This is a genomic window from Planomicrobium soli, assembly GCF_003014655.1.
GTDB lineage: Bacteria > Bacillota > Bacilli > Bacillales_A > Planococcaceae > Planococcus > Planococcus soli_B.
In genome coordinates, this window is sequence record NZ_PYAT01000003.1 from 170,764 (window position 1) to 286,106 (window position 115,343).

The 115,343-nt window shown below is 43.9% G+C and carries 114 protein-coding genes and 1 riboswitch (2 of these 115 only partly in view); of the genes, 17 read left to right on the top strand and 97 right to left on the bottom strand.

Going from position 1 to position 115,343, the window contains the following annotated elements; translation table 11 throughout:
• On the top strand, positions 1–986 hold the 3' portion of the coding sequence (locus tag B0H99_RS18015) for a GGDEF domain-containing protein (protein WP_245894404.1). It extends 478 nt beyond the left edge of the window; only the last 986 of its 1,464 coding nucleotides appear in the window; its start codon lies beyond the left edge, outside the window; its stop codon occupies positions 984–986.
• A gap of 20 nt (positions 987–1,006) precedes the next feature.
• Positions 1,007–1,795 (top strand): putative bifunctional diguanylate cyclase/phosphodiesterase, encoded by a 789-nt coding sequence (locus B0H99_RS18020; RefSeq protein ID WP_245894406.1) that lies wholly within the window; start codon positions 1,007–1,009, stop codon positions 1,793–1,795.
• 385 nt (positions 1,796–2,180) lie between these two features.
• On the opposite strand, the gene B0H99_RS17775 is transcribed toward B0H99_RS18020, so the two are convergent.
• The 9 genes from B0H99_RS17775 to B0H99_RS05145 form a co-directional block, all read right to left on the bottom strand.
• Positions 2,181–2,333: a hypothetical protein gene (locus B0H99_RS17775; RefSeq protein WP_181313578.1), complete on the bottom strand. Its 153-nt coding sequence runs from the start codon at positions 2,331–2,333 to the stop codon at positions 2,181–2,183.
• Positions 2,334–2,522 (bottom strand): hypothetical protein, encoded by a 189-nt coding sequence (locus B0H99_RS05115; protein ID WP_106532566.1) that lies wholly within the window; start codon positions 2,520–2,522, stop codon positions 2,334–2,336.
• Positions 2,523–3,136: 614 nt separating this feature from the next.
• The gene (locus B0H99_RS05120) at positions 3,137–5,263 is read right to left on the bottom strand and encodes a copper-translocating P-type ATPase (protein WP_181313579.1); all 2,127 of its coding nucleotides are present in this window, start codon (positions 5,261–5,263) and stop codon (positions 3,137–3,139) included.
• Positions 5,264–5,334: 71 nt separating this feature from the next.
• Positions 5,335–5,475, bottom strand: coding sequence for a hypothetical protein (locus B0H99_RS18025; RefSeq protein ID WP_245894408.1), 141 nt, complete (start codon positions 5,473–5,475; stop codon positions 5,335–5,337).
• 368 nt (positions 5,476–5,843) lie between these two features.
• Positions 5,844–5,924 (bottom strand): DUF7668 domain-containing protein, encoded by an 81-nt coding sequence (locus tag B0H99_RS18215; RefSeq protein WP_425440380.1) that lies wholly within the window; start codon positions 5,922–5,924, stop codon positions 5,844–5,846.
• A gap of 125 nt (positions 5,925–6,049) precedes the next feature.
• Positions 6,050–6,433 (bottom strand): DUF2255 family protein, encoded by a 384-nt coding sequence (locus tag B0H99_RS05130; protein WP_106532567.1) that lies wholly within the window; start codon positions 6,431–6,433, stop codon positions 6,050–6,052.
• 162 nt (positions 6,434–6,595) lie between these two features.
• Positions 6,596–7,312 carry a DUF4405 domain-containing protein gene (locus B0H99_RS05135; protein ID WP_106532568.1) on the bottom strand — a complete coding sequence of 239 codons (717 nt, stop codon included), beginning with the start codon at positions 7,310–7,312 and terminating at the stop codon, positions 6,596–6,598.
• 77 nt (positions 7,313–7,389) lie between these two features.
• Positions 7,390–8,124, bottom strand: coding sequence for a cytochrome P460 family protein (locus tag B0H99_RS05140; RefSeq protein WP_181313580.1), 735 nt, complete (start codon positions 8,122–8,124; stop codon positions 7,390–7,392).
• Positions 8,125–8,232: 108 nt separating this feature from the next.
• Positions 8,233–9,432, bottom strand: coding sequence for an MFS transporter (locus B0H99_RS05145; protein ID WP_106532570.1), 1,200 nt, complete (start codon positions 9,430–9,432; stop codon positions 8,233–8,235).
• Positions 9,433–9,623: 191 nt separating this feature from the next.
• Between B0H99_RS05145 and B0H99_RS05150 the strand changes: the two genes are divergently transcribed.
• A complete protein-coding gene (locus B0H99_RS05150; RefSeq protein WP_106532571.1) occupies positions 9,624–10,538 on the top strand; it encodes a LysR family transcriptional regulator in 915 nt (304 codons plus the stop codon).
• 98 nt (positions 10,539–10,636) lie between these two features.
• Here B0H99_RS05150 and B0H99_RS17925 read toward each other — a convergent pair whose 3' ends face one another.
• The 3 genes from B0H99_RS17925 to B0H99_RS05165 all read right to left on the bottom strand — a co-directional run bounded on the left by B0H99_RS17925 (position 10,637) and on the right by B0H99_RS05165 (position 15,662).
• Entirely contained in the window at positions 10,637–11,206 is a 570-nt protein-coding gene (locus B0H99_RS17925) for a cyclophilin-like fold protein (protein ID WP_219905816.1), read from the bottom strand.
• Between the two features lie 195 nt (positions 11,207–11,401).
• Positions 11,402–12,523, bottom strand: coding sequence for an alpha/beta hydrolase (locus B0H99_RS05160; protein WP_106532572.1), 1,122 nt, complete (start codon positions 12,521–12,523; stop codon positions 11,402–11,404).
• 748 nt (positions 12,524–13,271) lie between these two features.
• Positions 13,272–15,662: a S8 family serine peptidase gene (locus tag B0H99_RS05165; protein WP_106532573.1), complete on the bottom strand. Its 2,391-nt coding sequence runs from the start codon at positions 15,660–15,662 to the stop codon at positions 13,272–13,274.
• A 517-nt stretch (positions 15,663–16,179) separates the two neighbouring features.
• Between B0H99_RS05165 and B0H99_RS05170 the strand changes: the two genes are divergently transcribed.
• Positions 16,180–17,346: an FAD-dependent monooxygenase gene (locus B0H99_RS05170; RefSeq protein WP_106532574.1), complete on the top strand. Its 1,167-nt coding sequence runs from the start codon at positions 16,180–16,182 to the stop codon at positions 17,344–17,346.
• Between the two features lie 25 nt (positions 17,347–17,371).
• Positions 17,372–18,232: a pentapeptide repeat-containing protein gene (locus tag B0H99_RS05175; protein WP_106532575.1), complete on the top strand. Its 861-nt coding sequence runs from the start codon at positions 17,372–17,374 to the stop codon at positions 18,230–18,232.
• A gap of 299 nt (positions 18,233–18,531) precedes the next feature.
• Here B0H99_RS05175 and parC read toward each other — a convergent pair whose 3' ends face one another.
• The 3 genes from parC to B0H99_RS05190 form a co-directional block, all read right to left on the bottom strand.
• Entirely contained in the window at positions 18,532–20,967 is a 2,436-nt protein-coding gene (gene parC / locus B0H99_RS05180; protein WP_106532576.1) for a DNA topoisomerase IV subunit A, read from the bottom strand.
• On the bottom strand, positions 20,964–22,934 hold the full coding sequence (gene parE, locus B0H99_RS05185) for a DNA topoisomerase IV subunit B (RefSeq protein WP_106532577.1): 1,971 nt from the start codon (positions 22,932–22,934) through the stop codon (positions 20,964–20,966). Before parE ends, parC begins: the two co-directional genes overlap by 4 nt.
• Before the next feature lie 120 nt (positions 22,935–23,054).
• Entirely contained in the window at positions 23,055–23,468 is a 414-nt protein-coding gene (locus B0H99_RS05190; protein WP_181313585.1) for a CoA-binding protein, read from the bottom strand.
• 129 nt (positions 23,469–23,597) lie between these two features.
• Between B0H99_RS05190 and plsY the strand changes: the two genes are divergently transcribed.
• Both plsY and B0H99_RS05200 read left to right on the top strand, forming a co-directional pair.
• On the top strand, positions 23,598–24,188 hold the full coding sequence (plsY, locus tag B0H99_RS05195; RefSeq protein WP_106532579.1) for a glycerol-3-phosphate 1-O-acyltransferase PlsY: 591 nt from the start codon (positions 23,598–23,600) through the stop codon (positions 24,186–24,188).
• 26 nt (positions 24,189–24,214) lie between these two features.
• Complete coding sequence (locus B0H99_RS05200; RefSeq protein ID WP_106532580.1) at positions 24,215–24,508, top strand: HesB/YadR/YfhF family protein; 294 nt, start codon at positions 24,215–24,217, stop codon at positions 24,506–24,508.
• A 6-nt stretch (positions 24,509–24,514) separates the two neighbouring features.
• On the opposite strand, the gene B0H99_RS05205 is transcribed toward B0H99_RS05200, so the two are convergent.
• The 4 genes from B0H99_RS05205 to B0H99_RS05220 form a co-directional block, all read right to left on the bottom strand.
• Complete coding sequence (locus B0H99_RS05205) at positions 24,515–24,823, bottom strand: hypothetical protein (RefSeq protein ID WP_106532581.1); 309 nt, start codon at positions 24,821–24,823, stop codon at positions 24,515–24,517.
• Positions 24,807–25,244 carry an acyl-CoA thioesterase gene (locus B0H99_RS05210; RefSeq protein WP_106532582.1) on the bottom strand — a complete coding sequence of 146 codons (438 nt, stop codon included), beginning with the start codon at positions 25,242–25,244 and terminating at the stop codon, positions 24,807–24,809. The genes B0H99_RS05205 and B0H99_RS05210 overlap by 17 nt, the downstream gene beginning before the upstream one ends.
• A 396-nt stretch (positions 25,245–25,640) precedes the next feature.
• Positions 25,641–28,352, bottom strand: a complete 2,712-nt coding sequence (gene acnA, locus B0H99_RS05215; RefSeq protein ID WP_106532583.1) for an aconitate hydratase AcnA — start codon at positions 28,350–28,352, stop codon at positions 25,641–25,643.
• 143 nt (positions 28,353–28,495) lie between these two features.
• Complete coding sequence (locus tag B0H99_RS05220) at positions 28,496–28,987, bottom strand: DinB family protein (protein ID WP_106532584.1); 492 nt, start codon at positions 28,985–28,987, stop codon at positions 28,496–28,498.
• A 293-nt stretch (positions 28,988–29,280) separates the two neighbouring features.
• On the opposite strand from B0H99_RS05220, the gene B0H99_RS05225 reads away from it, so the two are divergent.
• A complete protein-coding gene (locus B0H99_RS05225) occupies positions 29,281–30,141 on the top strand; it encodes a site-specific integrase (protein ID WP_106532585.1) in 861 nt (286 codons plus the stop codon).
• Between the two features lie 470 nt (positions 30,142–30,611).
• Complete coding sequence (locus B0H99_RS05230) at positions 30,612–30,875, top strand: GlsB/YeaQ/YmgE family stress response membrane protein (protein ID WP_106532586.1); 264 nt, start codon at positions 30,612–30,614, stop codon at positions 30,873–30,875.
• A gap of 29 nt (positions 30,876–30,904) precedes the next feature.
• Here B0H99_RS05230 and B0H99_RS05235 read toward each other — a convergent pair whose 3' ends face one another.
• A complete protein-coding gene (locus B0H99_RS05235) occupies positions 30,905–31,552 on the bottom strand; it encodes a lytic transglycosylase domain-containing protein (RefSeq protein WP_106532587.1) in 648 nt (215 codons plus the stop codon).
• Positions 31,553–31,727: 175 nt separating this feature from the next.
• Between B0H99_RS05235 and mscL the strand changes: the two genes are divergently transcribed.
• Positions 31,728–32,117, top strand: coding sequence for a large conductance mechanosensitive channel protein MscL (gene mscL, locus B0H99_RS05240; RefSeq protein ID WP_106532588.1), 390 nt, complete (start codon positions 31,728–31,730; stop codon positions 32,115–32,117).
• A gap of 114 nt (positions 32,118–32,231) precedes the next feature.
• Here the strand turns inward: mscL and B0H99_RS18130 are convergent, their stop codons facing one another.
• From B0H99_RS18130 to B0H99_RS05260, 5 genes are all read right to left on the bottom strand, one after another.
• Positions 32,232–32,360 (bottom strand): hypothetical protein, encoded by a 129-nt coding sequence (locus B0H99_RS18130; protein WP_281258861.1) that lies wholly within the window; start codon positions 32,358–32,360, stop codon positions 32,232–32,234.
• Positions 32,361–32,639: 279 nt separating this feature from the next.
• Positions 32,640–33,203: an SCO family protein gene (locus tag B0H99_RS05245; RefSeq protein WP_106532589.1), complete on the bottom strand. Its 564-nt coding sequence runs from the start codon at positions 33,201–33,203 to the stop codon at positions 32,640–32,642.
• A gap of 101 nt (positions 33,204–33,304) precedes the next feature.
• Positions 33,305–33,430, bottom strand: a complete 126-nt coding sequence (locus B0H99_RS05250; RefSeq protein WP_106532590.1) for a YvrJ family protein — start codon at positions 33,428–33,430, stop codon at positions 33,305–33,307.
• Positions 33,431–33,486: 56 nt separating this feature from the next.
• The gene (locus B0H99_RS05255) at positions 33,487–33,702 is read right to left on the bottom strand and encodes a DUF2922 domain-containing protein (RefSeq protein ID WP_106532591.1); all 216 of its coding nucleotides are present in this window, start codon (positions 33,700–33,702) and stop codon (positions 33,487–33,489) included.
• Positions 33,703–33,726: 24 nt separating this feature from the next.
• Entirely contained in the window at positions 33,727–33,945 is a 219-nt protein-coding gene (locus tag B0H99_RS05260) for a DUF1659 domain-containing protein (protein WP_106532592.1), read from the bottom strand.
• Positions 33,946–34,064: 119 nt separating this feature from the next.
• Between B0H99_RS05260 and B0H99_RS05265 the strand changes: the two genes are divergently transcribed.
• A complete protein-coding gene (locus B0H99_RS05265) occupies positions 34,065–34,499 on the top strand; it encodes a DUF2621 domain-containing protein (RefSeq protein WP_106532593.1) in 435 nt (144 codons plus the stop codon).
• A gap of 12 nt (positions 34,500–34,511) precedes the next feature.
• Here B0H99_RS05265 and B0H99_RS05270 read toward each other — a convergent pair whose 3' ends face one another.
• The 10 genes from B0H99_RS05270 to B0H99_RS05320 form a co-directional block, all read right to left on the bottom strand.
• Positions 34,512–35,012: a CcdC family protein gene (locus B0H99_RS05270; RefSeq protein ID WP_106532594.1), complete on the bottom strand. Its 501-nt coding sequence runs from the start codon at positions 35,010–35,012 to the stop codon at positions 34,512–34,514.
• Entirely contained in the window at positions 35,005–35,328 is a 324-nt protein-coding gene (locus tag B0H99_RS05275) for a thioredoxin family protein (RefSeq protein WP_106532595.1), read from the bottom strand. Before B0H99_RS05275 ends, B0H99_RS05270 begins: the two co-directional genes overlap by 8 nt.
• A 22-nt stretch (positions 35,329–35,350) precedes the next feature.
• The gene (locus B0H99_RS05280) at positions 35,351–36,061 is read right to left on the bottom strand and encodes a cytochrome c biogenesis CcdA family protein (protein ID WP_106532596.1); all 711 of its coding nucleotides are present in this window, start codon (positions 36,059–36,061) and stop codon (positions 35,351–35,353) included.
• A 329-nt stretch (positions 36,062–36,390) separates the two neighbouring features.
• The gene (locus B0H99_RS05285; RefSeq protein WP_106532597.1) at positions 36,391–38,160 is read right to left on the bottom strand and encodes an ABC transporter ATP-binding protein; all 1,770 of its coding nucleotides are present in this window, start codon (positions 38,158–38,160) and stop codon (positions 36,391–36,393) included.
• Complete coding sequence (locus tag B0H99_RS05290; protein WP_106532598.1) at positions 38,160–39,914, bottom strand: ABC transporter transmembrane domain-containing protein; 1,755 nt, start codon at positions 39,912–39,914, stop codon at positions 38,160–38,162. The genes B0H99_RS05285 and B0H99_RS05290 overlap by 1 nt, the downstream gene beginning before the upstream one ends.
• Positions 39,915–40,013: 99 nt before the next feature.
• Positions 40,014–41,294 carry a Y-family DNA polymerase gene (locus B0H99_RS05295; RefSeq protein ID WP_106532599.1) on the bottom strand — a complete coding sequence of 427 codons (1,281 nt, stop codon included), beginning with the start codon at positions 41,292–41,294 and terminating at the stop codon, positions 40,014–40,016.
• A 364-nt stretch (positions 41,295–41,658) separates the two neighbouring features.
• Positions 41,659–43,035, bottom strand: a complete 1,377-nt coding sequence (argH, locus tag B0H99_RS05305; protein ID WP_106532601.1) for an argininosuccinate lyase — start codon at positions 43,033–43,035, stop codon at positions 41,659–41,661.
• Positions 43,032–44,255 (bottom strand): argininosuccinate synthase, encoded by a 1,224-nt coding sequence (locus tag B0H99_RS05310; RefSeq protein ID WP_106532602.1) that lies wholly within the window; start codon positions 44,253–44,255, stop codon positions 43,032–43,034. Before B0H99_RS05310 ends, argH begins: the two co-directional genes overlap by 4 nt.
• Before the next feature lie 128 nt (positions 44,256–44,383).
• Positions 44,384–44,935 carry a DUF3221 domain-containing protein gene (locus B0H99_RS05315; protein WP_106532603.1) on the bottom strand — a complete coding sequence of 184 codons (552 nt, stop codon included), beginning with the start codon at positions 44,933–44,935 and terminating at the stop codon, positions 44,384–44,386.
• A 118-nt stretch (positions 44,936–45,053) separates the two neighbouring features.
• A complete protein-coding gene (locus tag B0H99_RS05320) occupies positions 45,054–46,001 on the bottom strand; it encodes an MBL fold metallo-hydrolase (RefSeq protein WP_106532604.1) in 948 nt (315 codons plus the stop codon).
• Positions 46,002–46,499: 498 nt separating this feature from the next.
• On the opposite strand from B0H99_RS05320, the gene proC reads away from it, so the two are divergent.
• Positions 46,500–47,303 carry a pyrroline-5-carboxylate reductase gene (gene proC, locus B0H99_RS05325; protein ID WP_106532605.1) on the top strand — a complete coding sequence of 268 codons (804 nt, stop codon included), beginning with the start codon at positions 46,500–46,502 and terminating at the stop codon, positions 47,301–47,303.
• Positions 47,304–47,348: 45 nt separating this feature from the next.
• Positions 47,349–48,365, top strand: coding sequence for an NADPH dehydrogenase NamA (gene namA, locus B0H99_RS05330; protein WP_106532606.1), 1,017 nt, complete (start codon positions 47,349–47,351; stop codon positions 48,363–48,365).
• Positions 48,366–48,766: 401 nt separating this feature from the next.
• Here the strand turns inward: namA and rnz are convergent, their stop codons facing one another.
• The 6 genes from rnz to mce all read right to left on the bottom strand — a co-directional run bounded on the left by rnz (position 48,767) and on the right by mce (position 54,949).
• Positions 48,767–49,711 (bottom strand): ribonuclease Z, encoded by a 945-nt coding sequence (gene rnz, locus B0H99_RS05335; RefSeq protein WP_106532607.1) that lies wholly within the window; start codon positions 49,709–49,711, stop codon positions 48,767–48,769.
• A gap of 7 nt (positions 49,712–49,718) precedes the next feature.
• Positions 49,719–50,963 carry a DNA polymerase IV gene (locus tag B0H99_RS05340; protein ID WP_106532759.1) on the bottom strand — a complete coding sequence of 415 codons (1,245 nt, stop codon included), beginning with the start codon at positions 50,961–50,963 and terminating at the stop codon, positions 49,719–49,721.
• A gap of 121 nt (positions 50,964–51,084) precedes the next feature.
• On the bottom strand, positions 51,085–51,621 hold the full coding sequence (locus tag B0H99_RS05345) for a CAP domain-containing protein (RefSeq protein WP_425440377.1): 537 nt from the start codon (positions 51,619–51,621) through the stop codon (positions 51,085–51,087).
• Positions 51,622–51,858: 237 nt separating this feature from the next.
• Positions 51,859–52,977 (bottom strand): M20/M25/M40 family metallo-hydrolase, encoded by a 1,119-nt coding sequence (locus tag B0H99_RS05350; RefSeq protein ID WP_106532608.1) that lies wholly within the window; start codon positions 52,975–52,977, stop codon positions 51,859–51,861.
• A gap of 15 nt (positions 52,978–52,992) precedes the next feature.
• The gene (locus B0H99_RS05355) at positions 52,993–54,534 is read right to left on the bottom strand and encodes an acyl-CoA carboxylase subunit beta (protein ID WP_106532609.1); all 1,542 of its coding nucleotides are present in this window, start codon (positions 54,532–54,534) and stop codon (positions 52,993–52,995) included.
• A 16-nt stretch (positions 54,535–54,550) separates the two neighbouring features.
• The gene (gene mce / locus B0H99_RS05360) at positions 54,551–54,949 is read right to left on the bottom strand and encodes a methylmalonyl-CoA epimerase (protein WP_106532610.1); all 399 of its coding nucleotides are present in this window, start codon (positions 54,947–54,949) and stop codon (positions 54,551–54,553) included.
• A 168-nt stretch (positions 54,950–55,117) separates the two neighbouring features.
• Between mce and prli42 the strand changes: the two genes are divergently transcribed.
• A complete protein-coding gene (prli42, locus tag B0H99_RS17780; RefSeq protein ID WP_181313581.1) occupies positions 55,118–55,213 on the top strand; it encodes a stressosome-associated protein Prli42 in 96 nt (31 codons plus the stop codon).
• 27 nt (positions 55,214–55,240) lie between these two features.
• On the opposite strand, the gene B0H99_RS05370 is transcribed toward prli42, so the two are convergent.
• The 13 genes from B0H99_RS05370 to B0H99_RS05430 form a co-directional block, all read right to left on the bottom strand.
• Positions 55,241–56,224, bottom strand: a complete 984-nt coding sequence (locus tag B0H99_RS05370; protein WP_106532612.1) for an aromatic acid exporter family protein — start codon at positions 56,222–56,224, stop codon at positions 55,241–55,243.
• 54 nt (positions 56,225–56,278) lie between these two features.
• The gene (locus B0H99_RS05375; RefSeq protein ID WP_106532613.1) at positions 56,279–56,719 is read right to left on the bottom strand and encodes a BrxA/BrxB family bacilliredoxin; all 441 of its coding nucleotides are present in this window, start codon (positions 56,717–56,719) and stop codon (positions 56,279–56,281) included.
• Positions 56,720–56,785: 66 nt separating this feature from the next.
• On the bottom strand, positions 56,786–57,853 hold the full coding sequence (gene meaB / locus B0H99_RS05380; protein ID WP_106532614.1) for a methylmalonyl Co-A mutase-associated GTPase MeaB: 1,068 nt from the start codon (positions 57,851–57,853) through the stop codon (positions 56,786–56,788).
• Positions 57,853–60,000: a methylmalonyl-CoA mutase gene (gene scpA, locus B0H99_RS05385; RefSeq protein ID WP_106532615.1), complete on the bottom strand. Its 2,148-nt coding sequence runs from the start codon at positions 59,998–60,000 to the stop codon at positions 57,853–57,855. Before scpA ends, meaB begins: the two co-directional genes overlap by 1 nt.
• A gap of 1 nt (position 60,001) precedes the next feature.
• A complete protein-coding gene (locus B0H99_RS05390) occupies positions 60,002–61,693 on the bottom strand; it encodes a methylmalonyl-CoA mutase family protein (protein WP_106532616.1) in 1,692 nt (563 codons plus the stop codon).
• Between the two features lie 107 nt (positions 61,694–61,800).
• Complete coding sequence (locus B0H99_RS05395) at positions 61,801–63,144, bottom strand: dihydrolipoamide acetyltransferase family protein (RefSeq protein ID WP_106532761.1); 1,344 nt, start codon at positions 63,142–63,144, stop codon at positions 61,801–61,803.
• A gap of 448 nt (positions 63,145–63,592) precedes the next feature.
• Positions 63,593–64,576, bottom strand: coding sequence for an alpha-ketoacid dehydrogenase subunit beta (locus B0H99_RS05400; protein ID WP_106532617.1), 984 nt, complete (start codon positions 64,574–64,576; stop codon positions 63,593–63,595).
• Positions 64,576–65,580 carry a thiamine pyrophosphate-dependent dehydrogenase E1 component subunit alpha gene (locus B0H99_RS05405; protein WP_106532618.1) on the bottom strand — a complete coding sequence of 335 codons (1,005 nt, stop codon included), beginning with the start codon at positions 65,578–65,580 and terminating at the stop codon, positions 64,576–64,578. Before B0H99_RS05405 ends, B0H99_RS05400 begins: the two co-directional genes overlap by 1 nt.
• Positions 65,581–65,593: 13 nt before the next feature.
• Positions 65,594–67,021, bottom strand: a complete 1,428-nt coding sequence (lpdA, locus tag B0H99_RS05410; RefSeq protein ID WP_106532619.1) for a dihydrolipoyl dehydrogenase — start codon at positions 67,019–67,021, stop codon at positions 65,594–65,596.
• Positions 67,022–67,044: 23 nt separating this feature from the next.
• Entirely contained in the window at positions 67,045–68,130 is a 1,086-nt protein-coding gene (buk, locus tag B0H99_RS05415; protein ID WP_106532620.1) for a butyrate kinase, read from the bottom strand.
• Positions 68,131–68,151: 21 nt separating this feature from the next.
• Complete coding sequence (locus tag B0H99_RS05420; RefSeq protein ID WP_106532621.1) at positions 68,152–69,246, bottom strand: Leu/Phe/Val dehydrogenase; 1,095 nt, start codon at positions 69,244–69,246, stop codon at positions 68,152–68,154.
• 21 nt (positions 69,247–69,267) lie between these two features.
• On the bottom strand, positions 69,268–70,179 hold the full coding sequence (gene yqiS / locus B0H99_RS05425) for a phosphate butyryltransferase (protein ID WP_106532622.1): 912 nt from the start codon (positions 70,177–70,179) through the stop codon (positions 69,268–69,270).
• A gap of 133 nt (positions 70,180–70,312) precedes the next feature.
• Positions 70,313–72,358 (bottom strand): sigma 54-interacting transcriptional regulator, encoded by a 2,046-nt coding sequence (locus B0H99_RS05430; RefSeq protein WP_106532623.1) that lies wholly within the window; start codon positions 72,356–72,358, stop codon positions 70,313–70,315.
• A 125-nt stretch (positions 72,359–72,483) separates the two neighbouring features.
• Here B0H99_RS05430 and B0H99_RS05435 point away from each other — a divergent pair, with 125 nt between their 5' ends.
• On the top strand, positions 72,484–72,717 hold the full coding sequence (locus B0H99_RS05435) for a DUF2627 domain-containing protein (protein ID WP_106532624.1): 234 nt from the start codon (positions 72,484–72,486) through the stop codon (positions 72,715–72,717).
• Positions 72,718–72,783: 66 nt separating this feature from the next.
• Here B0H99_RS05435 and B0H99_RS05440 read toward each other — a convergent pair whose 3' ends face one another.
• The 18 genes from B0H99_RS05440 to B0H99_RS05525 all read right to left on the bottom strand — a co-directional run bounded on the left by B0H99_RS05440 (position 72,784) and on the right by B0H99_RS05525 (position 91,072).
• The gene (locus B0H99_RS05440) at positions 72,784–73,227 is read right to left on the bottom strand and encodes a plastocyanin/azurin family copper-binding protein (protein ID WP_245894409.1); all 444 of its coding nucleotides are present in this window, start codon (positions 73,225–73,227) and stop codon (positions 72,784–72,786) included.
• Between the two features lie 327 nt (positions 73,228–73,554).
• Positions 73,555–74,304, bottom strand: coding sequence for a sporulation transcription factor Spo0A (spo0A, locus tag B0H99_RS05445; RefSeq protein WP_106532625.1), 750 nt, complete (start codon positions 74,302–74,304; stop codon positions 73,555–73,557).
• Positions 74,305–74,338: 34 nt separating this feature from the next.
• On the bottom strand, positions 74,339–76,036 hold the full coding sequence (recN, locus tag B0H99_RS05450; RefSeq protein WP_106532626.1) for a DNA repair protein RecN: 1,698 nt from the start codon (positions 76,034–76,036) through the stop codon (positions 74,339–74,341).
• Between the two features lie 18 nt (positions 76,037–76,054).
• The gene (gene ahrC, locus B0H99_RS05455; protein ID WP_106532627.1) at positions 76,055–76,504 is read right to left on the bottom strand and encodes a transcriptional regulator AhrC/ArgR; all 450 of its coding nucleotides are present in this window, start codon (positions 76,502–76,504) and stop codon (positions 76,055–76,057) included.
• A gap of 97 nt (positions 76,505–76,601) precedes the next feature.
• The gene (locus B0H99_RS05460; protein WP_106532628.1) at positions 76,602–77,423 is read right to left on the bottom strand and encodes a TlyA family RNA methyltransferase; all 822 of its coding nucleotides are present in this window, start codon (positions 77,421–77,423) and stop codon (positions 76,602–76,604) included.
• A complete protein-coding gene (gene dxs, locus B0H99_RS05465; protein ID WP_106532629.1) occupies positions 77,420–79,324 on the bottom strand; it encodes a 1-deoxy-D-xylulose-5-phosphate synthase in 1,905 nt (634 codons plus the stop codon). Before dxs ends, B0H99_RS05460 begins: the two co-directional genes overlap by 4 nt.
• An 89-nt stretch (positions 79,325–79,413) precedes the next feature.
• Positions 79,414–80,292: a polyprenyl synthetase family protein gene (locus B0H99_RS05470; protein ID WP_106532630.1), complete on the bottom strand. Its 879-nt coding sequence runs from the start codon at positions 80,290–80,292 to the stop codon at positions 79,414–79,416.
• Positions 80,289–80,525 (bottom strand): exodeoxyribonuclease VII small subunit, encoded by a 237-nt coding sequence (gene xseB, locus B0H99_RS05475; RefSeq protein WP_106532631.1) that lies wholly within the window; start codon positions 80,523–80,525, stop codon positions 80,289–80,291. The genes B0H99_RS05470 and xseB overlap by 4 nt, the downstream gene beginning before the upstream one ends.
• Before the next feature lies 1 nt (position 80,526).
• Positions 80,527–81,879, bottom strand: a complete 1,353-nt coding sequence (xseA, locus tag B0H99_RS05480; protein WP_106532632.1) for an exodeoxyribonuclease VII large subunit — start codon at positions 81,877–81,879, stop codon at positions 80,527–80,529.
• Positions 81,880–81,949: 70 nt separating this feature from the next.
• Positions 81,950–82,825, bottom strand: a complete 876-nt coding sequence (folD, locus tag B0H99_RS05485; protein ID WP_106532633.1) for a bifunctional methylenetetrahydrofolate dehydrogenase/methenyltetrahydrofolate cyclohydrolase FolD — start codon at positions 82,823–82,825, stop codon at positions 81,950–81,952.
• A 15-nt stretch (positions 82,826–82,840) separates the two neighbouring features.
• Positions 82,841–83,230: a transcription antitermination factor NusB gene (gene nusB, locus B0H99_RS05490; protein ID WP_106532634.1), complete on the bottom strand. Its 390-nt coding sequence runs from the start codon at positions 83,228–83,230 to the stop codon at positions 82,841–82,843.
• Positions 83,231–83,860: 630 nt separating this feature from the next.
• Positions 83,861–84,256: an Asp23/Gls24 family envelope stress response protein gene (locus tag B0H99_RS05495; RefSeq protein ID WP_106532635.1), complete on the bottom strand. Its 396-nt coding sequence runs from the start codon at positions 84,254–84,256 to the stop codon at positions 83,861–83,863.
• A gap of 19 nt (positions 84,257–84,275) precedes the next feature.
• Positions 84,276–85,625, bottom strand: a complete 1,350-nt coding sequence (gene accC / locus B0H99_RS05500; RefSeq protein ID WP_106532636.1) for an acetyl-CoA carboxylase biotin carboxylase subunit — start codon at positions 85,623–85,625, stop codon at positions 84,276–84,278.
• A 13-nt stretch (positions 85,626–85,638) separates the two neighbouring features.
• Positions 85,639–86,130 (bottom strand): acetyl-CoA carboxylase biotin carboxyl carrier protein, encoded by a 492-nt coding sequence (accB, locus tag B0H99_RS05505; RefSeq protein ID WP_106532637.1) that lies wholly within the window; start codon positions 86,128–86,130, stop codon positions 85,639–85,641.
• 124 nt (positions 86,131–86,254) lie between these two features.
• Entirely contained in the window at positions 86,255–86,812 is a 558-nt protein-coding gene (gene efp, locus B0H99_RS05510; RefSeq protein WP_106532638.1) for an elongation factor P, read from the bottom strand.
• Between the two features lie 17 nt (positions 86,813–86,829).
• On the bottom strand, positions 86,830–87,897 hold the full coding sequence (locus B0H99_RS05515; RefSeq protein ID WP_281258862.1) for a M24 family metallopeptidase: 1,068 nt from the start codon (positions 87,895–87,897) through the stop codon (positions 86,830–86,832).
• Complete coding sequence (aroQ, locus tag B0H99_RS05520; protein WP_106532639.1) at positions 87,894–88,334, bottom strand: type II 3-dehydroquinate dehydratase; 441 nt, start codon at positions 88,332–88,334, stop codon at positions 87,894–87,896. The genes B0H99_RS05515 and aroQ overlap by 4 nt, the downstream gene beginning before the upstream one ends.
• 179 nt (positions 88,335–88,513) lie before the next feature.
• Positions 88,514–91,072 carry a vitamin B12-dependent ribonucleotide reductase gene (locus tag B0H99_RS05525; RefSeq protein ID WP_106532640.1) on the bottom strand — a complete coding sequence of 853 codons (2,559 nt, stop codon included), beginning with the start codon at positions 91,070–91,072 and terminating at the stop codon, positions 88,514–88,516.
• 408 nt (positions 91,073–91,480) lie between these two features.
• Here B0H99_RS05525 and B0H99_RS05530 point away from each other — a divergent pair, with 408 nt between their 5' ends.
• Positions 91,481–91,864 carry a rhodanese-like domain-containing protein gene (locus B0H99_RS05530; RefSeq protein WP_106532641.1) on the top strand — a complete coding sequence of 128 codons (384 nt, stop codon included), beginning with the start codon at positions 91,481–91,483 and terminating at the stop codon, positions 91,862–91,864.
• 151 nt (positions 91,865–92,015) lie between these two features.
• On the opposite strand, the gene B0H99_RS05535 is transcribed toward B0H99_RS05530, so the two are convergent.
• From B0H99_RS05535 to B0H99_RS05600, 13 genes are all read right to left on the bottom strand, one after another.
• Positions 92,016–92,363, bottom strand: coding sequence for a hypothetical protein (locus B0H99_RS05535; RefSeq protein ID WP_146137244.1), 348 nt, complete (start codon positions 92,361–92,363; stop codon positions 92,016–92,018).
• Between the two features lie 185 nt (positions 92,364–92,548).
• Entirely contained in the window at positions 92,549–94,012 is a 1,464-nt protein-coding gene (gene gcvPB / locus B0H99_RS05540; RefSeq protein WP_106532643.1) for an aminomethyl-transferring glycine dehydrogenase subunit GcvPB, read from the bottom strand.
• Positions 94,005–95,372, bottom strand: coding sequence for an aminomethyl-transferring glycine dehydrogenase subunit GcvPA (gcvPA, locus tag B0H99_RS05545; protein ID WP_106532644.1), 1,368 nt, complete (start codon positions 95,370–95,372; stop codon positions 94,005–94,007). The genes gcvPB and gcvPA overlap by 8 nt, the downstream gene beginning before the upstream one ends.
• 27 nt (positions 95,373–95,399) lie before the next feature.
• On the bottom strand, positions 95,400–96,509 hold the full coding sequence (gene gcvT, locus B0H99_RS05550; protein WP_106532645.1) for a glycine cleavage system aminomethyltransferase GcvT: 1,110 nt from the start codon (positions 96,507–96,509) through the stop codon (positions 95,400–95,402).
• A gap of 175 nt (positions 96,510–96,684) precedes the next feature.
• Positions 96,685–96,776, bottom strand: a riboswitch (glycine riboswitch).
• Positions 96,777–96,916: 140 nt separating this feature from the next.
• The gene (locus B0H99_RS05555) at positions 96,917–97,429 is read right to left on the bottom strand and encodes a shikimate kinase (protein ID WP_106532646.1); all 513 of its coding nucleotides are present in this window, start codon (positions 97,427–97,429) and stop codon (positions 96,917–96,919) included.
• Positions 97,430–97,634: 205 nt separating this feature from the next.
• Entirely contained in the window at positions 97,635–98,069 is a 435-nt protein-coding gene (gene comGF / locus B0H99_RS05565) for a competence type IV pilus minor pilin ComGF (RefSeq protein ID WP_106532648.1), read from the bottom strand.
• Entirely contained in the window at positions 98,054–98,320 is a 267-nt protein-coding gene (locus tag B0H99_RS05570) for a hypothetical protein (protein WP_106532649.1), read from the bottom strand. Before B0H99_RS05570 ends, comGF begins: the two co-directional genes overlap by 16 nt.
• A gap of 25 nt (positions 98,321–98,345) precedes the next feature.
• Positions 98,346–98,792 carry a competence type IV pilus minor pilin ComGD gene (comGD, locus tag B0H99_RS05575; protein ID WP_342750490.1) on the bottom strand — a complete coding sequence of 149 codons (447 nt, stop codon included), beginning with the start codon at positions 98,790–98,792 and terminating at the stop codon, positions 98,346–98,348.
• The gene (locus tag B0H99_RS17785) at positions 98,771–98,938 is read right to left on the bottom strand and encodes a hypothetical protein (protein WP_181313582.1); all 168 of its coding nucleotides are present in this window, start codon (positions 98,936–98,938) and stop codon (positions 98,771–98,773) included. Before B0H99_RS17785 ends, comGD begins: the two co-directional genes overlap by 22 nt.
• Before the next feature lie 54 nt (positions 98,939–98,992).
• The gene (locus tag B0H99_RS05585) at positions 98,993–100,702 is read right to left on the bottom strand and encodes a recombinase family protein (protein ID WP_106532652.1); all 1,710 of its coding nucleotides are present in this window, start codon (positions 100,700–100,702) and stop codon (positions 98,993–98,995) included.
• A gap of 135 nt (positions 100,703–100,837) precedes the next feature.
• Entirely contained in the window at positions 100,838–101,401 is a 564-nt protein-coding gene (locus B0H99_RS05590; RefSeq protein ID WP_106532653.1) for a hypothetical protein, read from the bottom strand.
• Positions 101,402–102,181: 780 nt separating this feature from the next.
• Entirely contained in the window at positions 102,182–102,784 is a 603-nt protein-coding gene (locus tag B0H99_RS05595; protein ID WP_106532654.1) for a recombinase family protein, read from the bottom strand.
• Positions 102,785–103,011: 227 nt separating this feature from the next.
• Positions 103,012–103,758 carry a GIY-YIG nuclease family protein gene (locus tag B0H99_RS05600; RefSeq protein ID WP_106532655.1) on the bottom strand — a complete coding sequence of 249 codons (747 nt, stop codon included), beginning with the start codon at positions 103,756–103,758 and terminating at the stop codon, positions 103,012–103,014.
• A gap of 528 nt (positions 103,759–104,286) precedes the next feature.
• Between B0H99_RS05600 and B0H99_RS05605 the strand changes: the two genes are divergently transcribed.
• On the top strand, positions 104,287–105,042 hold the full coding sequence (locus B0H99_RS05605; protein ID WP_106532656.1) for a DUF4393 domain-containing protein: 756 nt from the start codon (positions 104,287–104,289) through the stop codon (positions 105,040–105,042).
• A 620-nt stretch (positions 105,043–105,662) separates the two neighbouring features.
• On the opposite strand, the gene B0H99_RS05610 is transcribed toward B0H99_RS05605, so the two are convergent.
• The 12 genes from B0H99_RS05610 to comGA form a co-directional block, all read right to left on the bottom strand.
• Complete coding sequence (locus B0H99_RS05610) at positions 105,663–106,346, bottom strand: Ltp family lipoprotein (protein WP_106532657.1); 684 nt, start codon at positions 106,344–106,346, stop codon at positions 105,663–105,665.
• Between the two features lie 174 nt (positions 106,347–106,520).
• Complete coding sequence (locus B0H99_RS05615) at positions 106,521–107,438, bottom strand: hypothetical protein (protein ID WP_106532658.1); 918 nt, start codon at positions 107,436–107,438, stop codon at positions 106,521–106,523.
• A gap of 246 nt (positions 107,439–107,684) precedes the next feature.
• A complete protein-coding gene (locus B0H99_RS05620; RefSeq protein ID WP_106532659.1) occupies positions 107,685–107,915 on the bottom strand; it encodes a hypothetical protein in 231 nt (76 codons plus the stop codon).
• An 84-nt stretch (positions 107,916–107,999) separates the two neighbouring features.
• Complete coding sequence (locus B0H99_RS05625) at positions 108,000–108,830, bottom strand: hypothetical protein (protein WP_106532660.1); 831 nt, start codon at positions 108,828–108,830, stop codon at positions 108,000–108,002.
• 589 nt (positions 108,831–109,419) lie between these two features.
• Positions 109,420–109,848: a hypothetical protein gene (locus B0H99_RS05630; protein ID WP_106532661.1), complete on the bottom strand. Its 429-nt coding sequence runs from the start codon at positions 109,846–109,848 to the stop codon at positions 109,420–109,422.
• A 48-nt stretch (positions 109,849–109,896) separates the two neighbouring features.
• Positions 109,897–110,415 carry a hypothetical protein gene (locus B0H99_RS05635; protein ID WP_106532662.1) on the bottom strand — a complete coding sequence of 173 codons (519 nt, stop codon included), beginning with the start codon at positions 110,413–110,415 and terminating at the stop codon, positions 109,897–109,899.
• 67 nt (positions 110,416–110,482) lie between these two features.
• On the bottom strand, positions 110,483–111,124 hold the full coding sequence (locus B0H99_RS05640) for a hypothetical protein (RefSeq protein WP_106532663.1): 642 nt from the start codon (positions 111,122–111,124) through the stop codon (positions 110,483–110,485).
• Between the two features lie 556 nt (positions 111,125–111,680).
• On the bottom strand, positions 111,681–112,001 hold the full coding sequence (locus B0H99_RS05650; RefSeq protein WP_106532664.1) for a hypothetical protein: 321 nt from the start codon (positions 111,999–112,001) through the stop codon (positions 111,681–111,683).
• A 15-nt stretch (positions 112,002–112,016) separates the two neighbouring features.
• Positions 112,017–112,907, bottom strand: a complete 891-nt coding sequence (locus B0H99_RS05655) for a hypothetical protein (protein ID WP_106532665.1) — start codon at positions 112,905–112,907, stop codon at positions 112,017–112,019.
• Between the two features lie 333 nt (positions 112,908–113,240).
• A complete protein-coding gene (locus tag B0H99_RS05660) occupies positions 113,241–113,417 on the bottom strand; it encodes a competence type IV pilus major pilin ComGC (protein ID WP_106532666.1) in 177 nt (58 codons plus the stop codon).
• 12 nt (positions 113,418–113,429) lie between these two features.
• Entirely contained in the window at positions 113,430–114,473 is a 1,044-nt protein-coding gene (gene comGB / locus B0H99_RS05665; protein ID WP_106532667.1) for a competence type IV pilus assembly protein ComGB, read from the bottom strand.
• A protein-coding gene (comGA, locus tag B0H99_RS05670; RefSeq protein ID WP_106532668.1) for a competence type IV pilus ATPase ComGA crosses the window boundary here: on the bottom strand, positions 114,427–115,343 show its 3' portion. It continues 127 nt past the right edge of the window; only the last 917 of its 1,044 coding nucleotides appear in the window; its start codon lies off the right edge, out of view — the gene reads right to left on this strand; it ends in the stop codon at positions 114,427–114,429. The genes comGB and comGA overlap by 47 nt, the downstream gene beginning before the upstream one ends.

Sequence of the window (115,343 nt, forward strand, 5' to 3'; positions counted from 1 at the left end):
CGTCACTATTAGTTAGACTGTTTGCGATAGGATACCAAGTAACAGACTTAGGAATTTTGTTTTTTAGTATTATGCTTTACTACCATATACAATTTCAAAATGAAAAAAGAGTCCTTTTCTTTTTGATAGCTGGACTATTGCTTCAACTAATTTCAGATTCCCTTTTAGCTTATTTATCAATTACCGGAAATTATCAGACCGGTAGTGCAGTCGAATTGATGTGGATCACCGCTCTGCTTCTGATTGGCTTTACAGGCTTTTATGATGACGGTGTCAGTAAAGCAGAATATAAAAAGCCGGACAACCTTTTTAAAAAGAAGGAGTACATTTTTCCATATGCCAGCATAATCCTGCTTACCGCTTTAGTAATTTATAGTTATCAATGGAATTTTAATGCCTTGAGTGGATCACTCCTCATCACTTTTCTTATGGTTCTCGGCCGTCAGCTCTTTATCATCATTAAAAATAACGAATTGATGGATGACCTTAAACATTTGGCTTATCATGATCCCCTGACTGGTTTATCTAATCGATTCAGTTTTATAGAAAATATCCAAATGACCTTGAAGCAAAATGCAAATACCAGAGTTGCTTTATTATTAATCGATTTAGACCGCTTTAAAGTAGTGAATGATACACTTGGCCACCATATCGGTGACCTGATATTAGTGGAAACAGCAGTGAAATTAAGACAAGTACTAGATACAAATTCTCAGATCTACAGACTGGGAGGGGATGAGTTTGTTGTTATCCTTTCTGATGCTTCAGAAAAAACTGCTGCTGTATCAGCTAAGAGGATCTTAGACAGTTTCCAAAATACTTTTTCGGTGATGGCATACGAAATCGATCTCACCCCAAGCATTGGAATCAGCCTGTTTCCTGAACACGGGACGACTCAGGAAGATTTACTAAAAAATGCGGATGCCGCAATGTATCTTTCAAAGGAAAAGGGGAAAAATGAATTTACTTTTACAATGCCGAGCTGAATAGCTATATGAAGCGGAAAATGGATATTGAGAATCAGTTAAAAAGAGCGATTGATAAAAATCAGTTTTCATTGGTTTATCAGCCTAAAGTAAATTTTCAAACCAATAAAATGATCGGTATGGAAGCCCTATTGAGATGGGAACATCCTGAATATGGCTGGGTTTCTCCAGCGGAATTTATTCCGATTGCTGAGGAAACAGGACAAATCGAAGCTATTGGAAAATGGGTTCTGGAGACAGCTTGTAAACAAAACAAAGTTTGGCAACAACAAGGACTTGGCCCTTTAAGTGTTTCCGTTAATGTATCCGTTCTGCAATTTCAAAATGGTAAATTTCTTAAAACGGTAAAAACCGTTTTAGAAGAATCAAAATTAGATGCACAGTTTCTGGAACTGGAAATTACAGAAAGTATTATGCAAAATATCAAAGAGAGTAGAGATATTCTAACGCAATTTAAAAAATTGGGTGTGAAGATCTCCATTGACGATTTTGGCACCGGTTATTCTTCCCTGCATATTCTTTCAAAATTGCCGATCGACACGATCAAGATAGACAAATCATTTATTGATGAATTGGATCAGCTGGATCGATCGCCAATCATAAAAGCAATTATAGATCTAAGTTTGAACTTAAACTTAAGTATTGTAGCCGAGGGCATAGAAACGGTAAATCAACTTGAATTCTTGCAAGCAAACGGATGTATGATTGGCCAAGGATATCTTTTTTCAAAACCGGTAAAAGCAAACGAATTTGAGCAGTTAATCAGAACAAATGATGTAAGAAATTTCGAGAAACAGCCATCGCTATAACTTAAAACTCCCTACCAGAAGAAACCTAAATGATTACCAAATCGCTATAAATGATTAACGTAAAATTCGAATGTTTATAGCTTGCCTTTTATTAGTTGGGCTTTGTCTTGTGAATTAAAAAACAGATATTATATTTCAAAAGAAAAGGAGAGAAGAAACTCGGTGCCCACCGCTTCTTCTCTCCTTTTGCAATCATTTAACTTCTTATAAATGGAGATAGACAACCTATATTTTCGATAAAATATTTAAATGATCACTTCTTGTTTCTTTACATTTTCTAAAAATAAATCCTAAACTTATCCTTCCATATCCATGGAGTTTAAGAATAATTTAGGTTAGACAGAATCATCTTATCAGCTAAAGGCGTGCTTCCTGCGATGATGGATTACATGGAAGAAACAGTATTAACCAAGGTTTGTTTTGTTATTTCCATTAAAACAGCTTTATCAGCGCATCCTAAAATAGAAAATTCACACAAAAATGAGCTGGAAAATGCATCTCCAAGCTCATCACTAGTTAAATACTTAATTTTATTCATTCAAAACATTCCATTTTGATTGTTATGCCGTCCAACATCCCGTAGTGCAGCTGCTTCAGCTAAATTTTGATTTAAAGTTTTTTCCTGTTTATTTAAGTTATATTTTCTTCGGGTTAAAACATCAACAAGATAACTTCCTAAGAATATAACAGCTACGGAGCCCCAAAAAATCCACATTATCCAATGCATAAATTTCCCTCCTTCTATTTCAGTCATCGTCCCATGATCTATTTCCTCTATATATACTAATACGGTTTACAGCTGCAATAAGTTTCAATAATTTATATTTTCAGAATTATTATTTGTATATTATGACGCTAGCAAACCACATCTGCTCTCTATTTTTATTAATATGTTCCTGATAAGTGCTGCTCTATAAACTAAGAATTCGTCAAGATTATACGTGATTCATAATTAGTTTAACAGTGATGGTTAATTTGAATTGTATTCTGCTTAAATTTTTGCCTCTTTCAATTTAAATCGAATACCTTACTGCCAATATCTCTTTCAATTAATTGACGGCTGGCGCTTGTCTGGTCTGTAATTCGATTGAAATTGGCAAATGGATGGATTCCATATGCATTTCTATCACCATTTGATTTCATCAAATAGGCATGGAACTCCTGAATTTTTGTTGCGATTTTTCTCCTTGATTGATCCATCTTTAGTGATGAGTATAAGGAAAGTCAGTTATATGGATCTTGAAAGCCTTTTATAAAACTGTTCCTCAAGGTTCAAGCAAATCCAACTTTTGAGAGTCATAACTTCTCATCTACATCAATAAATTACTCCATTAAACAGCTCTAATTCTTTAGTTTTAAAGCCATCGCATTGATAGCCACGATAAGAGTGGATACGGACATAAGAACCGCTCCTGCTGCAGGAGCCAACGTAATCCCAATGGAAGCTAAAATTCCTGCAGCTATAGGAATGGCAATAAAGTTATAACCGGCTCCCCATACGAGATTTTGCTTCATTTTACTGGTTGTTTTGTTGGCCAATTCGATAAAGGATTCAATATCCCCTGGATCCGACTGCGTCAAAATCACATCAGCAGAATCAATAGCGACTTGAGTTCCGGCTCCGACTGCTATTCCAACGTCTGCCATCGCCAGGGATGGTGCATCATTTACGCCATCACCCACCATAATGACGGTCTGCCCTTTATTATTCAGTGATTCAACCAACTCGTATTTATCTTGAGGAGATTGATTGGCTCTGTATTCAATGCCCAGTTGCTCAGCTACCCCTTGGGCGGCTGTTTCATTGTCACCTGTAGCCATAATTGGTTGTATATCGCTATGTTTCAATGCTTGTATCAGGTTTTTACTTGTTTCTTTTAATTCATCACCTAATGCGACCGTACCGATCGGTTTCCCGTCTTCAACCAATATACTTAACGTCGCCCCTTTTGGAACATCCACCTCCAACTCTTTTTCAAGTGCCTTTTGACTGATCAATTCGTATTTGCGGCCATTGGCGTTTCCTTCCACACCAGCACCCGGCACAACATCTATCGAATCAAAGCGGACAGATTGAATCCCCTGTTTCTCTGCGTAATGGACGATCGATTGGGCGATTGGGTGGCTAGAGCCGCCTTCAATCCCTGCCATAAGGGCCGCGATTTCAGCTTCGGTATGTTGGCCATTCAGTGTTTCCATTTTCAATACTTTAAATTCCCCAGTAGTCAATGTGCCTGTTTTATCCAATATCATCACATCGGCCTTACTTGCCAGTTCCAATGCTTCCCGGTCTTTCACCAACAAACCTCGGCTTGCACCCAAACTGGTGCTTCGTGCAATCACTAAAGGAATGGCAAGGCCGAGAGCGTGCGGACAAGCGATGACCAACGTCGTGACCGTAAAGAGAATGGCCGTTTGAAGATCCGCTATATACAGCCAAACTCCAAACGCGATGATGGCTGCCGCAATGGCGATATAAAATAGCCAGCCCGCTACTTTTTGGGCCAAGTTTTCAGCTCTAGAAGGCTGATTTTGCGCCTGGCCAATCAAGGTTTGAACTTGAGAAATGAACGATTGGTCGCCCGTTTCCTGCACTTCAAGATACAAAATGCCTTCGCCGTTCGTGGAACCGCCGATCACTTTGTCTCCGACTCCTTTTTCAACGGGTTTGGATTCTCCCGTCAGCAAGGCTTCATTGATCCGGGAGGCTCCTCGTTTGATGATGCCATCTGCTGGAACGTTTTCGCCAGCCTGAACCCGTACCAGGTCTCCGACTTTTAATTCGGTTACCGGACGCGTCTCAATCAAATCGTCTTCCAATACCACATGCGCATCTTTCGGCACTAATTCAGCGAGCGATTTTTGCGCATCTCCTGCTTCTCCGACAGCTTTCATTTCAATCCAATGGCCAAGGAGCATAATCAAAAGCAACGAAGCGAATTCAAAGAAAAAATTCATGATGTGTTCACCGCTTAAATAGAACGCCGCCACTGCGTAAATACTATAAAAATACGAAACGGAGATCCCTAAAGAAACAAGGGCCATCATACCCGGAGCTTTTTGCTTGAATTCGGCTACCGCACCTTGAAAGAAAGGTTTTCCGCCGTAAGCCAATAAGATAGTTGCCAATACAGCGACTAAAATGTCCGAGTACAAGAAAGTGAATTGAAAAGGAAGCTTAACTTCCATCATTGGCGACAATAACAGAATGATGATGCCAATTGGCAGCGACTTCAGGAAAATTTCTTTAAAATTCCCATGATGATGATTGTCCTGTTCATGCCCGCTGTGAACGGAATGAGCATGATGATCGTGGTTCTGGGATGGGTTGCTGTGGGCATGACTGCCCTCTTCTACTTGTGCTTCATGATAGGCATGCCAGACATGTTCTGAATGGTCCATTTTGAGAGGATCTGTGTGTTCATAGTGAGAACCGTGATCTGGATGATTTTTTTCATTCTTTTTCATTTTGTACGCCTCCCTCATATACCCCTATAGGGTATATTTGTTTTAAAAATAAATAGTGCTGTGCAGCACCCTTATACAACGTCATATCCTTGGTCTTCAATTTTTTCTTGAATTTCACTTAAAGAAGTTTTGTTAGTGTCACATTTAACTGCCACTTCACCTTTATTTTCTTTGATAGCTTTGCCTAAACGATGGTATGTGTGATCTTCCATTAAAGCCAGTGACACTTTATTCATCGCCGATTAAATGACACTAACTTGATGCAGGATATCGACACAGTAACAATCGTTTCCGACCATTTATGAACTCAGAGAACTTGCCTCTCAATCCGTTTCAACCGATTCAAAAGCTGCTGCTTATTAGGTTGCTCTATTGATTTTATCAGATCTTCCATTCTTTGAACCTCCCGAACAAATATACCCCTCACCCGTATAGTACTGCTAATTTATTTGTTTGTCAAAGCAACTGATTCGTTTAGCGCTCCATTTTTAGTTTTGATATTACTTTTATAATGCCTATTCCTCTACAGGAATTTGTGCGAACTCAGGCGTACATATAGAATACTGTCGATGGCAATTGATTATTCCTGTTCCGTTAAACGTACTGTACAGGTTAAGGTCAAATCCGACTTTTCCCCGTCGACCCATAGTTCATACTCCATCACCTAATCAGTGTTAAATACAATATTTAAAAGATTATCAACAACCAAAAACCGGTTTCCATTTAAGGAATCCGGTTTTTCTAGTTTAAAATCGTAATAAACATGTCTCTACAGACACGTATAAGCTAATTATTAATCGACAGCGGAATAATTTTGACTGTCGCCGCCCTCGACCGCGCACTGATCATCGATTTAAGATAAGGGCTGTGTTGGTACTTTTTATGATACGCCATGTCAATAAAATCGTTTATTGGACCCTCGACCGATTCGAATTTTACTTCTTTTGCCATGCCGGCGCCAATAATTTTACCCTCTTTCTGTTTCATAGCGGCCTGGTACCATCGGGAGTTATGCCCATTATAGGCGCGCACATAAAGATGATGGTCAACCACGACAGACCAAACCCAGGTTGGTGTGCCATAAATTACTCCACCTTCACGAAACGGTGCAATATGCAGGTCATCAGCTGTAGCAATTTTGAGCAGCTCCTCATTTAGCCATTTAATCATGGTACTCCTCCTAATATAGGTAGTTTTATTCTAATAATGTGGAATGGATAAAGTGCTACAACGGCCATGCCGTAAAGTTGAAGAATCCCTAGGCTCTCGCGTTATTGAAATATGGATGGCTTCAATTTAATGAAAAGGACTATAAGGCCTGAATTTGAAAGCTCATTTATCCTCTTTCAACTTCGCAGCTAGTGCCGTTTTTCGGGCTGGACTCTCCTCCTGCTTTTGAATGAACTTCAAAGCATAATGCGTCCCGGCAATATAGATTCCCATGATCGAAAGGTGATCAATCAAAAATTTTGCCGTGGACTGGGTACTGAACCAGCCAAATGGACTGTATATGAATAGTTTGGAACCTATCTCCTCTTCAAAGGAAGCATGCACCCCGTAGGCAACAATCAACACTGCCAGCGTCCGCAACCCAATGGTACGAATCGGATTTGCACCCTTAATATTCGTCATTCTCCGTACTGAATTGATAAGCATTCCCCAAGATAGACCGATATGAACTGCCATGATGATGAACCCCCAATAGGCCGCCTGAATATGCAATTGCCGCAGCGCCATGTCGTTGTCTATTGGAATAAAGGGAAACAAATCACTCGAAATCAGCACAGCACTAATCATCATCGCGGCCATTGTTATAAGAAAAAGCATGTTGATTCCTATCTGCAAAATACGACGAACGTTATACTTCCCTTTGAAAAGCGTCTTATACCAACGTCGATTCAAAAAGTTATGGATCGTGAATTGGACGAGCACTACAATTCCAATGATTTCATGGACCATGTTTCCAGTAATATAGTAAGCTATTGCGAATAACATAAGAATGGTCATCATTAGATCATTGCCTAGCCTGAACATCAGCTTTCCACTCATACCCTGCACCTCTTTCTTTTCTTCCATTCATCTCTGAATTCGTTATGTAGGCAATATCTTTCCATGGCTCTACTTACTCAGCTCTTAAACTGCTGAATATACAATCTCAGGAGCACCTCTTGAATTTTTTTCGATTTTTCTTCTGCTTCTAATAGACGGGTTTCTCCCCTATTGATTCCATTGGTATGGGCAAATCCCTCGCTGACCTTCCATTGCTCTGTCGGAACAACTGAGCCAAAAATTTCTCCACTCTTTTCCTTTGATTGCGCGACATCTTCTAAATCAAACTCTTCTAATTGATCCATCGAGTTGATATAGTCATCCCGCTCCTGATTTGCATGACAGGTAAAGCAACGGCCAATATTATCTTTAGCCACTTCTCTGTCAGGCGTAAACCGTTGGTATTCCCATTCCCCATTGCGTTCTTCGGGCGAATATTGGGAACCCCACCCTTCCTGCTTTTCCATCACTAAATATTGATCAAGCTCTCCGTCCTTATATCCCACCAAGGTGATGACTGTACCTCTCGGAAATTCCTCTCCGTTCTGCGCTGCTTCGATCGCTTCTTCGCTGTTTATATAAATGTCTTCATGAATATCGCCCCGGTCATATGTCGCAAACACAATTCCCTCTTCAAGATCTTCAGGAAATTCAACAAGATGGGCTCCAGAACCGATCTCATCAAATTCCTGACCTTGCCCTGAAGTTTCCTCCCCATTTTGCAGAGCAGAATCCGCAGATTCATTATCTTCGCTGCAAGCTGTTAGGGTGAGCGCAAAAAGTATTCCAAGCAACCTCAAAATTCGTTTCATTCTGTATCCCCCTAATTTCATCCTATGATTCTGTATTCTTCACCTTTTGGTTTTTATCCAGTTATCTATCCCCCTGCACTTGTTGTCGACTTTCTTTATTATTCAAATTTAAGTTAATGCACTTGCCTTTTCCTGCAACTTTCTTTCCGTCGTTTCTACTACAGCGGTGTATTTAGTATTTCTGAGCCAGATAAACAGCAAACTCAATAATGCGGCAAATATGCCGGCCAGGATTACATGGGAAGTCCCTAATGATGCAATGAATAAGCCACCCGCTGCTGCCCCGACTGTTGTCCCGATATTTACAGACGACAAGAACAAGCCGTTTGCAAAATCAGGAGCTTCCGTTGCAGCAGAGGAAACTACATATTGGGTAAGATTTGCCCCTATTCCAGCCAGGATTCCCCAGAAGAATATCAGGACAGCTGCCGGGAAAGTAAATTGGCCAGTGAAAAATAAAATGATATATAGAAGACCTACCAAAACGGGAACATATACCATTGTTTTCATAGGATTAGAGGTGAGCAGTTTACCAGCCCATATATTCCCGATCACATTAGCTGCACCGTAAATCAATAATATGAAACTCGTTACATTCGCGGATACATTCGTTACTGTTTGCAGATATTCTGCCAAGTAGCTGAAAACCGCGAAAATGGCTGCGTTAAACAAAAGAGCCGTTAGAATCGAAAACCAGGTTAGTGATTTTTTCAGTATTTTTAATTGTGAGCCATAGGAAATTCTTTCATTGACCGGTATGGATGGTATGAATAGAAGGGTCGAGATAAGCACCAGGAAATTGACAATGGCAAAAAAGGAAAGTGCCACTTGCAAATTAAACATGTTGGCCATAAAACTTGCGATTGGAACTCCGATTACCATTCCTGCGGATACTCCGATAAATATTTTTGAAATGGCTTTTGGTACATCCTTGATCTTTACCGAATTGGCCGCTACCGAAAATGCCAACGATACATACACGGGATGGAAAAGCGCCGGGATAAGGCGGGCAATCAATAAAACGGTAAAGCTTGATGTAAAGATAGAAATGACATTCCCTGCCACAAAGATACTTAAGACAAGGACCATCACTTTCTTTCGATTAAGCCTTGAAAACAGTAAGGGCATTGTTGGCCCGGATATAGCCACTCCTATAGCAAAAATACTCACAAGCCAGCCCGCTGTGGCAACACTGACACCAAACTGATCCGCAATGTTCGGCAATATTCCGATAAACCCCATCTCGGTGTTCAAGATGCCAAAAACACCGACGGTCAAAATGAATACAATTAAATTGTTTTCTTTCATAAAAATAACTCCTATCTTAATGTAAAGAATTAATATCAGTTTTTAGAAAATTTCCTATGGACGTAAAAGATGTTTTTTCCATTCTACTGCCTATAGCTATTCATTACTAATACCTATATCTGATATCTTGAAATGCTTTTAACGCATTTCATATTTGTGTATAATAATTAAAAAAGAAGGTGAGCAAAGTTATGGAACTAAGGGTATTACGTTATTTTTTGACTGTCGCGAGAGAAGGCAGCATTACGGCAGCAGCTAATTTTTTGCATGTGACACAACCGACTTTATCAAGGCAGTTAAAAGATTTAGAGGAGACGTTAGGTAAAAAATTATTTATCCGAAAAAGCCACAATATCGCCTTGACAGATGAAGGAATGATTCTCAGAAAGAGAGCAGAAGAAATCCTGAATATGGTCGAGAAGGTGGAAGAAGAGTTTCAGTCAATGGAAGAAACAATCGGCGGTGATATCTATATCGGCGGCGGGGAAACAGATGCGATGAAATTGATTGCTCAAGTTGCAAAAGCGGTTCAGCAAAACTACCCCAACATCAAATATCACCTGTACAGTGGAAACTCTGATGATGTGACAGAGCAGCTGGATAAGGGTTTGCTGGATTTTGGCATACTGATCCAGCCGGCCGATCTGTCAAAATACAATTACATCAACCTTCCGGCCAAGGACCAATGGGGAGTTGTCATGCGAAAAGATAGCCCGTTAGCTCTCAAAAAAAGTATACAAAGAACCGATTTAGCAGATCTTCCCCTCATATTATCTAGGCAAGCGATTAAACAGGGATTATCCAGCAATGAATTTTCCCAGTGGTTTGGTGAGGATTACGACAAATTGAATGTGGTCACTACCTATAACCTCGCCTATAATGCAGCCATTATGGTCGAAGAAGGAATGGGCTATGCCGTCTCCCTTGATAAAATCGTAAATACATCGAGTGAAAGCAAGCTTTGTTATCGACCGCTAGAACCGAAGCTTGAATCTGGCCTGAATATCATCTGGAAAAAACATCAGGTTTTTTCAAAAGCTGCTCAAGTGTTTTTTGATGAGATGCAGCATCAATTTTCAACCGGCTGGTCTGGCAAACAAGAATGACCTTTTTTTCAAAAGAAGAATCTGTTGTTCTTGCAAACACTTTGACTCACTTAAAGACCCCCTTCATATTATTGAAGGGGGTCTATTCGCTTTCTTTTTTACTTGTTATTTTCAGCTAAATCAAGAACAACATTTATATCACCAGCTCCAACAGCTTGAGCAAATCTTTCCACGTCTTCAATATAGCCAAGACGGGTGTAGTTAAAGGAAGTAGAAAATTTTTCATAGAATAATACCAGACAATTGTCACCATAAAGCATGATTTCTCCCTCCTTTATAACACCGGGGCTTTCAGAATCTGTCGGGAGGCTATCCGGAAGATAATAGAACTTTTCATTCCTATGAAGATCCTCCATCCTTATTCTTAAAGGAAGTAATTCAACCAATGCTTGTGTTGTCCGGTTATCGTAAAGTTTTGCTAGGAATATTTCATCGCCTATTTTTATATTTATAGTTAGCAGAGCTGACATATCAGCTTCCTCCCTTTCCTGGTTAATTTCACTGCTTTGCCCTTCTTCTACAACCGTCTTTTCACTTTTTGCGTTAGATTTACTTTTTTGCATTTCCTCTGTATCCGTCTCTTCTGTTTCATTTTTTTGACTAGCAGAACAAGCAGTCAGGCTGAAACAAAACATAAAGATACACAGTATTAAAAAGATTATTTTCATTTCCGATGCCCCTTTCTTTCAAAATTCCGCCTTAATTTAAGCTTTCCTACCGTTTCTTGAACTCTATATCGGGCAAGGATTTTCAAAATAAAAAGTGTGAATCCGACAAGGCTATGAGGGATTCACACAGAAGCTTTATTTAGACTGCGATCAACTCCAAAAACTTCCTATCTACAAAATAAATCTAGTGTATTTTTAAAGATTTTCTTGGAAGAAAGACTCCAATTTGTCAAAAGGGATCAACTCCCAATTGTCGTATAAATCCACATGTCCTGCATCCGGTACAATGTGAATTTCTTTCTCTTCGCCAGCTAGCGCGTAAGCGTCTTCACTATAGTATCTGGAATGGGCATTCTCACCTGCAATGAACAGCAGCGGGCGCGGACTGATCGTCTTTATTTGCTCAAGCGGGAAGAAGTTCATCAACGCCCCTCTGCTGGTCAAGCTCATAGGCATGGAGCGAGGATGTTGCCCCCTAGGAGTACCATAGTATTCGGCAAACTCTGCTGCAGCTGCTACTTGTGAAGGTTTTAGTTCGACAGCAGAGCCTACTAAGTCTTGTACCGGTTCACCGCCTTCAGCCTCAATCCAGCGCTGTTCAGCGGCTTCTTCAAGAGCCGTTCTCCATTCTTCTTCAGTCATCACCTCTTCCGCTACCGGTGCTAATCCCAATCCTTCTCGATGGGCGCGGCCCATATCGTACATGCTGACTGTCGCTACAGCCTGCAAGCGAGGATCAGTCTGTGCAGCATTGATTGTAAAACCGGCACTTCCACAAATACCGATGACACCAATACGGTCACGATCCACTCCATTGTGCGTTCCTAAAAAGTCTACTGCTGCACTGAAATCTTCAACAAAAGCTTCAGGTGAAGCGATATTACGTGGTTCCCCGCCGCTTTCGCCATTATAGGAAGCGTCAAAAGCAACGGTTACAAAACCGCGTTCTGCCATCTCTTGAGCATACAAGCCGGAAGTCTGTTCTTTCACACCACCAAACGGATGCCCTACAATGATTGCAGGCATTTTAACTGAGGGATCTATATCTTTAGGGGTATACATATCGGCAACCAACTCAATGCCAAGCCTATTTTCGAAAGCCACTTTTTCATGAGTCACCTCGTCACTCTGAGGAAAAGTCTTGTCCCATTCCGAAGCGTTTACTGCACTCTCTTGAACCGAGCTTTTTTCATTTTCATTTTGACTGTCTCCATTATTGGCTGGATTGCCTTCTCCGCCTGTGGCGAAAACAATAGCGCTAACTAAAATCAAGACCAGGGCAGCTGTTCCAACTGTTGCTAATAATTTTTTACTCATCTTAACCCTCCTATTTTTTATTTTCACTACCATCATAAATCGGCAAAATTCAAATAACCAATACCTATATCAAATAAGCAGATATACTTATTAGGCATATGAAGTCTATTAAGGAAATTTTATTATTAAGGTGCTTTATCGCTGACTCAAATTAACAAAGTATTTCTAGAAGCAAAATAATTTTATCTATCACAAGTCACATTCGCTAATTTATACTAACTTTTACTATTTGCTTTCAGATTTAGAACGGCAGCGTAAAGGCATTGATTTTGCTTTATAAAATCGTATTCCATTTGGCAGAGTTCCAGATTTGGCCGAAACTGGTGTTGATGTGAGTACAGTATGTAGTGCAGATGCCTCAGATGTTCGTTCACTCCGGGATTTTGTCCATCTCTGTTGAAGGGCTCTCTATCAACTAGAGTCTCCTCGCTTGAAACTGAAAATCTATAAACTATTGGGAATGATTGGGGTTCCCAGGAACGTTTTTGTGACGAACCAGTATTGGCTGATCTTTCCGCCACGCGTATTTTTATGGTGTTGATTTTAGGGCTTCACGGCCATCGTAGAAAGGCTTACATACAAGCAAGACCGCCCGCTAAATTGCCTAATATATAAGCACCCTAAACAATCACTGTATGGCACTTTCTTTTTCAGGGATGGAAGATAAAAGAACGTAGACAAAACGAGCAAATTGTTTTTATGACGAAAAAAAGACAAGAGCTTAAGCTCTTGTCTTTTTTAGTAGAATTTACTCGATTGTTATGACAGAACCAGTCAGTTCTGTTTCTTTGTCGCCATCTTTAGCGTAAGCATTTATCAGGTAGCGGCCTGCTTTTAATGGCTGGCCATCAATGGTCATATCCCATCTGAATGCATGGAAACCACGAGGCACATTTGTTGCTTGCGCTGTTGTAGTCAGCAACGCGCCTGTGCTAGCATTTCTGATCCGCAGCTCAAATTGGTCTGCACCAACTGGAACATAAACATCTCCTGTTAAGTAACCGCCTGCCACTGATAATCCGATGCTGCTAAGCAATGGATAGTCCGGCTGCTGTACGAATAAAATTGTCGGCACTTCGATTGTTTGTTTTCCGTCGTTCAAAAGGAATGTGCCTTCATAGTAGCCTGGCTTCAATTTGCTTGTGTCCACATGCACACTGAAGTTCAAATCTTGTGTCTGACCAGGCTGAACTTGCAAGTTGTTGCTTGTTTGGACTTTAACGCCTTCTTGTCCTGTAAACGAAATCGAATAGCGCTTGCGTTCTTCTGATAAGTTATGGACCGTGAATTTTTGTTTTTTCACTTCTTTTCCATTGTCTTTTTCAAAAATCCCGAAAGAGTGGCTGCCAGGAGTGGCAAGAGTTTTCGTGTTGATCGCATCTAGCACACGAATACTTCCCGCACCTTGCGAGTTATGCGGATAAAGTTTGCCGTTCATGTCGAAAAGGTTTTCAGCGGTATTCATCAATGCTGCTTTGACGAATTCAACGCTCCATTCTGGATGCGCTTCAAGAATCAGCGCTGCCGCTCCTGCAACGTGTGGTGAAGCCATGCTTGTTCCTTGCATAGAAGCATATCCGTGTGGATTTGCCGCATTATGCGTTGGTACAGTACTAACGATTGCAACTCCTGGAGCTGAAACATCCGGCTTGATCATCCATGTGTCCATAACCGGACCGCGGGAAGAGAAGCTAGCCATTGTTTCGCCGACTTTTTGAGAAAATGCAATGTCAAATGAGATTGTATTGTTGCCAGCCGCCAATTCAGCAAGCAATGTCTGGCCGTCTGCAAGTGTTGTGCGGATTGTCGGAAGCGCTAGGCCTGGTACGTCCGGCACGTTGCCTGCAACGTTGTTGTACATCACGGCACCAACTGCGCCGGCTGCTTTAGCGTTTGCCACTTTATCAACAAAAGCAATGTCACCGCGAGAAATCAAGGCAATTTTTCCTCTTACATCGATTGAGGAAAAATCTGCAGGTCTTCCAAGGCCAGCGTTAACAAATTCATACTCGCCTTCATTTAAAGCTAAAAGCTCGTCTTCAGAAGGAAAGCCCATTGTTGCTGCTGAAGGGTATGTCTTGCCTTCAGAAGTGAAAAGTTTTGCGCTGAATACATTGTATGGAAGCTGAGTTGCGCCGACAGAAATCGCTTCACGCGAAGTTCCTGGAGAACCGACCGTCCAATTGTTCGGGCCGCTGTTGCCGTTGGAAGTAACGGCTACAACTCCGTCTGCCATTGCTGTATCCAAAGCGATGCTTGTTGCATAGTCAGGATCGTTGATCGAAGCACCAAGTGAAAGGTTCATAACATCCACACCATCTTGAACTGCGCGTTCGATCCCCGCAATTACGTTCGCAGTGGTGCCTCTGCCGCCTGGCCCAAGTACACGGTAGCCAAGAAGTGTCGCATTTGGAGCTACACCTTTAATGTTTCCGTTCGCCGCAACTGTACCCGCTACGTGGGAACCGTGGTTAGTCGAAGCGCCCCGTGGGTCACCAGCAGGTGTTTCTTGCGGATCATTGTCGTTATCAACAAAATCCCAGCCCTTGTAATCACCAAAAGCATGTGCCAAATCCGGATGTGTGTAGTCAACTCCTGTGTCGAGAATTGCTACAGTGACGCCTTCACCAGTATAACCGGCTTCCCAGGCATCTTTTGCACCGATGAATGGAGCGCTGTCAAGCATTTCTGCGCTGAACAATTCGTCGGTAATTGTTGCTGCATCTTCCGGAGTCACTTCGTATTCCGCGTTCGGGTATACCGCCTTGACACCTGAAATTTGAGTTAAGGTATAAAGTTCGCTTTGTGGAATTTCTGCTGAGAAGCCAGAAAATACTGTGTCGTATTCCTGGATCACTTCGATATCAGCTGACGATTGTTGCAATTCCGCAAGAATCCGCTTCCGTTCCTTGTTCAAAATTTGTTCAGATTGCTTTTTTCCTTTGTGCTTTGCTTGCAGAACGGAGTCTTCGTCCAACTCAACAATTATTGAAATATGATCCGATGATGAATGATCTGCTTCAACGTAAAGTGAAGCCTGTGAGGAGTCGCTGTTCGCAAAGCCTTGAGCTCCAAATGACGAAAACGCTAACAAAAACATTAAAGCAGAAATAGAAAGTTTCTTAAACTTCTTTTGCATTAAGCATTCCCCTTTTTTTCTAGAATTTTAGAGTAGTCATCGAGACGGTGTTCCTTCGTACAGGCACCTCCTTCATACTATTCCATTTACAATCTTTTTAATATTACAATTAATTACATTACTTATCTACGCAACTAGAAAAAATAAGGAATTATCCTCAAATAGCCATTTGAGTCAAAAATTTATTATATCATTAGTAACAGTTTTGCAAAAATCGCCCTAAAACGAAAAAATATTTTTTTAAATCCCTTGGAAGCTTTAGAAGAACACTAACGAATCAACCTATTAAGATTTTGTCCTCAATTGAAAACTAGAAGGGCAATTAAACTTTCAGAGAAATTTATCAGAAAAAATAGTAAATATGTGTTGTAATATAGATAACTCTTAAAGAAGAATTTTCTTGAAATCAATCGCACACTTCTTATTACCTATATGTATTTTTCATTAATTCCAGAGTAAATCGACTTATGCCAGCGAGACGAAAGTAAGTCCAAGACTGATTCATGGAGGTGCAGTTATGAATATATTGATTATCGGTGGAGGTATTGCCGGCTTGACTTTAGCGGCGCAGCTTGTACAGAGCGACCATTCAGTCCAAGTAGCCGAAAAGGCATTTGGCCTTCGAACAGAAGGCTATATGATTGATTTTTTTGGTGCAGGCTACGATGCGGCTGAAAAAATGGGGCTTCTTGGGGAGCTGGAAAAAATACATTATCCCATTTCCGGCCTAAATATTAAACGAAGCAATGGCACGATCCGCTATTCCCTATCCTATTCAAAGCTTCGGAAGTTAGCGGACGGCCGCCATTTCAACTTTATGCGAGGCGACTTGGAGTATGTGTTATCCCAAAGAATCAAAAATCGGGTTTCTATCATGTACAATACAACTATTCAGTCAGTCTGGCAGGACGAGCAGAACGTTTATGCCCTGTTATCAGACGGTACCGAATGGCGAGGGGATTTGCTTGTAGGAGCGGACGGCATCCGTTCTAAAGTACGTGAGCTGGCCTTTGGTGATGCGCATCGATTTATCCGCTTACTCGGTCTTTATACAGCAGCATTCACATTCCAGCGGACCGACTTGTACAGAGGCATCGAGAATAGCTTTGATCTTCTGGCGGAGCCTGGCCGCCAAATAAGCGTCTATCCTTTAACTGATAACCGGATGGCGGTATTTTTTCTTTTTCGCAGCAACGAGACCAATAGCCGGGTGATGCGCAGACAAGCGCTTTCTGAACTCACGGACCGTTTTGGAGATATGGGTTGGCTGGTGCCGGATATTCTACGAAACAGCGAGACGGCGTCCGATTTTTATTTCGATGCTGTAGCTCAAGTGGAAGTGCCGCATTGGACGAATGGGCGCATTGCCCTTGTAGGAGATGCGTGCTACGCAGTTTCCCTTTTGGCTGGCCAAGGCGCTTCACTGGCAATGGCTGGTTCGTATACGCTTGCTCAGTGCCTCAGAGAGCGTGATGTTCCTTCTGCTTTGACTGTCTATGAAACCAGCTTGAAACCGCAAATTACCGAAGTCCAGCGGTCAGCGCGGAATTTCGCCAATTTCTTTTTTCCGGATACAACGTTTCAGCTCTTTCTTCGGGACGTTGGCCTTCGGGCATCCATGGTCCCTGTTTTACAGACTTACTTTAAATTTAAAAGCATTCGCCTGCCCGAGCTTTCAAAATGAACTTCTTATAGAGGAGATGTCCGAGATGTCTTTTTCCACTCCAAACAATAAACGTGAAACTCATCCCTATAAAGCCGATTGCACAAAGTGTTTCGGCTTATGCTGTGTGGCTCTGCCTTTTGCCGAATCCGCCGATTTCGCATTTACGAAGCTTGCCGGCACGCCTTGTCACAACTTGCAGGAGAACTTTCTTTGTGCCATCCATGAAGAGTTAAGGGAAAAAGGCTTTCGAGGTTGCACGGTATACGAATGTTTCGGAGCCGGGCAAAAAGTGTCACAGATTACGTATAACGGAATTGACTGGCGAAACAACCCGCTTTCAGCTGCCGAAATGTTCCAAGTTCTGCCCATTATGCAACAGCTGCATGAAATGCTTTATTACCTGGCAGAAGCGCTGGCGCTGAAAGACACCACACCGATTCACAGCCAATTGCAAGAAGCGTTTAATGAAACCGAACGCCATACATTGTTAGAGCCGCAAGTATTATTAGCTTTCGATATTCCAGCCCATCGTGATATCGTTAACAGCTTATTGCTAGAAGCGAGCAGACTAGTTCGCTCTACCGCATCCCTCTCTTTGCCCAAACAGCAGAAAAGGGCAAAGACGCCAGCAATCAAAAGCGACATGATAAGTGCGAAGCTTAAAGGCGCCAATCTTTGCGGCGCGAACTTGCGGGGTGTTTTCTTGATAGCGGCTGATCTTCGCGGAGCAGACATGCGAAAAACCGATATGATTGGAGCTGATCTTCGGGACGCCAATTTGCACGGTGCCGATTTCTCGGACTCGCTCTTCTTGACGCAAGCCCAGGTCAATTCAGCAAATGGCGACGGGCAAACGAAATTGCCTCCCGCTTTAACCATTCCACATCACTGGCTGAAACGATAAACAACTTAGCCACGCTAAAATTATAGGTGTGTTTTTTGGTGAAGGAACTTTTTTATTGGAACTTCATTAGACTACATAATAAAAATATTTTATTTTACAGGTTTTATTTAGTTCTGAAATTTGCTGTTTAAATAACTTGCATTTTGAAACTCTTCTTCAGTTTACATAATTATTTTATAAGTATTTAAAAAAGTTTTATAGGTGTATTTCTTATATTCTATCGAAATACTAAAATACCTATTCCTCTTTCCAAATAAAAAAAGCGGATCCTAAAATGCGGATCCGCTTTTAATCATGTATTAGATTTCTTTTCCAGGTTCATCTTTCTTGTAAACCGCCTCGACTTTTCCGTCGGTTCCTTCATCAAGCACAAATGAACCATTAGAGTATCGGTCAACCGGCTTCAAGTTATTGACGGCAATCGTCAAACGCACACCTTTCGCTGTCACGAGAAGCACTTCATCTTTCCCGGTCGTGCTGACTACAGCAACAACGCGGTGCGGATTCGATTTTATTTCCCGTAGCATAATGACGCCGCGTTTTGCCCGGCCACCTGTTTCAAATTCCTGAAGCTTCATTTTCTTCGCGGCTCCGCGATGCGTCACTAAAATCAAGTCCTGCTTTTCTTCTGGGTCCAGCATAACAGCCGACACGACAGAATCGCCTTCTTTCAGATTCACGCCTTTTACGCCGCCGGTCCGGAGTCCGGTAATCGGAATTTCTTCCAATGGGAACCGGACACCGTATGCATGGCTGGTTGCCACAAACAATTCTGTCTCATTTGTCATAACACCGGCAAATACCATCTCATCACCATTTTTTAGGTTCATAGTCTTGATGGCACGTGAATAGCGCTGGACGTGATAATCTTTCAGTGCAGAACGCTTCGCTTGTCCGTATTTAGAGACCGTGACAATGCTCGCGTCCGCATCAAAGTTTTCAAACGGATAAACTGCAAGGATGGTTTCGTTCGGCTCAAGCGGCACGATGCTCGACAAATGCTGGCCGAGGTCTTTCCATTTGATGTCAGGCAATTCATTGATTGGCTGATAGACGAAATTCCCTGCTGTCGTGAAGATGAGAACTGTGTGCTGAGTGTTCAAGTTCGCTTCAAAGAGCAGGTGATCCGTTTCTTTCATCGCAAAGTCCTGGCCGTTTGATGCGGCGTGTGAACGGACGCTTGTGCGTTTCACGTACCCTTCTTTTGTTACCGATACGACCACTTCTTCACTCGGAATCATCACTTCACGCGTAATGGTGATTTCCTCGATTTTATCTTCAATGATTGACCGGCGTGGTTCCGCAAACTGTTTGCGGATTCCGGCAAGCTCTTTCTTGATGACGTTTTTCAGTTTAGTGGAGCTGGTCAAAATTCCTGTTAATTCATTGATTAGTTTCCGCAAGCTTTCTTCCTCTTTGCGGAGTTCGGTGATGTCCGTATTCGTCAAGCGATAAAGCTGCAAGGAAACAATCGCTTCCGCCTGCGCTTCCGAAAAACTGAATGAAGAAATCAAGTTGTTCTTGGCATCCCGCTTGTCTTTTGAAGCGCGGATGGTCCGGATCACTTCATCTAGAATCGATAACGCCTTGATCAGACCTTCCACAATATGCATGCGGTCATTGGCTCTTTGTAAATCATATTCGGAACGCTTTGTTATGATCTCTTTTTGGTGCGCAATATAGGCATCAAGCATGGTCGGCAGTGTCATCATGGTCGGCCGGCGTTTGTAGATGGCGACCATATTGAAGTTGTAACTCACTTGAAGATCGGTGTTTTTGTACAGGTAATTCAAAATGCCTTGTGCCTGCACATCCTTTTTCAGCTCAATAACAATGCGCAGTCCTGTCCGGTCGGATTCATCACGTACTTCTGAAATGCCTTCTAGTTTGCGGTCAAAGCGAAGATCGTCCATTTTTTTGATCATGTTCGCTTTGTTTACTTCATAAGGGATTTCCGTGATGACGATTTGCTCTTTGCCGCCCTTAACTGGCTCGATTGCCGCTTTTGAACGGACAATGATCTTGCCTTTTCCTGTTTCATACGCTTTTTTAATGCCGTCGACGCCTTGGATAATCCCGCCAGTCGGGAAATCCGGCCCTTGGATGACGGTCATCAGTTCATCAACGGTAGCTTGCGGATTGTCCATACGCATCAACACTGCATCCAACACTTCATGCAACGCGTGCGGCGGGATGTCCGTCGCATAACCTGCCGATATTCCGGTCGACCCATTGACCAAAAGGTTCGGGAAGCGGGACGGCAATACAGTCGGCTCCATATCGGAATCATCGAAGTTCGGGATGAATTCCACGGTGCGTTTATCGATGTCACGCAGCAATTCAGAAGAAATTGCCGACAACCGTGCTTCCGTATAACGCATTGCAGCCGGCGAATCGCCGTCCATTGAACCGTTGTTGCCGTGCATCTCAATGAGCATATGGCGGACTTTCCAATCCTGGCTCAAACGGACCATCGCCTCGTATACCGAACTATCCCCGTGAGGATGATAGTTGCCGATAACGTTACCGACTGTCTTGGCCGATTTCCGGAAAGCTTTATCGTTCGTATTGCCTTCACGGTACATAGCGTATAAAATTCGGCGCTGAACCGGCTTCAGCCCGTCACGGGCATCAGGCAGCGCCCGATCTTGAATGATGTATTTACTGTAGCGCCCGAACCGATCGCCGATGACTTCCTCTAATGCTAAATCTTGATATCGTTCGGTTGGTGTCATACAAGTTCCTCCTCAGCATGCAACAATTCGTTCTCTAGAATATTGTCGTCATCCTCCAAGCCGAAATCGACGTTGTTTTCGATCCATTTCCGTCTTGGTTCTACTTTATCGCCCATTAGCGTCGTAATTCTGCGCTCTGCGCGAGCCCCGTCTTCGATTGTCACTCGGATTAAAGTCCGTGTTTCGGGGTTCATCGTTGTTTCCCATAATTGATCGGCATTCATCTCGCCAAGTCCCTTATAGCGTTGAAGCATATAGCCTTTGCCGACTTTTTTCGTTGAAGCTTCCAGATCCGCTTCGGTCCAAGCGTACTCGATCACTTCTTTTTTGCCCGCGCCTTTGGAAACTTTATAAAGCGGTGGAAGGGCGATGAACACTTTGCCCGCTTCAATCAATGGTTTCATATACCGGTAGAAGAACGTCAACAGGAGCACTTGGATATGCGCGCCGTCCGTATCGGCATCAGTCATGATGATGATCTTATTGTAGGCGATGTCATCAATCGAAAACTCCGGCGATACCCCGCCGCCAATCGCATGGATGATGGTCGAGATTTCTTCGTTTTTCATGATTTCTTCCAATTTCGCTTTTTCGGTATTCACAACTTTTCCGCGCAGCGGCAAAATCGCCTGGAACGTGCGGTCGCGCCCTTGTTTGGCCGAACCGCCCGCCGAGTCTCCTTCGACTAAATACAATTCGTTCTTCGAGGCGTTGCGGGACTGCGCAGGCGTTAATTTACCTGACAACAGGACATCCGACTTTTTGCGCTTTTTGCCGTTGCGTGCATCTTCCCGCGCTTTCCGCGCAGCGAGCCGCGCCTGAGATGCCCGAATTGCCTTCCGGACAAGCGAGGCACTTAGTTCTGCGTTTTCTTCCATAAAATACATCAGTTTTTGCGAAACCACTGCATCTACAACGCTTCGCGCTTCACTTGTGCCGAGTTTGCTTTTTGTCTGCCCTTCAAACTGCAGCAGCGCTTCCGGGATCCGGACTGAAACAATAGCTGCCAATCCCTCGCGGATATCAGAACCTTCAAGGTTTTTGTCTTTGTCTTTTAATAGATTGATCTTGCGCGCATAGTCATTGAACACGCGTGTCATGGCCGCTTTCGCACCTGTTTCATGCGTGCCGCCGTCCCGTGTGCGTACGTTGTTGACGAACGACAAGATTGTTTCGGAATAGCCGTCATTGAATTGGAACGAAAACTCCACTTCAAGTTCTTCTTGCTTTCCTTCGATATATGCTACCGGATGCAAGACATCTTTTTCTTCATTTAAATAAGCGACAAACGCCTCGATGCCGGTTTCGTAGAAAAATACTTCCTGCTGATCCGTGCGTTTGTCCACCAGTTCAATTTTTAAGCCTTTTAACAGGAACGCCGATTCACGAAGCCGTTCGCTCAATGTGTCATAATTGTATTTGGTTGCCGAAAAAATCGTATTATCCGGCAAGAAATGAATCAACGTGCCAGATTCTTTGGTTGCCCCAATTTCTTCAAGCGTCGTGACTGCCTTGCCGCCTTTTTCAAAACGCTGGCGGTATTTCCGGCCGTCGCGGTGGATCGTCACTTCCAAAAAGCTGGATAACGCATTTACAACGGAGGCCCCTACACCATGTAATCCGCCGCTTGTCTTGTAGCCGCCTTGGCCAAACTTTCCGCCCGCATGAAGCACAGTCAAAATGACTTCCGGCGTCGGTTTGCCGCTGCGGTGCATGCCAGTCGGCATCCCGCGCCCATAGTCGCGTACGCTGATGCTGTTATCTTCATGGATGGTCACACTGATTTTTTCGCCATAACCAGCCAGTGCTTCATCGACAGAATTGTCGACAATTTCGTAGACCAAGTGGTGAAGCCCGCGGGTATCCGTCGAACCGATATACATCCCCGGCCGCTTTCTAACGGCATCTAAGCCCTCAAGTACCTGGATCGCTTCTTCGTTGTATGCCGTATTTTGAATTTTAGCCATCAATTTCCCTCCAACAAACATTTGTTCGTATTTGTTCTATAATCGTATTCCAAAATGCACCTATCTGTCAATAATCATAGAAAAAGAGCGCTAGGCGCCCTTGTTCTAAGAAATGCCTCATTATTTTAAGATGGCGTGTTCCACTTTGATGCACCGGTCCATAATGACAATATAGCCGGCATCTGTCAGCTCATTAAAGACTTCTTCGTCTACCACGTTCAATTGTGTCCAAAACACCGGACATTCTATTTGCACAAACTCTTCGGCGATGCCTTTTAAGAACTCGCTGCGTCTGAAGACGTTGACGATATCCACAGGATGCGGAATGTCGGTCAGCGTAGCGTAACTTTTTTCACCCAGTATAGAGTCCGCCTGCGGATTGACTGGAATGATCCGGTAGCCGGCTTTTTGCATCGCTTCCGAAACCATATGAGACGTCCGGTTCGGATTCGGGCTAAGGCCAATTACGGCTATCGTCTTCGCTTCATCTAAAACTTCCTTGATTTTTTCGCGGCTTGGGTTGTTCATTGCAATCACCTGTCCTTTTCATTCTATCATATTTGAGCCTTCCATGTTTGCCGAAAGGAATTGCTTCTGTTGTTTAACGATTGCCCTTCATGGTAAACTTGAAACATAAATATTAAGGTTTTAAAGGAGTTCAATATGGATATACTGCTTCCCGTAATTATAGCTTACTTGCTCGGCTCGATTCCATCTGCTTTGTGGATTGGAAAGATTTTTTACAAAACGGACATCCGGACGAAAGGAAGCGGAAATTTAGGCGCCACCAATACATTCCGGACACTCGGCGCAAAAGCCGGCATTGTTGTTACGGTGTTGGATATTTTAAAAGGTACGGCAGCTACTCTTTTGCCTATGGCAATGGATACGCCGGTCCACCCGCTTATTCTTGGCCTGATCGCAGTGATCGGCCACATATTTCCCATATTTGCAAAATTCAAAGGCGGAAAAGCCGTGGCGACTTCCGGCGGCATTCTGCTCGGCTATCAGTGGCCCTTGTTTTTAGTGGCGGTTGTGGTCTTGCTGATTGCATTGAAGATCACTAAAATGGTCTCACTGTCTTCTATTATTTTAGCAATTGTCTTCATCATTTACACCACCATTTACGCAATCAACACCGGGGATTATCCGTTTATGATTGTCATCATCATTTTGGCGTCATTCATCATTTACCGTCACCGGGCAAACATTTCCCGGATACGGAACGGCACCGAACCAAAAGTGAAATGGTAACCAAAAGATCGGAAGGGCGTGCGAGTGTGGAAATCATTATCAGCGAAGATGCAATGCAGTGGTTTAAAGAGGAAATGGAAACAACGGCTGGCGAACAAGTTCGGTTTTTCGTCCGCTACGGCGGCTCCAGCAAATTGCAGCCGGGTTTTTCACTCGGAGTGACAAAAGATCAGCCGTTCGAGTCAGGGGTTGAGACAACACATGAAGACATCACCTTCTTTATCGAAAAAAGCGATATCTGGTATTTTGATGACCACAATCTGCATGTGACCGTAAACGATGAATTAAATGAATTAGCGTATGCATATGAAAAAGCGTGAGAAATCTCACGCTTTTTTTATATTGAATTTATTCAGTTGGTCGTTTATGCCTTCAGCGGTCAATATTTGGCTTTGCCGATCCCCAAACAAGTCGAAATGCGGGTAATCCCCCCGCAAATCCATCCATTCCGGCTGCAATCCGTATTGCCGCCCCCACTCACCCAGTTTTTCAAGATTGGAACAGCCGACTTTCGTTACGGTATTGCATCCCGGAAAGCGCTCATCTACCCAGTAATGCGTCAAAAAAGCGATTTCCCCAGCTGCCACCGCCTGTTTCCAGCGCTGCACTTCTTCCCGTTTAACCCCGAACGCCATGGGCATCCTTCTTGATTTCTTCGTATTTCGCGTGCCATTCCGGATGGATTTTGCTGAGCGACACCGGACGGAAGGAATCTTTTTTGACCACAACGTGTTCGGAAGTTGCCTTTGCGGAAACTGTGCCGTCTTCATGCAGGATTTCATAGCCGTACGTCGTTCGCATCCGTCCATGTTCTTCGACCCACGTACGGACAATCGCTTTTTGGCCATAGCGCAATGATGCTTTATATTGAATGGAAATGTCGGTCACAGGCGACAGAAAGCCCTGGTTTTCCATTTCTGCATACGTAAAGCCTACGTCTTCGATCAATTTAGTTCGTCCAAGCTCCAGCCAAATGATGTAATTGGCGTGATAGACAACCCCCATTTGGTCGGTTTCCGCATAGCGGATTTCAATTTCTTTTTCACTTATATACATTTTCCTAATTCACCTCTATGTAAGTATACAAAACATTGGACGATTAATAAAAAATAAAAGGCTGTGCACTGGCAGCCTTTTTATTCTGCTTCAAGCGGACGCTTTCCGAGGGCACAGCCTCAGCCTCTTCCTTTGCTCCTGCGATTATCGCAAACAAGTACTATAAAAATTATTATTTCCCTTTGTCTTGTAGCAAAACAGCGGAGACTCCTGCGGGACAGCGAAGTGCCGAGACCCCACAGTCGCAAAGCGACGAGGAGGCTCGGCGCAAGCCCACAGGAAAGCGTAGCTGTTTTGCAAAATGACATATCAAATAACTTTTTATCTACAGGGTAATAAACAGAAGGTGATGTTTAACAAAAAAAGACTGCCCGCAGGCAGCCTTTTTCCTTTATCTTATGCTTCCACTAATTTTCTGCGAAGTACCATTTGAAGGATACCACCATGGCGGTAGTAGTCAACTTCCACTTCAGAGTCAAAACGTGCTAGTGCTTGGAATTCTGTTACTTTTCCGTCTTCAGCAGTTGCTGTTACTGTCAGGATATCGCGTGGTTTCACGTCGTCCGTTAAGTTGACAGAAATAGTTTCGCGTCCAGTCAAGCCAAGAGAATCAGCGTTTTGTCCGTTAATAAATTGCAACGGAAGAACACCCATCATCACAAGGTTTGAACGGTGGATACGCTCATAGCTTTCTGCGATAACTGTTTTGATGCCAAGAAGGAATGTTCCTTTAGCAGCCCAGTCACGAGAAGAACCCATGCCGTAATCTTTGCCAGCCAGGACAACAAGGCCTGTGCCGCGCTCTTGGTAACGCATAGCTGCATCATAAATCGCCATAGTTTCACCCGTTGGCCAGTAAGTTGTGTAACCGCCAGTTGTTCCTGGTGCTACTTGGTTACGGATACGGATGTTTGCGAACGTTCCGCGCATCATAACTTCATGGTTACCACGGCGAGATCCGTAAGAGTTGAAGTTACGTGGTTCTACGCCTTTTTCACGCAAGTATTTACCGGCTGGTGTATCTTTGCCGATTGCGCCTGCAGGTGAAATGTGGTCCGTCGTGATAGAATCAGCGAATTTCGCAACTACACGCAAGTCTTTAAGTGTTTGAATTGCTTGTGGTTCTGCTGATAGTCCTTGGAAGAACGGCGGGTTTTGGATGTAAGTTGATTCGTCATCAAACGCATAAAGTGAATCATCGTTTGTTTCGATTGCATTCCAAGTTTCGTTTTCGTCAAACACGCGCGCGTATTCTTTACGGAACAATTCAGGTGTAACCGTGCTCTTCACCACTTCGTTCACTTCTTCAGTTGTCGGCCAAATATCGCTCAAGTAAACGTTATTGCCTTCTTTGTCTTGTCCGATCGGATCGTTTTGAAGATCGATATCCACTGTTCCAGCAAGTGCATAAGCAACAACAAGCGGCGGTGAAGCCAAGTAGTTAGCTTTTACAAGTGGATGGATACGCCCTTCAAAGTTACGGTTACCAGAAAGAACTGAAGTTACCAACAAATCGCTGTCTAAAATTGCATCTTCAATTTCAGGAAGCATTGGGCCTGAGTTTCCGATACATGTTGTACAGCCGTAACCTACCAAGTTGAAACGGATTTGCTCAAGGTAATCAAGCAATCCAGCTTGTTGTAGGTAACCCGTAACAACTTTCGAACCTGGAGCTAATGATGTTTTTACGTAAGCCGGTGGCATTAAGCCTTTTTCAACCGCTTTTTTCGCAACAAGTCCAGCACCTAACATTACATATGGGTTAGATGTATTTGTACATGAAGTGATTGCAGCGATACCGATTGCGCCTGTTTTCATTTCGGCAGTAGAGCCGTCTTTGAAATTGACAGTTGCAGTTTTGGTGATTTCCTCTTCGTTCAAAGCGAAACCGTGAGGGCCTTCAGGAGCAGTGACCGCTTTATTGAATTCCGTCTTCATTTGAGACAAAGGAATCAAATCTTGCGGACGCTTAGGACCGGAAAGGTTTGGTTCGATAGTTGAAAGATCAAGTTCAACTGTATCCGTATAAACTGGGTCTTTGTCTGCATCGAAGAACATATCGTTAGCGATCAAATAAGCTTTCACGATTTCGATGTGGTCTTCTTCACGGCCTGTTAAGCGAAGGTAATCCAACGCTTCTTCGTCAACCGGGAAGAAACCGCAAGTAGCGCCATATTCTGGAGCCATGTTCGCAATTGTCGAACGGTCTGCAAGCGGCAATGTCGTAACACCAGCGCCGTAAAATTCAACAAATTTGCCAACTACTCCTTTTTGGCGGAGCACTTGAGTGATTTTAAGCGCCAAATCCGTTGCAGTCGCGCCGTTAGGCAATGCGTTTGTCAATTTAACGCCGACTACTTCTGGAATTGGGAAGAATGAAGGCTGTCCAAGCATACCAGCTTCCGCTTCGATACCGCCGACGCCCCAGCCAAGTACTCCAAGGCCGTTGATCATCGTTGTATGCGAATCGGTTCCAACTAGTGTATCCGGATACGCTTCATAAGAACCGTCTTCATTTTGGATTGCATGGACAACGCTAGCCAAGTACTCAAGGTTAACTTGGTGGACGATTCCTGTTTCAGGCGGAACCGCACGGTAGTTGTCGTATGCTTTTTGAGCCCAGTTCAAGAACTGGTAACGCTCTGCATTGCGTTCAAATTCAAGTTTCGTATTAATTTTAAGTGCTTCATTCGTTCCGTAGCTGTCTACTTGGACCGAGTGGTCAACAACTAAGTCTACTGGAACATCTGGATTGATTTTGTTTGGATCTCCACCCATTTCAGCCATTGCTGAACGAAGGGCAGCCAAATCAACGACTACTGGAACTCCAGTGAAATCTTGAAGGATTACGCGTGAAGGTTTGAACGGAACTTCCGCTTCCTCGTTTGCGTGTTCTCCCCATTTCGCAAGGTCTTCAACGTGCTCGTCTTTAATGACATAACCGTCATGCTGGCGAAGTACAGATTCCAAAAGAACTTTAATGGAATAAGGAAGGCGTGATACTTTCGCGATTCCTGCTTCTTCTAGAGCAGCTAAACGATAATAATTGAATGTTTTGCCATTTAGCTGAAAAGAAGTACGGCTGTTGTGCAAACTGCTTTTTGCCATGATCATGTTCCTCCTTTAAATCTTCTGAAAAGGCTCGTTTAAAGTGTCTTTTCTCCTTTTCTATCATAACGAAAAATAAAGCATAAGTAAATTACATTAAAATTATAGATTGTGATAAGTTTTTTGAATTACTAAGGTGATTCTTACGAAAGTCTCTTTAATGTTTTTTCGAGCTGTTTCAAATGTCTCTTTTCATGGAGGCCGACAAAAGGAAACCATTGCGACAATGGAACTTTGCCAAAAACCGGATGCGGCATTGATTTTTGTTCCAATGTTTCTTTAGATGCACCATCGTAAACGCTGTAAAGAAAAGTCCGAGAGGCCGTTAAACGCTTTTTCATTTCTTCCAGGGCAACAAATTCTTCAGTTGGTATAACGTGTCGCGGCGCATCCACTTTGATCAGGCGGCTAACTGTCAGAGCTATCGGTTTCTTCAAAACTTTTTCATTTTTTTCACTTGCAAGCTGTTTGGAAATATTTTTTGCAATCATAGTTTCCATCAACTGCAAATGGTCGAGAATCTGAATTGGAGACCAAGCATCTTCCGATGGTTTCCGGTTCAGCAGTTCGTCCGGCTTTCCTTCCACCGCATCAAGCACAGCCTGTCTGATTCTGTCATTTTCATTTTTGAACACCTTTAACCACTCTCCCTGGACCTAAAACGCCTTCTTTAATGGCATACCCCATTTTTCTTTTTTAAAAGCTTTCTTTCTGTGAGAACTTTCCATACTATTCTTTTTTATCTTGCTGGTTTTTGTTGGCTTTTCTCTTTTCCTTATGTAAATTATTACTTTTATGATCGTAGACATGATCATAACGATTCTATTAAAAAACCTAAACCTAGCAGGATTCCAGAGGGAAAGTACGTTCTATTCCCCCGAAAAAAATGGTATAATTGATGCAAATCTTTCAGAAAAGGTGATGCTTTATGCCATATGGTTATGAAAAATATCGATTAGATAAAGGCATCAGCCCGAATACGGTAGTCCACGAAGTGCAGCTGATCCGAGCGCTTTTCGCTTATCTTCGTAAAACATACAAAAAATCGGTCGAACCTCATGAAATACGTCCAGCTGATATACAGAAATTTTTGCAGCAGCAGCAGGAAACCGGCATCAAGGACAGTACATTAAACCGGAAACTGAGCTATATCCGCCAGTGGTTTGATTATATGTGGAGAATCGGCCGCGTCCCTGTTGATTTTATGCCGAAATTCGAATACGGGGAGAAACTGGATTTGACACCCGCTGATATCCATTTGGATTACGAGGCGTTACTGGCCAAAAAAACAGCTGTACTTGAAGCCGATGAGCTTTCCTTGACGGCAAAGATTTTTTTCCTTCTTTATATGCGCGGACTTCGCCTTCGGGATATGACGGCCATCGAAGTGGAGAATTTTGAAAATAAGGGGGATGTCCTCTCTCTTCTTGTTGAAAAAAAAGACGGCTTTACTTGCCATCTGGAGTTTACAGGCAATGAAATTCCGGTGCTGCAGGACGGCATCAACCGGGCAATCTTCCGCTGCACGCCATACCTGTTATCGTCCAAAGTCAAAAATGAGTATACGGTTTTCCAGCTTGGCTCTTTGTCGGATTATACCGAAGCTTTGTCTGCTTTTGTCGGCGTTCCTATGCGCTCTGGCGATATCCGTTTCGCTTACGTCCACTATTTGTATTCGGTCGAACACAAAAACCTTGAAGACATCCAGCGCATTCTTGGCGTCAGCCTTGACTCTGCTTCCCGTATCTTGAAAGAGTCACTCACCCGACTAAAAGCGCCAAAAGAATAACAAGAAAAAAACAGCCTGTCCCCTTTCCAGGAGGCAGGCTGTTTTTCACATGAATACGTTGAAATTGATCGCAAAGTTAAAGATGATAAGTGTGTGAAGAATAACAAAAAGCATCCCTTGGCGGTTCAGTTGCTCGACGTTTTCGTATTTCATCATTATCATCTCCTTTCTTTTGATTATACTAAAAAGTTAATAAATTTACAATATTGCAAATACGAATTTGACCTTTTTTCACACCTGATTCTGTCTCTATTTTTCTATAAACAAACTCAAAAAAACTTTTTTAAATATAATTTTTCGTCTCTTTTTTATCCCTTGCAGCCTTGCCATACTTAGGTTTTCGTCCATTTCTGTACAACAGGCTTTAAACAAAAGTCCTACTAAATTTCAGTTTCGATGTTTCAAAAAATACAAATGGGGATATATCTAGAGTGTAGCACTTATAACTTTACTAAAAGGAGATGGATTACATGGGCTTTATTCTTTACTTAATCGTAGGCGGTATCATCGGATGGTTGGCCGGCTTAATCCTTGGAAAAGACATTCCAGGCGGCATCATCGGTAACATCATTGCAGGTATCATTGGTGCTTGGCTTGGTGGCGAGTTACTAGGAAACTGGGGACCTTCATTAGCAGGTATTCCTATTATTCCAGCTTTGATCGGTGCTTTAGTTCTTGTTTTCGTCTTGAGCTTAATTCTTGGTTCAATGCGCAAAGGCAGAAGAAGAGCATAATAAAAAAGAGGGCCATATGGCCCTCTTTTTTATTTGGTCTCAAACTGTTCTTCGTATAAATGATAATAATGCAAAACATCTTTAACATAACTGTCGCTATGGTTGTATTGGAATATAGCTCTTTCCAAGTCACCGTCCGCCGCTCCATTATGCGAAAGATAGTTGGCGGCGCTATAAAGCGCATCTGTCAGGTTATACGGATCGGCCTTGCCGTCTCCATTGCCATCAACCCCATATCCGCCGTAAGCGGCAATCGTAGCCGGATCGGTTTTCTCTTCTTTCGGAATTTCGCCTTTTCCTAGACCTGAACAGCTTGGATAGGTCCACCCGACAAAAGTGCAAGGCATAAATTGCATATGCCCTTCTGCCCCGACAGGAGACAACAGCGGATCCATGGTAGAGAACTTCGTTTCAATGCGATGATGGGCAGCCAGCAAAGTCCATGGAATCCCGTATTCTTCCGCCGCTTCTTTATAGAGCGGAATATATTCTGCCGGCACTTCCATTTCAAACAGGCCTTTTGGCGCCTCTTTTATCTTGTTAAGAAATTCAGGCGGCTGTATTACATAGAACGCCGCAATCAACACTGTCGCCAATACAAGTAAAGCAGGAAGCAAGAAAAGCGCGAAAAACACACGCCCCCATCTGATTCGTTTGGTGTACTTCTTTTTCTTCATCTCTTCCACACCTATTAACTCATTTTTCACTATTCTACCATATCAACTCCAACTTTTCTGCTTCTATCTCAAGAAAGCAGTTTTTAAAAATCTTAAACTGAATACTGCCGGTATATGGAGGGGTTTTATTAGCAGGCCATAAACTGTAAACTGAAGGATAAGGAGGTGGACAACTTTGTGGCAGGACTTTAAATCTTTTGCGATTAAAGGCAACGTAATAGACTTGGCGGTAGCGGTAGTGATTGGAACCGCTTTTGGAAAAATTGTTTCTTCCCTGGTCGAAGATTTGATCATGCCTTCAGTCGGCATTTTACTCGGCGGTTTCAGTGTCGCAGAACTGGCTTATTCTTTCGGGGATGCAGAACTCCGGTACGGGGCATTTTTGCAATCGGTCATCGATTTTTTCATCATTTCATTTTCTATTTTTCTGGCAATCCGGTTGTTCTCGAAATTCCAGTTCAAGTCGGAGGCCATGGAAGAAACCCCTTTGCCGGTTCTTGATACAAAAGAACAGCTGCTCACTGAAATACGCGATCTGCTGGCAAAAGAAAAAACCGGTCAATGACCGATTTTTTCTTTTTTGTTGAGAAACTCTTTTACTCCATTGAAATGGATAGCACTCTCGCTATTCCGCCAAACAGCTCCGCTTGCCTCGGGCTCGCGCCGAACTAACTCGGGATTATCGCCCGAGTGGATTTCGGCACTTCGCTGTCCCGATGGCGTCTCCGCTGTTTTGCTCCATAGCTATAGGTGCATAGATAAAAAAGAAAAAAGCAGCAAGCCCCTGCTCTTTTAAGTCTTCTTCCATTTCTTTACTTGCTAAGTGACTCTCCAGTTTGAATGAAGCGGAGGCCGGCGAAAAACCTTGTGCTCCTGCATCGCTTCGCTAGCTTCGTCGCAAAGACTTGGCCTCACTGCCGTCGGCCAATGTCTTTCCAGCGGGAAAGCGAGCGGGTTGAAACCCTGGAGGCGCGAAAGCGCTGAAGCGGCTCAACGCTCGCCCGCGGAACGCGTCCGGCTGGAGCGTAATGAACGGCTAGCCAACTTTCTCGACAGGCTGAGAAAAAAACCGGTCAATGACCGGTTTTTACTGTTCCGCTATCAATTTTTCCAGTTCGGCGATAATGTCGTCTGTCGGTACGTTCTGGTAACCATCGTAATTCGCCCGGACCACGCCTTTTTTATCGACCAAATAAAATGTTGTTCCATGGACCACCTGGTTGCTGCTTGGGTCGTCTTTGATAAAAGTATTAAAATTATCTTTTGCAAATTGTGTGATTTCCCCTTGCCCGTAACCCGTCAATAAATTCCATTTGGATTCGTCCGGCACTGAAAAATTCGCTAAGTACTCCTGCATTTTTTCCGGCGTATCCGCTTTTGGGTCAACGCTGAAAGCAACAATCTTGTAGTCTTCTATCCCCTGCTTCACCAATTGTTCCTGAATGCCCGCCATATTGAACGTCATCGGCGGACAGACCGTCTCGCAATTCGTGAAAACAAATGTTGCAAGCCAAGGTGTCCCTTCTAAACTGTCCGAAGAAATAGTTTCTCCTCTATGGTTTGTATATGAAAAGTCCTCGATACTTGAACTGCCGCACGCTGAAAGGATCAAAACCAGCCCCAGCACCATTGCCGCTAACTTTCGTTCCATGCTGTCGCCTCCACTCTTTCGTAGCCTTAATATTATCGAAACTGGCGGTTGAACACAACATGGAAAAGGCTGTCTTTGTCACAAAACTGTGAAGCTAAATCTTAAATTTTCATCGCTACTAACGCTTCGTGAATGGCCACAAGCTTCGTTTCGACCCGGTGCATCAAATAAAACGACACGAACATCGGGAATCCCACTTCCTGGACCAAACGCATCCATTCATCCATCCTTTCACCTCCCTCCTATCAAAAAAAGCTCTCCTTATTCAGGAGAGCCCGCATTTTTACAGTTTGTACTCAACAACATTGCGTTCAATGATGCGTGCGCCTTTTGCGTGAGCAAAAGCGGATCCTTCCACTTCAAAAATGTTGTGGGTGACGATCGATTGCATGCCAGCCAACAGATCAGGTGCCGTAATGCCTTCCCGCGGTTCTTCGACAGATAAAGTGACCGCTTTTCCAGCAGTTGTTTCAAAAATCAGTTCCAGTGTTTTTGCCATTCGTTATGCCCCCTCAGATTGTCATTAGCCATAAATCGTTTCGTCTTTTTGTTTCTCCAAAAACATTAACGGTTTTGTTCCGAAACCGCCAAGAACTCGGGCCACTTCAAAAATCGCATCTGCTCCAGCTGCTTCTGTTACGTTTTGATACACTTTCACTTTCTTTTTCGGTTTGCCGTTCTCATCCAAGCCATTGTCGAATGTCAGGCGAATGTTTGCGCTTTTAAAATCGCTGTTTGCCATGCTGATCACCTCCTTTCATTCGCTATATAGACACAAATGAAAAAAAGGGATACCTTTTTAATGAATTTATTTTAAAATGCTTTTATAATAGAAGTAAGGCAAAAACGAGGTGAAACAACGTGCAATTAGATGGTTGGTTTTTATGGTTTATCCTGTTTTGGGTAGTAGCGCTTGTCGGGTCGTTTGCAATTGGCGGATATTTTATGTTCAGGAAGTTCTTGAAATCAATGCCGAAAAAAGACGGGCTTTCCGATTTGAATTGGGAAGAATACTACGTAGACAAAACCATTCACTTATGGGGCGACGAACAAAAAGCATTATTGAACGAATTGGTCCAGCCGGTTCCGGACTTGTTCCGCCCGGTGGCTAAACAAAAAATCGCTGGTAAAATCGGACAGATTGTTTTAAAAGAAAAAGCGAAAAATCTGCAGCACGAACACATTATTCGCGGCTATATCCAGGCAACGCCTAAACGTGACCACAAGTTCCTTCGCAAGAAATTAAACGAACTTCAAATTGATGTTGCGCCATACGAACATTATTTTGAAAAGTAAAAGCGCCGTCCCTCAACTCGGGACAGCGCTTTTTGTTTTATCAGCCAGTTTTTTATATTGGATGTACATGGCAATTCGCCATGGAACGATCATACCGAATGCCAGTATCCAAAACATGCCGCCAAGTTCTCCGATATCAACTGAAGTACTCAGGACGGCTTTTCCGACCAGCCGGACAACCAGCAAGCCGATCAGAATAAAAACAAACGCTTTGGATTGCTTTAAATAAATGTCCCCATCCCGAATCTCGAATTTTGATGTCCAGATCAGGACGGTCGAAAAAATCATCCCAACGACGAGCGCTTCAAAAATCTGCATCGGATGAACGCGGAAAAAAGGAAAAATAAACATCAGTGCGCCGGTCGACATAAATAGTGGCGGCAACACGATTTTTTTTACAGAAGCCGGTTTTTTAGCGGACTTTGTACGCATGACCATCACAAATATCCCCATGAACACTGCTCCGATTGACGTCACAACCAGCAATAATTCTGGCGGGATCATCTCAAACATTTGATTCTTCCTCCAATCTATCCAACTTCCGCCGCAATTCCTCAATCGGAACAAAGCGCGCAAATCGGTGGATTTCTTTTCCTTGCCGGAACAAGAGAACGACCGGTGCAGTAAATAAAAGCAGGCTACCGGCAAGTTCCGGCAAGCGAGCCGCATTCATCGAGTAGAACGGCAGACTATAGTCTTTTTCAAAACGCTCTACTTGCGGGCGAAGCCCTTCACATACCGAGCAATGGTCGGTTTTGACAAACAGCAGAAAAGATTCCTGCTGCCCTATTTTTTCATTGTAAACCTGTACAGAATCAATGCCCTTCATAATTCCACCTGCTTTTTAACTATTAGAACCCTTGGAAATCACCAAATAACGGGCTGAGGATCCGGATCAAATAAGTCATGCCGTTAAAAAACAGCAACACGCCGACAGCAATCATAACATAGCCGCCCGCATTCATGATTGTTTTATTGTGCTTGCGCAGCCAGCCCATTCGGGTGACAAAAAACGACAAGACAAAAAACGGAATTGCAAATCCGAGCACGTATGCGAGCATGTACCAAACACCGGAACCTGGATTGGTCGCAGCCAGCGCATAAATCGCTGCAGTGATTGGACCGGTGCAAGGTGTCCAGCCTGCTGCGAATGCCAAGCCGATAACAAATGTCCCTAAAAAACCTGTCGGCCGGTTTTTAAACGAAAACTTCCGGTCCTGCATCAAAAATTTCGGTGAGAAAACGCCGACAATCATCAGTCCAAAGAAAACGATGAAAATGGCCCCAATTTGCCGGATCAAGTCATCGTAACGCAGGAACCATTCGTAAAAGAAAGAAGTACTGAAGCCGAGTGCGATGAAAATGGTTGAGAATCCAAGCAAGAAAAAGAGCGTATGGAACATGCCCCTTTTTTGCATGACCCCTTTATCGTTTTTAAGTTCGTCTATTGTCATGCCGGTAATGTAAGATAAAAATGCGGGGTACAGCGGCAACGTACAAGGTGAGATAAAGCTCAAAAACCCTGCGCCAAACGCCAAAAATAAATTGATATCAGTTGCCACGATTGTCACTCCTTCTATATGCTCCTCCTATCTTACCAAAAACACCGTCCAAACACTGCCCTTTAGTTTGTGAAATCTTTATGACAGCTTGATTTAGCGTATTGCTTCTTTTTGGTGTCGGTTTTTATTGATAGTTCCCTTATGTAAATAAATACATTTATAGACTGAAAAACATATATTTTGCTTGTTTATGCCTTATGCACGTTTAAGCAAATTTCTGCACGCTTAAAAATTTTTATGCACACTCAGAGAATTTTACGCACGTTCACAGCATTTTATGCACGCTCAGGCGATTGCCATAGAAAAAGGACGGCCGCAGCCGTCCCTTTTTACTCTACTATGCCGTTTTGCAGCAAATACATCTTATGGTAAAGCCCGCGCTTCGACAGCAATTGCTGATGCGTGCCCCGTTCGACGATTTCACCATGGTGCAGCACTATAATCAGTTCCGCGTCCTGGATCGTGCTCAGCCGGTGAGCGATTGCGATGGTCGTGCGCCCACGCCGCATTTTTTCCAAACTCGTCTGGATCGCCACCTCTGTTTCGGTGTCGATGTTTGCGGTCGCTTCGTCAAGCACCAGGATTTTCGGGTCCGTCGCCATTGTCCGCGCGAACGCAACAAGCTGACGCTGGCCACTCGAAAATGTCGAACCGCGCTCAGTGACCGCCTGGCTGTATGCATCCGGCAACTGTTCGATAAATCGGTCGGCTTGTACGAATTCAGCCGCTAAACGGACGTCCTGGTCGGTCATGCTCCGATTATGCAGGCGGATGTTGCTGTCAATCGTCCCATAAAACAAGAATGGATCCTGTAGAACAAGCCCCATTTTGGAGCGCAGCTCATTCGAACTGTAACTCTTCACTGATTTTCCGTCGATCAAAATGTCGCCCTCTGTGAATTCATAAAACCGCATGAGCAGATTGATGATGGAACTTTTTCCGCTTCCGGTATGGCCGACCAGCGCTACTGTCTGGCCCGGTTCTGCTGTGAACGAAATGTTCTTCAGCACGTCGGTTTTTCCATCATAAGAGAACGTTACATCCCGAAATTCTATTTTACCGGAAGAAATCGTACCAAGTTTGTTTTCTTGCCGCGGCGCCAGATCTTCTTCGTCAAGCAGCGCGAATACACGCGATGCAGCAACAATTGCCTGCTGGAATATTGACAGCCGCTGCATCACTTGGCCAATCGGTTCAAAAAACCGGTCGACATATGTGACAAACGCATAGATGACGCCGACTTCCACCGTATTGGAAAAGGACATGACACCGAAATAACTGAGCAGCATGATCAATGCGATTGCATAAACGATATCGATTGCCGGCCGCAGCAACAAGCCGTCAAGTTTGATATTGCGCCGTCCAGCCGCCCAATGCTTGTCATTGATTTCATTGAACTCGTCCTGCAGCCGCTTTTCCTGGCCAAAAGCCTGAATCATCCCCATCCCTTGAATGGATTCCGATAGTTTGGCGTTCAATTGGCCAAGCCGCTCGCGCAGATCCTGGTAGAAAACCGAACTGTATTTTCGGTAGAAATACATGATGCCGAACAAGAGCGGCAACAATACCAGTGTCATGAGCGCCAATTGGACGTTCAAAAAGAACATCGCGATATAGACGCCGACAATCAAGAACGCACTTTGGATAAATCCGATCAATACACTGACGAACATTTCCTTGATGGCTTCAGTATCGTTTGTTACGCGTGATACCATACTGCCGGCAGGAGTTTTGTCGAAATAGCGCATTCCGAGATTCTGCACTTTCGTGAATACATCAATACGCAGCTGCTGGATGATTTTCAGTGCAGCTTCCTGGAATTTCAGCAGCTGGAAATAGCTGATGATCACATTGCTCACTTGAATAAACAAATAACCTAGCGCTAGGCCGATTACAGGCCCTTGCGGAAATGTGCCGGGCGTCAAATAATCGTCGATGAACGTTTTGATGATCAGCGGACCAAGAACATCCCCAAGGACCGTCAAGGCAAGAAGCCCAAGAGCCAAAAACACCATTTTCTTATGCGGCACCAAATAGTGCAGCAACCGTTTGAACACAAGCCACTGGGCTTTTCCTGTCAGTATTTTCTGTTCTTCCATCACGCTTCGCCTCCTTGCTCGACGAGCGCTTCGAGCTGCTGCAGTTGATACATCTCGTAATAACGCCCTTTTCTCTCCAATAATGCTTCATGTGTTCCGATTTCTGCTACTGTCCCTTCGTGCATGACCAAGATTTGGTGGGCGTGCTGGATGGCGCTCAAACGGTGCGACGTGATGATCGTCGTTTCACCGGTCCTGGTTTTTTTCATGGACTCCAAGATAGCTTCTTCTGTTTTGGCGTCGACTGCCGATAAAGAGTCATCCAATATGAGCAGTTCAGGCTCCATCATGAGCGCACGCGCAATGGAAATCCGCTGTTTCTGGCCGCCTGACAGCGACACGCCGCGTTCACCGACCACCGTATTGTAGCCGTCAGTAAAATTCAGGATGTCGTCATGGATATGGGCAAGTTTAGCCGCTTGAACCACTTCTTCCATTGTCGCATTCGGCTTGGCAAACGCGATATTGCCTGCCACGGTAGTCGAAAACAGGAAATGGTCCTGCGGCACATAGCCGATCGCTTCCCGCAGCCGCTGTTTCTTGTAGTCTTGTATCGGCACATTCCCGAAGGCAATTTCACCTTCATAGTGGTCGAATTCCCGCAGCATAAGCCGCAAGATGGCTGATTTGCCGGATCCGGTCTTGCCAGCAATGCCGAGCGTTTCACCGCGTTTCAGCATAAAGTAGACATCACGCAGCGCAGCCCTCTCGTCTTCAGGAAATTGGAATTTCTCGATGGATACGACGATGTCGCCTTCCGGACGCTTGTCGATGGCGTCTTCCCGGTCATCAATATCCACCGGCTGAGCCAGCAGCGAACGAATCCGGTCATAAGACGCGCGTCCGCGTTCAACGATGTTGAAAAGCCAGCCAAAAGCGAGCATCGGCCAGACCAACAAACCAAGGTACGCAGTAAATGCGACCAAATCACCGATGGTCATCTCGCCTCTTGTAACAAAATACGAGCCAAAGCCGATCGTCAAAAAGTAGCAGACCCCGATAATGGCGGAAATTGTCGGGTCAAACAAGGAATCGACACGGGCAACCCTGATATTCTCTTCAACCACTTTGCCGGACAAACGTTCAAAATCGTCGATATCTTCCTGTTCCTGGCCAAATGTCTTGATGACTTTCATGCCGGAAATGCTTTCCTGCGTTTTGTCGTTCAGGCTTGAGAATGACTCCTGGGCCTTATGGAAGCGCTCGTGCAGGAGCTTCCCGTAATAATTGGTCAGATAAGCCATCAGCGGCATTGGCAGCAAGACGATCAGCGTCAGTTTCCAGTTGATGGTAAAGGCCATTGCAGCAATAACAAAGCCGCCGGTCGCAAACGAGTCGACCAATGTCAGTACACCCGGACCCGCTGTTTGCTGCACCGCCTGCAAGTCGTTTGTGGCGTGCGCCATCAAATCGCCGACCCGGCGTTTCTGATAGAAAGCCGGGGACATCCGCGTCAAATGGTCGAATAACTGCTTGCGCAGATTGCGCGCCAGCAGGACGGACGAGCCGAAAATCATCTGCCGCCAAGCATAGCGGAGCACGTACATCAAGACAGCGGCAGCGGCCAGGATGCCGAGCCATTTCATCAAAAAAGCAGGGGTCAATGATCCGCGGCTGATTTCATCAACAACAAAACCGATGATCCGTGGAGGCAATACACCTAGAAAAGCTACTACTAACAGCATCAATACGCCGATGGAGTACTGCTTCTTCCGCTCCTTAAAAAACCAATCCAATTCCAAAAATACGCGCATAGATCTGTTCCCCTTGCTGTAATGTATGTATTCAATTCTGTTTTATTCTACCAAATATTGTGCTATGAAAAAAGAAAATAATTCGAGTTTTGAAATAAATCAGTCTTCTGACCGAGTCTTGGCTTTCCCGGACTTGTGCCCGCCAATCAAATTGGCGCGTTCACGTGCAGTTCCCGCTTCGGTGTAGGAAACGGCGCGGAGCACTGCGGTCGGTCCGTATTTTTCGCGCATGGCGTCCATTGCCGCGCCGAGTTTGCGGGTCTGCCATTTGCGCTGTTCGAACAAACTGAGCTGCATGCTCGTCTCGTCTTCCAATTTCGATAAGACAATGGCAAGCTTTCTCGCTGGGCGGCCGTCGTAAAATTCCGCAAGCAGTTCTTTACAGACCGCATAGATTTTCATCGTATCGTTCGTCGCTTCATCTACCGTCCGGGACCGGTGGAAACCGCCGCCGAAAGCATGCATGCTGTAGCTGACTGACAGCGACACGGTACGTCCTGCTTTTTCGGCTAAGCGGGCACGACGTGCTACATCTTCGGCCATCTCGAGGAGAACTGTTAAAATTTCCGCAGCTGTCGTATAGTCGCGGTAAAGGACCTGCCCTTTGCCAATGCTTTCCTGCCCTTCAACAAGCTCCGAGCCGAGATCGGACAGATCGATGCCCCAGGCATGATGATACAATTGGTTTCCAAGAATTCCGAACGTCTCCTCTAAGCGGGCCAAGTCACTTCTTGCCAAATCGCCGACTGAAAAAATGCCCATATTGTTCAATGTTTTTTCAAGACGCGAACCGATGCCCCACATTTTGCTTAGCGGCGCCACCGGCCACAGCTTTTCTGGCACTTCGCTGTATTTCCACTCCGCAAATCCCGTTTTTTTGGCATCGAGATCAAGCGCCAGTTTTGCCATCAGCATATTCGGCCCTAAACCGATCGCCGAAGGCAGCGAGAATTGCCGAACGATATCGTCCTGCAGATGCGAGATGATCGCTCTTGGCGTCCCCCACAATTTCTCTGTTCCGCTCAGATCAACAAAACTTTCATCGATGCTGTATACGTGGATCGCCTCGGCTGGCACATACTCTCTTAAGAGCCGAGTGATTTCCATAGACACCCGCATAAAGAAATCCATCTTCGGCTCAATTTTCAGAATGCGGGGATCGTCCGGAATTTCAAAAAGCCGGGTGCCCGTACGGACGCCAAATTCCTTTTTCAACATGGGAGATGCAGCCAGCACTACGCTCCCTTTTTGTTCTTGATTGCCGATAATTGCGATACAGGCTTCTAACGGATCAAGCCTCAAATCAACAGCTGCGCAGCTCGCGTAAAAACTGCGCATATCCAAACAGATAATGGGCCGTTCTTCCAATCCTTCATGCATGATACTTCCTCCTCACCCATTAACTACTTTCTTACATAAGGATATACGAACACTTGTTCTTAATCAATAACCGTTTCTGGTTCCGGCTAAACCGGAGAACACGAGTTGTTCGGCCAATCCGGAAAATAAGATTGCTATAAGAAGAAAGATTTCTCGCATTATAAAAGCTTTTCTGTTGTTCCAGAAAGCAAAAAAGCCTTTCGGAAGACAAAGTTTTTCGCAAAGAGAAAAGCCGAATTCCCTCAGCAAGGGAATTCGGCTCTAAAGGCAAGCGAAAAAAGTTCGCTAAAAACATCTTCTGGAAAGAAAACCATAAAAAAACCGGTTTTCCTAAGGGGGAAGGAAAACCGGATTCAAAATGGACTTAGTGCCCGAGAAGTTGCTTGGCGAGTCCGAGTTGTTTGCGTACTTGGTCAAATCCTGTGCCGCCGAGTGAATTGCGGCGCTTGACTGCCGTTGCAGGCATCAAGGTTTCATAGATGTCTTCTTCAATAAGCGAGCTCGCTTCTTGAAGATCGGCAAGCGGCAAGTCCCTTAAGAAATAACCGCGCTGAATGCATGTATAAACGAGTTTTCCGGTGACGTCATGCGCCTCGCGGAACGGCATGCCTTTGGCAGCCAAGTAATCGGCGAGCTCCGTCGCATTTGAAAAATCCGAATGGACCGCCTTTTCCATGGAGTCGGTACGGACGGTCATGGTACGGACCATGCCTTCAAAGATAGGCAGCGATCCTGCAAGCGTCTCCACGGTGTCGAACATGCCTTCCTTGTCTTCCTGCATATCCTTGTTATAGGCGAGCGGCAATCCTTTCAGTGTTGTCAGCAAACCAAAGAGGTTGCCGTATACACGGCCAGTTTTGCCGCGGATCAGTTCGGCCATATCCGGATTTTTCTTTTGCGGCATGATGCTCGAGCCGGTTGAAAACGTATCATCAAGCTCGATAAAGCGGAATTCTTCGCTTGACCAGAGAATAATTTCCTCGGCAAAACGCGACATGTGCATCATCAGCATCGACGCATTGCTCAGAAATTCGACGATAAAGTCACGGTCGCTGACGGCATCCAGGCTGTTTTCGTAAACGCCTGAAAACCCGAGAAAGCTTGCCGCAAGTTCACGGTCGATCGGAAATGTCGTACCGGACATGGCGCCTGCACCGAGCGGCGATAAATCGATGCGCTTGATCGATTCAGACAAGCGGGCTTTATCGCGCTCGAGCATCCAGAAATAAGTCAACAAATGATGTCCGAACGATATCGGCTGCGCGCGCTGCAAATGCGTATAGCCGGGAACGATCGTATCCACATGCGCTTCGGCCTGCTCGACAATCGCCCCTTGGAAAGCGGCTACCGCTTCAATGATTTCCTTTACGCGGTTTTTCAAATACAAATGCATATCCGTCGCCACTTGGTCATTGCGGCTTCTGGCAGTATGAAGCTTGCCGCCGACTGGGCCGATTTCGTCGATCAGCAGCTTTTCCAGATTTAGATGGATGTCTTCGTTCGCCACGCTGAATTCCAGTTCTCCGGCTTGCGCTTTTTCTTTCAGCGTCGACAGACCGGATAAAATAAGCGCAGCTTCTTGTTCAGATAGGATATGGCAAGCTGACAGCATTTTCACATGTGCCGTACTGCCTTCCAAATCTTCCATTACCAATTGCTGGTCAAATGAAATCGATGCCCCGAATTCATCCACCCATTGTTCGGCCGACTTCTGGAAACGGCCTCCCCACAATTTGGTCATAGTTTCACCTGTTCTTTTTCAACTGGAAGTTCTTTTTTATTGACCATTGAGTTGACAACTGTCGGAAGGCCCCATAGTTCGATAAAGCCGACAGCAGAAGAATGGTTAAAAGTGTCCTCTGTTGAATAAGTCGCCAATTGCTCGCTGTAAAGGGAATTAGGTGATTTACGCCCCTCGATGATGGCATGGCCTTTAAACAGTTTCACACGGACCGTACCGTTGACGAAGACTTGAGTTTCTTTCAGGAAGGCTTCAAGCGCGATGCGCAGCGGCGAGAACCATAAACCTTCATAAATCAATTCCGTCAGTTTCTTTTCAATGACCGGCTTGAAATGCGCCATTTCTTTTACCAATGTGATATCTTCCAATTCTTTATGTGCCGCAATCAACGTCATCGCTGCTGGCGCTTCGTAGATTTCACGGGATTTGATGCCGACCAAACGGTTCTCGACATGGTCGATTCTTCCAACGCCGTGCTTTCCGGCAATTTCATTCAATTCCAGAATCAGTTTTGCAAATGTATAAGAAACGCCGTTCAATTGAGTCGGCACTCCGTTCACAAATTCAATCTCTACAATATCCGGTGTGTTTGGTGTGTTTTCAAGTGCATTTGTCACATCGTATGCTTCTTCAGGCGGTGCTGCCCACGGATCTTCCAAGACGCCACACTCGTTTGCACGGCCCCATAGGTTTTGATCAATAGAAAACGGGCTGTCCAAATTTACCGGAATCGGCACATTATGTTCTTTCGCATATGCGATTTCCTCGTCACGCGACCATGCCCAAGCACGGACCGGGGCAACCACTTCAAGATTCGGATTCAATGATTTGATCGACACTTCAAAACGCACTTGGTCATTGCCTTTTCCGGTACAGCCGTGCGCTACAGCCGTCGATCCGGTTTCTTCAGCAATCTCCACCAATTTTTTCGAAATGAGCGGACGCGAGAGCGCCGATACGAGCGGGTATTTGCCTTCATATAGCGTATGTGCCTGCATAGAAATCAAGGCATATTCGTTAGCGAATTCTTCTCTTGCATCGATCATATAGCTTTCAACCGCTCCCACTTGAAGCGCTTTTTGTTTGATGAAGTTTAAATCTTTTCCTTCTCCAATATCAAGGCAGACCGCAACTACGTCATAGCCTTGTCCTTTCAGCCAAGGAATGGCCACTGATGTATCTAGTCCACCTGAGTATGCAAGTACGATTTTTTTATTCATGTATGAATTCCTCCAATGTATTTTTATGCATTAACTAATATTAATATACAAATAATAGCATGCTGTTTATCGAAGTGCAAGGATATTCAATCAAAAAACTGCATAAAAAAAAGCAGCCGAAGCTGCTTTTACTTTCCGCCGATCGTATATTCATGTGTGTCAAGGTCGACCCGTACTTCGGAGACACTGCCAGTTTCCATATTGCTGAATAAAAATCCGATTTCGTTATCACGGACGATGGGCTGCCCCATCATAAGAAGCTTTGATACTTTCTCTTTGTTGATAAAAGCTTGCAGCGCTTCTGAATGCTGTTTTGATTCCTCGTCTAGCAAGATGGTTACCGTTCCTGCCTCGCCTTCCATCGGAAATTTTTCGGCAAGCGGCCCTTTATAGTCGACATTGACTTTCATGCCTGTGCGGATATCGCTGATCTTGGCATCAGAAGTTGAAGAGCCGTCATCCGACTGGACCTTCACAGAGTCAGTAATCTTAAAGTAAATATTGTTTACAAGAATCTGCGAATCGGTCACATGCGTGATGAATCCTTCCTCTGTCATTTCTTTTTGTTCTGCCGCCACTTCTTCTTTTTTCGGCTCTTCTGTTTCAGTCTGCGCCCCTTGGTCGTTCGAGCAGGCAGCAAGCAACAGAAGACTAGCCATCAATACAGTCAATTTCTTCAACTAACCCATTCCTTTTCACGTTATTCTCAGGTGTTTCTATGTTTTCCCCCGCTGTTCCAGACGCGTTTATTGTACCCGTATTATGGAATTGTTGCAATAAAAACAATAGCACAACAACTTATGCTTCAATGTAATAGAAGACGCCATTATCAGCCATCCTCTCGGCAATCAGACCATCTTCCAGCAAATAATCAATCTGGCCGATTGTTTCTGAAAGCGTCAAACCGAGCTCTTTTTCATACGCATAGGGAAACAATTCCTGCGTCAGCTGGTAGACCGTCTTTTCCTGGCCCTTAAGCATGCCCAACACCTTCAAAGCGCGCTGATGCTGCTTTTCCAAACGGGCCGTAATCAATTCGTTCACATTCCGCACTTCTTCCCCGTGGCCACTGTAGATTACATCAATCGGCATCTTCAACATGCGGCCAAGAGCTGCGTTGTATTGAAGCAGCGATCTCGGACGTCCTTCCGACCGGTCAAGCGGCGGCTCGATCAATGGATTGGAAGATACTTTTGCAATCACATGGTCGCCTCCGATCATTTCACGTGTTTCCGGATCCCAAAACGACAAATGGCTCTGCGCATGGCCAAGCGTCTCCATGACATGCCATTCCGGATGCCCGGGAATTACTTCACCTTCATTGATCATCCCATCAAGCGGACGGTTGCCCATCAAATTGAGTGGACGCTTCATTTTTTTCACCCAAAACAACAGCTCTTCCGGAACGCCTTCTTCTTTCAAGCGATCAACGTAAAACGCATCGTGATAATCAAAAAATGCCTGATCGCGGCGCAGCCAAAGATCGTTGTACGGATGGCCATAGAGTTTTGCACGGTCAAAACCGTCAACCCAGCCGGCATGATCGGGATGATGGTGCGTCAACACTACTTGTTCAATGTCTTCCGGTGCAACGTTCACTTCTTTAAGCCCCGCTTTTAAAGCTACCCATGCTTCGGGCGTTTTCGGTCCTGCATCGATAAGAGTCAGCATATCTCCTTTAAGCAAATAAGAGTTAACATCGCCGACTGCAAATGGTGTTGGAATAATTATTTTATGTAAACTCACAATTTCATCTCCTTAAAAAATGAATGGCTATTCATCTATCATACCTTGTATTTATAGCTGCGTCACGTTAAAAGAAGATTTGACAACCAAGCGGCGCCTCTTCTATAATTCATGTACATATCACAAGCGAAGAAAAGGCCAGTACAGATGGTGATGGTGCAAAGAGAGTGCTGCTGCAGCTGAAATGCGCACCCCCGCTCCCGTCTCGAACCTTCTTTTTAGCTGCCGTGCAAACACGGCCGTTGTTCCGCGTTAAGGAAATCGAGCAGTGCCTTTGACAGGCAAACTTAGGTGGTACCGCGGAAACCCAGCGTTTTCGTCCTTGCATAAGCAGGGACGAATGCGCTTTTTTTATTGTTGCGCAAAGCGACTGTTCAGCCCTGATAAATACCGGAGGTCTACTAGTCATAAAGATTATATTGCAAATGGTCGACCGCGGCCTTAAAGGTTAAGAACTCTAGAATTAGCCTTTCCTATCATGAAAAGGATGTGTTGAACATGAAAATTGTCTGTGTCGGTGCCGGTTCCATGGCGGAATCAATGATCCATGGTTGGATCAATAAACGAATTATGCAGCCGGAGGATATTTCGGTTATGAACAAATCAGACTTGGCGCGGCTCCAGTTTTTGCGGGACGAGTACGGCGTCAATATAGTAGAAAGGGAAAAAACGGAACTCCGGCAAGCGGACTTTGTGCTGCTCGCCATGAAACCGAAAGATGTTGCTGCGGCTGTCGGGGCCATCAGGGATCATTTAACCGCCGACACCGTCATTTTATCGGTCGTCGCCGGCGTATCCATTAAAACAATCCAAAAACATGCCGGGCTTTTGCCAATCGCCCGCGCTATGCCGAATACATCTGCAAGAATCGGAAAATCCGCCACAGGTGTTGCCTGGAGCCAACAAGTTACAACCGGCAAGCAGCACGAACTGCGAACGCTCTTGTCATCAATCGGCGGCGTGACCGTCGTCAAGGAACAACAACTGCATGCTGTAACCGCAGTTGCAGGAAGCGGCCCTGCCTACGTCTATTACATGGCTGAAGCAATGGTTGATGCTGCTGTTGCTCAGGGGCTGTCGCTCGCCGACGCCACTAAACTCGTGCGCCAGACGTTTGATGGCGCTGCAGACATGCTGCAGCAAAGCGACTTTGGCGAACTGCGCCAAAAAGTGACCAGCCCGAATGGCACGACAGCCGCCGGAATCGCTGCGCTTGAATCCCTTCAGTTCAAAGAAACGGTCAATGCCTGCGTCAAAGCGGCTGCTGATCGTTCTCAAGAGCTTGGACGAGAGTTCGATTGATTTCTTCTGGTATACTAGAAATCGAGAATTCAAGGAGGGAAACCAATGGCAAAATTGTTTGAACCAATGACTATCAAAGACGTGACGTTTAAAAACCGTATCGTCATGGCACCGATGTGTATGTACCAAAGCGATAAAGAGGACGGCCAAGTGACCGACTGGCACCGGGTACATTATCCAACCCGCGCAGTCGGCCAGATCGGCTTGATCATTGTTGAAGCGACAGCTGTCCAAGCCCAGGGCCGGATTTCCTCACGGGATCTTGGCATTTGGGAAGACAGCCATATAGATGGCCTCTCAGAAATCGTCCGGCTGATGAAAGCCCATGGATCCAAAACAGGCATCCAGCTGGCGCATGCCGGACGCAAGGCCGATATCGAAGGAACAATTTATGCACCTAGCGCGATTGCTTTCAATGAACGCTATCAAACCCCAGTAGAAATGACTGCTGAAGATATCCGCGAAACGGTGCTGGCGTTCAAAGAGGGTGCTGTCCGGTCTAAAAAAGCCGGATTTGATGTGATTGAATTGCACGCTGCCCATGGTTATTTGATCAATCAATTTCTTTCCCCACTGACCAACCAACGGGAAGATGAATACGGCGGTTCTTCAGAAAACCGCTACCGCATTTTGCGGGAAACCATAGATGCTGTTAAAGAAGTATGGGACGGCCCACTATTCGTTCGGGTTTCTGCCCACGACTATACAGAAGGCGGCATGACGCCGGAACATTATATTGAAATGGCACAGTGGATGAAAGAACAAGGCGTCGACTTGATCGATGTCAGCTCGGGTGCTGTTGTGCCAGCCCGGATCCATGCGTTTCCTGGATATCAAGTGCCATTCGCCGAAACTTTGAAAAAAGAAACACCGATTGCGACAGGGGCAGTGGGGCTGATCACCAATCCACAGCATGCTGAGGAGATCCTGCAAAACGACCGTGCAGATATGATTTTCCTGGCACGCGAACTGCTTCGGGATCCTTACTGGGCTTACCGGGCTGCAAAAGAGCTTGGAGCTGAATCCGGTGTTCCTGTGCCATATGAACGAGGATGGGTATAAGCAGTTGCAAAATGAGTGATATTTAGTATACTGAAAGTAACGCAAAAATGCCGGATGCGCGAACATCCGGCGAGCTGTATACCGCCATGAGAGCGGTTGGCTTAGAAATTGGGTTTCAGAAATAACCGTCTTTCCTTACCCGGGGGACGGTTATTTTTTTTTGTCCGCAAGCACTATCATCGAAATGATCAAGCCCAATCCGCTTATAGTCAGGCCGATGCTCATGAACACGAGTTCGAATGTTTCCGATATAGACATACTACCACCCCCTTTCCCGGGGAATGGCCGAACCGCCCTCCTACAGCTGTACCTTTATTTTATCACAAAGGGAACATATGTTCTATTATTTCCATTGTTTTTTTTATATTCACCAGAAAAAGCCATCCAACTGGATGGCCTTCCTATATTTTCCTCATTTCTTGCGTTTGTTTGTTCCACGAAAACTCAGAAAAATCATGGGCTATCGCCGTATCGTAATGAACTTCACGAACTTGGCTCAGCAGTTTTTTTTCATCTTCCGGCAAAAAGCGGGCAGAGATGTGGTTGGCGATCAACAATTTCGCATCTGCCAGGCGAGCCGTCTCGGCCGCTTCCAGTATAGTGGAATGGCCGTATTCGCCAGCCAGTTTTTTCGTTTCTGCATCAAATGTCGCTTCATGGACCAACACATCGGCACCTTTCCCTAACTCGGCTGCAGCTCGGCAAAACCGTGTGTCTCCAAGGATAGAGACGACAAATCCGCGGTCACCCGGTTCTGTCACTTCTTCACTTTTTACAGTCGTGCCGTCTTCAAGCACAACGTCTTTCCCGCTTTTTAATTGTGCAAGCAATGGGCCCTTGGGAACACCAAGTGCTGTCGCTTTTGCAATCTGAAGCTTAGGAGGCAATGGCTTTTGCGTTATGCGATAGCCGTAAGAAGGAATGACATGGTCAAGCAGCGCTGTTTCAACCATCATTTCCTCATCTTCAAAAATAACCCCTTCCATTTGCTCATGAAAGCGAATTGGATATGTTAAATGCGTTCGGCTGACGCGCAGCACGGTTTCTACAAATTCACGGATGCCTGCCGGCCCATACAAATCGAGCGGTTCATCTCCTCCTTGAAAAGAACGGGAACCGAGCAACCCTGGAAGGCCAAAAATATGGTCACCGTGCAAATGCGTAATAAACACCTTTTCGATTTTCCTCGGTTTTATCGTTGTGCGCAGAATTTGATGCTGGGTTGCTTCCCCGCAGTCAAACAGCCAGACAGTGCCGCGTTCTTCCAATAATTTTAAGGCGATAGCCGAAGTGTTGCGCTGTTTGGATGGCATTCCTGCACCGGTCCCCAAAAATAATAACTGCATAGTTCCCCTACTTTCTCTCGTGGTCATCAAGAAAATCCTTGCTGAAACTCGTTTCCGAACCGGTTGTGGACCGTTTCAATTTCGCCTCTTTGGCACCTTTTACAAGAACCCTTTTGCCGAAACGGCTCTCAAGCTTTGACATCAAGTCAAGTATCGGCTCTTCTTTGGCATGTTCCTGAAAATTGAAAAGCGACAATTGCTCAGTCAATTCGCCTTTGTCGGCTACATTTGAAACCGTTACACCAACAAGCCGCAGCGCTTCGCCGTTCCAGTGCTTCGTAAAGAGCTGCCAGGCGGTCCGGTTGATGTCTTCCGCTTTCCATACCGTGTTTTTCAACGTGATGCTGCGCGTCCGGTTTTGCCAGTCGGAGCTTCGTGTCTGGATGGTCACCGTCGGCCCCGCCAATTCTTTCGCTTCTAAACGATTTGCCACTTTTTCACAAAGGCTTAAGATGATGACGCGCAAATTTTCTTCTTCCGTTTCGTCAACCGGCAATGTTGTGGACGTCCCAACACTTTTGGTATCGTAAATCGAGTCCGGATCGACTGCACGGTCATCAATACCGTTCGCCCTTGCTTGAAGCCGCACACCGTTTTTGCCCATCTTTTCCTTGATCAAGCCAGGATTGGCCAGTGCCAGGTCACCGATCGTCTTGATTGCCAGCCCATTCAACTTTGACGCGGTGCTTTCGCCGACGCCATGCATTTCGATTACTGGCAGCGGCCATAACTTTTCACCGATATCGCGTTTCCGCAGAATGGTGATGCCTTGCGGTTTTTTCATATCAGATGCTGTTTTGGCAAGAAACTTATTCGGCGCAATGCCAATCGAACACGGCAAATCAAGTTCTGATAAGATGCGGGTCTGGATTTCCCGAGCAATATCCACTGCATGGCGTTCAACCGCAAGATCCGTCACATCAAGATACCCTTCATCGATTGATACAGGTTCCACCAAACCGGTATAGGAGCGCAAAATATCGAACATTGCTTTGGAAGCGATGCGGTAACGGTCAAAGTTCGGAGGCAACAAGATCAGAGAAGGATATTTGCGCTTTGCTTCATGCACCTGCATCGTCGTGTAAATGCCGTGAGCACGTGCTTCATAAGAACACGTTACAATAATGCCCCGCCGTTCCTGAGGATTTCCAGCAATGGCAATCGCTTTTCCTTTCAGATCCGGATTATGTGATTGCTCGACGGATGCGTAAAAACTGTTCATATCGATATGAAAAATCACTCGGCTTGCCATAGGAATCGCTCCATCATCATTTTCTTCCAGTTTACCATAAGAGGAGCGCTCGATAAAAAGTGAGAACATTCTTCCAGTTCTTATATACATAAAAAAAAGAGGAGCGCAAGGCTCCTCTCGTTTATTTTTGGATAAATTGCTGCGTCCAGTAGTTGCCGGATGCAACGTGGCCCACCCCAATATGCGTGTACCTTTTATTTAGGATATTCGCCCGATGCCCCGGGCTGCTCATCCAGCCTTTCATGACTTCTTGCGGGCTCCGGTATCCCCGGGCGATGTTTTCACCGGCTGCCCTGTATGTAATGCCGAATTTCTTCATCATATCAAATGGGCTGCCGTATGTACCGCTATGGCTCATTTTTTTCAATTTATACATGTCTTCTGATTTTAGTCGGGCAACTTTAGAAAGTTGAGTGTCAACAGCAAGCGCTTTTAGGCCGGCTTTCGCACGTTCCTTATTGACCAACGTCACTATTTCCTTTTCGTAGGCAGACAAAGTATGGGCTGCCACTGCAGCTTTTGCAGAACCGGTTGTTCCAACTGAAGCAACTGTTTCCCGCTGTACGTCATTTCCAGAATAATGGGCTGCTCCCACAGATGTAGTAGCAGGGAATAACAGCGCCACAGATAAAGCTGATGCAATAATCTTTTTGTTCATATCCAGAATTCCACCTATCATTTTTTTAATATAATTTGTCACTAATTTAATATACCATGAATAAATTAATGATACAATGTCAAATTTTCGGTAATAATGAACAAGAAAAGAGCACCTACCGAAGTAGACGCTCTTAGACTATAGACAACCTCTAAAATTAATAAATAAAGTTACCTGGAATCGACCGGGCTGGACACGTTGATAGCACTCTTTAAGCTTCAATCGAAAGCCGGTGTTTTACTGACGTGCGGATTCTTTGACAATTTCGACCAATAGTTGGGCAAGCTTTTCCAGCTCTTCTATCGGCATGCGCTCGTTTTTTGTGTGGATTTCTTCATAGCCGACACAGAGATTAACAGTCGGAATGCCATAACCGTTGAAAATATTGGCATCGCTGCCGCCGCCGCTTGTCAATACCGGTGAGGGCCGGCCGATTTTCGCTGCCGCTCTTTGGGCAATTTTCACCACACGTTCTGTTTCTTCAAAATGAAAGCCCGGATACATCAATTTTACATCGGTCTTAGCCCGCCCGCCAAAACTTTGGGCTACATTTTCAAAAACAGACTCCATATGGGTGGTTTGGTCAGCCAGTTTGTCTTCCCGGATCGAACGGGCTTCTGCTAGGATTGACACTTCGTCGCAGACAATATTGGTTGCCTTTCCGCCTTCGAAACGCCCGATATTGGCGGTTGTTTCTGCGTCAATGCGGCCCAGCGACATTTTCGCAATCGCCTTTGCCGCTATGGTAATCGCCGAAATGCCTTTTTCCGGCGCCACCCCTGCATGAGCTGTTTTGCCGTAGACCGTCGTCCACAATTTCGCTTGATAAGGCGCGGAAGTGACGATGCCGCCCACTTTGCCGTCACTGTCGACTGCATAGCCGTATTTTGCGAAGAGCAAGGAAGGATCCAATTCTTTGGCGCCCGCTAGGCCGCTTTCTTCCCCTGCGGTAATGACAAACTGAATGTCGCCATGTTCGATTTCCTGTTCCTGTATTGTCCGGATCATTTCAAACAGTGCCGCAATCCCCGCTTTATCGTCCGCTCCCAGAATCGTCGTACCGTCCGAATAAACATAGCCGTCACGAACTTCAGGTTTGACGCCGACGCCCGGGACGACAGTATCCATATGGACAGTAAAGTAGATTGCGGCAACATCGGCGGCATTTCCTCTTAACGTTGCAATGATATTATTGGCGCCATGGCCGTTCCGCAAAGAAGAATCATCTTCCGTTACATAGAATCCTAGTGATTCCAGTTTTTCTTTCAAAAATACGGCGATGTCTCCTTCGTTTCTCGTTTCGGAATCAATTTGCACCAATTCCAGAAACTCGTTCAATAAGCGCTCGTTATTCATTTTTTGCACCTCTTCTTATAATGGCATGTTGCCATGCTTTTTCGCAGGACGCACGTCTTTTTTGTTGCGCATCATTTCCAGGGCTTGGATCAGTTTGATGCGCGTTTCCCGCGGATCGATCACATCGTCGACCATTCCGCGCGCCGCAGCCACATATGGATTGGCAAATTTTTCGCGGTATTCTTCAATTTTGGCTGCGCGTGTTTCTTCCGGATTTTCGCTTGCCGCAATTTCACGCGCAAAAATGATGTTGGCTGCCCCTTGCGGTCCCATGACCGCGATTTCTGCATTTGGCCAAGAGTAAACAAGATCCGCGCCGATGGATTTTGAATTGAGCGCCACATATGCGCCTCCGTAAGCTTTACGCAAAATGACCGTCATTTTCGGCACAGTCGCCTCTGAATAGGCATACAGGATTTTCGCCCCGTGGCGAATAATGCCGCCATGTTCTTGCTTGATGCCCGGGAAAAAGCCGGTTACATCTTCAAATGTAATGATCGGGATATTGAATGAATCACAGAACCGGATAAAACGCGCAGCTTTATCAGACGAGTCGATATCAAGTCCGCCTGCCATCACTTTTGGCTGGTTGCACACAAGTCCGACTGACTCCCCTTTGATGCGCGCCAAGCCTATGACGATATTTTTCGCGAATTCCGGCTGCACCTCCATGAAGCTTCCCGCATCCACTACCTGCTCGACCACTTTTCGGACATCATAAGGGCGGATTGCTTCATAAGGCACCACATCCGCCAATTCCGGCCGGTAATCGTCTTCTTCGCCAGCTTCCAGGCGCGGCGGCATTTCCTGATTGTTCTGCGGCAAATAGCCGACCAACTGCCGTACCATATCCAGCACTTCTTGTTCTGATGCTGCGCGGAAATGGGCATTTCCACTGATTGCGGTATGTACTCTCGATCCCCCAAGATCTTCTGAGGAAATCTGTTCCCCGGTCACCGTTTCGATTACTTTGGGCCCGGTTATGAACATTTGGCTTGTTTTATCAACCATGAACACGAAATCGGTAATGGCAGGCGAATAAACCGCGCCTCCCGCTGATGGGCCAAGAATAACCGAAATCTGCGGAATCACCCCAGAATAAATAGAGTTCCGGTAGAAAATATGGCCATAGCCATCAAGCGATAAAACGCCTTCTTGGATCCGAGCCCCGCCTGAATCGTTCAACCCGATAAATGGAGCCCCGTTTTTAGCCGCCATGTCCATGACATTAACAATCTTTTGCGCGTGCATTTCGCCGAGTGCGCCTCCAAAAACGGTAAAATCCTGGGAGAACAAATAAATCGGCCGCCCGTTCACTTTGCCGTATCCCGTCACAACCCCTTCGCCGGGTCCATTAGCCATGCCAAAATCAGTCGTACGATGTTCAACAAACGGATTCAGTTCAACAAACGAACCTTCGTCCACTAACAATTCAATACGCTCACGGGCTGTCAGCTTGCCTTTTTCATGCTGTTTATTGATCCGGTCTTCTCCTCCACCGAGTTCAATTTCACGCTTGCGGTCGTACAATTCGTTGATTTTTTCGTAAATGTCCATTTCCCCACTCCCTCTGCTACTGCTTTTCGCACAATTCGTACAACACGCCATTTGAGGATTTCGGATGCATAAAAGCAACCAATGCGCCCCCAGCACCCCTTTTTGGCTCTTCGTTCAACAGGCGAACGCCTTTTTCACGCAGCTCGGCCATCCGCTCTTCAATTCCTTCCACCCCAAAAGCGATATGATGGATGCCTTCGCCCCTTTTTTCCAAAAATGAAAAGATAGCGCTTTCTTCGTTCATCGGTTCAAGAAGTTCCAACTTGATATTGCCAGCGTCGATAAATGCAACCCGGACATTTTCAGAAGCAACTTCTTCAATTTTCAGCAGCGGACACCCAAGTGTTTCCGTATAATAAGGAAGAACTCCGTTCAAATCCCGGACTGCGATTCCGATATGGTCGACTTTCTTCATCGTGCTTCACTTCCTTTTTCAGCTTCTTCTTCATTGTACCCATTCGCAAATAAAAACTCTAGTTCTACTCGAATATTTGGAAAACGGGTCGCGTTGTTCTTCAGTTCAACCGGCAAATATGGTATGATTTCATCAAGAATACTTGATAAAAAAGGAGTCTTTCCCTCAATGAGAAACAATTTTTTCCGCAAATTCGTCGTTTACGCTATGATCATCTTGATGCTATTGTCCAGCTTGATGATGGGAATCAGCTTTATCCTTTAATTCCATAAATGAAAAAAGACGGCCGATTTAAATTTCGGCCGTCTTTTTGTTGTGGAACCCTTTATAAGATTGCTTGATTTCCAGGTATTTTTCCATTTCCTGAATCACTTCATAGAGCGATGCCATTGCAAAAAAAGTTTCGTAATCTTTAGGGAGCGGCATATTTGCGAAGTCCGCCTTCAAGGATTCGAGCTTGTTCATATAATGGCGTGCAGTGTTGCCAGAATGGATATGTTCACCCAGGTCTTCCAGAAAATCCGCCACAAGTTCAGAATGCCCCACCATGACTGGAAGAGCCGTGATTTTCGGAAGAATGCGCTCAATAATATCAAATTGCTGCTCACGCATATCGAAATAATGGTAATGCTTGTTCTCAAGCCGGGTAACATGATTTTCAACATCCTGATACGCCAGCGCTTTCGCTTCTTTCAATAATTCAGCCGTTTCCACTAGTTCCTTGCCGCTCCAATGGGAATCGCCTTGCCGCAAATAAACTACTATTTCACGGAATATCGCGGAATAAAGCTTTTCTATTTCAAAGCGGTAAGAATCCAGCTTCCGTTCGATGCTCGGCATATACATATTAACGAGCAGCGCTGTACCGAAACCGATCGCCATGAGCATCAATTCGTTGACAAAAAGTGCTCCGGTCAGATTTTTGGAATTATATATATGCATCAATATGACGGAGCTTGAAACAAAGCCTTCCGTAAAGCCAAGCGATACCAATGCCGGGATAAACAACAAGATTAAGAGTCCCAAAACAGCCGGATGGTATGCAAATCCTTCAAAAAAGACAAAAGCAAAGGCGATGGCGATCAAGCTGGCGACAAAACGCGTAAATGCTGCGCGAATGGATTTTTTCTTGGTCGGCTGTATGCAAAGGATGGCCAAAATACCCGCCGACACATAGTAATCGAGCTCGAGCAGTTGGGCAAGCGAAATGGCGACTGTCGCGCCTGCCGCCGTTTTCATCGTTCGATAGCCAATGGAAAAACGCTTTAACTTCATGCTGGCCTCCAATTTTCGATATGAAAAAATGCCCCTTTGAAGGGGCATTTCAACTTAAATTTCTTTGCAATGCTCTTCAAACAACGCTTGGATATGCGTGATGACAGACATAGGATCGTGGCCTTCAATTTCGTGGCGGCCAATTTCGCCCACCATTTTGCCGTCTTTCATAAGAGCGAACGATGGCGAAGATGGAAGATGGTCATCACCGAAAATTGCACGGGCTTGCGCAGTTGCTTCTTTGTCTTGTCCTGCAAAGACTGTATACAAGTTATCAGGGCGTTTGTCGTAATGAATCGCATGGAGTGCTGCTGGACGCGCGATGCCGCCGGCACAACCGCAAACTGAGTTAATCATCACAAGGCTGGTTCCTGTTTTTGAGAAAGCTTCCGTAACTTCTTCAGGTGTTTCAAGCTGTGTATATCCGCCGTCAACCAACTCTTGTCGGGCTGTAGTGACGATATCATTCATTAGAAAATTAAAATCCATTGCCAATTTAACTCACTCCTTATCTAGTACTCTACTAATCATAGCATCCCTTGAAAATACTTGCAAAAAAGCTTACTCAAACAACACAGAAATTGCTTGCGAAACAGTCAATTTGCCTTCGAGCACCTGCTGTTCCAATGTTTTCACTCCGTCACGCTTAGCTGGATCTTCAAAAAAACGGCTGTGCAGTTCATCCGCAATCATCGAACGGAACCAGTCTTTCGTCTGGGACTGGCGCCGTTTTTCCCAGGTGCCGCTTTCTTTTACAGTCTTTTCAAATTGTCTTACGAGTTCCCAAGCTTCCCTGATCCCTGTTTTCTCGATCGAAGAAGCTGCAAGCGCCTCGGTCTTCCATCCGGCGGTTGCCGGCTGAAGAAAATGAAGCATCCCTTTGTATTCCGCAACGGTCTTTTTCGCAAGTTTCGTATTTGCGCCGTCCGCTTTATGGACAACCAACGCATCAGCCAGCTCCAATATCCCTTTTTTCATTCCCTGGAGTTCATCTCCGGCACCTGTCAGCACGAGCAGCAAGAAGATGTCCACCATTCCGCGGACGAGCGTTTCGCTTTGCCCGACCCCGACAGTCTCTACAAGAATGATGTCATAGCCAGCAGCTTCGCACAACAGCATTGTTTCCCGTGTTTTTTTATGGACACCACCGAGCGTGCCAGCTGTCGGAGACGGCCGGATAAAGGCGTTCGGGTTCCGGGCCAGGAGTTCCATCCGGGTTTTATCGCCAAGGATGCTGCCGCCGGTCAACGACGAACTCGGATCGATTGCGAGAACCGCTACCTGGTGGCCAAGGCTTGTAAGCAGTTCGCCAAACGTTTCGATGAAGGTGCTTTTTCCTGCACCAGGCACGCCTGTGATGCCTATGCGAATACTTTTTCCCGTTTCAGGCAAAAGCCGGTTCAATAAATCCTGTCCTTCTTTTTTATGAGAGGGATTTGAACTTTCAAGCAGCGTGATCGCTTTTCCAAGAAACAGCCGAGAGCCACTTTGGACGCCTTCAACAATTTCCGTTATATCGATTTTCTCTTCATTCGGCTTCCTGAATTTCTTCCTTGGAACAGGGCTCATCCCGTCGTGGCTGGATGCAACTCCTTTCATCATATGCCTCGCCGTTTTTTCTTGGTCCATCAGTCCGCCACTTCCTCATAGCCGAGGCGGACGTAAATTTCCTCGATCACTTTCTGGGCTGCCACCGGAATGACCGTACCAGGGCCAAAAATCGCGCTGGCGCCGTTTGAACGAAGAAATTCATAGTCTTGCGCAGGAATGACGCCACCAACGACGATCAATATATCTTCCCGGCCGATTTTTTTAAGTTCTGATGCCAAATCCGGAACTAAAGTCATGTGACCTGCGGCGAGCGAACTGACACCGATTACGTGGACATCGTTTTCTGCTGCCTGTTGCGCCGTCTCAGCCGGCGTCTGGAACAGCGGTCCGATGTCGACATCAAAACCAAGGTCAGCAAAAGCTGTGGCAATAACCTTCGCTCCGCGGTCATGGCCGTCCTGGCCCATTTTTGCTATCAAAATCCGCGGCCGGCGCCCTTCGTTTTCCATAAAGTCTTGAGTCATTTCCTTGACGATTTCAATTTCTTCCTGATTCGAAAAGTTTGAACTGTAAATACCGCTCACGGAACGGATCACCGCCTTATGCCGTCCAGATGCCTCTTCGATAGCATCCGATATCTCGCCGAGGCTTGCCCGGCGGCGAGCTGCTTCCACCGCGCATTCCAAGATGTTTTCTTTTCCTGAAAGCGCCGCTTCTGCCAACCGCGCAAGTGCTTCTGCTACAAGCTTGTCGTCTCGCTCGGCTTTCATCAGTTCCAGCCGCTCGATCTGCTTTTTGCGGACAAGCGTATTATCAATATTCAAAATATCGATCGGGTCTTCCTGGTCGAGCCGGTAGCGGTTAACGCCGATAATCACTTCTTCGTTGGAATCGATCTGAGCCTGCTTTTTCGCAGCCGCTTCTTCGATGCGCATTTTCGGCAATCCGGTTTCGATTGCCTTTGCCATGCCGCCGAGATTTTCGACTTCTTCGATCAATTCCCATGCCTTTTCCATTAGTTCATTGGTCAACGCTTCGACATAATAGGAGCCGCCCCATGGATCGATCACTTTCGTCATGCCGGTTTCTTCTTGCAAAAAGAGCTGCGTATTGCGTGCGATGCGCGCTGAAAAGTCAGTCGGAAGAGCGATTGCTTCATCAAGCGCGTTCGTGTGAAGCGATTGCGTATGGCCCATTGCAGCGGCATTAGCTTCAATGAGTGTCCGCGTAACATTATTGAACGGGTCTTGCTCAGTCAAACTCCAGCCTGACGTTTGCGAATGTGTTCGCAAAGCGAGGGACTTGCTGTTTTTCGGGTCGAACGATTTCATCATTTTCGCCCAGATTTCCCGAGCGGCCCGCATTTTCGCGATTTCCATGAAATAATTCATGCCGATGCCCCAGAAAAACGAAAGCCGCGGCGCGAATTGGTCGATGCCTATTCCGGCAGCAAGCCCTGTGCGGACGTATTCCAACCCATCGGCAAGCGTATACGCAAGTTCAATGTCCGCTGTCGCCCCAGCTTCCTGGATATGATAGCCGGATATGGAAATCGAGTTGAATTTCGGCATATTCTCAGAAGTGAATTGGAAGATGTCCGCGATAATCTTCATCGACATGGCCGGCGGATAGATATACGTATTGCGCACCATGTATTCTTTTAGAATATCGTTTTGAATTGTCCCGGCCAATTGTTCCGGGGCAACACCCTGCTCTTCCGCTGCGACGATGAAAAATGCCATGATCGGCACAACTGCACCATTCATTGTCATTGACACCGACATTTGATCGAGCGGGATGCCGTCGAACAAAATCTTCATATCTTCCACACTGTCTATGGCAACGCCCGCCTTGCCGACATCCCCGACAACCCGTGGGTGATCCGAGTCATATCCACGATGAGTCGCCAAGTCAAACGCCACCGATAAGCCTTTTTGGCCCATGGCGAGATTGCGCCGGTAGAACGCATTGCTTTCTTCAGCGGTAGAAAAACCGGCATATTGGCGGACGGTCCAGGGCCGTGATACATACATCGTCGGATACGGGCCACGGACATTCGGCGCGAAACCCGGCATGCTTTCTTCAAGGAATTCAATATCTTTTTCGGTATATACCGGTTTGATCGGGATGCCTTCATTGGTCATAAACGCTTCTTTAGTTTTTATCCCTTTTTCTTGAATGCTCACTTGCTGTATATCCACTTTGGAAAAATCAGGTTTGGTCATATTAAAAAGCCTTCTTTCCTAAGTTCAAGATTTGCTCGAGTTTATCTGTGATCGGTTTCCCGCTGTAAATCGAATCCCACACGCCGTAAGGCTTCCACGCATCAAGTTGTTCCGCCGGATATTTGCCGGCAATATCCACTGCGGCCCGTGTTGAAAGTGCCGGCACCATTTCTGCCACCTTTTCCTTCGGTCCGCATAGAACGGCATAATCGATATCATGTTCGGCTAGAAAGCGGTTGATGCTGTCGGCTGATTGGAGCTCTGGGCTTATAAGCGGTTCGATGCCGCCGACCGCCAAAAATCCAGTCACAAAATCCGATTGGCGCTTAACGTCTTTTAACGGTCCCAAATGAAGCACAGCTGTTTTCAGGAGCGTCTCTTTGCTTTTCGCTCTCAGCTTTTCAAAAGGTGCAGCCAAGCGTTTTGCCGTGGCATATTCTAAATGGCTGTATTCGATTTCTTGATCTTTTATCGGCTCCAGCGGATTGGCGTAAATATTTGTGCCGATAAGCGACGCTTTCCGAGTGGAAACTTCCTTTTCACGCTGCAGCCATTTCACTTGGATATCGTCGGTCAACCAGCCTGATTTCATCACTACCGAATAGCCGCCTGCCCCTTCGATTTCCAAGAAATATTGCCATGCCGCATCTACATATTCTTTTGTCAGCGTCTCAATAAAATAAGAACCTGCCGAAGCATCCAGTGTATGCGACACATGCGTTTCTTCTTTGATGACCAATTGAATATTGCGCGCTATGCGGCGGCTGATCGGATCAGGGTTTGTCAAAAAGTCATGTGGCAAAACCGTATGGGCATCTGTACCGCCCAGTACCGCGGAAAATGTTGCATTGCCGGCCCGCAGCAAATTGACGTACGGATCCAATTTTGAATACGACCGCACGGACGTTTCTGTAAAAATCGGGATTGCCGGCGCTTCTTGTCCGTAAGCGGAACAAAAAGCGCTCCACAGGATCCGAAAAGCGCGCAGCTTCGCAATTTCCTGGAAGAAATGGGTATCAACTGCAAAGCGGACCCAAAGACGTCCTGCTGTTCCGGCAAAATCTTCCGCATCCATTTTTTCTGCAAGCATGCTGAGTGCAACACCCAGCTCATGGATAATGGTGCCCCCGGAATTATGGACAGGAAGCAGATCGATTCGCTCTGTCCGTACGTTGACGGGAGCATCTACCGGTTCTTCCGAAAAAATGACGCCTCGCACGTTTTCCATTCGTGCACTTTCAACCCACTCGAAAACACGCAAAATATCCCGGTTTTCTTGTGTCAACTTGAAGTAGATAGGATGCTCTGTGATCAAACTGGCGAGTTCTTTGAGTTCATGGTCCTGCCAATCCATTTTCTTAAAGCTGGCGTAAACGATCATATCGTTGCCGCGTGCCACATCATCTTTTGCTTTCGCTAAGAAATCTGCAGGTGAATCCGCTGCAATTTCTTGCGCTACCAGCCAGCCTGGTTTTTGTTTGCCGTTACGGACCGCTTCTGCTTGCACCGGCAAAGCGGCGCTTAAGCGGTCAAGCATGTTTTTTGTATAAAGCGGTTCCAGTATTATCCCTTCGGTTGTGAGCGTTTTCAATTCTTCAAACGGCTTGCCTTTGAGCCCTTCTTCGGCTGCAAGTTGCCACTCAGCATATGTACGTTGCGAAAATTTCGTCTTTTTCATCGATTCAATCGTCACGCTGTTCCCTCCTCGAGGCTATCTATTTTCATTTTACCTGAGTATCCTTTTACATTAAAGGAAAAAAAGCTTGAAGTCCTAGGACCCCAAGCTTTTCGCCAATGCCGTTAATAAACGGAGGTGTTTTCTTTGGACATGTTCTCCAAAATCGCTTTTACTCGCGCCAAGAATTGGCCGCAGACAAGACCATCAAGCACACGGTGATCCAAAGACAGGCATAAGTTGACCATATCCCGGGCAGCAATCATGCCGTTGTTCATGATTACCGGGCGTTTGACGATCGATTCCACTTGGACGATTGCCGCTTGCGGATGATTGATGATGCCCATTGACTGGACAGAACCGAACGAGCCGGTGTTGTTGACGGTAAATGTGCCGCCTTGCATATCGGCTGAACCTAATTTGCCATTACGGGCTTTCAATGCCAAATCGTTGATATCGCGGCCGATGCCTTTAATGGATTTTTCATCGGAATTTCGGATAACCGGTACGAATAAAGCATTGTCAGACGCGACAGCGATGGAAATGTTAATGTCTTTTTTCTGGATGATTTTATCTCCAGCCCACATCGAATTCATCATCGGGAATTCTTTTAATGCCTGGGAGATCGCTTTTACGAAAAACGCGAAATACGTAATGTTGAATCCTTCTTTTTTCTTGAATTCGCCTTTGATCGAATCGCGGTATGCAACAAGATCCGTCACGTCCACTTCAATCATCATCCATGCATGCGGCGCTTCATGCTTGCTCTTCAGCATGTTCGCAGCGATCGCGCGGCGAACGCCGGTTACCGGAATTTCAATATCTCCCGGTGCGCTTTCGATCGGCGCTGATTTTGGAGCAGGCGCCGCTGCAGCCGGAGCTTGTGGTTTTGGAGCTTCCGCTTGTTCAGCAACAGGTTCCGCTTGTTCAACAGGAGCGTCTCCCGCTTTCGGGATGTTGCCGCTTTCGATAATCGCCATCAAATCTTTGCGTGTGATGCGGCCTTCGTTGCCGGAACCTGTCACTTGCGTCAAATCGATGTCGTTATCTTGAGCCAAACGCAGAACAGCCGGTGAGTAACGGGCTTTTGAGCCTACCGGACGCGCAGGCTGTGAAGAACCTTTGGTGCCTGTAAGGCCCTTGGTTACTTCCGTATCTGCAGCCGGCATGACGTTTTCTTTTCCTGCTTCGGCCGGCTTGTTGTCTTCAGCAGGAGCAGAATCGCCGCCTTCGGTTTCGATCGTACAGACGATTTCCCCTACAGCCAATGTTTCTCCTTCAGAAGCGATCAATTCCTTAACGATGCCTGTAAACGAAGAAGGAACTTCCGCCGTTACTTTATCTGTGTTGACTTCCGCCAAAGGATCGTACTTATTGACGTGGTCACCTGGCTGGACGAGCCATTTTTCAATGGTTCCTTCTGTCACACTTTCACCAAGCTGAGGCATTTTTATGTTTTCAATAGCCAAAGGGATTCCTCCTTTTTTGCATTTTAATAGTAGTTCAAAGGAAAATAGCGTTCTTACGCCGCTTCGGCCGCTTTGGGCCTGGCTTTCGCCATGAGCCGGAAAGAACGTCCGTCTCATAGTTTCGCCTAGCCCACGGACGCGCCGGCGCTAAAAATATTACAAAATAATGAGCATTTAGTGTTGATTCGCTGTTTTTATAAAAATATGGAGCAAAACAGCGGAGAAAACCGTGTGCGCCTGCATCGCTGCGCTGCTTCGGCCAACGTCTTTCCTGCGGGAAAGCGAGACAGCCGAGACCCCGCAGTCGTAAAGCGACGAGGAGGCTTGGCGCGAGCCCGCGGCTTTTAAAACAGGTGCTCCTGCGCAAGCTCGTCGCAAAGCTATTGGCCTTGCAGATCACGGCCAATAGCTTCGCAGCTGTTTTGCGGAATATCAACAACAGAATTAATTAAAACTCCGCCAATTCCCGCATCGCTTTTTCAACTTTATCCGGGTTGATCATAAAGTATTTTTCCATTGTTGGTGCGTATGCCATTGCCGGAACATCCGGGCCAGCTAAGCGTTTGATCGGAGCGTCAAGATCGAACAGGCAGTTTTCTGCGATGATCGCTGCCACTTCGCCGATGATGCTTCCTTCTTTGTTGTCTTCTGTTACGAGCAATACTTTGCCGGTTTTCTTCGCTGCTTCGATGATGCCTTCTTTATCCAATGGATAAATTGTGCGAAGATCAAGAACGTGCGCGGAAATGCCGTCTTCAGCCAGGCGCTCTGCCGCTTGAAGCGCAAAGTGCACCGCTAGGCCGTAAGTGATGACCGTGATGTCGTCACCTTCACGCTTAACATCAGCTTTGCCGATTTCAATTGTATAATCGTCTTCCGGCACTTCGCCTTTGATTAAACGGTAAGCACGTTTGTGCTCGAAAAACATGACCGGATCTTCATCGCGGATCGCTGCTTTCAACAAACCTTTTGCATCGTAAGGTGTTGAAGGGATAACGATTTTAAGTCCAGGCTGGTTCGCAAATACCGCTTCAACTGATTGAGAGTGGTAAAGTGCACCGTGGACGCCGCCGCCAAATGGCGCACGAAAAACGATCGGACAAGACCAGTCGTTGTTTGAGCGATAACGGATGCGTGATGCTTCCGAAATGATCTGGTTTACTGCCGGCATGATGAAATCCGCAAATTGGAATTCAGCAATCGGACGCATGCCGTACATTGCAGCACCGATGGCCACACCCGCAATCGCAGATTCAGCAAGCGGTGCATCAACTACGCGGTCTTCGCCGAATTGGTCATAGAGGCCTTGAGTCGCTTTGAAGACACCGCCTTTTTTACCAACATCTTCGCCTACGACAAAAACGTTGTCATCTCGTTCCATTTCTTCTTTCATGGCAAGCGTGATGGCATCAATATAAGACATAACTGCCATTATTCGTTACCTCCTTGTTCTGCGTAAACGTATTTTAAAGCGTGTTCCGGTTCCGCATACGGGGCATTTTCTGCGTAATCAGTCGCTTCGTTGACAATTGCCATAATCCGTTTATTGATATCGGCCTCTAGTTCATCATCCATGATGCGGTTTTCTTTCAAGTAAGCGCCGAATAAAAGGATCGGATCTTTTTCTTTTTGAGCAGCCAATTCGTCAGCTGAACGGTACTGGCGATGATCATCGTCGGATGAATGGGCCGTCATGCGTTCTGACACTGTCTCAATCAAGCTCGGGCCTTCGCCGCGGCGTGCGCGGTCGGCAGCTTCTTTGACGTGCTTGTACACTTCAATCGGATCAGTGCCGTCGATTGTCACGCCCGGCATGCCGTATCCAGCTGCGCGGTCAGAGACATTCTTACTAGCTACTTGACGGTCATATGGAACAGAAATTGCGTATTTGTTGTTTTCAACCATTGTGATGATCGGCAACTTATGGACGCCAGCAAAGTTCAAACCTTCGTGGAAATCACCTTGGTTGGAAGATCCTTCGCCAAGCGTAGTGAACGTGATAAAGTCTTCTTTTTTCATTTTGCCGGCTAGCGCAACGCCTACTGCATGAGGCAATTGGGTCGTAACAGGCGATGAACCGGTCAAGATGCGGTTTTTCTTCTGGCCAAAATGCCCTGGCATTTGGCGGCCACCGGAGTTCGGGTCTTCTGCTTTCGCGAAAGCGGATAACATCAATTCTTTTGGCGTCATGCCGAAATGCAGCACCACACCAAGATCGCGGTAATAAGGTGCGATATAGTCTTTTTGGTTATCAAGCGCAAAAGCCGCTCCTACTTGAGCTGCTTCCTGCCCCTGGCAAGATATGACGAACGGAATTTTCCCCGCCCGGTTCAACAGCCACATGCGCTCATCGACGCGGCGGGCTGTCAGCATTGTTTCATACATTTTCAGCAAATCATCACTCGATAAGCCGACTTCTTCGTGTTTTGAAACCATTAGAATTCCTCCTTCAACTGTGAATCGCTTTGCCGTCAACAGCCAACGCCGCTTCGCCCATGATTTCTGACAATGTAGGGTGCGGGTGGATGGTATCGGCGATTTCCCACGGAGTAGCATCCAGAACCATGGCAAGGCCCGCTTCTGAAATCATATCGGTAACATGGGGACCGATCATATGAACGCCTAAAATATCGTTCGTGTCTTTGTTTGCGACAATTTTCACAAAACCGTCGGATTCGCCATAAACCAGCGCTTTTCCGATTGCCTTAAACGAAAATTTACCCACTTTAACGTTAAAGCCTTGTTCTTTTGCCTGATCTTCCGTTATCCCGACGCTTGCCGCTTCCGGATTGGAATAAATGCAGCGGGATACCAAATCGTAATTGATCGGGTGCGGGTTGTTTCCTTTAATATGTTCAACAGCCGTAATGCCTTCATGAGAAGCAACATGGGCAAGCTGCAGCCCACCGATAACATCGCCGATCGCATATATATGGGATTCTTTCGTCTGGAACGATTCCTTAACTTTAATAAAACCTTTTTCTACAATGATATCCGTATTTTCAAGACCGATATTCTCTACGTTTGCTTGGCGGCCAACAGAAACCAGCATTTTCTCTGCAGCAAATGTTTCCATTTCGCCTTTGATTTCTGCTTGGATCGTTACGCCATCTTCACCTGTAACAAGTGTATCCGCTACCACTTTTGCGCCGACTGCGAATTTGATGCCTTTTTTTGTCATCAATTTCAGCATTTCTTTTGATACGTCTTTGTCTTCTGTCGGAATGATGCGGTCTGCATACTCGATGACCGTTACGTCTACGCCGAAATCGTTAAGCATTGACGCCCATTCAATCCCGATCACACCGCCGCCAACAATCAATATAGATTGGGGCAGTTCTTCCATTAACAAAGCTTCATCCGAACTCATAACAAATTTACCATCAATCGTTAAGCCGGGAAGGGTCCGCGGACGAGAACCGGTTGCAATGATGACGTTGTTCGGAATCAACATTTCGTTTTCTTCCCCGTTGTTCATTTCGACAGATACCGTTCCGGCATTCGGAGAAAAGATGGAAGGGCCGAGAATGCGGCCGATGCCTTCGTAAACATCGATTTTGCCTTTCTTCATTAATCCTTGAACACCGGCATGCAATTGGTCGACAATGCCTTGTTTGCGTTGTTGGACACGGGAAAAATCAAGCGAAACTTCTCCGGTTTGAACACCGAAATCCGCTGCATGGTTTTTCGTCGTGGAATAAACTTCTGCGCTTCTAAGCAATGCTTTGCTTGGAATGCACCCTTTATGCAGGCACGTTCCGCCGAGATTACCTTTTTCAACAATCGCTGTTTTCAAGCCAAGCTGGGCGGAACGGATGGCAGCTACGTAACCGCCTGTTCCGCCTCCAAGTATGACTACATCGTAATTCTGAGCCATTAAAACGGCCTCCCTTTACCTTTTTATCCTAACGGATAGATTTTTGCGTTTTCTTCGCCTTTCAAAACACGGACTGCCCCTTCGGCCAAGGCCTGAAGCTCGTTTTCGCCAGGGTAGACGGCTACATCAGCGATCCAATTGACACGCTCCGTGATCGATTCAACAAACCCTTTTCCATAGGCTAAGCCGCCCGTCAAGATGATGGCATCGACATTGCCGCGTAAAACGGCGCTTGCAGAACCGATCTCCCGTGCTACTTGGTACGCCATCGCTTCATATATAAGTTCGGCTTCTTTGTCGCCTTTTTGGATACGTTTTTCTACAGTAACGGCGTCATTCGTACCCAAATATCCGACCAATCCGCCTTGTCCGACCAGTTTTTTCATGATTTCATGGCGGTAATACTGCCCTGAGAAACACAGCTCCACTAAGTCGCCAGCCGGAACGGTTCCGGCACGTTCAGGACTGAACGGCCCATCTCCGTGAAGGCCGTTATTGACCTCGATCACGCGGCCCCCGGAATGGGCGCCGACCGTAATGCCACCGCCCATATGAGTGACTATTAGATTTAATTCGTTATATTTGCGGCCTTTGTCCATGGCGTAACGCCTTGCGACCGCTTTTTGGTTTAATGCATGGAAAATCGACTTGCGGCTGATCAATGAAAAACCGGATACTCTGGCAATGGGATCAAGTTCATCGACCACTACCGGGTCCACGATAAACGATGGGATATTAAGCCCGCTTGCAATCTCAAAGGCAATAATTCCGCCGAGATTTGATGCATGCTGGCCTGAATAACCCCTCCGCAAATCTTCAAGCATTGTTTCATTTACTGAATAGGTTCCGCCTTCGATCGGGCGAAGCAATCCGCCCCTTCCGCATACCGCGGAAAGATTGGAAACGTTCATGCCTTCTTCGTCCAGCGCTTCCAGTATTGTCTGTTTGCGAAAAGCGTATTGATCGATGATAGAAGAAAAGCCGGCAATCGCTTGGGATGAATGCCGGATGGTCTTTTCCATAATTAGGACATCGTTGTCAAAAACGCCGATCTTAGTCGAAGTCGAACCAGGATTGATGACTAGTACGCGATACAGCTGTTCTTGCACAGCGGCCCCTCCGTTCTTTTTTTAGCGTCTGCTAAGAATATTGTGTTCATTGCGCAAAAACTGGCTGCGGGATTTACGGACACGCTCGATGCGTTCTTCCGCCATGCGGTCAGCAGCAATATAGCTAGGAACGTTATCGCGTTTTGAGATTTCAAAGATTTTTGAAATGCTGTCGTAGATCGTCTCAACACGTTTCATCGCGCGTTCTTGGTTATAACCGTAAAGCTCATCGGCAACATTGATAACACCGCCGGAATTGATTACGAAATCAGGAGTATAGACAATGCCGCGCGCTTCCAGTTCGTCACCGTGGCGGGCTTCTTTCAGCTGGTTGTTTGCAGCACCTGCCACCAGTTTCACTTTTAGCTGCGGGATGGTTTCATCGTTGATGATGGCGCCCATTGCACACGGTGCGAAAATGTCTGCTTCTTGTGAGTAGATGTCATTCGGCTCTACCGCAGTTGCGCCAAAGTCGTTGACTGCACGCTGGACAGATTCTTTATTGATGTCTGTTACAATCAGTTTTGCCCCTTCTTCATGAAGGTGTTTGCAAAGGGTGTATGCCACGTTTCCGACACCTTGCACCGCTACGGTTTTGCCTTCTAGCGAATCGTCGCCGAACGCTTCAAGAGCAGCAGCTTTCATTCCTGTATATACGCCATATGCCGTTACAGGAGAAGGGTTGCCTGATGAACCGAAAGCCGGCGATACGCCTGTCACGAAATCCGTCTCTTCGCGGATCAGGTCCATATCGGCAACAGTAGTGCCCACATCTTCAGCTGTAATATAGCGGCCATTCAAACCTTGGATAAAACGCCCGAACGCACGGAACATTTCTTCGTTTTTATCTTTCAATGGGTCACCGATGATGACGGTTTTACCACCGCCAAGATTAAGTCCAGCAGCTGCGTTTTTATAAGTCATTCCGCGGCCAAGGCGGATAGCGTCTTCAATCGCTTCTTCTTCAGTTGCGTAATTCCACATGCGCGTCCCGCCAAGTGCTGGTCCGAGCGTTGTATCATGGATGCAGATGATCGCTTTCAAGCCAGAATTTTTATCTTGGCAAAAAATCAATTGCTCGTAATCGTGTTCTTCCATCTTTTTGAAAATTTCCATTGTCAATTCCTCCTAGGGGTCTCATGAAATTGTTGATGAACAGATTGCTAGAGCGAGCGAAAACAACTTGCTTTCGGCACTGTCTGCGCGGGAAGTTAAAACGATCGGCGCTTTTGCGCCTGCAATTACCCCGCCCACTTTCGCATTAGAAAAGTAAACCAATGATTTGTACAAAATGTTGCCTGATTCAATATTGGGAACAAGAAGAATGTCGGCTCTTCCGGCGGTGTCTCCTTGTATTCCTTTATGGCCCGCTGCTTCCAAGGAAACGGCGTTGTCTAATGCCAATGGGCCGTCTACGATGCAATCGGTAATTTGCCCCCGCCTGTTCATTGCAGTCAAAGCAGCAGCATCGAGCGTCGCTTGCATATTCGGATTGACCACTTCAACCGCAGCAAGTGGAGCCACGATCGGCAGATCGACGCCAACAGAACGTGCAATTTGTACGGCGTTTTGGATGATTTGGGCTTTCTGCTGAAGGTCCGGAGTAATATTCATCCCTGCGTCCGTAACAAAAATCAACCGATCGAATCCCTGGATTTCAAATGCTGCTACATGGGATAAAACACTTCCCGTCCGCAGTCCAAAATCAGGATTTAAAACAGCTTTCAGTAAAACAGCTGTTGATATATGGCCTTTCATCAGCACATTGGACTCATTTATGTAAACTGACTTAACGGCTTCTTGTGCAGCTTGCACCGCGTTTTTAACATGATAAAGCTGAATCTTCGGATGCCTGTCCAAATGCGGAAAGTCGCTTTGGATCATTTCTTTCAATTTCAACTCATCATCATACAACTTAAAACTTGCGAGATTCCGTTCAAGCGCCAAACTGACCGATTCTAAAACTTCATGGTCAGCAGCAGCAGCGACTGCAACGGAATTTTCTTCGTTTTCCGAAATGCTCTCTATCAGTTTGGATAATGTGGTCATATTGTGTCACCTCATTCCTTTTAATTAAAACAGATAAAACGTGATGATATAAGGTTTGTAAGCGTTTTATTTCGCTTTTTCACCCTTATACTTTGCAAATAATTGCAAAACCGTGCAATAGATTGCAAAACCATCAGTTCAATCCATATTTTTCTAACTTGTAATACAATGTGCGCAATGATATTTCAAGTTGTTTGGCTGTTTTGGATTTATTGCCTTTAAATTGCGTGAGAGCATGATGCAATATTGCACGCTCTACCGTATCCAATTGTTCCTGCAACGGAACAGATGCTTCGACAACCACTTCGTTTTTCGCTTCTGCCGCCCGCAGCATGTTGAGCGGTATATGCTCCTCGGTCAATACATGTTCATGCATCTGCATGAAGATCATGGACCGGCTGATGACATTTTCCAATTCCCGGACATTGCCCGGCCAATCATAGACGCGCAATAGCTGCAGCGCCTTATCGGTAATCGACTCGACTTTCCGGCCATATTCCTGATTGAGCTTGACCAATAAGCGCTCGGCGATGTTCGGAATGTCTTGTTTTCGGCTGCGTAGCGGCGGTATTAAAATCGGCATGCGGTTCAGGCGGTAATAAAGATCTTCCCTGAATGACCCATCAAGCAAAGCTTTTTCCATATTGGCGTTGGTCGAGGCAATCACACGAACGTTGACTGGGACCGGCTTTGTTCCACCGATGCGAAGCGTTTCGTGTTCCTGCAGAACGCGCAGCAATTTGCTTTGAATGGCGGGCGAAAGCTCACCGATTTCGTCCAAGAAAATACTGCCGTTATTCGCCTCTTCAAAAAGCCCGCGCTTTTCCCCGCTCTTGACAAAAGGAACTGCCCCTTCCTCGTAACCGAAAAGCTCGCTTTCCAATATATCTTCAGATAAAGCAGCGCAGTTGACACGCACGAACTTGTTGAATTTCCGGTCGCTGGCGCTATGGATGGCATGGGCAAACAGCTCTTTCCCTGTGCCTGACTCTCCGCGCAAAAGAACGGTGACCAATGTTTGGGCAGCAAGCTTTGCCTGCTGGAGCGACAGTTGCATTTCAGAAGAATTTCCGACAATATCATCAAACGTATATTTCGATTCGAGCGTCCGGATGATGCTGCGGGCCCGATCCAACTCTTTCATTAAGGACCGGATTTCGGTCGTGTCATGGATAACGCCAACACTGCCTTTCAATTTGTTATCGACAATGATCGGCGCAACGTTGACTATCACTTCCCGGTTTGCAGGACCGACCTTCATTTCAACGCCTCGGACCGGTTTTCGGGTTTTCAGTGCTTTAAAATGCATACTCTCCCCTTCGGATATATCCGCCGATGCCGGCTGCCCGATCACATCTTCTGTCTGCAGCCCTGTTATACGGGTATAGGCCGGGTTAACGATCAATCCATTCCCCTTTTCATCAACGACTGAGATGGCATCGTCGCTTGATTGGATGATGGCCTGGAGCATCGTCTGCACTTCCTTCAGGTCCGTAATTTCTTCAGCTAGCGCCACGACTTCCGTTATATCTTTGAACACCGCGAAAGCCCCAATAATTTCTCCATGTTCGTCAATCATCGGAAATCTGGAAGTCACGATCTTCGAACCATTCTGCAATTGCAGTTCTTTGTTGAGTTCCGTCCTGCCGGTCTCGTAAATGCGGGGAAGTTCGCTCATCGTGATCAATTCGTGGATGTGTAGTCCCAAGGATGAAGCGATATCGACTTCGACCATGCGAGCTGCGCTCTTGTTCATGAAAATGACTCGGCTGTTTTTATCAATGCCGATCATGCCTTCTTCTATAGAATTGAAAATGATTTTCTGTTTATGGCTTTCTTCGCTTAATCTTGTAATAAAGTGCTCTTTTTCGTTCAATAAGTTGACGAGCACATTGGCAATGCTTCCTGGAATGATGACCGTCTTTTTCAAAAAGTGCAGCTGCAGATCCTGCTGTACAGCATCACTGCCGGTCGCATTAAAAACGATATCCACAACATCCTTATCAAAACTTTGAAAAGAATCGGCAGTATGGATTCCTAACGCTTCAGCAGTCTGAACCGCAGGAGCATGCAAATTTAAATCAACCACCCCATGGACATGAAGAAAATCTGATTCTAAAAGCACCTGTAAAATAGCAGATCCTCCGGTACCTCCACCCACAATCAATACATTTTGCAAATTTATTCACACCTTCCGCTCCATAGCATGCAAAATCTTGCAGCACTCTTATTAGCGTACCGCAGGATGGAATTCTTGACAACTATATTGGAATTGGGAACAATAGATAAAGAAGGAGTGGAAACATGGGACGTCTTTTAGCATTTATAGTCTTGCTTATTCCTGCCATTTTGGCTGCTTACGGTATAAAGCTTATGCGCGATACATTGTTCAATAAACTGCTGGAACCTTTTCCTGCACTATGGCTGCAATTTACGCTTGGCACCATTTTTGTTATTCTGGGCATCGGTTTTTTTGCCGGTTTCCTGCTCAACCGGGACCGCAAAAAAGGCAACGTACAAAAAAGATTTCAAAAATAAAAAGAGTTTCCGCTATGATGCGGAAACTCTTTTTATTTCACTCTTTCCTGTAGCAAGAAATCTTCTTTAATCGAATGCCACATTATGTTTTACATCATCCTGGTTCGTCCAAGTTATTACAGTTCCTGGTGCTATAGTCAATGATTTTTCTGCAAAAGCAAAGCCGGCGATTTCCACGGCTCCCTCTCCTGAAATGTCAGCCCCTTCTTCTACTATGACCGTCATCTGCATGTCCGGATGCGGCTCGCAGTGGATCGGGAACTCCCCGGCCTTATTAAATGCAAAGCTTGTTTTCTCGCCTTTTGCTAAAAGAGGCGACGCTTCACCGCTCCTGGCTTCGGGTGCATCTGCGGCACCGTTCTTTTCGCCTGCTTGCGCTTCAACATCCGGCCCTTCTTCCATTTCCTGTTCGACCGCGTCCATACTCTCTTCTGCTGGCTGTGCTTCCGTACCACAAGACCCTAGGAACAGCGGAACTCCAACAAGAAAATAGCCAATTGTTTTGTTCACTTAAACTTCCTCCTTCTAAAAGTAATTCTGATAGACGGAAAAGAACAATCAATGGAACATCCCCATTAAAACTCCATACAGCAACCAAGTTTTTTTCATTATGCTCCTGAACATCAATACCAGCAATGAATATTTTTAACCAATTTGCCGATACCATCTGTTGGAGAGCTGAAGGGTTTCTATTAAATTTTTCCTTATGTAAATTATTACAAGTTAACTTTTTAATAGAATTTATTCAAATTAAACGAGCTTAGTAAACAAAATTGTTTACTAAGCTCGTTTAAGAAATTATCAATAAAGTTAAATGGAAGGTTTCAGGCGTTCGTTCTAGTCGAATTTCAAACTTTCGGCCACCATGGCAATAAACTGGGAATTCGGAGGTTTCGTTTCCAAATGCTCTTCGTTGTACCCGAATATTTTCGAAAGCTGCTCGATTTCATTGTTGTTCCAGGCTATTTCGATGGCGTTGCGGATTGACCGTTCTACACGCGGCGGTGTCGTATCGAACTTTTCAGCAACTCCCGGATACAGGGATTTCGTCACTTTGTTCAACATTTCCGGTTCATCCAATACTAACGAGATGGCTTCTTTCAAATAAGCATAGCCATTCAAATGCGGTGGAATGCCGATTTCCTTGATGAAATTATTGATTTGCTCATCCCGCAGCTTTTTCTCGGCTTTTGGATCTGATACGGTTTCCTGATTCTGCATTATATGATTGATCTGCATCGCAAGCCGCTCTGCTTCAAAAGGTTTCATGATGAAATAGGAAGCGCCGTATTCCGCCGCTTGGCTCATGATCGCTTCTTGTCCAAAGGCGGACAGCATGATGACAGAAATGTTTTTGAGATTTTCGTTTTCTTTTATGGCATCAAGGACAGCAATGCCATCCAAATAAGGCATGATGACATCAAGCAGCAAAACGTCAACCTGGTGTTCTTTCAACATATTGATGCACATCTTGCCATTATATGCAATTGCCACCACTTCCATATTTGGTTGGCTTCCCAAATAATCGCTCATGAGGCTTACCAATTCGCGATTATCATCTGCAATTGCAATTTTTATTTTGTCCATCAACTTCTCCCCCTGATGACTATTTCTTGCTAAATTACCTCATCGTGAGTTTCCGGTCGTGCGCGAGCGTCAGTAACTCTTCCGCATGCTGCAGCGTCAGATCCGTTATTTCTGCTCCCGACAACATCCGGCTCATTTCTTCGGTGCGTTCCTGTCCGCCTAATTCTGTGACGGTGGTGATGGTTCTCTGGTTCTCAATCCTTTTTTCGATAAACAAATGCTGGTCAGCCATGGCTGCCACTTGAGGCAGATGGGAAATGCACAGCACCTGGGAATGAACCGAAATCGCCGCAATTTTCTCGGCAATTGCCTGTGCTACACGGCCGCTGACCCCTGTATCAACTTCATCAAAAATAAGCGATGTAACGCCCTGGTGTTTTGAAAAAATGGTTTTCAGTGCCAGCATCATCCGGGACAGTTCCCCGCCCGAAGCGACTTTTGTCAACGGTTTTAAAGGCTCGCCCAAGTTGGTTGATATATAGAATGAAATGGCATCCCGTCCGTTGCGGTCGAACTTGTTGTTCGGCAGCACATCAAAGTTCACTTCAAACGACGCTTTGCCCATATGGAGTTCCTGCAATTGCTCCATAATGGCTCCGCTTAACTTTTTGGCAGCCTTCTTCCGGAGCATCGTCAATTCCTCCGCTTCAACGCGGAGATCTTCGGTCAACTCTTTTAGTTTTTCCTGGTCAAGTTGAAGGCGCTTGTCGCGGTTCATCAATTTGTCCAGTTCGTCCGCCTGCGTTTCTTGGTAGATCAGAATATCCTCGACAGAAGCGCCATATTTTCGTTTCAGCGACTGAATCAACGCCAAACGCTGCTCGATTTCATTCAGCCGTTCGGGATCGAACTCCATATCGTCGATAATGCGCTTTATTTCCTGTGAAACATCTTGTATCTGGTAAAAAGCGCCGGACAGTGTTTCGGAATGGCTTGTAAACTGCTCATCGACCGATGCGGCATGTTCAAGTTCGGACATCGCTGAACCCACCCAATCAAGCCCTTTCGATTCGCCCTGGATCGCTTCATGTGCCGCAGACACAGATTCATAGATCTTGTTGAAATTCTGCAGCTTTTTACGCTCCGTCACCAATTCTTCCTCTTCGCCCGCGACAAGTTCAGCCGCGCCGATTTCCCGCAGCTGAAAAGTCAGTAAATCAATGCGTTGCGCGATTTGCTGCTCGTTTTCATTGTATGAAGCAAATTCTCGCCGCAAGCGGCTATATTTTTCGTAAGTATGCGCGTAACTTTCCCGCGCTTTCCCCAAACTTCCACCGGCAAACTGATCCAATAAATGCAGATGCTGTTTTTCATCCATCAATTCCTGGGTTTCGTGCTGGCCATGGATGTCGATCAAGACGCCTCCGACTTCACGCAAGATAGAGATTGTCACCAGCTTGCCATTGATCCGGCAGACGTTCTTTCCTTTGTCATTCAGCTCTCGCCGCAGTACAATGTCCCCATCACTTGCCGGAATGCCGAATTCCTCCATTTTGCGGAAAACAGGATGTTCTTCGTTGTCGAGCGAAAACAAGCCTTCGATTTCAGCTTTTTTGGCACCGTGGCGGATAAATTCCTGGCTGCCGCGTCCACCGGCCAATAAGTGGACCGCATCAATAATAATCGATTTACCGGCACCCGTTTCTCCGGTCAAGACAGTCAGCCCTTCAGTGAAACTGACAGTCAATGCATCAATGATCGCAAAATTGCGAATGTCCAATTCCCTCAGCATAACGATGTCACCTCTTTGTTAAAGCATTTCGATCAAGCGCTGTTTTAGAATTTCCCGGTGCTCCGTGTCGCGGCAAATGATCAAGCATGTATCGTCCCCACAAATGGTACCTAAAATTTCTTCCCAGCCGAGATGGTCGATCAATGACCCGATTGCGTGCGCATTCCCCGGCAATGTTTTCATGACTAGAAAATGGCTCGCTCCGTCAATGCTGACAAACGCGTCTGTCAGTGCCCGGTGCAGCTTCTGCATCGGATTAAAGCGCTGGTCCGCAGGCAAACTGTATTTGTAGCGCCCGTCCTGAAGCGGCACTTTCACCAGATGAAGTTCTTTTATATCACGCGAGACGGTTGCTTGCGTTACTGCATAGCCAGATGCTTTTAACAGGTCCACTAAATCGTCTTGCGTTTCAATTTCCTGATTCGAGATCAAGTCTCTAATTTTTATATGACGCTGCCCTTTGTTCATCGGGACCTCCTTGGATGAATAAATATTCTATATCCTTAATATCGTACCTTTAAACAGCCCTAAAAACAAGAAAACACATCCCAAAAAGGGATGCGTTTTACAACTTTTCGTGTGCCGTTTTAACCACTTCATCAACGTCCGCTTCAGCTATTCCCATTATTTCACTATTTTGTTCCGCAGATTGCAAATGAAACAGAAATTCGATATTGCCTTCGCCCCCAGTTATCGGCGAGAAACTCATGTTCTTCACATGGAACCCGGCTTCCACCGCAAATCCTCCGACTTTTAACAATACAGCACGGTGGACTTTCGGATCGCGGACAATGCCTTTTTTGCCGACATGTTCCCGGCCCGCCTCAAATTGGGGTTTCACGAGCGCGATAACATCACCGCCCGGCACAAGAATCTCTTTTAGTACAGGCAAGATAATTTTCAGCGAAATAAAAGATACATCGATTGTCGCAAATTCAGGGAGGCCTTGTTCAAAATCCTCCGGTTTTGAGTGGCGGAAATTGGTCCGTTCCATGACGGTCACGCGTTGGTCCTGACGAATTTTCCAGGCCAGCTGATTGTATCCTACATCAAGTGCATAACAATGCTTAGCGCCGTTTTGAAGTGCACAATCCGTAAAGCCGCCCGTCGAAGAGCCGATATCGAGCATCAGTTTCCCTTCGACGGAAAGGTCGAATTCAGCCAGCGCTTTTTCAAGCTTTAATCCGCCTCGGCTAACGTATTTCAAATCATTGCCTTTCATTTGAAGCGGTGCATCTTCGGAAATTTTCTCTCCCGGCCGGTCCATTCGCACTTCGTTCGAATAGATAATGCCAGCCATGATGGCCCGCTTCGCTTTTTCACGCGTTTCACAGATTCCCCGCTCCACTAACAAGACATCCACGCGCTCTTTCTTCGGTTTGTTCATAGTGCATTAGATCCCGCTTTTGCTTGGATTTGGACATGCTTTGTTACTCTTTTTACAACTTCATCGCTATTCAAATGAATTTCGTCCATTAATTCTCCCACGTCACCGTGCTCGATAAATTCATCTGGAATTCCCAAACGGTCTATAACGGCTTCCTGGTAACCGGCTTCTTGAGCAAATTCCATAACCGCACTGCCAAACCCGCCTTGCAGCACCGCTTCTTCAATTGTAACAACCGGAATGTTGCGGCTGAAGATTTCATGAAGCATTGCCGAATCCATCGGTTTGATAAACCGGGCGTTGACCACCTCGGCATTGATTCCTTGTTCCTGCAATTGCTCTGCCGCTTTCAGCGCCATTGGAATTGTTGTACCGAATGTTAGGATGACAGTGTCTGTACCTTCTTTCAGCACTTCCCAAGAACCGATTGGCAAGACTTGTAATTCACTGTCCATCGGGACGCCAAGGCCGTTTCCGCGCGGGTAGCGAAGCGCAATCGGACCATCATTGTAAGCAATCGCCGTTTTGACCATATGCTGGCCTTCGTTTTCATCTTTCGGCATCATGATCACCATATTCGGCATATGGCGCAAGAAGGCGATATCAAAAACGCCTTGATGCGTTTCGCCGTCTGCACCTACCAGGCCTGAACGGTCAATGCCGATAAAGACGTTCAAGTTCTGGCGGCAAATATCATGCAGGACTTGATCATAAGCACGCTGCAAAAATGTCGAATAAATCGCAAGGAACGGCTTCATGTTCTGTGTCGCAAGTCCTGCAGCCATCGTAGTGGCATGCTGTTCAGCGATGCCCACATCAAACATGCGGTCAGGAAACTCGGAAGCGAACCCTTCCAATTTCGATCCGACCGGCATTGCAGGAGTGATTACAGCAATGCGTCCGTCTGTACGCGCCAGTTTCCGTACCGTTTCTGCAACTAAACCGCTCCAAGAAGGAGCCGTATTTGAGGACTTCACCAGATCACCGGTTTCCATTTTGTAAGGACCGGTGCCATGCCAAGTACCGATAACGTCTTGTTCAGCAGGCAAAAAGCCTTTTCCTTTTTTTGTCAGGACATGCAAAAGAACAGGACCTTCAACTTTTTTGGCATAATTCAGATTTTCTTCCAGCTCTTCCAAGTTGTGGCCATCAATCGGACCTAGATAGGTAAAGCCAAGCTCTTCGAAAAAGACGCCGGATACGAGCAAATACTTTAAGCTGTCCTTGACGCGTTCTGCTGTCGAAGCAAGTTTGCCGCCGACTGCCGGAATCTTTTTCATCAAATATTCCAAATCGTCTTTCGCTTTGTTATATTTTCCGGCAGTGCGCAGACGGCCCAATACATTATGGAGAGCACCGACGTTTGGTGCAATCGACATCTCGTTATCATTGAGGATAACAATCATATTTGTCTGTTCGTGGCCGATATGGTTCAAGGCTTCAAGCGCCATTCCGCCCGTTAAAGCCCCATCTCCGATAATCGGAATCACGTGATTTTTTTCTTTTTTAATATCACGCGCTGCTGCCATTCCCATTGCTGCGGATAAAGAAGTTGAGCTATGCCCGGTCTCCCAGACATCATGATCGCTTTCATTGCGCTTCGGAAATCCACACAAGCCTTTAAACTGGCGCAGGGTATCGAATTGGCCCGCTCTGCCTGTTAAAATCTTATGTACATACGATTGGTGCCCCACATCCCATAGAAATTTGTCTGCAGGGCTGTCGAACACTTTATGCAAAGCGATTGTCAATTCCACAACGCCCAAGTTTGGTCCGATATGGCCACCTGTTCTAGATAAATTTTCAATTAAAAATTTCCGGATATCTTCGCTTAATTGAACGAGCTGTTTATTGTCCAGCTCTTTTAAGAAAGATGGACTTGTAATCGTCTGAAGATCCATTGCCATCACTCACCTTTTTCAAATTTTTCCGTAAAATGCCTGTTTCCATTATACCAATAGATGGTAAATGTACAAACTAGAGCTATGCCCTAGTTTTTTCGCTGGACGATCAATTCAGTCAGCTCCCGGAGCAATGACAGTTCTCCATTCAGCTCACTGATTGCTTGCAGCGCTTCGGTTGCATGGAATTCCAGTTTCTCTTTTGCTTTTGGAAGAGTCAAAAGGCTAGGATACGTGCTTTTTTCACTCGATTCATCCTTGCCTGCCGTTTTCCCGAGCTCTTCGGAAGTGCCGGTTACGTCCAAAATGTCATCCCGGATTTGGAAAGCGAGTCCAAGATGTTCGCCAAAGCGGCTGAGCGCCACGATTTCTTCATCCGCCGCCTGCGCCAAAATTGCGCCTGCCAAAATGCTGTATGTTAGGAGCGCGCCAGTTTTCAATCGATGCACTTTTTCCAATTCTTCGAGCGTCAGCTTTTTCTCTTCCCCTTCAATGTCGAGCACTTGCCCTCCGACCATGCCTTCTGCTCCGGAGGAAACGCTCATCAAATCGATCAAGCGAACTTTATCATCGCTAGGAACATGTTCAAGGCGCGCGATAACGCCAAAGCTATACGTAAGCAGCGCGTCCCCGGCGAGAATGGCCAATGCTTCGCCGTATACAACGTGATTTGTCGGCATGCCGCGTCTTAAATCGTCATCGTCCATGCTTGGAAGGTCATCGTGGATCAATGAATACGTATGGATCATTTCAATTGCTGCAGCCACTTTCAAGGCATCGGGATGCCGGACCCCAAACTCTTCAAGAACAGCCAGCAGGAGAATCGGGCGAATTCGTTTGCCGCCTGCTTGCAGGGAATAATTCATTGCCTCTTTTAAGGATTTCGGCACAGCCAGCGATTGGATCATCTCAGACATTTCATTTTCAATCAACGGTTCATAATGTTTTCGGAATTGGCTTAAGTTCATTTTGTTTGCCCATCCTTTTCTATGTCCACTGGCACTTCTTTGCCATCGTTCATCATAGTAACCAGCTGTTTTTCTGCATTCTGCAATTTATCATGGCATACTTTGGAGAGTTCCATGCCTTTTTGGTAGAGCGTCAATGCCTGTTCAAGCGGCACATCGCCTTGTTCCAATTGACGCACAATCTCTTCAAGTTGTTCCATCGCTTCGTTGAACATGATTTCTTTTTCTGCCATTTTAAGAATCTCCTTTATTCGTTGGAATCGTACTTTCGACTTTGGCATTCACTGTGCCGTCCGTCATCGAAATGGCGATCTGATCGCCTGCTTCGACTTGCGAAATGCTTTTTACGACCTCTCCACCTTTATAAGGAATCGAATAGCCGCGGTCCATGATTTTGAGCGGACTAAGGGCGTCAAGTGTCCGCACAGCTGAAACAAGCTGCTGGGAACTGTTTCTCAAGCTGCGTCCCATCCCCTGTTCTAGGCGCCGGGATAGATTTTCTATATCTACTTCGGACTGCTTGATGCGCTTTAGAGGCATTCGATTGTGCAGTTGTCCATCTAGATTCGCATAGCGTTCTTTTGAACGATTCAGCTGTTGGAAAGTTTCGCGCTGCAGCGCATCTGTCGCCCGTTCGACGCGTTCAATGAAAGGCCGGTACAAACGGTCGGGATAAGCGAGCGGCAGCGAAGAAGTCAAGCGGTTCAAGGCCGCTTTATCTTTCGAGATGGTGTTGGCAATCGTCCGGTACATGCCAGAACGATAGTTCATAACGCGGTCCAATAGCTCCGTCTTGCTTGGAACTGCCAGTTCTGCTGCTGCTGTCGGGGTTGCTGCCCGCAAATCCGAAACAAAATCCGCAATTGTTGTATCCGTTTCATGGCCAATGGCCGAAATGATCGGAATGCGCGACCCGAAAATGGCACGCGCCACACTTTCTTCGTTGAATGCCCATAAATCTTCAATCGATCCGCCTCCGCGGCCGACGATCATAACATCGTAATCGAGCTGGTTGGCCGCTTGGATCGACTTGACGATGGAAGGGGCGGCGCCTGTACCCTGTACAAGCGTCGGGTAAAGCACCACTTTTGCCAACGGATAGCGGCGGTTCAACGTGATGATAATATCACGCACCGCAGCTCCTGTCTGGGCTGTTACGACCGCGATCTTTCTCGGGAACCGCGGAAAGCTTTTCTTGTGTGCTGCACTGAACAAACCTTCCTTGCCCAGCTTTTCTTTCAATTGCTCGAATGCCAGATAGTAGTCGCCTATGCCGTCAGACTGCATCGATTGGGCATATAACTGGTATTGGCCTGAAGCTTCATACACAGTGACATCTCCGCGGATCAACACGGTCATCCCGCTTTCCGGCTTGAATTTGACTGACCGGGCATTGGCTGCGAACATAACGGCCGGCAGCCTCGCGGCGTTGTCTTTCAATGTAAAATATATATGTCCGCTCGTATGGATCTTGACGTTCGACAATTCGCCTTTAACATAGACGTCCCTTAAATGGGGATCGGCATCAAACTTCTTTTTTATGTATTTCGTCAGCGCCTTGACGCTTAAGTATGGGTCGGTCGACAAAATTTCAACCCCAATCTTGGAAATTAAAAAGCTGTCTTTCTTCCGAAAAACAGCTCTTTTCTTATTTATTTTACATGGTTCTTCCGCTTTTGTCTTTTGCCAGGCTGTTTTCAGCCGATTGAACCGTATTTTCCATCAGCATGGCGATGGTCACCGGCCCGACGCCGCCTGGTACCGGAGTGATATACGATGCTTTTTCGAATACGTCTTCATAGTCCACGTCTCCGCATAGTTTGCCGTTCTCGTCCCGGTTCATGCCAACATCGATTACCACAGCACCCGGTTTGATATGTCTGGAGTCCAAAAACTTCGCTACGCCGATCGCAACAACCAATATGTCCGCTTGTTTGGTGTAATAAACCAAATCCTTCGTTTTCGAGTGGGTGTACGTCACTGTCGCATTTCTTTGCAGCAGCATTTGGCCGACTGGTTTACCGACGATGTTGCTTCTTCCGATGACGACTACGTGCTGGCCAGCCGGTTCGATCGCATAGTGGTCGAGCATCTTGATAATGCCATTCGGGGTGCAAGGCAAAAACGCTTCGTTCCCGATCATCATATTGCCGACAGAAACCGGATGGAAACCGTCTACATCTTTTTGCGGATCGATGGCCATGATTACACTGAACTCATCGATATGTTGAGGCAAAGGCAACTGCACCAATATGCCGTGGATATTCGGATCATTGTTCAATCCGTCGATTGTCGCCAAAAGCTCCGCCTGGGTCAGATCATCTGGATATTGGAGCAAATCCGAACGCATGCCGAGCGCTTCACATGTTTTTTGCTTGTTTTTCACATATGTATGAGAGGCCGAGTTATCCCCGATCAGTACCACTGCAAGGCCGGGTACCACTCCCTGATGCTTCAATTTCTCCACGCGCATTTGAACTTGGTCTTTAATTTTTTGGCTTACTGCTTTTCCATCAATTAATTTTGCAGTCACATTTATTCCTCCAAATCAATTTTCTTGTTCGTCGGTAAACTTCGACAGGACTCCATTGACAAAACGGCTTGATTTTTCATCACCGAACGTTTTGCTCAATTCAATTGCTTCGTTCATGACAACCCGGGACGGAGCATCTTCCATGAAGCTGAGTTCAAACACAGCCATTCTAAGAATGGTCCGCTCAATCTTCGGCAAGCGTTCAAGCGACCAATTTTCCAGATGGTCCTTTAATTTTTCATCTATCGATGAAATATTGGTATGCACCCCTTGGACAAGCAAATCGTAAAAATTATCACGCTCGCCTGCCATAACATGGTCGATCGCTTCTTCGATCGTCAATTCAGTTCCTTCTAATTGAAATAAGGTTTGGAGCGCCTTTTCTCTTGCTTCGTGTCGTTTCATATCTATTTCGGTCTCCTTTTCGGGCTAATTACCCCTCATTATACAGGTAATCTTCTCGAACTTCCATGTTTGAAATAGTCTGAAAAGAAAACTGCCCGAAGCTCCACTCGGGCAGTTTTCTTTGCGACGAAGCAGCGTAGCGATGCAGGAGCAAAGGTTTTACCTTCTTGAAACAGTGAGCCGAATAATTAACTACTGAAATCATTCGTGCTACTTCTTTGCGTCGAAGCTAGCGTAGCGATGCAGACGCAATAGTTAACCCTTTTATAATTATAAATCCTTTAACTTTATAAAAAGCTCCACTCGGGCAGTTTTCTTTGCGACGAAGCAGCGCAGCGATGCAGGAGCAAAGGTTTTACCTTCTTGAAACAGTGAGCCGAATAATTAACTACTGAAATCATTCGGGCTACTTCTTTGCGTCGAAGCTAGCGTAGCGATGCATACGCAATAGTTAACCCTTTTATAATTATAAATCCTTTAACTTTATAAGAAGCTCCGCTTGGACAGTTTTCTTTGCGACGAAGCAGCGCAGCGGTGCAGGGACAGGAATTTCATCCACCAGCCCGCTTGGACAATCAAAACAAAAAAGCTGTCCAAGCCGGCGACTTGCCAGCTTGGACAGCTTCTTGATTATTCAGTATGGTGCGTTTCAAACTGCACACCGGTGATGTGGACGTTCACTTCCTGTGTTTGAAGAGAAGTCATATTCATTAATGTCTGGCGGACTTGCTCCTGGATTTTCACCGCTGTCTGCGGAATCGATACGCCGTAATTGACAACACAATAAATGTCAATCGCCAGGCCATCTTCAGCCAGTTCCGTTTTTACGCCTTTGCCATGAACTTTTTTTCCTAAACGTTCTGCAACTCCGGAAGTGAAGTTGCCGCGCATGCTGGCGACGCCTTCGATATCAGACGCCGCTATGCTTGCTATGATTTCCAGCACTTCTGGAGCCACTTGGATATTTCCCAAATCTTGCGCGCCTTTAGGTTTCATTTGCACATAAGATACTGTTTTTTCAGCCATTTGGTCAATTCCTCTCTTTTCAGGATTCTAGCACATCGTATTTCTCAAGGAATTTCGTATTGAAATCACCGGATTTGAAGACTTCGTGGTCCATCAATTTCGAATGGAATGGGATGGTTGTGTGTACCCCTTCGATCAGAAATTCACCAAGTGCGCGCTTCATTTTTGCGACCGCTTCTTCGCGCGTATCCGCAAATGTGATGAGTTTCGCCACCATAGAATCGTAGTATGGAGGAATGCTATAGCCTGGATACATTGCTGAATCCACCCGGACGCCCATGCCGCCCGGCGGCAAGTAAATGTCCACTTTGCCCGCTGAAGGCATAAAGTTCTTCGCCGGATTTTCTGCGTTGATCCGGCATTCGATAGACCAGCCTTTGAATGTCACATCTTCTTGCTTATAAGCAAGCGTCTCGCCCGAGGCCACTTTCAATTGCTGCTGAATCAAGTCGATGCCTGTGATCATTTCGGTTACTGGATGTTCCACTTGGATGCGGGTGTTCATTTCCATGAAGTAGAACTGTTGGTTCTCAACATCAAAAATAAATTCCACAGTGCCTGCTCCGCGATAATCAACGGCAAGCGCCGCTTTTACAGCCGCTTCACCCATTTGCGCGCGAATTTCAGGCGTAATGGCAGGAGAAGGCGCTTCTTCGACCAGCTTCTGCATCCGGCGCTGGATAGAACAATCGCGTTCGCCTAGATGAATGGCATTGCCGTGTGAATCGGCCAGCACCTGAATTTCAACATGGCGGAAATCTTCGATGAATTTCTCGATATATACACCTGGATTCCCGAAAGCAGCCGCCGCTTCTTTTTGCGTCATTTGAAGGCCTTTGACAAAGTCTTCGCGGGTTCTTGCTACACGTATTCCTTTGCCTCCGCCTCCAGCAGTCGCTTTGATGATAACAGGAAAACCGATTTTCTCGGCGATTTCCAAACCTTCTTTTTCATTTGCGACAATGCCTGTCGAACCTGGAACGACCGGTACGCCAGCTGCGCGCATTGTTTCCCGGGCAACATCTTTTGTGCCCATGCTTGAAATAGCGGCCGCTGTCGGCCCGATGAACATGATGCCCACCGCTTCGCAAAGTTCTGCGAAACTGGCATTTTCAGCTAAAAAGCCATATCCAGGGTGGATTCCATCACAGTTAGTCAATTTTGCCACCGAGATGATGTTTGAAAAGTTCAAATAGCTGTCTTTCGATAATTTAGGGCCGATGCAATAAGCTTCATCAGCAAGTTGGACATGAAGAGCTTCCCGGTCGGCTTCTGAGTAAACCGCAACCGTTTCGATATCCATCTCTTTACAAGCCCGGATGATCCGGACGGCAATTTCACCGCGGTTTGCAATAAGTACTTTTTTCATCGTCGTCTCCTCCTCAGTTGGTTTTCACGAGGAATAGAGGCTGGCCGTATTCGACTAGCTGGCCATCTTTGACGAGAATTTCAGCGATTTCCCCATCCACTTCCGCTTCGATTTCATTGAATAATTTCATGGCTTCAACGATGCAGACAACTTGGTCCGCTTTTACTTTCGCGCCTGGCTGAACATAAGCAGGTTCTTCTGGTGAAGGCGACTGATAGAAAGTTCCGACCATCGGAGAAAGAATCGGATGCAAGTTTTCGCTGTTGTTTGCTGGCAGCTCTGGAACTTCCTCAGAAACCATTTCTTCGGCTTTCGGTGTTGCTGCCGGCATGGCCGCAACTGGAGCAGGAGCTGCCGGTGCCGCTGACTGGGCAACTGGCGCATCGGTTGCACTTGCACCGTTCTTTCTCAGTTTAACTTTCGTTCCTTCGGACTCATAAGTGAACTCATCGATTGAAGAGTTGTCCACTAGCTTAATGATTTCACGGATTTCTTGGATTTTCAAATTGTCCTACTCTCCTTTATGTATAGTATTTAGTCTATTCTATTCTAGACTTTTTCCTGCCTTTTTGAAATAGGCTGGACCATATTTAAAAAAGGCCTCCTTCTTGCAGAGGCCAAATTTATGATTACGCGCGAGATACGTATGAAGAATCTGTTGTGTTGATGATCAATTTATCGCCTTCATTGATGAAAAACGGCACTTGGACAACAAGGCCTGTTGACAGCTTAGCCGGTTTTGAACCGCCGCTAGCCGTGTCGCCTTTGATGCCCGGGTCTGTTTCAACAACTTCAAGGACTACTGAGTTTGGCAGCTCAACACCAAGAACTTCGCCTTGGAATTGAATCACTTGCACTTCCATATTTTCTTGAAGGAATTTCAATTCATATTCAATGTTCTTTTCTGGAAGCTCAATTTGGTCGTACGTTTCAGTATCCATGAACGCATGGGAATCTCCGCTTGCATACAAGTATTGCATTTTCCGGTTGTCGATTTGCGCTTTTGCCACTTTCTCGCCTGCACGGAATGTTTTTTCTGTAACGCTGCCGGTACGCAGGTTACGCAATTTTGTGCGGACGAACGCCGCGCCTTTTCCTGGTTTAACATGCTGGAATTCCATAACGCGCCAAATGCCGTTATCCACTTCAATGGTCACGCCTGTTTTAAAATCGTTTACTGAAATCATGTAAGTTCCTCCGTTTGTTATAAAATACGTAGCTCTTTGGTGGAGTTAGTCAATCGTTCATTTCCTGACTCGGTAATCAGTATATCATCTTCGATGCGAACTCCGCCAACTCCTGGCAGATAAATTCCCGGTTCCACGGTTACAGCCATGCCAGGTTCAAGGACCATCTCCGATTTAAAGGACAATCCCGGCCCTTCGTGCACTTCAAGGCCAATGCCATGGCCTGTTGAATGGCCAAATGCTTCACCATAGCCTTTTGATTTGATGTAATCACGGGCAATGGCGTCTGCTTCGATGCCAGACATCCCTGGCCCGATTTTCTCTACGCCGAGCACTTGGGCGTCCAGCACAACTTGATAAATTTCTTTCAATTGTTCGGTAGGCTCGCCAACCGCCACTGTGCGTGTAATATCGGAAATATAGCCGTTATAGAGCGCGCCAAAATCAAGCGTCACCATATCGCCTTGTTCAATCACTTTGTCTGTCGCTACGCCGTGTGGCAATGCAGAACGCAGGCCGGAAGCGACGATGATATCGAACGATGAAGAGGTTGCCCCTTGCTGCCTCATGAAAAATTCAAGTTCATTGGAAACTTCAAGTTCGGTGCGTCCTGCACGAATGAACCCGCAAATGTGCTCGTAAGCCGCGTCTGCGATTTTCGCCGCTTGCTTCAGGATACTGACCTCGTCCGGTGTCTTGATCATGCGGATTTTCTCAATAAGGCCACTAACCGGCTTAAGCTCAGCTTCAAGTTTCTCCTTGTATTGAACAAAAGTCGAGTAGGTCATATAATCCTGTTCAAAAGCGACTTCCTCGATTCCGTGTTCTTTAACGAGATCCGCAACTTCCTCAAGAAGATTGGATTTTGCTTGAACGACTTCGAATTCCGTCGCTTGCGCTGCTGCTTGTTCAGTATAGCGGAAATCAGTGATGAACCAAGCTTTGTCTTTCGTGACAAAGGCTAGGCCGGCGGATCCAGTAAAGTTGGTTACATAACGCAAATTATAGTGGCTTGTTACTAATAGAGCATCAAGTTGCTGCTTTTCCATTTCAGTGCGTAATTTCTGTAATTTCAATGTATTCATCCTCTCTGATTTCTCATCAATAAAGCATGCAGCGCCAGTTTGTAAACATCTTTGCCAAAACCCGTGATTTGGCCGGCAGCTACCGGTGCCATGTATGAGTGATGGCGGAATTCTTCCCTGTTATAAACGTTGGAAATATGTACTTCAATGACTGGCACGTTAATGGCGGCGATAGCATCCCTTATAGCTATGCTCGTATGGGTATAGGCACCCGCGTTCAAGACGATTCCATCAAGCTTGTCATCTCCGGCTTCATGGAGCCAGTCGATCAATTCGCCTTCATGATTGGATTGGCGGCATGCCAATTCAAAATTTTGCTGTTCAGCAAACTGCATGAGCTCGGATTCCAACTCTGCAAGCGTAAACGTTCCATAAGCTTCTTTTTCCCTTTTTCCAAGCCGATTCAAGTTGGGTCCGTTCAAGCACAATATCCGCATTTCGCCACTCCTCTCAATCGCATCCTTCCTCATTTTATCACACGAAGAAAATCGAGCAACTATTACTAAAAGCGCAGCTGGACAAAAAATTTGCAGAAATCGCCCATAATCTCAGATTGGTGTTTTCAGGCCAAATAAAAAAACGCGGCGGCCGAAGCCGTCGCGTTTTGGTTTATGGTTTAAAGCCCACATTTAAGTTGGGCATTACAGTTGGTGCAAGTGTTGCAGCCGCCCATTTCCTCAACAGTTCCTTTTCGGCAGACAGGGCAAGTGTCGCCTACTTCCGAACCAATGGTGACATTTGTTGAACGTAAATCTTGAATCGTATCAATAAGGACGATCGGACGTTTTGCAGAAGCTTCTTCTTTAGGTTCTTCTTCAAAAGTATTTTCTTCCGCTTTCAGCGTTAAAACTTGAGAATCCCGGCTGCCATCGACGTAGACTGTACCGCCTTTAGCACCGCCTTTGTATAACCGCTCATAGACGCCTTCCACTTGCTCTACCGTGTAACCGCGTGGCGCGTTCACGGTTTTCGAGATGGAAGAATCGATCCAGCGCTGGATGATGCACTGAACATCTGCGTGCGCTTCCGGAGCCAAGTCCATCGACGTCACAAATGCTTTCGGCAAGTTTTCCTCGTTTGCTTCCGGATTGTTCTTCAAGTATTCACGGACGATGTCCGCCTTTACTTCGATAAACTTGCCGAGGCGTCCGCTGCGGTAGTATGTGAACGAGTAGTACGGCTCAAGGCCAGTCGATACTCCAACCATCGTTCCTGTAGAACCTGTAGGAGCAACCGTCAATAAATGAGAGTTGCGGATCCCTTTTTGGATCACTGCTTCACGGACATGCTCCGGCATGCCTTGCATAAATCCGGTTTCCGTAAATGCCTTGCGAAGCGCTGCTGTTTCTTCGTCGGTTTTGCCGACTAAGAACGGGAAGCTTTCACGTTCTACTGCCAATTCTGTAGATTGCTCGTACGCCGCGACCGCAATAGTCTTGAAGATTTCATCGACCAGCTCATTGCCTTCCGGAGAACCATATTCCTTGTCGCAGTAAATCAAGAGATCAGCCAAGCCCATAACCCCCAGGCCGACCCGGCGCTCGCCTAGTGCCTGGATACGGTTTTCCTCCAGGAAATAAGGTGTTGCGTCGATCACGTTGTCCTGCATGCGCACACCCACACGAACTGTTTCTTTCAAAGCTTCGAAATCAACTTGTTTTGTTTGAGCATCAGCGAACTGAGCCAAATTGACAGCTGCCAAGTTGCAGACCGAATAAGGAGCAAGCGGCTGTTCGCCACAAGGATTCGTAGCAACAACTTTTTGTCCGTAAGCTTTCGCATTTGTTTTATCGTTGGCATTATCGATAAAGAAAATGCCCGGTTCTGCTGAATATGTCGCACAAACATTGATCAAGTTCCACAAGTCGCGCGCCTTCATCGTGCGATAAGTACGTACTCTGTGGCCTAATCTTTCCCATTCACGGACATCTCCAACTTCATGCCATTGTTCGTTATAAATGGCCATTTCCTCTTTTGAGTACGATTCGACTGCCGGGAAACGCAAAGCGAAATCTGCATCTTCCTCGACCGCTTTCATAAAGTCGTCTGTTAGCGTAACGGAAATATTGGCGCCTGTCAGGAATTCTTCATTGTGGACCGAGTAAGTACCGCCGTCACGCAACTTTGTTTCCGCATCTTGCATGATTTTTTCATTAAAGCCGCCCATACCAGGAATCGCACGGTAATTCAGGATTCCTTGGTACATCGCTTCTTCTTGTTGCGTTAATGGTTTGAACTTCAGTTTGTCATGCGCCAGTTTTTTGATCGTCTCATCTTCCGTATTTTCAATCAAATAACGGAGAATGCGCGGATTTTGCATTTTGGAGATGATAAATTCCGCAATATCCGGATGCCAATCGGCAAGCATGATCATTTGGGCGCCGCGACGCGAACCGCCCTGCTCAACTAGATGCGTCAATTTCGCAATATCGTCCAGCCAGGAAACAGAACCCGAAGATTTGCCATTGACTCCGCGCGCCAATGTATTGCGCGGGCGCAATGTTGATCCATTTGTTCCGACACCGCCGCCGCGTGACATGATTTCCATCACTTGTTTGCGGTGATCAGAAATGCCCTCGCGTGAATCCGCTACAAACGGCATAACGTAACAGTTGAAATACGTAACGTCCGTATCCGCTCCTGCTCCATAAAGGACGCGTCCTGCCGGGATAAATTTCAATCCGACAAGCTGCTCATAGAATTTCTCGAACCAGTGCTGGCGCTTTTCAGGCGTTTCTTCAACTGAAGCCAGGCCTGTCGCATTGCGTTTCGCGATTTGCTCATAGAATACTTCCAGCGGTTTTTCAATCACATCGAGAGACCGCGAAACAATTCCTGTTTCCTGCTCTTCCGGTTTGTCGATCGCACTTCTATAGTCTTCCTCGATCCATACTTGCGCTTTGTTTGCCGCCTTGTCGATGGCTACAATATAACCAAGTCCCCGCGCCGGGAATTTCGGATCTTCTTTTACTGTCAACACGACAAAATCGCCCACTTTAAGCGTCTTTTTTTCAGTGTCCTTGAACGAATACCGGTCAATCATAACCAGACGCGATACCCCTTTATGTGTTGTTTTCATATCCGGTGTTACCGCATGGACTTGTGGGAAAGATTTGATAGCCTCGTTTAATGAACCGGCATCAAGTGTATATTCAGATTGTGTAATAGAAACCATTTGACAATTCCTCCTTCATGTTATATGGAGTTGAACACTATATATAGTATTACTACAATCCCCATGATACTAGATGTTGAAACTTTTTGGAATGGTAAAATTATGCCCAGATTCCTCCTGAATCTGCAAAAGCTCAAAGCACCAAGGGTTCGCCTTTCCTCAGAAGCTTAAAAATAAGCCAAAAGCCATATGGACCTCCACTATTTTCCTTTTAGTTTTTTAATTTGTCCCACTTTTCAGGTTTACATATCATATTTATTTTCTTACAATTCGGTTATGCATATTCTATGAGGGATAAAGATTGATTTCACAGAATGGACTACAAAATGGGCGGGAAATCCAACAAATCATTGAATAACGGACGCCCCTTCTTTTATAATGAAAAGAGAATAGAAAGGGGCAAGAACATTGGATTTTCTTTACAGCATTTTAATCGCTTTGCTTGTATTGGTAATTTTCGCGTTAATTTCTTATTTCCGCGTCAAGAAAGCAGTCACGACTCTCAACCAAGAACAATTTATTGAAGGCTATCGGAAAGCTCAGCTGATTGATGTCCGGGAAGCGAAAGATTTCGCCGCGGGGCACATTTTAGGAGCCCGCAACATCCCGCAAACACAATTGCGCCAGCGCTATAAAGAGATTCGCGCTGACAAGCCGGTATACTTATACGACCAAAACGGCGCCCGTAGCGGACGCGTTGCACTTTTTTTGAAGAAGAAAGGCTATAACCAGCTTTATCAATTGCAAGGCGGATTCAAGCAATGGACCGGCAAAATCAAATCCAAATCATGAGTACTGAAAGCCTTTCCTTTACGGAAGGGCTTTTTTTCTGCCGATATTTTAAAATTATAAAGAGAGCACCTTATGAAACGACGAATCAACTCAAAAACAGGACAAAAAAAGACCCTAACATCGTCAGGGTCTGTATCTTTTAATATAATATTTAAGCCCTTAATCTATAGTGTTCAATATGTTTCAATTCCATATTCGCAGCCACTACTTCTTCCAATTCCGCAATATTGACTTTAGGATTGGCGGGATCGAATACTGTGGAGATGTAGCTTACCACAAATGAATATGTAGCTTTAAGCCGGAAGTGTCGATAGTCAGCGGAATCTTCAGTCGTTGTCCAGTAAAACGTATTGTCATCTGCATCTATCAAAGCAACTACGCGAAGTTTGCCATTTTTGAAACAAGATGAAAACTCCAAATTCTTGGTGTACCGTTTCCCTTTTTCGAACCCATTCACTTCATTGATTGCAAGCACCATCGAAATCCACCTCTTTCCCATAGTGTGTCCACATTTAATATAACAGAACCTACGTTCTATTTCAACAAAAAAACATTTAAATAAGACTAAAAATAACATTTTCTGAAATATGCCCCGACTTTTCATTCTTTACCATTAGAACACACCAGCAAACAGAAAAAAGGCGCCCCAGAATCACTCTTGGAGGCGCCTTCCTATCTTCTCTATTATTCAGCTTTCGTATAGCGCAATACCGGTTTCCGAGCAGCTTTTGCTTCATCTAAACGGCTGATGACCGTTGTATGAGGAGCATTTTGGACGATTTCCGGATTGTCTTCCACTTCTTTGGCAATCTGGATCATCGCATCGATAAACGCATCCAAGGTTTCTTTGGATTCTGTTTCAGTCGGTTCAATCATCATTCCTTCTTCTACATTTAACGGGAAGTAGATGGTTGGCGGATGGTAGCCAAAGTCCAACAGACGCTTTGCCATATCCAAAGTTCGCACGCCAAGTTTCTTCTGGCGTCGGCCGCTAAGGACAAATTCGTGCTTGCAGTGGCGGTCATACGGCAAATCGAAATGAGGTGCCAATTTGCGCATCATGTAGTTGGCGTTCAGTACCGCATATTCGGTAACCGCTTTTAAGCCGTCCGGCCCCATTGTACGAATATACGTATATGCGCGGACATTGATACCGAAGTTGCCGTAAAACGGTTTTACACGCCCGATAGATTCCGGACGATCATATTCGAAAGTTAGTCCTTCTTCCGTTTTTACCAACACGGGTTTTGGCAAGTAAGGAATCAAATCCTTCTTCACGCCAACCGGGCCAGAACCCGGTCCGCCGCCGCCGTGAGGGCCGGTAAACGTCTTATGCAAGTTCAAGTGGACCACGTCAAAGCCCATATCTCCTGGGCGCGCTTTAGACATAACCGCATTCAAGTTAGCGCCGTCATAGTAAAGCTTGCCGCCAACTTCGTGGATGATCGCTGCCATATCAAGAATTTGCTCTTCAAATAAACCGAGCGTGTTCGGGTTGGTCAACATCAATGCCGCTGTATCCGGCCCTACTACGCGCTTCAAATCTTCCAAGTCCACCAAACCATGTTCATTTGATTTGACTGTGATGGTTTCAAATCCAGCCACAGTAGCCGATGCCGGGTTTGTCCCATGTGCTGAATCGGGAACAATGACTTTCGTCCGGTTCATGTCGCCGCGCGATTCATGGTATGCACGGATCATCATAAGCCCCGTCCATTCACCATGCGCTCCTGCAGCCGGCTGCAAAGTCACTTCGTCCATACCGGTGATTTCCTTTAAATGCTCCTGCAAATCAAACAGCAGTTCCATCGCGCCTTGAACCGTCGACTCGTCCTGCAATGGATGAATATTCGCAAATCCAGGGAAACGCGCAACCGATTCGTTGATCTTCGGATTGTATTTCATCGTACAAGAACCAAGCGGGTAGAAACCGGAATCGACACCGTGGTTTCGTTTTGACAACGCTGTGTAATGGCGCATAATATCAAGTTCCGATACTTCCGGCAGATCAGCTTCTTCTTCACGCATTAAATCTTGCGGCAAAACTTCACTTAAATCGATTTCAGGCACATCAAGCGTAGGCAAGCTGTAGCCGACACGGCCTTCTTTTGTGATTTCAAAAATGAGCGGTTGGTTGTCTTTATGCATGAGTAGCCCCCATTTCCTGCACTGTTGCAGCAAGAACCTGCACGAATGCATCAATTTCTTCTTTTGTCCGTTGTTCTGTCACAGCAACCAGCACATGGCCGACAAGCTCGTCGTAGCTGCGTCCAAGGTCATAGCCGCCGATAATGCCCTGCTCTAAAAGTGCCGCATTCAGTTCACGCACCGGAGTTTTTGCCTTAACGACAATTTCATTAAAGTGTGCGCCTTCAAACGCGATATCAAAACCGGCTTGTTTTAATTGTTGCTTCATATAATGGGTTTTCGTGATATTTTGAATGGCCATTTCTTTTGTGCCCACTTTTCCAAGTGCCGTCATGGCAACAGAAGCCGCAAGGGCGTTCAATGCTTGGTTGGAACAGATATTAGACGTCGCTTTGTCGCGGCGGATATGCTGTTCGCGCGCTTGCAGCGTCAGCACAAAACCGCGGCGCCCGTCTTCGTCCGTTGTTTCACCAACCAGACGGCCTGGAACTTTGCGCATCAACGCTTTTGTTACTGCAAAATAACCGCAATGCGGTCCGCCGAATGCTTCAGCAATCCCAAATGGCTGTGCATCCCCGACTGTGATATCCGCTCCAAGTTTGCCAGGAGGCGTTAATGCGCCTAGCGCCAGCGGATTGGCAGATACAGTAAACAAAGCACCAGCTCCATGGATAACCGGTTCCAGCTCTTTCAAGTTTTCCACTTGCCCAAAAAAGTTCGGGTACTGGACCATGACTGCAGCTACATTGTCGTCGATCATCGTTTTTAATGCTTCGATGTCCGTATGGCCGTCTTTTAATGGAATCTCTTCCACTTCAATGGATTGCCCTAACGCATACGTCCGGACAACGTCGCGCGATTCCGGATGCACTGCACGAGACACGAGAATTTTCTTGCGGCGCGTATGGCCCGCAGCAAGCATTCCCGCTTCTGCTAATGCTGTTCCTCCATCGTACATAGACGAGTTGGCTAAATCCATCCCAGTCAATTCGCTGATCATCGTCTGGAATTCAAAAATCGCCTGCAGTTCACCTTGTGAAATTTCTGGCTGATATGGTGTATAAGCTGTATAAAATTCAGAACGGGAAATAACATGGTCAACGATGATCGGTTTGTAGTGATCATAGACGCCAGCACCCAAAAAAGATGCAAAACGGTTTGTATCTGCATTTTTCGCTGCCAGCTGCGCCAATTCTTTTGTCAAGGAGCTTTCAGACTTCGCAGGTTTAATATTGTATTCGCCTTGGAAACGGACTTTCTCCGGAATGTCGGCAAACAATTCATCGATTGACTGAATGCCAATAGCATCCAACATTTCTTTTTCGTCTTGAGAGGTCATTGGTAAATAGCGATGTTTCATCGAGTGCTGTCCCCTTTTCAAATTAGTTTAGTTTGAGCGTTTATAAAATGGCGTTTGAACGGTTTTTGCTTTTAGCCTTTTGTTTCGGATTTCAACTTCCATTTCTGTTCCCAAGTCTGCATATTCACTGGACACGAGCGCCAAGCCAATATTTTTCTTTAGTGTGGGAGATTGCGTCCCTGTAGTCACTTCCCCAACTTTTTGATCTCCAATAAAGACTGGATAGCCATGGCGCGGAATTCCTTTGTCAATCATTTCAATACCGACCAGTTTGCGCGGCACGCCGGCTTCTTTTTGGGAAGCGAGCGCTTCTTTACCGATAAAGTTTTCATCTTTTTGCAATTTCACTACAAAGTTTATACCGGCTTCAAGCGGCGAAATGTCTTTCGACAGTTCTTGGCCGTAAAGCGCCAGGCAAGCTTCAAAACGCAATGTATCACGTGCACCCAAGCCTACCGGCAAAACTCCATCTTCTTTGCCTTCTGCTAAAATTTTATCCCATAGCGCTTTTGTATCTTCCGGATTTGCGTAAATTTCAAAACCGTCTTCTCCCGTATAACCAGTGCGTGACAGCAGGATGGAATGTCCGGCAATTGCTACGTTTTCTTTAAAGCGAAACGGGCGAATCTGGGATAGATCCTCCTCAGTCATCCGCTGCAGTACTTTTGCCGCCAAGGGGCCTTGAAAAGCCAAGAGGCCGTACTCGTCAGAGACGTTCTGCAGTTGAACATCCCCTGCTACATTCTTTTGCATCCATTCGAAATCTTTTTCAATGTTAGATGCATTGACTACAAGCATAAAGCGGGTCGCATCAATTTTATAAACCAGCAAATCATCTACAGTGCCGCCATCTTCATAACACATCGCTGTATATTGGGCCTGTCCGTCTTTGATTTTAGAAACGTCATTTGTTACGAGGTGCTGCAAGTAGGCTAAACTGTCCGGCCCTTCAACCAAGATCTCTCCCATATGGGAAACGTCAAAAAGCCCGGCTTTTGTCCGTACTGCTTCATGTTCTTCTTTGATGCTCGAGAATTGCACAGGCAATTCCCAACCACCAAAATCAATCGTTTTCCCGCCATACTGAGCGTATGCCTCAAATAAAGGAGTGCGTTTTAGTTGTTCTAATTGTTCCATGAATGTTCCTCCTCAGTATCAAATTCCATTTAAAAATAAGCGGTCCGTTCAGTAAGCTGAACGAAAAAAGGACAGAGATTTCCCCTTTAAAGGGAAATCTCTGTCCTGGAACCTGAAAGTTTACCATAAATGGCTTTCCTCTTTGGTAGCTGCCAAGCAGCATTCTCCAGAGATGCGTCCTGCACGAGTCTTTTTGCCTGAGAGATTCATAACTTCTGTTATTTGCTCCTTCGGCGACGCTTTCGCGTTCTCTCCCCGTGCACTCATCCGCCCAAATCGAATCGATTGGTCCAAACCGCTATACAAAACGTATAACTTCGTCTATATCCTAACATTGATAAGGGGTAAGCGCAATCAAAATTATGCATTTGATGAAAAGACGAACTATGTTATTTAAAAAACAAAAATCATTCGCCTTTTAGGCGAATGACTTGAAATGCTGCATATTGTGTAATTTGGCGAAGCGAACGAAATTCCGTGCGGACAGTTATATGCGCAGCTGCCTTGTAATAAGGATAGCGCGACTTGAATAAGGCCTCTATTTCTTCTCGGGTCGATCTTCTGACAATCGGCCGGTTTGGATCTTTGTGGATCCGTCTCCAGATTTCTTTGAAAGGGGCATCCAAAAACAGCACAAGCCCTGTTTCACGCATAATCCTGCGGTTGATCTTCCGCATCGTTGTGCCGCCGCCTGTTGAGATGATGCAGTACTCTTCCTGAAAGTTCCTTAGAAACTCCGTTTCCAAATCGCGGAAATGATTTTCGCCAAACTTCTCAAAAATTTCCGGTATGGTCATTCCGGTCTGCCGCACAATTTCTTTGTCCATATCGTAAAAAGGCACTTTCAAGAGAAAACTTAGCCTTCTGCCGATAGCACTTTTTCCGCAGCCCATAAATCCGATCAAGTAAATTCTTTTCATGTTCCCACCCGACACTCTCTTCTACTCAGGTATTTTATTTTTCTCGACTTCCTTTAGTAGTTGTATCGTAGCATGTCTGTGCTTATTTTCCAATCCATCGTATGTCTTGTAATGAATGGAATAAAGCATCAAGCTGTGGGACATGAGAATGAGAGCCGATAGAAAAAAAACAATGGCAACGGGATAGAGAGCGCCTTTTTCGCTTTTAAGGATACGTAAAAACATACTCCGCCTCTTCCGTCAGGCCGTTCAAAAATTTTGCCCTGACCGTCAATTTTGTTCCATCTAACCGGAACGAACAGTTTTCCACTCCCGTGAGCATCGGTTCATGGCCTTGCCGGAATTTTTGTTTCCGGACAAGCTGCGGATAACTTTCAATATCAAATTCTTCCCCTTTTCGGCTAATCCGTATGCCTCCTCCATCGTTTATTTCTTCAATAGAATCGATCTCTCGCAAGTAGACTTTCAATTCTTCAGAAAACAGCTGCCATTCCAGCCTTTTCGCGTCAAGCGACGCAAAAAACAGCATGGAAAAACTGTAGAACAGTGAGATCAGCGGCAACAATAGCATCAAGACCATCAAATCCACAAGCGAACTCAAAAATGCAAAGCCTTTTTCATTCTTTATGAATCGAGGCATTCTGATTCCGGCTTTCCTTTATAGTTGGTGTAGCTTACACATATGTTCCCATCCATTTGCCAATGATAGTCAACACCATTAAGCTTTCTCGTGCCGCTCCTAACCTGAACCGCTTGCATCTCAATCACTCCTTCGTGCATCGTTTCAAAAGCTGCAACACGCTCTTTCTTCAATTGAAGCTTCTCGTGCATTCCTTGCAGAACGGGCAGCAAACTGCCGAATAGCACGAATATGATCGTTAAGCTCAGCATTGTCTCTGCCCAGGAAACTCCTTTTTCATTCAGAAAGAACCACCCTCCCTTTGCCAAGGTAAACGACCAGCACCCTCTCACCGGCGCTGGTTTCAAAGCGCAATGTGCCCGACCTCGAAACCGAACCGTTCGCGCCGTAATAAATTTCATTAAGGTTGCTCGTTCTTTTTATAGTTACCGATTCCGGCAGCTTGCGCGTAACAGCCGGTTGAAAAATATCGGTGACCACTTCATACGATTGGCTGGTTCCCCGGAAAACCACCATAGCTGCTCTCTGTGAACGATAACTTTCACTCTGCGCATAATGGATGTCATGAAGAAGCAAGCGGAAAAACCGCTGTTCTTCCTGCCTAACTTCATGTTTCCAGTATGCCGGAATGGCGATTGCAACGACGGTCATCAGAATCGCCAATACGAGCAGCATTTCGAGCAGCGTAAATCCGCCTTCGTTTAAACCGGTTTTTTGGATGATACGATACCGTCTGTTGAAATTTCTACTAAATCACCATTTGGACAATTGGTTTCGTTCGACTTTAAATAACCTTTGCTTACCAAGTTTTCGATTGTCGGGACCCCTTTTTCATCCATCCGGTATGATTCGACCTGTCCTTGGACCATTTGTATCGTTGCTTTGAAAAACAACCTTTAAACAAAAAAATATAGCTGCTCTCTTTAGTTAGAACTATTATAGTATTCTTCATTAACTATATATTCTTCATCTAGTGCTTTCCAATGTTCTCTAGCTGCCTTATGTTCTCTTCTAAAGGTTTCCTTTGAAAATGGATTGTGAGGTATATCAGAAACAATCATAGCCATTGAAAATAACTCATTATATTCTTCTATTTCCTCTTCATAGCTAGGCAATGAGAAATGAAAAGTTAATTCATAGTTGCTTACCTCTACCTTTTTTAGTAGGTTCAATTTCTCTTCTTGTGTAAAGTTTTTATTTCTGAAAATCGTTTCAATCATTTCTTTTTTATTTATCACTTTCTGTCTAACCTGCTCTATAGCGATTATATTAATTTCAATAAGCTTTTTTTCTAATTCAGCAATTTCTTCTTCTTTCGTATTTGCTCTATCCTTCAAACGCTGCTTAAACTTATCGCTATCTTCAAGAACCATATATTTATCAATTATATCTTCTATTTCAAGATTTAATTTTTCTATTTCTTTTCGAATAATTTGTTGAGTTTTATTGAGAAGCAATTTTTGATTTTCAAGTTTCTCTATAAGCTTCTTATAATAGATAGAATCCCCAAGGGTATTTGTCATAAAGGATAAGTCTATCTGTCTCATAAACCTATTTAAGACAGTAATAGCAATGCTTCTAGTATTACAAGAACCGGCTTTGCGCCTTGATTGACATATATAAGTAATTTTCTCTTTTTCGCCTGTATGTCTTACCATCCTAGAGCCACAAGAACAAATCAATTTACTGTAAAAGACATCATTTTTAGCTGTTTTCCGTCCTCTTTTGCTTGATTTGTTAATACGACTCTCTCGAATCATATTTGTTTCTCTCCATAGCTCCTCAGATACAATAGGTTCAACGGCATTAGGAATAGTAATAAAATCAGCTTTATCGTTTTTCTCTCGCTTAACATCAGTGACACTATACTTTTTGGTACGATTAACAACAGGACTTCCATAATAAACAGGGTTTATGATTATACGATTTATCTTATCTGGACTAAACCTTACTCCCGTTTGCGATGTTAATCCTTTTTCATTTAATTCTTTTGCTATTATACTGCTACCTACTTCTAAATAACGATTGAAAATATATTTCACGATTTCTGCATGGTCAGGCTCAATGACAATTTCATTATTTTTATTTCTGACATATCCTAGAGCCGGACGAGCAGGTTTATATTCACCTTTATTAGCCATATGTCTCTTGCTGAACATGATTCTTCTGCTCATGTTATGTGATTCATTCTGAGCAACAGTAAATAGCATACTCATGTTAAAGTGCCAATTTGATGAATCTGAACTATAGCCACTATTCTCAAAAACTACGTAGACACCCTTTGTTCTCAAGTCTTCAATTACATCTAAACCGATAGAAGCTGAGCGACTAAATCTCGATGGATCTTTTACCACAATATAATTAAACTTTGGTCTTCTTTTTGAAAGAATAAAACGATCTTTTCCTTGGTCATTTCCTTTCACATAATCTAAACCGGCATCATGTAACATTCGAATAAATTCCGGTCTTCTTGCATTGGTTCCAGTTAAGCCTTTTTCTGCATATAAGCCTACAAGTTCATAGCCTGCTCTCTCACAGTAATCAATATAATGTTCTTCTTGGACAATCATTGATTTGCTTTGGCTATATTTTTTTGTACTTACTCTCGTATAGATGGCTGCTTTTTTATTCAAAATTGCTTACCTCCCCATTAATGGCTTTAAACGCTTTACATCCTTCATACTCTTGAAAAAGCAATCGGTTTAGTATGAAAAAATAATAATCGGTTTTAACATTTTTTGATGATAGAATTTGTCATTTACTTTTTATTAATAATCATGTCCATAAACGATAATGTAGTTATTAAACATACTTGATTTAAATTTATAATTTACAGCAGATCCATACAAATAATTACTAACATCATCTTTAAACACTATTTCAGCTAAATAGGAAAGTGAATATTTATTCTTTTTGCAGTAACTGACTAAAGAGTTTCCAATATAAGCCACAGTAAAGATTTGATTATTCAAGTTAATTTCAAAATTACTGTCTCGATCTCCTTGTTTATAACTTATTATAGATTCATTTTTATATTTTTCATAAATAGTTCCACGTTTGAGTATATTAACCCAAAATACATTAGTTAGCCCTTTAGTAGAGTTAAATTCTGATATAAAAAACAATCTATAACTTTTATACTCCAACTCATACAAAGTCCAATTATACGTTTTCTTTAATTCGACTAGATTTTTGAATTCAAATTTATAAATATCTTTTCCCCAAATCATTCTGTCAAGATCTATTTTTTCATTAATAGACTCTTTATTAAACTCTTCTATTTTTTGATATGTATTTCTCAATAAGTAAAAATTCTCTATTAGTTCTTTCATTACAAATTATGCCCCCTTTTTTTTAAAAAAATCATATACTCATCTGTGAGGTTAACTTCTCTCATTATAAACCATTTTAACTACTTTCAGTATTTATAAATGGTTTTATTTACCCTTAACTTTTTTATAATCAGGTGTGAGCTAACTAGGTCATAGTAAATCCATAAACAATATGTTACTTAAAATCCTTTTCCATCCCCCATCTCTAGATTTAAAACTTTTAAGATAAATTTTATGCAAGTCATTTTTTGATAAAACTAAGATTTTAACTCAAGCAATAAATTAGTGTCATTAAAAAGAGTTCTTTGATATTTTTATACTTCTTATTTCATTTTTAAACGATAAGATACAATGAATTTTCTTTTAGCTTCTATTTCGGTAAATAGTTAAGCCGTAATATAGAATTTCTCGTCATAGCATAAGCTTCATTTAATAGTTTTTTTTAATTGCATTTAACAATGTAAACATAAATGATTTTGAAATTTATAATTTAATGAATCTTAATTATAAAAGCGATACATCTTATTTTTAGCAACAAGAAAATACATCATAATGTTGCTGTGGTAATAAGACATTTTAAAATTTTTTAAGTAGATATTATTATAGAAGCAATTTTAGACACTTCATTTTGAAAATCGTAAATCTAAAATATAAATATCAAAAATCAAATACTAAACATTAAATACAAATAAACAAATTAATAAAGGAATAATTGATAGCTAAGACAAGTTCAATAGTAATTAAAAAGGAGCGGTCATTTTGACTACTCCTTGTCTATCATTACTTTTCTTTTGTTTCATATTTTTTTAATTCTACATAGAAAGTAGCTTTAGGGATTCCATTAAGTTTTAATATGTCAGAAACACTCATTTTATTTTCTTCTCTGTTTCTATACTGCTCTAAAGCTTTCTGCATTGATTTATTAGAAAATCCTGCTTTCCTTCCCATGTGCTTACCTTGATCTTTGGCTCGCGCTCTTCCTTCTGTTGTACGCTCTACAATTAAGTCTCTCTCGAATTGTGCGAATGAACCTAAGATATTAAATAATAATGTGCCTAAGCTATTTGGTTTGCCATTCGCTTCGAATGTCATATTCTCTTTTAAGAACCTAATACTTATACCTCTATCTTTTAGCTGGTCTACTATTTGGTTTAAATCAAATATAGAACGTGCTAGCCGATCAATCTTAGTTACAACAAGAGTATCGCCTTCTCTTAAATAATCTAGACATTCTTTTAATGCTGCTCTTTGCTTAGTGCTTGTGCCTGTTATCTTCTCATGAAATATCTTAGTTACTCCTGCTTCTTCTAGTAATACTTTTTGAGTCTCTAGCCCATTGTCTTGGCTTGTTGTCGATACTCTCGCATATCCTATCATTGACATAATAACCGCTCCTGTCTACAAGTTAAGTATCTTCTATACTTTTAATTATAGACTAACTTATAGACTTAGTAAAGCTAATTAAAAGGCTTATTCTTTATGCTTTTTTTACTTGTCTTTAAGTTGAAACTTCTAGACATTTAAAATTGTGTAATTGTCTATGCATCTACAAATACATATGTTAACAGAAAAAGACTTAGCCTAAGTGGCTGAGTCTTTCTATTTGCTCCTTATTCTTTCTTCTTCATACTTTTTTTATTAGTCTTATGATAATCCTTAATAGCATCCATCATTCCAACATGAAAAGGTAAATTATATGGAAGTTTATATTCTCTATATAAATTATGCAGATATTCTCTTCTAGTAACCATGTTAGTTAAGCTTGCCATCAAATCAGTATCTTTAATATCATTTATAATTAAATCTGCTATTGTATAAAATTTAGCATTGCTGAATAAAGCTTTATCTATAAGATTGCCTGAGTTTTTGTTATATCCATATGGAATCAAGGAGTTGTATGCTCTTATTGCATTGTCTTCTAATTCATTAAGAGTTGAGAATGAAGTGTTTTCTAATTTAATTAAACTTATATAGAAATCGTCTCCATATTTGTAATCATCATATATCTCTTTGCTGCCTTTATTTAATCTAAAATGTCCATAAGCTCTATCAAATAGATTGACTGCCTGCCCAATATAAAACATATCTCTTACATGATTGTAAATAATATAGATGCCTGCAAAGTTTTCAATTCCTAATTTTGCTCTCTCAGTTTTAATCCTAAGCTTAATTAACTCTTCTGGTCTGTAGAGTGTTTCGCTCATCCTTAACTGATCTAATTCCATTCTTACATTTTCTTTATTTGCTTCTCGCTCTGTTTCAATCTGAACTCTATAGTAAAAGGACTCTTTGATTCCATCGGATTTATAATCGCTTAATGTTTCTCTGATCCATATTAGTTCATCTTCTGTCAGCATATGACCATCCTCTCAAAATTTGTTTCCAGTTTCATCTTACCTCTAACTTCCAATATTTAATTAAAATATAAAGCTCTCAGTTGTCTTATTCAATTTAATGATAAGTTTCTTATTGTACATTTAAAAGCTCCCTTGAATGGTTAGAGAGTTAATTTAATAAATAAAACTTATAGTTAAGAATGAGCAATTTTTATACTCTACCATACACTCTTTTTACATTTCATTATCTTCTCGTATTCCCTTTCGAAGCAATACGAGTGAACCCCTAATTTCCCTATACTTAAAGTTTTTACTTAAAAAACTTTATTTCTCATGTTTAGAAAATGAATAGCTAATTATGCCTTATACATATAGTGTTTTTAATAGGAAAGTTTGAACTTCTTACCTTTTTAAAAATCGTCTCGCAACATAACAGAAGTTATCTTTTATAAGTGTTATTTACATCTTTGTATGAATATTTATATTCTTTTTCCTCCTATGCTACTATTAAAGTAGGATATCTTAATCTATAAATATTGGAGGTTTAAAATGGATCCTATAATTACATCTGCTCTAACTGCTTTTGTTACAGCCTCAGCTACTAAAGGTATGAATGCCCCAATGCAAACTTTAGATGATTTATGGTATTTAGCATTTGGTGATATTAGCCAATTAGCAAATATGAAGAGAGCTAAAAACGAAATTAATACCGCTCAATATAAAGATTCTATATTGAGAAAAACGTTAGAAATTAAGCCTGAAAATCTTCAAGAGCCTCCTATGAGTATAGTTGGTCCAGCATTAGAAGCTTCAAAGTATTATATTGAAGAAGAAGAATTAAGAGAAATGTTTGCTAATGTTATCGCTGCATCAATGGACAAAACAAAATCAGGTGACGTTCACCATTCTTTTGTCGAGATCATCAAACAACTCTCTCCAAGAGACGCCCATAATATTTCCTTATTCAAAAATCGTTCAGCATATCCTGTTGTTAAATACATACTACAAAATAAAATGGACAAAAAATTCATTGTTATTGCCCCTTTGGTTTTTTTATCAAATTTTGTAGATGGTATTATTGATGAAAAGGATTCAGCTTCAATTTCAAATTTAATAAGACTAGGTTTGCTTGAACACTCTATTGATACCCTAACTAGTGTTGAGGAATATGCTTTCTATGAAAAGGAATCATATCTTGATTCTTTAATTTCCGGTTACGATAAAGAAGTTGATGAAGTAGTAACTAGACGAAATTCGTTGAGCGTTACTCCATTAGGAAATCTATTTATGAAAGTTTGCCTGTGATGATTTTATCATCACTTTTTTATTTCCACCTATAAAAGAAACAGCTTAGAAGTAATCTAAGCTGTTCATTGAATGTTGTCGACACTATTCAATTTTAATAGAATTTCCTTAACCGCTCCATATTACTAACCAGAATCTTAAAGCCGCACTCCTCACGCTGAAGTTGGATCATTACAGCTTCTTCTAGCGTCTTTAATCTTTCTGCTATCTTATCCACTTCTGGCCTACTATAGCGGCTCATGAAGTCCTCAAACTCTAAAAGACTGATTTACTTAATGTTTATTAAGTAGCGCTGTTTGCTGATCCCATTGACATCCTCTTGTCGTTTTCCCTGGCTATTCACAGTTGAGTAATTTCATCAATGATATCTCTTTCTATTTTTTCATAGGTATAGCGAATCATACCTCTAAGTAGAAATTAATCTACGAATACCTAAACTATAGATAGCATGAAAAATGTAAATAAGCCAATGAATAGCCATAAACATACATCTCGATTGTTAACGGTATCTGTCCAAGATAGCATAACCTAAACAAGAAATGCTTTTTAATATCAAACTTTAATAAAGACATTCAAAAAGCCTTCGTCCTTGAAAAAAGGGCGAAGACGGTGTCGTCTTATTAGTTCAAATTCTCAATAGCATAATTTGCTTCTTCTTGCGTAAACTTTTCGCCATGTTCAGAAGTCAATTGTTGTCTTATTGCCTCTGGCGACATGCTCATGTCTTCCTGATAACTTTTCGCCTTTTCTAAGGCATTAGCATTAAAATCAGCTTGTATATTATCAATAGCGTATTGTGCTTCTTCTGCTGTAAATTTTTCACCATTTTCAGAGATCAACTGGCCATAAATTCCTTGCTTTGACATGAACATTGATTCTGAATAAGTTTCAGCTTTTATCAAAGCATTTTCTTTCCAATCATATTCAAGATTCTCTATCGCATAAGTAGCGGCTTCCTCTGAAAACTTCTCCCCATACTCCGAAGTTAATTGATCGTAAATGCCGCTTTTGGACATGTTCATTGATGAGGCATAGGATTCCGCCTTGTTCAAAGCCGACTTGTGTTCAGCAGGAACGCTATCCTCTACTTCGACTTCTTCAGCTTCCTCTACTGCAGGTTCTTCTGTATTCTCTGTTTCTTCAGCAACTGCCGGTTCAACAGCGGTCGATTCGCTTTCCTGAACGGTTGATTCTGCACTTTCTTCTTCATTACCACCTAAAGCAGACCCAATAATAATGATAGCAAGTACCCACACCCACCATTTCTTATAAAACGGTTTTTTCTTTTTCGGTTTTTTTTCCATTTTCTGTACCCCCTGAATGTTTCTTACTTTTATAGATTAACACTCCAAAAACAAGCTTTCAACCAACTATTTCCTTTTTTACATGTCATGTTCAGGTTTTCTTTTACTTTAAAGAAGCATTAGTTACAAAATACTTGAATCTTAATAAATTTAACTATGATTTACAGCTCCGATTTATTCTATTGCTTCTTTTAATATTGCTGATTCAATCACATATACTTCTTTGTATTCTATGAAACTGAAAAGATTAGTTATATTTAATTTATATATTTCTTCTAATGGCTCTCTGCTGGCTTTAATTAGCTCTTTTATTGTTGCAGCTTCTTTTTTATCATACAAAGTAAGCTGCTTGTATTTATGCTGCATTTTGCGAATACGATTCTTTCTATACCCGTTTGTATTGAGTTGATCTATATTAGAAAGAAAAAGATACTTTTTTAATTGATTATAAATTAATTCTTGATTCATGTTATTTAACTTCATATCTGCCATTTTAAATTTAAAACGAGTTTCAAGCCTATTTCCATATTCATGCTCTATTCCTGTACCTCGCTTTATTTCCTTAATATTTCTATCATAATTTACAAGCGTATGACTTTTCTTTTGTGATTTATGATTGCCTATATAGTAGGTTTCATTTTCATATGAGGCATCTTTTGAATTGCCATGATGCTTAAATAGTAAGCTATCCTGCTTTGAAGTTTTATAATCAAATGCTATATCTATACGAACAATAGACCAATCAATAGAAGTTAATATATCAATAATTGAATGCGGTATATATTCACGTTGAAAGAATTTCCGGTGCAATGTTATTGTCCCGTTAAAATATGAATGTAATACACTTTTTTTAGGTGATAACTGTAAAGTGAATCCCATTTCTTCAAAATATAAAGAATATCTATAGTGCTTGGAGCGGTGAAAACCATAATAGAATCTATCGTATATAAATTCTTTTTGTTCATCTGTTAGTTTTACTCTTAAAATCATTGTATCTATACTTACTTTTTTATCTATATTGTTATTAGTTGTGTTAAGTTTATTAGATTTTCTTCTTTTATAATTTTTAAAACTGACTACTATATTAATCATTCCTTTACATTAATTTTAATTAAAAACTTTTCATTAATAAACATAGGAAAACCTACTCTTAAACAACTAAATTATATAATTTTATATCTGCTTATTATTTGAGTTTAAAAAACTTGCCTTGAAAGCTTCCCGCTCTCTGTATTTCCTTTTTTATTCAGCAATGGTATTTCCATATTCAACTAAAGCTATTGCTGGATTTTTCATAAAACCTTTTACATCGTAACGATCGACTCTCTCTTGAAAATCTTAAATATATAAGTTGTTAGGAACTAGCATTAAATTTTCCAACTCACTAATTGAAGTATCGCCGCAATATATATAGGTTCCAGCATAAACAAATTGAGTGACGGTAAAATCTGCATTAGAAACTCTTTCTTCTATCGTTTGATAGCCAAATCTCGAAGCATCTTCTTGTCCTACCGATTGAATTTTCATAGAAGTTTGAGCATCCATTATTACTTCTTTATCTAAAAACAAAACAGGATGTTCTCCCGCTACAATTCTTCCTGCATCGGTCGTTCCACCCCATTCCCCTATATTCTTTCCAATTAAATTTCTGTATCATAATTTATCCCATCCGAACTTTCTATATAACGCTAAATTTCCTTTTAGCTTTTCAATATGGTCTGATCTTTTCTTATCGAAAGATAATCCTTCTAATAATTCAATCCGTTCTTTTAAGTCAATATAGCTTTGTTTGTCTAATCTAATTTGCTCTTCTTTTTGTCTTGGAGGATATTCTTTATACTCCATTGCAATTATTTGTTTCCCTAATGCCATTACCGCTCCATCTTCTTTTAGAACACCTAGTTTATAAGGCTGCTTTTTCATAGAGTTTAATTTTGTATTGGAAATATTAAATTCATCTTTTATTTCTGTTTGAGATTCATAAACTTTAAACCTTAATTCACCGTTTTTAATTTCTATAAGCGCTGTTTTCTTACGTCTTCTATTACTGGCTTCAGTATAATTTCCTTTGATAGAGTCGGTTTGAATGTTGTTTATCTCATAATGTCCATTGCTATTTTTCCGGTCAATTGAAGGGCGCATTTTATAGTTACTCTCCTGATCTCTGTCATCAAACAATAATTGTTGCATTTGCCACTTCTCCCACTCTTTTGGTAAGTTTGTAATGAATTGAATTGTCATATCTAAAGGGTTGTCAAAATGAAACTCTACCTCTTTATATGCCGGTTTTGTTTTGTCAGTTGTACGTTGATACGATTGTAAACAGGAGCGGTACAGTGTTCTTGCAGCCGCTTCATTTTCTTTAAATATTTTCTCTAGTCTATATAGTTCCGCAATGGCTCTATTCGTCATTACATCCCTTCCATTCAACATTTTTCCTCCTTCTTTATTTTGTCTTACTAATTTACTTTCTTGCTTTTCCATATCAAAAAACCCCTTATTTTTTTATTATCGCTACAAAAGTAGCGACTATATGATTTTCATTTATAAGTTATTAATTTAATTAGTAACATAATAATCCTTGACTCCATATTTAAAAATATGATATAATTAAATTTTACTGTTTTTAAAAATTAGCTTGACCTTATATATTATATGCATCTTTTGCTGTTTTATCAACCAAATTTTAAAATAATTCGGTTTTTTCTATTGACTTCGAAAAAATTTTGTGATTAGAATCTATTCATTTTCTAATTCGCCTTATCTGATTGAAGCTACTTAAATGCCTCTCTCGTAATCGTACGAACTCCTGAGCGTTTCTTAGCCTAATAATAAGGTTAGTAATCGTTCCGAAGTATAAAACGCTCAGAATCAATTGTAATTATTCATTCAAGCGTTTCAATCTTGGTGCTTTTTTCATTTTATAACGATTGATAGGCTACAAAATAACCTCTACATTTAACTCTTCTATATTTTTAATTTGATATTTTTCCATTACGTCACTCCTCAGTGATTGATTTTTGAGCATAAAAAAACACCTCAGCGATTTGCTGAAGTGCGCAATTAAACTATCTTAAGCGATAGTCTTTTCAGTATTAGAAAAAGATAAGATTGAAATTACGAGTCCTAAAGTATATAAATTCAAAAATTGTTGTAAACGATTCAAATCAATTAATCCACCCATGTCATATGCAATGTAGGCAGCTAAAATTGAAATTGGTATCGATAAAAATAATGTAATTTCAGACAAAATTTTAAAACCTGTAAGAGCTATTAATAATAATCTAACAAAGCTTTCCTTTAATCTAGTACTTAATTTTTTTTCACTTGTAAAAGGATAGTCATTTTCCGCCTTTCCAGCATTTATAAAATCATTGAAAGTTAAAATTGTAACAAAAACTGTAATGCCAACAGATGCAAATACTGGCAATGTAAAATCCAGTAAAGATAGTAATACTAACCCTGATCCTAATGAAAGAAGTATTTTTCTTCCCTTTTCCATTTCCCCAACTCCGGTTTTCCTTTAATATTACCATCAAAGGTAAAATCTTCAAAAAGAACTTTCGGCATTATTTAACTTTTGTTGTCTTTTAGCTTTTATTTTCCCATCCTTAATTCTTGATTCCTTCATCGCTTTCTTCATTTCTTCTTTATTATAAGGTAGACCCAATTCTTTTCTGTAGAAATTAAAATTATACTCAAGATGATTTAGCAAAAACCTTTCTTCATCAATAATTAAATATGGAGAACCCATACTTATAAAAAAATATTCCTCAATTATAATTTTATGAATTAAGGCTAAGTCAGGACTCACTAAATGATAGTTTTCTTTAATGATTTCATCAACAGCCTGAAATTCCTCTAATGATAACCCTCTATATCCATCCAAAGGATGATTGGCGTTATTTACTTCTTTCATTAAAGGCATATATAACATCTGGAGAATTTCTGTTTTATATTGATTTGCTTGCATTCTAATTTCTTTTTTTATTAAAAAATGATAGTTAAAGAAGCTTGTTATAACTATTGTTAAAGATGAACTTAAAAGAGCTATAAATATTTCTCGCATTGTGCCAACTCCATTTTTCTCTTCATCTTAACATTAAAGGAAAAATCTTCAAAAACTTTTTTATATTTTATTGCTTGATGACCTCTTTTATATTTTTGCGAATTTCGATTAAGTTATCGTTAATCCTATTTAGATTCGCATATATATTATCCATATCGCAATATCCATCATTTAATTTTACTGCTTGAATAACATTTTTTAAATGAGATATGTTTCTTCTTATTTCTCCAGGAACTTCTTCAATATAATCTGGCGATATGTTAGAAAGTAAACTTGTATCAAGAACGGCTTTTTCAATATTGATTACAGGATCATGAAACTGATCAACTGCTATTACTAAAGACTCTGAAAATGTTGGCTCCAGAGCAAAAGCACTAGAAACAAAAGGGAAGATTGATATTAATTCTTCTAGTACATAATCTATAATCATTAACGCATTATCGTTATCTGCTTTTCTATTCTTCTCCAAAACTTCTTCCGAATGGGATATTTGTTTATTCACTGAATTTAAAGTAAAGATACCAGCTAATGAAGCGCCTATAGCAGCTCCTATTAAAGTAAATATACCTCCAGAAAATGTAGCTTGAATCTCCTCTGAGATATGAAGAACATCTCTTGTATAAAGAATTGTTATTAACGAAAAAACAATTAATATTAATACTCCTAAAATAATTAAATAGAAGTAATCTTTAACTCTATGATTCGCCATAAACATTATCCTCACTTTTTTCTTCTTATCGTACCATTTTAATTTTTATCTTTAAAAAATTAATGGTGAATAAATCTCTAAATCCCAAATACTGACTTGCTGATAAATTTAACTTTTCGTCCTTTATTGAATCGCTCAAGGCTATATCTAAGAGCATCAATAGGCTGATTCAAATACTGGCCTGTTGCTTTATCCTTTTTGAAACTATAGTTTTCTAGTTCATCAATTGTATTTTTCTAAAGAAAAATAACTTATAAAATTTATCTTTTTTAGATCATGGTTTTAAGCTTATGTAATACATATTTCTGCTAGCTGAAATATATGTAGGGTGGATTAATTAATACCCCTAAACTTTTAGTGCTGAGCTAGTCATAAAATCCAAAGCTTTGTCCTCATAACTTTCGTATATATAGCACTCAGAGGTTCTGTAAGTCATTTAAAGCTCTTCCTACTTGAGGGTTAAGGCTCTATATTGCTTTAGATACACCAATAGGAATGCTAAAAGATAGAAATAAAAACCCCATTATTAAGAGAGTGTATGTATGAAGTATTAAAATTAATTACTTAGTTGGAAATCATTTAATATGATCTGGTCTCCGCAGCTCTTGCATGTAAAGCATAGGTCAAAATCAGAAGTATCAGCATAGATGTTTTGAGCAATATCTTTAACCAGAATTTCATTAGTTCTTTCTATAGTAGATGATTCAGTTAGGTCAGTTAAGAAATCTTCATTAATATTATCTTTAATCTCATTATCCCAATCTACTCCAACGGCAAATTTATCTGTTATGGAATAAACTCCTACTTCATACATTTCATGATCTGGTTTGTATTCTGCTATTTGATTACAATTATCGCAAATAACTAAGATTCTCATATCAACTCTCCTTACTCAATCTTGAAAACTGGTTAAAATTTCATTTTCAAAATAAAGATATTTATAATTTGGATAAACCCATTGCTCACTAACTGAGTTAGCAGTTACAGTTCTATTTACTGATTGAGGTTTGCCCCATGATGAATTTTCCACTTCTTCGGTAGTCATTCCTATTGCAGGGTTATAATCTCCAACACCCTCCTCTTCAGTGAGCATTGTGCCATTTTCTTTGTTATATACATCTACCCAAGTAAATATATCAATACCTTTACTCTCAACGAACTTCTTAATCTCATACCCCTTCAATCCGCTATAATGAGGACTTACCGTTTTTAGTAGTGTAACTAATGTTTGTTCAGAATCTCCATACTTTAAAGCATCCGTAAACGCTAATAAAGTTTGAACTTCCTCATTGTTCTCAAAATAGCCAAATCCACTAATTTTATCAACTGCTGTAGGATCATATTTCTTCTCATAATAGCCATCAATAAAATCAGTTAGAGTTTTTAGAGTTTCATCTTCATATTCTTTTTGTTTTGCTAGAAGTAAGTTTTGCGTATCTACAGCAATAAAATCATGAGTAAGCCAATTTCCATAGTCCAAGTATGTTTCAACGCCTTTTTCTTCAATTAAACTGCGTAGTCCCTCATTGTAAATTTCTATTATATCATCATTGATTTCTAATTCTGTTTCCCCTTGTACAAACCTCTTATGAAAATCTTTCAATAAAAACTGATAGAAATCATCTTCAATGTATTCTTTATAAGTTGTGATTAGTTCTTTTTGATCTGCTGAGTTCGCTACTTGCTCTGTTTCTGCTTTCACTTCATCTGATGAATCACTACACCCCGTTAATATTGTGGCAGCAAGTAATAAATAACCTAAATTCTTCTTGATCGTAAACACCCCTTTGATTAATTCTCCTCAGACACATCACCATATAATCTGAATAGTTAAGTAAATATTATCACTACTATATACTCATAGTACAGGAGATAAAAGGAAATTATTACATGTGTAAGGTAGAAGTTAAAATAGCTTATATTACTGTTTTAAGTCTCTTTTGAGCTTTGCCTTCTTCTCTTTGCTACTTCTACTCAAAAAACTTTATAAAGCTTTAAATTGAAGGGAATGAGGCTATCGTTTGCTTCTTATACTCTACTACCTTAAAAACTTTATCCTCTAAATAAATAGCGGTTTTCAGTCCTACTCTCAAACCCTTGGTATTACTAGGTTTATTTAAAGGTTGTTTTTCTTATGTATCATATGAACAAACGCTTTGCACCCTTTTGCATCAACCGCTGTTGTCTGCTTCGAGACATTCGGGATGGCGATGGCGATCAAAACAGTAATGATAAGCATTACGATCAACATTTCAATCAGAGTAAATCCTCTTTGGTTTTTCAATAAATGCATTTATTTTCCTCCTTAAATTGTTTGGACTAAGTTATACATGGGCAATAAAATCGCTAGATAAGCTCCGATTATGCAAACGGCGATCATCAGGAAAAATGCGGGCTGGATTATACGCAGCAGCTGTTGGGTTTTCAGCTCAATCCGCTCCATCAATACTTCGCTGTAGAGAATCAGTTCTTTTCCCAAATAGCCGGTCATTTCGCCATGGCGGACAAAAGTCGGCATATCGCCTGCTATAAATTCAAAACGCGAAAGAGCGATTGACAACGGCTGGCCCAATTGGATTTCATCCTGCGAGCCGCTCGACATGAAACCGATGATTGGGTGATGGGTCTGGCTCTTCAGCAAATCGAGCGATTCCTGTATGGAAATGCCGCTATGCAATAAGGTGCCGAGTTCCCTGGCGAATAAATGGGACCAATACAATTTCATGAACCGGCGAAAAACTGGAACCGACAAGATCCACTGAATCTGCTTGTCAGCCCTCTGCTTTTTTAACAGCTGAAAAAAGGCAAAGGCGATCAATGCGCAAAAGGCAAACAAACCAATAAACAAATCGGGCAGCTTTAGCAACAGATCCGGTACGCCGCCCGCCTCTTCCCCTGATTGCATCGACTCCATCAACTGCGTTAAGTTCGGAACATAATTGGTTCGGAAAAACAGGAATAGGATCGAAGTGAAAATTAAGAGAGACACAGGATAAATCAATAAAGCCTTTAGTTTTTTTTGCACATTTTCAGTGCGGGCGTAGCTTTTTGCGATACTGTCTATTGCCTCGGCAAGCCGGCCATGATGTTCTGCAATTTCGACCGGAAGGAGCACTCCATCCTTGAATCCGAAAAACTTGAAAATTTCAGCCACATTTCCGCCATCTTTCAGTATGGCTGTCATACCATTTATCGCTTCATCCACTTTTTGGGTATGCAACGGCAAAAGAAGCGTCAAAGCAGTCGGAAGCAAATAGCCTTCTTTCATGAGGACAGAAAGCCTTGTTAGAAAATGTTCACGGTCATACAGGGTAATCCGGTTTTGGCGCGCAGGAAGAATCAATCGCACCTGCTTTCACCCCTTCCCGTATTTGTCCTCCAAATGTCAGAAATTCAGGCAAGGCATAGGCTATTCGGTCTTTAGCGGACCGCAGCGCTTCGTCTAGCCGCTCTTCGTGCAAAATTTCATACAGTGCCCGGTGAACTGTTGTTTGGCGTCCTGCCTCCGGATAAACGGGAACTATGCGCTGGGCAGAAATGGCAATCAGTGTCTGGGCCATATCCTCATAAGAAATGCCCAAATCAAAGAGACGGTGCAAACAGCCGACAGAATGCCTGGCATGGATAGTTGAAAATACCAAATGGCCTGTAAGTGCTGCTCTTACGGCTATTTGTGCAGTATCAGCATCGCGGATTTCGCCGATCATGATAATGTCGGGATCGTGGCGCAATATCGCTTTTAAACCGGCTGCGTAGGTAAGGCCCGCTTTTTCGTTAACCTGTATTTGAAGCATGGCATGGTTTTTCCGTTCTACAGGATCTTCTAAGGTGATGATGTTGCGGCTTAACGTTTCTGCGCAATGCTTTAACAATGAATAAAGCGTCGTTGATTTTCCACAGCCAGTAGGTCCTGTAAAGAGAATCAAACCTTGGGGCGCTTCCGCGAGTTTTTCAAGAAGTCTGGCCGAATCACGAAAAGCTGCCAGCTGGTGGATGGACTGCGCCGGTTCATCCGGAATCACGCGGACCACAATACTTTCTTTAGTTAATACAGAAGGCAAGGTTGATATTCTAAAATAATAAGAGTTGTGATCGATTGGCAGATGGAATGAGCCGGTTTGGGGTTTTCGTTTTTCACTCATGTCTAGAAGGGAGAGGTATTTGAAATAAGCAATCATGCGATCGCCTAAGTCAAAGGGGAGAGTCGTCACTTGCCGCA

What these genes read in the sequence shown, in the direction of transcription:
- B0H99_RS05285 (WP_106532597.1), bottom strand. Translation starts at nt 38,160, where the DNA reads ATGGAAGAACAGAAAATACTGACAGGAAAAGCCCAGTGGCTTGTGTTC.
- mce (WP_106532610.1), bottom strand. Translation starts at nt 54,949, where the DNA reads ATGAAGAAAGTCGACCATATCGGAATCGCAGTCCGGGATTTGAACGGA.
- argH (WP_106532601.1), bottom strand. Translation starts at nt 43,035, where the DNA reads ATGACCAAATTGTGGGGAGGCCGTTTCCAGAAGTCGGCCGAACAATGG.
- B0H99_RS05225 (WP_106532585.1), top strand. Translation starts at nt 29,281, where the DNA reads ATGCCATATGGTTATGAAAAATATCGATTAGATAAAGGCATCAGCCCG.
- B0H99_RS05525 (WP_106532640.1), bottom strand. Translation starts at nt 91,072, where the DNA reads ATGGTTTCTATTACACAATCTGAATATACACTTGATGCCGGTTCATTA.
- parE (WP_106532577.1), bottom strand. Translation starts at nt 22,934, where the DNA reads ATGGCTAAAATTCAAAATACGGCATACAACGAAGAAGCGATCCAGGTA.
- recN (WP_106532626.1), bottom strand. Translation starts at nt 76,036, where the DNA reads ATGCTGAGGGAATTGGACATTCGCAATTTTGCGATCATTGATGCATTG.
- B0H99_RS05115 (WP_106532566.1), bottom strand. Translation starts at nt 2,522, where the DNA reads ATGCATTGGATAATGTGGATTTTTTGGGGCTCCGTAGCTGTTATATTC.
- nusB (WP_106532634.1), bottom strand. Translation starts at nt 83,230, where the DNA reads ATGAAACGACACGAAGCAAGAGAAAAGGCGCTCCAAACCTTATTTCAA.
- B0H99_RS05630 (WP_106532661.1), bottom strand. Translation starts at nt 109,848, where the DNA reads ATGGAAAAGGGAAGAAAAATACTTCTTTCATTAGGATCAGGGTTAGTA.
- B0H99_RS05640 (WP_106532663.1), bottom strand. Translation starts at nt 111,124, where the DNA reads ATGGCGAATCATAGAGTTAAAGATTACTTCTATTTAATTATTTTAGGA.
- B0H99_RS05590 (WP_106532653.1), bottom strand. Translation starts at nt 101,401, where the DNA reads ATGAAAGAACTAATAGAGAATTTTTACTTATTGAGAAATACATATCAA.
- B0H99_RS05595 (WP_106532654.1), bottom strand. Translation starts at nt 102,784, where the DNA reads ATGTCAATGATAGGATATGCGAGAGTATCGACAACAAGCCAAGACAAT.
- B0H99_RS05130 (WP_106532567.1), bottom strand. Translation starts at nt 6,433, where the DNA reads ATGATTAAATGGCTAAATGAGGAGCTGCTCAAAATTGCTACAGCTGAT.
- B0H99_RS05495 (WP_106532635.1), bottom strand. Translation starts at nt 84,256, where the DNA reads ATGGCTGAAAAAACAGTATCTTATGTGCAAATGAAACCTAAAGGCGCG.
- B0H99_RS18025 (WP_245894408.1), bottom strand. Translation starts at nt 5,475, where the DNA reads ATGGAAGATCACACATACCATCGTTTAGGCAAAGCTATCAAAGAAAAT.
- B0H99_RS17925 (WP_219905816.1), bottom strand. Translation starts at nt 11,206, where the DNA reads ATGAAAATAATCTTTTTAATACTGTGTATCTTTATGTTTTGTTTCAGC.
- B0H99_RS05345 (WP_425440377.1), bottom strand. Translation starts at nt 51,621, where the DNA reads ATGAACAAAAAGATTATTGCATCAGCTTTATCTGTGGCGCTGTTATTC.
- B0H99_RS05255 (WP_106532591.1), bottom strand. Translation starts at nt 33,702, where the DNA reads ATGGCAAAAACACTGGAACTGATTTTTGAAACAACTGCTGGAAAAGCG.
- B0H99_RS05400 (WP_106532617.1), bottom strand. Translation starts at nt 64,576, where the DNA reads ATGGCAGTTATGTCTTATATTGATGCCATCACGCTTGCCATGAAAGAA.
- B0H99_RS05150 (WP_106532571.1), top strand. Translation starts at nt 9,624, where the DNA reads ATGGAACTAAGGGTATTACGTTATTTTTTGACTGTCGCGAGAGAAGGC.
- B0H99_RS05205 (WP_106532581.1), bottom strand. Translation starts at nt 24,823, where the DNA reads ATGGCGTTCGGGGTTAAACGGGAAGAAGTGCAGCGCTGGAAACAGGCG.
- prli42 (WP_181313581.1), top strand. Translation starts at nt 55,118, where the DNA reads ATGAGAAACAATTTTTTCCGCAAATTCGTCGTTTACGCTATGATCATC.
- B0H99_RS17775 (WP_181313578.1), bottom strand. Translation starts at nt 2,333, where the DNA reads ATGAATAAAATTAAGTATTTAACTAGTGATGAGCTTGGAGATGCATTT.
- B0H99_RS05235 (WP_106532587.1), bottom strand. Translation starts at nt 31,552, where the DNA reads ATGAAGAAAAAGAAGTACACCAAACGAATCAGATGGGGGCGTGTGTTT.
- accC (WP_106532636.1), bottom strand. Translation starts at nt 85,625, where the DNA reads ATGAAAAAAGTACTTATTGCAAACCGCGGTGAAATTGCCGTCCGGATC.
- B0H99_RS05605 (WP_106532656.1), top strand. Translation starts at nt 104,287, where the DNA reads ATGGATCCTATAATTACATCTGCTCTAACTGCTTTTGTTACAGCCTCA.
- dxs (WP_106532629.1), bottom strand. Translation starts at nt 79,324, where the DNA reads ATGGATCTTCAGACGATTACAAGTCCATCTTTCTTAAAAGAGCTGGAC.
- B0H99_RS05295 (WP_106532599.1), bottom strand. Translation starts at nt 41,294, where the DNA reads ATGCATGAAGGATTGGAAGAACGGCCCATTATCTGTTTGGATATGCGC.
- B0H99_RS05570 (WP_106532649.1), bottom strand. Translation starts at nt 98,320, where the DNA reads ATGCTGAGCTTAACGATCATATTCGTGCTATTCGGCAGTTTGCTGCCC.
- B0H99_RS05170 (WP_106532574.1), top strand. Translation starts at nt 16,180, where the DNA reads ATGAATATATTGATTATCGGTGGAGGTATTGCCGGCTTGACTTTAGCG.
- namA (WP_106532606.1), top strand. Translation starts at nt 47,349, where the DNA reads ATGGCAAAATTGTTTGAACCAATGACTATCAAAGACGTGACGTTTAAA.
- B0H99_RS05635 (WP_106532662.1), bottom strand. Translation starts at nt 110,415, where the DNA reads ATGCGAGAAATATTTATAGCTCTTTTAAGTTCATCTTTAACAATAGTT.
- B0H99_RS05405 (WP_106532618.1), bottom strand. Translation starts at nt 65,580, where the DNA reads ATGGTTTCAAAACACGAAGAAGTCGGCTTATCGAGTGATGATTTGCTG.
- proC (WP_106532605.1), top strand. Translation starts at nt 46,500, where the DNA reads ATGAAAATTGTCTGTGTCGGTGCCGGTTCCATGGCGGAATCAATGATC.
- B0H99_RS05135 (WP_106532568.1), bottom strand. Translation starts at nt 7,312, where the DNA reads ATGAGTGGAAAGCTGATGTTCAGGCTAGGCAATGATCTAATGATGACC.
- B0H99_RS05310 (WP_106532602.1), bottom strand. Translation starts at nt 44,255, where the DNA reads ATGAATAAAAAAATCGTACTTGCATACTCAGGTGGACTAGATACATCA.
- efp (WP_106532638.1), bottom strand. Translation starts at nt 86,812, where the DNA reads ATGATTTCAGTAAACGATTTTAAAACAGGCGTGACCATTGAAGTGGAT.
- B0H99_RS18215 (WP_425440380.1), bottom strand. Translation starts at nt 5,924, where the DNA reads ATGGAGTATGAACTATGGGTCGACGGGGAAAAGTCGGATTTGACCTTA.
- aroQ (WP_106532639.1), bottom strand. Translation starts at nt 88,334, where the DNA reads ATGCGGATATTGTGCTTGAACGGACCCAACTTGAATCGGCTTGGAAAA.
- B0H99_RS05650 (WP_106532664.1), bottom strand. Translation starts at nt 112,001, where the DNA reads ATGAGAATCTTAGTTATTTGCGATAATTGTAATCAAATAGCAGAATAC.
- B0H99_RS05420 (WP_106532621.1), bottom strand. Translation starts at nt 69,246, where the DNA reads ATGGAAATTTTCAAAAAGATGGAAGAACACGATTACGAGCAATTGATT.
- plsY (WP_106532579.1), top strand. Translation starts at nt 23,598, where the DNA reads ATGGATATACTGCTTCCCGTAATTATAGCTTACTTGCTCGGCTCGATT.
- B0H99_RS05435 (WP_106532624.1), top strand. Translation starts at nt 72,484, where the DNA reads ATGGGACGTCTTTTAGCATTTATAGTCTTGCTTATTCCTGCCATTTTG.
- B0H99_RS05275 (WP_106532595.1), bottom strand. Translation starts at nt 35,328, where the DNA reads ATGAAGGGCATTGATTCTGTACAGGTTTACAATGAAAAAATAGGGCAG.
- B0H99_RS05370 (WP_106532612.1), bottom strand. Translation starts at nt 56,224, where the DNA reads ATGAAGTTAAAGCGTTTTTCCATTGGCTATCGAACGATGAAAACGGCG.
- meaB (WP_106532614.1), bottom strand. Translation starts at nt 57,853, where the DNA reads ATGGACCAAGAAAAAACGGCGAGGCATATGATGAAAGGAGTTGCATCC.
- comGF (WP_106532648.1), bottom strand. Translation starts at nt 98,069, where the DNA reads ATGCCTCGATTCATAAAGAATGAAAAAGGCTTTGCATTTTTGAGTTCG.
- lpdA (WP_106532619.1), bottom strand. Translation starts at nt 67,021, where the DNA reads ATGGCTCAGAATTACGATGTAGTCATACTTGGAGGCGGAACAGGCGGT.
- B0H99_RS05140 (WP_181313580.1), bottom strand. Translation starts at nt 8,124, where the DNA reads ATGAAACGAATTTTGAGGTTGCTTGGAATACTTTTTGCGCTCACCCTA.
- xseB (WP_106532631.1), bottom strand. Translation starts at nt 80,525, where the DNA reads ATGGCAGAAAAAGAAATCATGTTCAACGAAGCGATGGAACAACTTGAA.
- B0H99_RS05660 (WP_106532666.1), bottom strand. Translation starts at nt 113,417, where the DNA reads ATGCATTTATTGAAAAACCAAAGAGGATTTACTCTGATTGAAATGTTG.
- B0H99_RS05555 (WP_106532646.1), bottom strand. Translation starts at nt 97,429, where the DNA reads ATGAAAAGAATTTACTTGATCGGATTTATGGGCTGCGGAAAAAGTGCT.
- parC (WP_106532576.1), bottom strand. Translation starts at nt 20,967, where the DNA reads ATGACACCAACCGAACGATATCAAGATTTAGCATTAGAGGAAGTCATC.
- B0H99_RS05340 (WP_106532759.1), bottom strand. Translation starts at nt 50,963, where the DNA reads ATGGCAAGCCGAGTGATTTTTCATATCGATATGAACAGTTTTTACGCA.
- B0H99_RS05470 (WP_106532630.1), bottom strand. Translation starts at nt 80,292, where the DNA reads ATGAACTTAAGCCAATTCCGAAAACATTATGAACCGTTGATTGAAAAT.
- B0H99_RS05515 (WP_281258862.1), bottom strand. Translation starts at nt 87,897, where the DNA reads ATGAATACATTGAAATTACAGAAATTACGCACTGAAATGGAAAAGCAG.
- B0H99_RS05250 (WP_106532590.1), bottom strand. Translation starts at nt 33,430, where the DNA reads ATGGATGAATGGATGCGTTTGGTCCAGGAAGTGGGATTCCCGATGTTC.
- yqiS (WP_106532622.1), bottom strand. Translation starts at nt 70,179, where the DNA reads ATGACCACATTATCCAAACTGATAGAGAGCATTTCGGAAAACGAAGAA.
- B0H99_RS05615 (WP_106532658.1), bottom strand. Translation starts at nt 107,438, where the DNA reads ATGATTAATATAGTAGTCAGTTTTAAAAATTATAAAAGAAGAAAATCT.
- B0H99_RS05625 (WP_106532660.1), bottom strand. Translation starts at nt 108,830, where the DNA reads ATGGAAAAGCAAGAAAGTAAATTAGTAAGACAAAATAAAGAAGGAGGA.
- B0H99_RS18020 (WP_245894406.1), top strand. Translation starts at nt 1,007, where the DNA reads ATGGATATTGAGAATCAGTTAAAAAGAGCGATTGATAAAAATCAGTTT.
- B0H99_RS05260 (WP_106532592.1), bottom strand. Translation starts at nt 33,945, where the DNA reads ATGGCAAACAGCGATTTTAAAAGCGCAAACATTCGCCTGACATTCGAC.
- B0H99_RS05350 (WP_106532608.1), bottom strand. Translation starts at nt 52,977, where the DNA reads ATGAATAACGAGCGCTTATTGAACGAGTTTCTGGAATTGGTGCAAATT.
- rnz (WP_106532607.1), bottom strand. Translation starts at nt 49,711, where the DNA reads ATGCAGTTATTATTTTTGGGGACCGGTGCAGGAATGCCATCCAAACAG.
- B0H99_RS05460 (WP_106532628.1), bottom strand. Translation starts at nt 77,423, where the DNA reads ATGAACAAACCGAAGAAAGAGCGCGTGGATGTCTTGTTAGTGGAGCGG.
- B0H99_RS05245 (WP_106532589.1), bottom strand. Translation starts at nt 33,203, where the DNA reads ATGGAACGAAAGTTAGCGGCAATGGTGCTGGGGCTGGTTTTGATCCTT.
- B0H99_RS05210 (WP_106532582.1), bottom strand. Translation starts at nt 25,244, where the DNA reads ATGTATATAAGTGAAAAAGAAATTGAAATCCGCTATGCGGAAACCGAC.
- B0H99_RS05270 (WP_106532594.1), bottom strand. Translation starts at nt 35,012, where the DNA reads ATGTTTGAGATGATCCCGCCAGAATTATTGCTGGTTGTGACGTCAATC.
- B0H99_RS05355 (WP_106532609.1), bottom strand. Translation starts at nt 54,534, where the DNA reads ATGGACATTTACGAAAAAATCAACGAATTGTACGACCGCAAGCGTGAA.
- gcvPA (WP_106532644.1), bottom strand. Translation starts at nt 95,372, where the DNA reads ATGAAACATCGCTATTTACCAATGACCTCTCAAGACGAAAAAGAAATG.
- B0H99_RS05230 (WP_106532586.1), top strand. Translation starts at nt 30,612, where the DNA reads ATGGGCTTTATTCTTTACTTAATCGTAGGCGGTATCATCGGATGGTTG.
- B0H99_RS18130 (WP_281258861.1), bottom strand. Translation starts at nt 32,360, where the DNA reads ATGGAAGAAGACTTAAAAGAGCAGGGGCTTGCTGCTTTTTTCTTTTTT.
- acnA (WP_106532583.1), bottom strand. Translation starts at nt 28,352, where the DNA reads ATGGCAAAAAGCAGTTTGCACAACAGCCGTACTTCTTTTCAGCTAAAT.
- scpA (WP_106532615.1), bottom strand. Translation starts at nt 60,000, where the DNA reads ATGACCAAACCTGATTTTTCCAAAGTGGATATACAGCAAGTGAGCATT.
- spo0A (WP_106532625.1), bottom strand. Translation starts at nt 74,304, where the DNA reads ATGGACAAAATAAAAATTGCAATTGCAGATGATAATCGCGAATTGGTA.
- B0H99_RS05535 (WP_146137244.1), bottom strand. Translation starts at nt 92,363, where the DNA reads ATGGGAAAGAGGTGGATTTCGATGGTGCTTGCAATCAATGAAGTGAAT.
- B0H99_RS05600 (WP_106532655.1), bottom strand. Translation starts at nt 103,758, where the DNA reads ATGCTGACAGAAGATGAACTAATATGGATCAGAGAAACATTAAGCGAT.
- gcvT (WP_106532645.1), bottom strand. Translation starts at nt 96,509, where the DNA reads ATGGAACAATTAGAACAACTAAAACGCACTCCTTTATTTGAGGCATAC.
- B0H99_RS05610 (WP_106532657.1), bottom strand. Translation starts at nt 106,346, where the DNA reads ATGGAAAAAAAACCGAAAAAGAAAAAACCGTTTTATAAGAAATGGTGG.
- ahrC (WP_106532627.1), bottom strand. Translation starts at nt 76,504, where the DNA reads ATGAACAAAGGGCAGCGTCATATAAAAATTAGAGACTTGATCTCGAAT.
- B0H99_RS05290 (WP_106532598.1), bottom strand. Translation starts at nt 39,914, where the DNA reads ATGCGCGTATTTTTGGAATTGGATTGGTTTTTTAAGGAGCGGAAGAAG.
- B0H99_RS05175 (WP_106532575.1), top strand. Translation starts at nt 17,372, where the DNA reads ATGTCTTTTTCCACTCCAAACAATAAACGTGAAACTCATCCCTATAAA.
- B0H99_RS05160 (WP_106532572.1), bottom strand. Translation starts at nt 12,523, where the DNA reads ATGAGTAAAAAATTATTAGCAACAGTTGGAACAGCTGCCCTGGTCTTG.
- B0H99_RS05120 (WP_181313579.1), bottom strand. Translation starts at nt 5,263, where the DNA reads ATGAAAAAGAATGAAAAAAATCATCCAGATCACGGTTCTCACTATGAA.
- B0H99_RS05145 (WP_106532570.1), bottom strand. Translation starts at nt 9,432, where the DNA reads ATGAAAGAAAACAATTTAATTGTATTCATTTTGACCGTCGGTGTTTTT.
- B0H99_RS17785 (WP_181313582.1), bottom strand. Translation starts at nt 98,938, where the DNA reads ATGGTCCAAGGACAGGTCGAATCATACCGGATGGATGAAAAAGGGGTC.
- B0H99_RS05165 (WP_106532573.1), bottom strand. Translation starts at nt 15,662, where the DNA reads ATGCAAAAGAAGTTTAAGAAACTTTCTATTTCTGCTTTAATGTTTTTG.
- gcvPB (WP_106532643.1), bottom strand. Translation starts at nt 94,012, where the DNA reads ATGCATAAAGACAACCAACCGCTCATTTTTGAAATCACAAAAGAAGGC.